The sequence below is a fragment of the Pseudomonas sp. LAMO17WK12:I1 genome (genome assembly GCF_900177315.1).
Taxonomy (GTDB): Bacteria; Pseudomonadota; Gammaproteobacteria; order Pseudomonadales; family Pseudomonadaceae; genus Aquipseudomonas; species Aquipseudomonas marginalis.
In genome coordinates this window covers 110215-202534 of sequence record NZ_FWZV01000014.1, presented here as the reverse complement: position 1 = coordinate 202534, position 92320 = coordinate 110215, and the positions used below count along the sequence as shown (strand labels likewise).

Here is a 92320-nt window from a genome sequence, read left to right as displayed (position 1 = left end):
AGAAGATCGAATCGTTAATAGCGCCAAACAACACGACTCTACCAACGCCTTCTGGGCTTCGATGAACTGAAGCAATCCGCTGTCTTATTCTGCATAACTCGTTGTTTACCAAGGAGTTTTACGTTTCGACTGCGCCGGAAGTGGGGCGAATTATAGACTTCCAGGATCTGCCGTCAACACTTAATTTGGTTTTTCTATCAAAGTGCCTGCCAACCTTCAAATCCCTCTATATAGAGAAGGTCTCGCTGTCGAATTGAGCAATATATTGCTCAAAGCCGAACGATTAAGCATCATAGCAGCCCCTGATTCTCGAATATGACCTCGGACGAACGCCCCAATGACCACCTCCCCCCGCAGCTTGGCCTCGGCATTGTTTCCTGTCGGCCTGCTGTTGATCGCCATGGCCTCCATCCAGTCCGGAGCCTCACTGGCCAAGAGCATGTTCCCGATTGTCGGCGCCCAGGGCACCACAACCCTGCGCCTGATCTTCGCCAGCGTAATCATGTTGCTCATCCTGCGACCATGGCGCGCCAGGCTGACCGCAAAATCCCTGCGTACAGTGGTTGTTTACGGCATGGCCTTGGGCGGCATGAATTTCCTCTTCTATATGTCCTTGCGCAGCGTTCCCTTGGGCATTGCCGTAGCCCTTGAATTCACCGGACCACTCGCCGTCGCGATCTACGCGTCGCGCCGAGCGGTAGACTTCCTGTGGATAGCACTCGCGATCATCGGCCTGCTCCTATTGATTCCCATGGGGGAAGCCAGCAGCGGAATCGACCTGGTCGGCGCGACCTATGCTTTGGGGGCGGGGGCTTGCTGGGCACTCTACATTCTGTTCGGACAGAAAGCAGGCAACGACAACGGCGTCCAGACCGCCGCCCTCGGCGTAATGATCGCAGCCCTTTTTGTGGCGCCCATCGGTATCGTCCATGCCGGCACCGCATTACTGACCCCGGCATTGATTCCGGTCGCCATCGGTGTCGCGATCCTGTCAACGGCACTTCCCTACACCCTGGAGATGGTAGCGCTGACACGCCTCCCCGCCCGCACCTTCGGAACACTGATGAGCATCGAGCCTGCTTTCGGTGCACTCTCAGGACTTTTCTTCCTGCAGGAGCACCTATCCCTACCGCAATGGCTGGCCATAAGTTGCATTATCATGGCCTCGGTAGGCGCGACACTGACGATGCGCAATGACTCCAAGCCGCTGGTTCCGGCGGATTGAATCATCAGTGAAAGTTGCTCTGGTATTTGCTGCGTATTTAGGCCATGTTTAAACTGCAAACGAATGTCATTCATGGAGTTTTTCGACAAGGACAGCACGAACGCTACACTCGAGAGCGAGTAGAGCCGACTTCGAGCATTGTGAAGTGGCTATATAAGGATGGGAATGAAGCGAATTTTGATACTGTTAATGGTCGTGGCTATTGCTGGCTGTGCCGCGACTACCAAGACAGAAGTAAAACGCGGCAAAAAAGGGCTGCATATCAACTGTTCCGGCCTGTCTTCTTCCTGGGACCAGTGCTACACCAGTGCAACCAACTCTTGTGGCGCCAAAGGCTACCGGGTTATCGCCAAGTCCGGTGACAATTCCGAGGAACCAGGGGACTATCCCTTCGGCCTAAACCCTGCCGGCTATACCAGCCGCAGCATGATCGTCATCTGCAAGTGATCTCCTCCGAGCAGTCACCAGCGACTGCTCATACACATGCCTGATATAACGCCGTCCCTTCGCGGCGCTGCAACTGAATTATTGCAGCTCCTGATTTTTGCACCCGGTCAAATAGCCGTCGTGCGCACCTGCAACCACTCCAACGCAGCACCGCTGAGCAGCGGGCTCAGGCGTTCACGCACCTCGGCATGGTACGCATTGAACCACTCGCGCTCATCCGCGGTGAGCAGCGACGGCTCCAGGCAACGGGTGTCGATCGGGCACAAGGTCAGGGTTTCAAACGAGAGGAACTCACCAAACTCGGTCTTGCCTGCCTCGCGGTTCAATACCAGGTTCTCGATACGCACACCCCAGCGGCCAGGGCGGTAGGTGCCCGGCTCGATGGAGGTGATCATCCCTGGCTGCATCGCGGTTTGCGGCGCAGTGGCGGCCTGGTAGGCGATCACTTGTGGGCCTTCATGCACATTGAGGAAATACCCTACGCCGTGCCCGGTACCGTGGCCGTAGTCCACGCCTTCGGCCCAGATCGGCGCACGGGCAATGGAATCCAGCAGCGGCGATAGAATGCCTTTGGGGAAATGCGCACGTGACAGTGCAATCACGCCCTTCAGCACACGGGTGCAGTCACGTTTCTGTTCGTCGCTCGGCGTACCGATAGGCACCATCCGCGTGATATCCGTAGTGCCGCCCAAATACTGGCCACCCGAGTCGATCAGCAGCAAGCCATCGCCTTCGATCACCGCATGCTCTTCTTCGGTGGCGTGGTAATGCGGCATGGCCCCATTGGCATTGAACGCTGCGATGGTATTGAAACTCAGCGACACATAATCGGGGCGACGGGTGCGCGCAGCCGTCAGGTGTTCATCGATGGTCAATTCAGTGATGCGTTCACGTCCGAGTGCACTGTCCAGCCAGGCGAAGAATTCGCACAGCGCCGCGCCGTCCTGTTCCATGGCGCGGCGGATGTGCTCCGCGTCCGCCAGGCTTTTGCGGGATTTGGCCAGCGTGGTCGGGTTCAGCCCTTCGATCAGCTTGACGCCGGCATTCAGGTTTTCCAGCAGACCGGCAGTAACGCGGGCCGGGTCAACCTGCATGCTGGCGCCCGATGGCACCGCATGCAGTGCATCCGCCACGTCGCTGTAGTCGCGCAACGTCACACCATCCTGCGCAAGCACCGCGCGCAGGTCCGCGTCGACTTTACTCAGCGCCACAAACAACGTGGCCTGTTGTTGATTGATCAACGCAAACGACACAAACACCGGATTAAACGAAACATCGCCGCCACGCAGGTTGAACAGCCAGGCGATGTCATCCAGGGTGGCGATGAAGTGCCAGTCGGCGCCCTTCTCCTTCAAACTGGCGCGCAGCGCAGCAAGTTTATCGCCACGGCTCACGGTCGCTTGCGGTGGCAGATGCTGATAGATCGGCTGGCTCGGCAGGCTCGGACGGTCTTTCCAAACCACATCGAGTACGTCGATATCAGTCCGCAGGCGCGCGCCGCGCTCTGCCAGCCTCGCGCCCAAGGTGCGCGACGACGCGACAGCCATCACCGCACCGTCCACCGCCACCACACCGCCTTCCGGCGTCTGCTCAGCCAGCCACTCCAGCGGCCCGGGTTGGCCCGGTTGCAGCTTGACCAATTCAATGCCACTGCCCTTGAGCTCCTTGGTCGCCTGTTCCCAGTAACGGCTGTCGGCCCAGACACCGGCGAAATCCGCAGTGACAATCAGCGTGCCTACCGAACCATGGAACCCCGACAACCATTGGCGCCCCTGCCAGTAACCCGGCAGGTATTCGGACAAATGCGGATCAGCCGACGGCACCAGCAGGGCGTGAATGCCCTCGCGGCGCATCAGTTCGCGGGTGTGCGCCAGGCGCTGGGGAACCGTTCCATGGGTCAAGGGCTGCGTACTCATTGTGTCTCCTGCTAACCACTAATAATTGTTATGTGAAAATCAGACGGCCCAGAACGCCGGTGCACTGGCCAGTGCGGCCTTGATCAATTGCACGGCCTGGTCGATGTCCTGCTCGGTGGTAAACCGGCCCAGGCTCAAACGTATGGTGCGGCCGGCAGAACGTGCGTCAAGGCCCAACGCAAGCAGCACGTGGGAAGGCGCGTTGCTGGCGGAGTTGCATGCCGAGGTCGCCGAAAAGGCGATGCCCGCGCTCAACGCAGCAGCGTCGAATTCACCTTCGCTGAACGTAAGGCTGAGGGTGTGAGGAATGCGCTGCGCAGGGCTGCCATTGAGGCGCACGCCACCGAGTGTATCCAACTGCTCCAGCAGGCGCTGACGCAAGGTCATAATGACAGCCTTCTCCTGCGCAAAAGACGCCGCCGCCAGAGCGAACGCCGCGCCCATGCCCGCAATCTGATGGGTAGCCAGGGTACCGGAGCGCAAGCCCCCCTCGTGGCCGCCACCATGAATCTGTGCCGACACTTTCTGTTGCGCCCGAGGGCCGACATACAGCGCGCCAATCCCCTTGGGGCCATACAGCTTGTGCGCGGAAAACGACATCAAATCCACCGGCCACTGCGCCAGGTCGATCGCCACCTTGCCCGCGCCCTGCGCCGCGTCGACATGCAACAACGCGCCATGCTCACGCACGCGCGCGCCGATGGCGGGGATGTCATTGAGGGTGCCCAGTTCGTTATTCACCAGCATCAGCGATACCAGAAAGGTATCTTCACGCAATGCTTCGCTGACGGCCTCGGCGCTGATCAATCCGTCGGCGTCCGGCACCAGGTAAGTCACGGCCACACCGGCTTCCTGAAGCTGTCGCGCGGTGTCCAGCGTGGCCTTGTGTTCAATCTGGCTGGTGATGATATGCCCGCCCGCCACGCCACGCGCCTGGGCAACGCCCTTGATCGCGAGGTTATTGGACTCAGTAGCGCCGGAGGTCCAGACGATCTGTTCAGGCTCTGCGCCGACCAGTTCGGCCACCTGGCGACGCGCCTGTTCAACCGTTTGCCGGGCCGCCTGGCCGAACGCATGGGAACTGGACGCGGGGTTACCGAAATTGGCATTGAAGCCCAGACACTCGACCATCACCTGGATGACGCGTTCGTCCACCGGGGTGGTAGCGGCGTAGTCGAAATACAGCGGACGTTTATTCATGACAGTCAAGACTCGCAGAGCAGGTTCCCGAGAGCAGCGTCTCAGGGGCATCGGCCGGAACAGAGGTCGTCAGGTTTACCGGATCGAATGCCATTAAAGAAGGACAACTTTAAGTAAATGTGCGTAGGAACGCTCCTGAAATTCAGCTTAACAGGCTGAAGTCGTGCCATGGCAAACAAAAAGCCCGAGGTTCCTTCAAGGGAAGCCTCGGGCTTTTTGCTGCGCAGTGCCAATTCAACTGGGACGACCATGCAAAACCACGTTGCGCTCGGCGTTCATTTCGCCCTGGCGATCAAATCCGAACGGCTTCTGTGGCTGGCCGGTCAGTGCGGCGCGCTGCTGTTGATATTCATCAAACGACAAGCCACGACGGCTCAGCGCTTCCAGGGCCAGTTGCTTGCTCTCTTCGGCCGTGTAGGGACGCAATTCCGGCGATGGATGGTTCGCACACCCGGCGAGTACGGCGCTGACAATCACTAAGCAAACAGCAAGAAATCGGTTCATGGAGGTAGCCCTGGAAAGAAGGTTTCGAGTCAATGAACACAGGCTACTCCCGACCTCACAGAGGGAAAAATCACCGTCCGTGATAGTCGCTATCAACCGCCAACGCCCCCTCGATAGCCACCCCCCCCTTATATTTCCTTATGATCTATAAATATGGAAATACGTTCATTTACGGAATAAATGCAACGTTCTATAAAGGACTTGCACCGCAACTGCACTGTTCGCCACGCAACTGTTTGCCAGGCAACAGCCATTCAACAAATCACCAGTCAGACAACAGCAGCATTTTTCAGCAGTGAACCTGCAACCCACGCCAATCAAGGCCTGCCCCCGTTGGTACAGCTCTTGCTCAACAGGTTGCACTCCACCTGCTATGAACCACTGTTGATAAAGGAACTGTTCATGACCCGTCCCCTGAATGTCGTTGCCCTCTCCGGCGGAACCTGGCGCCCGTCCCGGACCCTCGTGCTGACCCAAGCCGTACTGGCTGAATTGGCGACCTTGCTGCCGATCCAGACCACCCTGATCGAGCTGGGCGACATTGCCCGGCCACTCGGTGGTGCGCTGTCACGGGATGAGTTGCCCGCCGAGGTCGAAGCCCAACTGGTGGCCATCGAACAGGCCGACCTGCTGATCGTCGCCGCACCGGTCTATCGCGGTTCCTACCCTGGCCTGCTCAAGCATCTGTTTGACCTGGTTGGCCTCAACGCCCTGATCGACACACCGGTATTACTCGCAGCCACCGGCGGCAGCGAGCGCCACGCGCTGGTTCTCGATCACCAACTGCGGCCGCTGTTCAGCTTCTTCCAGGCCCTGACCCTGCCGATCGGGGTGTACGCCACCGAGGCCGACTTCACCGATTACCAAATAACCAGTGAGCCCTTGAAGGGCCGTATACGCCTTGCGGCAGAACGCGCAGCGCCGTTGTTTGCAGCGCACTCCCCCTCTCTGCTGAAAATCGCTTAAGGATTGGTCATGGATGTTTTCTGGTTTCTGCCAACACATGGCGACGGTCATTACCTGGGCACCACCCAAGGTGCACGGCCGGTCACCCTCAATTATCTGAAGCAAGTCGCGCAGGCGGCTGACAGCCTGGGTTACCACGGCGTGTTGATTCCTACCGGCCGCTCGTGCGAAGACTCCTGGGTCATCGCCTCGGCGTTGGTGCCGCTGACCGAGCGCCTGCGTTACCTGGTGGCGATTCGCCCGGGCATCATCTCGCCGACCGTTTCTGCGCGCATGGCGGCGACCCTGGATCGCCTGTCCAACGGTCGCTTGCTGATCAATGTGGTCACCGGCGGTGATCCCGACGAGAACCGCGGCGACGGCAGCTTCCTCGACCACAGCGAACGCTACGAAGTCTCCGACGAATTCCTGCAAATTTGGCGCCGCGTATTGCAGGGCGAATCAGTGGACTTCGAAGGCAAACACCTGCGCGTACAGAACGCCAAGGCGCTTTACCCACCGGTGCAAAAGCCTTATCCACCGTTGTATTTCGGCGGTTCCTCGGATGCCGCCCACGACCTCGCCGCCGAACAGGTGGATGTGTACCTGACCTGGGGCGAACCGCCCGCCGCCGTCGCCGAAAAACTCGCGGATGTGCGTGAACGCGCTGCCCGCCACGGGCGTACGGTGAAGTTCGGCATTCGTCTGCACGTGATCGTGCGCGAGACCGAAGAGGACGCGTGGAAAGCCGCCGACAAGCTGATCGAGCACATCAGCGACGAAACCATTGCCGCCGCACAAAAATCCTTCTCGCGCTTCGACTCCGAAGGCCAGCGCCGCATGGCCGCCCTGCATGACGGGCGCCGCGACAACCTGGAAATCGCCCCCAACCTATGGGCCGGTGTCGGCCTGGTACGCGGCGGTGCCGGTACCGCGCTGGTGGGCAACCCCCGGCAAGTGGCCGAACGCATCAAGGAATACGCCGACCTGGGCATCGAAAGCTTCATCTTCTCCGGCTACCCGCACCTGGAAGAAGCCTATCGCTTTGCCGAGCTGGTGTTCCCGCTGCTGCCGGAACCCTATGCCAGCCTGGCCGGACGCGGCATCACCAACCTCACTGGCCCGTTCGGCGAAATGATTGCCAACGATGTTCTGCCAGCCAAGGCCTGATCGGCGCAGCGGCGGGAGCGGCATTGGTCGTTCCCGCTTATAAAGAGGAAACCCCGTGACAGCCAAACCCCACAGCGTCCTGCCATCACCGTTGCAGACCGCCAGACTGCTGGCCGCCGAATTCGCCCTCACCGCCGTCGAACGCGACGAGCGCGGTGGCACCCCCAAGACCGAACGTGACGCCCTGCGCCAAAGCGGCCTGCTGGCCCTGAGCATTCCCACCCAATATGGCGGCCTCGGCGCCCGCTGGAGTGACACCCTGGCCATCGTGCGCGAGTTCGCCAAGGTCGACAGCTCCATTGCCCACGTCTTCGGCTTCCACCACCTGATGCTGGCCACCGTGCGCCTGTTCTCGCGGCCGGACCAATGGCAACCCTGGTTCGAACAGACCGCGCGCAAAAACTGGTTCTGGGGCAACGCCCTCAACCCATTGGACACACGCACCGTGGTCAAGGACTTCGGCGGCTGGCGCGAGTTCTCCGGCAAGAAGAGCTTCTGCTCCGGCGCCAGCGACTCGGAAATGCTGATTGCCTCGGCGGTGGATGAAAGCGCCGGCGGCAAGCTGCTGATCGCCGCCATCCCCAGCGGGCGCAGTGGCATCACTCTGCACAACGACTGGAACAATATCGGCCAGCGCCAGACCGACAGCGGCAGCGCCAGCTTCGAACGGGTGCGCGTCGAGGAGTCGGAATTGCTGCTCGACCCGGGCCCGCTGAGCACGCCTTTTGCCTGCCTGCGCCCGCTGATCGCCCAGTTGACCTTCACCCATATGTTCCTCGGCATCGCCGAAGGCGCCTTCGAAGAAGCGCGCAACTACACGCTCACCGAAACCCGTTCCTGGCACAAGTCCTCGGCCGAAGACGTGCGCCAGGACCCTTACGTGCTGCATCACTACGGCGAATTCTGGGTGGCCCTGGAGGGTGTGCGCCTGTTGGTGGAACGCGCTGCCGAGCTGCTCGACCAGGCGTGGGCAAAAGGCCCCAACCTCAGCGAAAACGAACGCGGTCAACTGGCGATTGCCATTGCGACCGCCAAGGTCGCCGCCACCCGCCAAGGCCTGGACCTGTGCAGCCGCCTGTTTGAAGTCACCGGTGCACGCTCCACCCACGCGTCACTGCGCCTGGACCGCCATTGGCGCAACCTGCGCACGCAAACCCTGCACGACCCGGTCGACTACAAACTCCACGAGCTGGGGGACTGGGCGTTGAACCAATCCCTGCCGATTCCGACGTTCTACTCATAAAAAGAGGTGCCCATGCAGCTTCTAACCTTACCGCCCTCGCCCGCCCTTGCGACGTCGATCCGCGCCACGGCCCAGGTCTTCGAAGACCCGAAATCCAAGGCGCTGCTCGACCATATCCAGCAAGTGGCGCCCAGCGAAGCCAGCGTGCTGATCATCGGCGAGACCGGTACCGGTAAAGAGCTGGTGGCGCGCCACATCCACAACCTCAGCGCGCGGCGCAACCGGCCGTTCGTGGCGGTGAACTGCGGGGCGTTCTCCGAATCCCTGGTGGAAGCCGAGTTGTTCGGCCATGAAAAAGGCGCGTTTACCGGCGCCCTCAGCGCCAAGGCCGGCTGGTTCGAAGAGGCCGATGGTGGCACCTTGTTCCTCGATGAAATCGGCGATTTGCCGATGCCCATCCAGGTCAAGCTGCTGCGCGTCCTACAGGAGCGCGAAGTGGTGCGCCTGGGCTCGCGTAAGAGCATTCCGATCGATGTGCGCGTACTGGCCGCCACCAACGTGCAACTGGAAAAGGCCATCAACGCCGGGCATTTCCGCGAAGACCTCTACTATCGCCTCGACGTCGTCAGCCTGGAACTCAGCCCGCTGCGCGAGCGCCCCGGCGATATCCTGCCGCTGACCCGGCATTTTATCGAAGCCTACAGCCAGCGCCTGGGCTACGGCCCGATCACCATCAGCCGCGAGGCCGAACACAAGCTAAAGAGCTACAGCTGGCCGGGCAATATCCGCGAATTGGAAAACGTGATTCACCACACCCTGCTGATCTGCCGTAACGGCGTGATCGAACGCGACGACCTGCGCCTGTCGAACATGCGCATCGAGCGCCAGGACGACAGCCAGCACGGCACCGACAACAGCGCCGAGGCCTTGCTGGAGCGCGCGTTTCAAAAGCTCTTCGAAGAACAGGCCGGCGCCCTGCACGAAAAGGTTGAAGACGCGCTATTGCGCGCCGCCTACCGCTTCAGCCATTACAACCAGGTGCACACCGCCAACTTGCTGGGCCTGAGCCGCAACGTCACGCGCACACGCCTGATCAAGATCGGCGAGTTGGCGGTGAACAAGCGTCGCCCTGGAGAAAACCTGCAGGGCGAGCGCATGCTGCACCTATCCATTTAGGCGGCAGTGCAACGCGTTGTCATGGCTGCGCTCGAAACTGCGCAGCACCTGGAACGAACCAAAGGTCACGGCCGTGGCCTGGTGGGCGCGAATCAGCGTCCAGAAATCTTCCTCGCCGTGCTCAAAGCATTGGAACGCCGCTTCGCCGTCCTCGCGGGAGCGCCATTGCAGGTAATTGAGCACCCGCCGCCCGTCTTCGCTGACCTGCACGCTCGCATTGATAAAGCCGCCATGGCCCTGTGCCAGGCGTTCACTTTGGGTGGACAAGGCCGCCACCAGCGCCACTTGTTGCTGGGGCTCGATGTGAAACTCGATCAGTTGAGTGAAACTGCGATTCTTCTCTGATACCGGCATGAACACTCTCCTTTCTCTGTAGGCAGAATCTTGTGATTCGATACCACGCAGGGTAAAACCTCTAGTTAAGTCAAGGTCAAGCGCTTAATTGGAGTATTCATGGTTACCAAAGAGCTCACCGTCGGCCAACTGGCAGCCCGTAGCGGTGTAGCTGTTACGGCCCTGCACTTCTACGAAACCAAGGGGCTGATCAAGAGTCATCGCAATGCCGGCAATCAACGACGCTATCCACGGGATGTACTGCGCCGGGTGGTGGTGATCAAGATCGCCCAACGCCTGGGAATTCCACTGGCAACGATTGGCGAGGCGTTGCAGACGTTGCCGGAAGGACGCACGCCCAACGCTCAGGATTGGGAGCGGTTGTCCGCGCTGTGGCGGGAAGACCTCGATGAGCGCATCCATAAGCTGATGCTGCTGCGGGACAAACTCACCGGCTGTATTGGGTGTGGATGCTTGTCGCTGGACGCGTGCCCGTTGCGCAACCCGGATGACCAGCTCGGTGGGCGCGGGCCGGGGGCGCAATTGCTGGAGCCCGGCTGAACGCCCCCTTGTCGGGGCCCTCGGAGCCCTTGATGGGCATGGCCTATAGTGAAGAGGCCGTGCCTCCACAACCACAATCAAGAAGAACGAAATGAGCGTTAAACCCATTCCCGAGGGTTATCACAGTGTCACGCCCTATATGGGCATCGACAAAGCCTCAGAGGCTATCGAGTTTTACAAAAAGGCCTTCGGCGCCACCCAAATCATGCGCCTGGACATGCCCAATGGCAGGGTCGGCCATGCCGAGCTGCGCATTGGTGACTCGGCGATCATGCTGGGCACGCCCTGCGATCAGATGTCCCTGAGCAATCCGGCTGAAAGCACCAGTGTCGCCTTGCATCTGTACGTGAACGACGTAGACGCACAGTTCAAACAAGCCGTCGCAGCGGGCGCCAGCGTGGTGTCCGAACCGGAGGACCGATTCTATGGCGACCGTTCGGGCAGCGTGAAGGATCCATACGGTCACCTTTGGTACCTCGCCACCCGCAAGGAAGACCTCAGCGAAGAACAGATCCGTCAGCGCGCCATGGAAATGTTCAAGCAAGGCTGAGCACCGGGGCCGGTTCGCCGGCTCCTACCCCACTTCATGAATACCCCCACGCCGTAAAAACCCGCTGGATATGAACCTGAAACATTTTCTTTCATATCCACCTTGGGGATTTCTCATTCTCATCCGTCTTAACTTAGATACAGCCTGTCGCGTCAGCAAAAGCTACGACTGGCCTTTTCCGGGCCTCCCTCGCCCTCTCCTGATCAAGACCCTCTTTCACATGTCGAAGAAGTCACGCTCAAAACTCTGGTTTCTCGTCCATAGCTGGCTGGCCTTGCCCATCTGGTTCTTTGTACTGATTGTCTGCGTCACCGGCACCCTGGCGGTGGTCAGCCAGGAAATCGTGTGGCTGGCCAATCCGGACATCCGTGCGAGCAAGCCGTCGGATGATGCCGAGCCGCTGAGCTACGACCAGGTGATCAGCGCCATCAAGCGGGCCGAACCCCAGGTCATCGTGCAGTCTCTCAGTCGTCCGGATGAATCGCACTTTGCCCTGAGTGTCGACCTCAGCTACCCGGACGGGCGCTCGGTAGAGGTCTACGTCAATCCGTACACCGGGGCGATCCAAGGCATCAGCCCGTCGTTCAACTTCCGTCAGTTCACCCGCGCCCTGCACGGCTGGTGGCTGGTGCCGTTTACCAATGGCTTCAGCTGGGGCTGGTACCTGGTGTCGCTGCTCGGCTTGCCGTTGCTGGCCTCACTGGTCACCGGCCTGGTGGTGTACAAGCGCTTCTGGAAAGGCTTTTTCAAGCCGACCCTGCGTATCCGCCACGGCGCGCGGATTTTCTGGGGCGACTTCCACCGCCTGAGCGGTATCTGGTCGATCTGGTTTATTGCGGTGATTTCCATCACTGGCACTTGGTTCCTGATCCAGGCAATCCTGGGTGACAACCAGATCTCCATCTCCAGCGAGCCCATCGTCCCGGTGATCGCCCGCGAAAAAGTCCCAACCTCAGCCCCCGGCGTGCCTGCGCCGATGATTCCGGTGGATGAGGCGATCGCGATCGCCACCCAACGTATCCCGGGGCTGGAGGCGAGTTTCGTGAGCCTGCCGCTCAATGCCTACAGCCACCTGCAAATCGGCGGGCGGGGCTGGTACCCGCTGATGTTCCAGACCGCTCAGATCAACCCGTATGACGGCGAAATCGCCTCGTCGCACCTGCTGTCCGACCGCACCAAGCTGGAGTTCGTCACCGAGTCCATGCGCCCCCTGCACACCGGCGACTTCGGTGGCCTCTGGATCAAGCTGATCTGGGCGTTCTTCGGCCTGGTGCTGAGCATGATGGTCTTGAGCGGCCTGTTGATCTGGACCAAGCGCACGGCCCTGGCCACCCTCAACGCTCTCAAGCGCGAAGCCAAGACACAACGTGCGCCGGCACCCACTCCGGCCATGCAGGCTGAAACCTCGGAGGCCAACCCATGAGCAAGTCCGCCAACGCTACCCCGCCTTCACCGTTGCGGGCCTTCTGGCTGAAATGGCGTTTTCACATCAATGTCCTGCTGTTGCTGGTACCGCTGGGTTTCATGCCCAAGTACTTCGCCGATGCCGCGCTGTTTCGCGGCGACACCGGCATCGGCGAGCGGGTGGCCGGCGACGTACAGGTCGGACCCTGGAGCCTCACGCTGGCCGAATTCCGCAACGAAGGCCCACGCCCCGACCCGGCCGGCCCGATGAAGTTCTTCAACGCCGCCCTCTGCGCCACCTGCGCCGACCAGGTCAAGGCCACCTACCTGCGCATCGGCAAGCCGCGCAGCCTGCGCGCCGCCGGGGTGATCTTCTTCGGCACCCCGTACCGCATGGGTGCCGGCCTGCCCGTGCCGGAACGTACCCCCGTCGATGCCGAACTGTGGGTCACCATGGAAGGCTGGGACGGCACCATGCACCAGGGTTCCATCCCGCTGAGCCAGGCCTCGCCTGCCACCATTGCCTGGCTGAACAAGCAAGGAGTCAAACCATGACGTTCAAGCGCCTGTCCCGCGCCGCGCTGTTGCTGTGCGCCGCTTTCAGTACCACCGTCCTTGCCCACAACCCGATGTGCGAATGCAAGGAAATCCCCGGCGAGCAGATCCAGTGCAAAGGCGGTTTCTCCGACGGCAGCGGTGCCCCCGGCGTGACACTGGATGTGATCGGCTATGACGAAACCATCCTGGTGCCCGGCAAGCTCGGCCAGGACTCCACCCTGACCTTCAAGAAGCCGTCCGCCGAGTTCTACGTGCTGTTTGATGCAGGCCCCGGTCACGTGGTGGAAATCGACCAAGCGGATATCCAGCCTCAATGAGTACGACACAGGTTGTTCGCCCCGCCGGTGCCGGCCACGAAACCCTCTACGTCCTGCTGCTGTGCCTGATCATCCTCGCGGTGGCGGGAACCGTGGTGGCGCTGCACGGTGAAACCCAAGCAGTCGCGGCGCTGCCCCGCCATCAACTGGATGCCCGTCGCGACCTGAGCGCCGCCGAACAAGGCATCTACGCCGACCTGCGGGTCACGCTGGATGAAATACACTTGCTGCAGCAGGAGCAAAGCGCCCTGCCCACCCCCGAGCAACTGGCCGAAGAAGGCTTCGCGCCGTTTGCCCAGGACGCCAGTTCGGTCAGCCGCGGCGACCATCGCTGGCAGTTGTTGGCGAATTCGGCCTACTTGGGGCTGAGCCAGACCCCGACCACCAGCGGTTCACTGCTGATGCGCGTGCAGGGCAGCGAGCCGGATATCTGGCTCAACCGCGGCACACACCTGGCCGCCCCCTCCGACCTCACTGACCAGGCGCTGATCGCAGCCGGCTGGCAGCAGGTGGTCGCGCAATTCGATGCCGGCGTCACCCGCCAGCACCGTCACTGAACGAGAAGACCGATTGCCCATGTCTATTTCATCGCCCTTGTTGCGCGTGTTTCTGGTTGGCCTGTTCAGCCTGATACTCGCTCCCCTCGCGAATGCCGAAGCGGCCAAGCGCCTGCGTATCGGCATCACCCTGCACCCTTATTACAGCTACGTGGCCAATATCGTCGGCGACAAGGCCGACGTCGTGCCGCTGATCCCGGCCGGCTTCAATCCCCACGCCTACGAGCCACGTGCCGAAGACATCAAGCGCATCGGCACCCTGGATGTGATCGTGCTCAACGGCGTCGGCCATGACGATTTCGCCGACCGCATGATCGCCACCAGCGAGCGCCCGGACATCCCGGTGATCGAAGCCAACGCCAACGTGCCGCTGCTGGCGGCCACCGGCAACGCCGCGCGCGGTGCCGGCAAGGTGGTCAACCCGCACACCTTCCTGTCGATCAGTGCGTCGATTGCCCAGGTCAACAACATCGCCCGCGAACTGGGCAAGCTCGACCCGGACAATGCCAAGACCTACACCCAGAACGCCCGCGCCTACGGCAAACGCCTGCGGCAGATGCGCGCCGATGCCCTGGCCAAGTTGACCGGCGCACCCAACCCGGACCTGCGCGTCGCCACCGTGCACGCGGCCTACGATTACCTGCTGCGCGAGTTCGGCCTGGAAGTCACGGCCGTGGTCGAGCCGGCCCACGGGATCGAGCCGAGCCCCAGCCAGTTGAAGAAGACCATCGACGAACTGCGCGCCCTGGACGTCAAGGTGATCTTCTCGGAGATGGATTTCCCGTCCACTTACGTCGACACCATCCAGCGCGAATCCGGGGTCAAGCTGTACCCGCTGTCGCATATTTCCTACGGCGAATACAGCGCTGAAAAATACGAAGTGGAAATGACCGGCAACCTTAACACCGTGGTACGGGCGATTCAGGAGTCCGGGGCATGACCGCAGCGCAGCAACTTAAGGTCGCGAGCGTCGGCCCGACCCTCGACTTCGACCAGGTGTCCCTCACCCTGGGCCGCACCGTGATCCTCGACGGCGTGAGCTTCCAGGTGCAGCCGGGCAGCATCCATGCGCTGGTGGGGCCGAATGGCGGCGGCAAAAGCTCGCTGATCAAGACCCTGCTGGGGCAAACACCGCACCAGGGGCAACTGAGCCTGCAGTGGCCGGGCACGCCCGGCACCATCGGTTATGTGCCCCAGGCGCTGGAGTTCGACCGGGGCCTGCCGATGACGGTCGACGATTTCATGGCCGCCATGTGCCAGCGGCGCCCGGCGTTCCTGGGGTTGTCCAAACATTACGCCGCCGCGATTGGCGAGGCGCTGGAACGGGTCGGCATGCAGGACAAGCGCAAGCGGCGAATGGGCGCGCTGTCCGGCGGTGAGCGCCAGCGGGTGTTGTTGGCCCAGGGACTGATCCCGGCGCCGCAGTTGCTGGTACTGGATGAACCGATGTCGGCCCTCGATGAAGCGGGTATCCAGGTGTTCGAACGCCTGCTCAATGACTGGCGCCTGGCCGGGATCACCGTGCTGTGGATCGAGCACGACCTGGAAGCCGTGGGCCGCCTGGCCGACCGCGTCACCGGCCTGAACCGCCGCCTGCTGTTCGACGCCACGCCGAAAGAGGCGCTGACCCCGGAGCGCCTGCTGACCCTGTTCTCTACCCACCCTCGGAGCCCGGCGCCATGAGTTATGAAGCGTTTCGCCTGATGGTCCAGGGCTGGGCCTCATCCGGTTACCTGCCGGAGGCACTGGCCTATGGTTTTGTGGTCAACGCCCTGCTCGCCGGTCTGCTGATCGGCCCGGTACTGGGCGGGCTGGGCACGCTGGTGGTGGTCAAGCGCTTTGCGTTTTTCTCCGAAGCGGTCGGCCATGCCGCACTGACCGGCGTGGCCGTGGGCATCCTGCTGGGTGAGCCCTACACCGGGCCCTATGGCAGCCTGTTCGGTTACTGCCTGTTGTTCGGCATCCTGCTCAACTACCTGCGCAACCGTACGGGCCTGGCGCCGGATACCTTGATCGGCGTGTTCCTGTCGGTGTCCCTGGCATTGGGCGCCAGCCTGCTGCTGATCCTGGCGGGCAAGATCAACGTGCACATCCTCGAAAACGTGCTGTTCGGTTCGGTGCTCACGGTCAACGGCAACGACCTGCTGGTACTGGCGATTGTCGGCGCCCTGGTGATGGCCCTGGCGCTGCCGCTGTACAACCGCATCATGCTCGCCAGCTTCAACCCGCAATTGGCAGCGGTGCGTGGTGTGGCGGTGAAGACCCTGGACTACCTGTTCGTGATCCTGGTGACGCTGATCACCGTGGCGGCAGTCAAGGTCATCGGCGCCATCCTGGTGGGCGCGCTGCTGGTGATTCCGGCGGCGGCGGCACGCTTGCTGAGCCAATCGCTCAAAGGCTTCTTCTGGATCTCGGTGGTGATCGCCACCGTCAGCACCCTGTGCGGGATCCTGTTGCCGATCATCTTCGACCTGCCCATCCCCTCCGGTGCCGCGATCATCCTGATGGCCGGTATCGCTTTCGCCCTTGCCGCCGTCGCGCGGGGCACCGTGCCCAGCCTTAAAGGGAACCTTGGATAATGCGCTCCGTTCTTCAACCTCTGGCCCTGGCCATCGCTTGCCTGATCACCACGCCGCTGATGGCGGCCGAAGTGGGCAAACCTGCTGCTCACGCGGCCAAACCGGTCAAAGTCCTGGCCTCGCTGCCGATCACCTATGGCCTGGCGCAGGTGCTGCTCAAGGGCACCGATGTGCAGCTCGAGCGCGCGGCGCCGGCCAACCTGCCGGGCTCGCGGCAGGTGTCGTACTTCACCGGCCGTGGCGCGCCGGCACTGAACACCCTGGCCCAGGACGCCGACGCCGCCATCGGCGTGCGCTCGCTGTGGGCCGATGACCCGCTCTACCCCGTGGCACGGCGCAGCAATATCCGCATCGTCGAAATCGATGCGGCACGCCCGGTGGATGGCGGCCTGCCGGGCATCGCCGTGCAACCTGGCGTCGCCGATGGCTTGAACAGCCAGCCGTGGCAATCGAGCAACAACCTGGGGCGCATGGCCGATGTCCTGGCCGCCGACCTGAGCCGCCTGGCACCGGGCGCCAAGGCGAAGATCGACGCCAACCTGGCCGCCCTCAAGCAACGCCTGCTCAAGCTCAGCGCCGACAGCGAGGCGCGACTGGCCAAGGCGGACAACCTGAGTGTGGTCAGTTTGAGCGATCACTTTGCCTATCTGATCAGCAGTTTGAATCTGGAACTGCTCAGCACCGATGCCCGGCCCGACGCCGATTGGACACCTGAGGCGTTACAGAAGCTCAGTGCCGAGCTGAAGGACAACGACGTGGCCGTGGTGCTGCATCATCGCCAGCCGAGTGATGCAGTGAAAGCCGCCATCACGGCAGGCGGTTCAACGCTGCTGGTATTGAACGTAGACGGCGCGGACCCGGTATCGGAGCTGGAGAGCAATGTGGACCAGGTGATCAAGGCACTCACGCCGGATAGCTGAGTGACAGAGCCTTGGTGGGTTAAACCACATCCACGCCGACATGAATCGCATCATGCCGCCAGAATTCCAGGTCGCAGTCGATCAAGCGCTGGTGCTGGTCATAATTGACCCGGGCGATCCGCAAGCCCGGGCTGCCCACCGACACGCGCAATGCCGCCGCCGCTTCCACCGGCAATGAGGTCGGCACGATCTCGAAGCGCACCCGCCCGTAGTGCAAGTCGTACTTGCGCGCATACAACTCGGTCATCGACTGATTCAGGTCGCACTCGAGAATCCCCGGGAAATACTGCGGGTTCAGGTAGTGCTCCACATACAACACCAGCCGCCCGTCAATCCGCCGTCCCCGGCAGATCTGGATCACGCTGGACAACGCCGGCAGCTGCAACCACGCACACACCGCGGCCGAGGCCGGCTGCAGCCGCGCACTGATCACTTCGGTGGATGCCACCCGCCCCTGGTCGTTGACCATCGCGTGAAAGTGGCTGCGCTGCATCAGGTTGTAGGCCAGCCGAGGCGGCGAGACAAACCAGCCACGACGCTCCTCGCGATAAATCTGCCCTTGGGCCTCCAGTTGTAACAAGGCTTCCCGCACCGTAATTCGAGTGGTACCAAACAACTCGCTGAGCTTGCGCTCGGCGGGCAGCTTGCTTGCAGGCGCCAACAGGCCGTGGTCGATCTGCTCTTGCAGCGCCAGGCCGATGGATGTCACCGCCTTGATTGCCTCATCACGCATCAACGTTACCTATCTGGACTAGACCAGCACTGTTCAGGTGCACAAACCGCTGCATAAATGGGCTTGCACGACTGCTTGCCAGCCTAGGCACTCCTGATGACCGACAGATGACAGTCCCTGCCGCGTCCCTGCACCACACCCTGCAATACATCGGCCAAGTCCAGTCTCTGCGGGCACTTGAGCATGGTCTACGCTAAGTCTGCGCCGAGCGACATCAAGGCTATGAAAACGACATCGACATGAAACTGTCATCCATCGCGTCTAGATTGGCTCAGGTATTGCTCTGACCTAGACCAACAACACCGTAGAAAACACCGCCGCGTTGAAAACGCCCAAAGGAGCTTCGGATGAAACAGCTTTTCCTGGCATCACTGTTAGGCTCGACCATTGCCATGTGCACCGCCGCCATGGCCGCTGATACCGATCTAAAAACCTTGGAGGCCGCCGCGAAGGCGGAAGGTGCCGTCAACAGCGTCGGCATGCCCGATGACTGGGCCAACTGGAAAGGCACCTGGGAAGACCTGGCCAAGACCTACGGCCTCAAGCACATCGACACCGACATGAGTTCGGCCCAGGAAATCGCCAAGTTCAAGGCCGAAAAAGACAACGCCAGCGCCGACATCGGCGACGTAGGCGCCGCCTTCGGCCCGATCGCGGTGAAGCAGGAAGTCACCCAGCCGTACAAGCCGTCCAACTGGGCTTCGGTGCCGGATTGGGCGAAAGACAAGGACGGTCACTGGGCCCTGGCCTACACCGGCACCATCGCGTTCATCGTCAACAAGAAGCTGCTGCACGGCTCCGAAGTCCCTACCAGTTGGGCTGACCTGCAAACCGGCAAATACAAAGTCTCGGTGGGTGACGTGAGCACTGCGGCCCAGGCCTCCAACGCCGTACTCGCCGCCGCCATCGCCAATAAAGGCGATGAAAAGAACATCGCCCCGGGCCTGCAATTCTTCACCAAGATCGCCCAGCAAGGTCGCCTCGGCCTGTCCAACCCGACCATCGCCACCATGGAAAAAGGCGAAGTCGAAGTGGGTATCGTCTGGGATTTCAACGGCCTGAGCTACAAAGCCAAGATGGCCAACCCGGATGACTACGTGGTGCTGATCCCATCGGACGGTTCGGTGAAATCCGGCTACACCACCATCATCAACAAATACGCCAAGCACCCGAACGCCGCCAAGCTGACCCGCGAATACATCTTCAGCGACGCCGGCCAACTCAACCTGGCGCGTGGCAACGCACGTCCGATCCGTGCCGAAACCGACCTGAAGCTGCCGGCCGACATCGCCAAGAACCTGATCCCGGGCGAGCAATACACCAAGGCCAACCCGCAGCCGATCAAGGATGCCGATGCCTGGGAAGCGACTTCCAAGAAGCTGCCGCAACTGTGGAACGAGCAGGTCATCGTAGAGATGAAGTAAGGGTTTATCCCACATTGGAGCTCCAGTGGAGATCCAATGTGGGAGGGGGCTTGCCCCCGATGACGGTGGATCAGCTAACAAATTCGTTGAATGACACACCGCTATCGGGGGCAAGCCCCTTCCCACATTTTTGACCCCGTTCCTCCAGAGGAATTGAGCCAAGTCAATCATTGCGGAGCGTCGCCCCCCATGAAGCACCCCGTCATCCTTGTCGTGCTCGACGGCCTTAACTTCGAGGTTGCCCGGCACGCCATGGGACACTTGCAGGCCTATGTCGGCGCAGGACGCGCAGCCCTCTACAAGCTGGAATGTGAACTGCCCGCCCTGTCCCGCCCGCTGTACGAATGCATCCTTACCGGTGTGCCACCGATCCACAGCGGCATTGTCCACAACAACGTCTCGCGCCTGTCCAACCAGCGCAGCATTTTCCATTACGCCACCGACGCCGGCCTTACCACCGCAGCGGCGGCTTACCATTGGGTCAGCGAGTTGTATAACCGCACGCCCTTTCTCGCCGCACGGGATCGTCATACCGACGACAAGACGCTGGCGATCCAGCACGGGCATTTCTACTGGAATGACCACTACCCCGATTCCCACCTGTTCGCCGACGCCGACAGCCTGCGGCTCAAGCACGCGCCGGACTTTATGGTGGTGCACCCGATGAACATCGACGACGCCGGCCACAAGCACGGCCTCGACACACCGCAGTACCGCAACAGTGCACGCTCGGCCGACATCATCCTGGCCGACTACCTGCAAGCCTGGCTGGATGCGGGTTACCAGGTGCTGGTGACCGCCGACCACGGCATGAACAACGACCGCTCCCATAACGGTCTGCTGCCGGAAGAACGGGAAGTGCCGCTGTTCGTCCTCGGCGATGCCTTCAGCCTGGACACCCACGCCGCACCGAAACAGACCGAGCTGTGCGGCACCGTCTGCGAACTGCTGGGCGTACCCCACGACAAACCTGTGTGCCGGGAGTTACTGAAGTGAGTTCAATATCCCGCGGAAAATGGCTGGCCCTCCTGTGCCTGGTGCCTTTCGCGCTGTTCTTTATCGTGTTCGAAATCGCCCCGCTGGTATGGGTGCTGATCAATAGCCTGCAGACCGAAGACACCGGCTGGGGGCTGGACAACTTCACGCGCATCTTCAGTTCGAAGTTCTACCTGCAGGCCATCCAGTTCAGCCTGGAGATCAGCTTCTACTCGAGCATCTTCGGCATCATTATCGCCACGCTGGGCAGTTACTCCCTGCGCCGGGTGGATTCGCCGCTGCGCAACTTCGTCACCGCCTTCGCCAACATGACCAGCAACTTTGCCGGCGTGCCCCTGGCCTTCGCGTTCATCATCCTGCTGGGGTTCAACGGCAGCATCACCATCATGCTCAAGCAAGCCGGGATCATTCAGGACTTCAACCTGTACTCCAAGACCGGCCTGATCATCCTCTATACCTACTTCCAGATCCCCCTCGGCGTGCTGCTGCTCTACCCAGCCTTCGACGCACTGCGTGAAGACTGGCGTGAGTCGGCGGCCCTGCTCGGCGCCAATGGCTGGCAGTTCTGGCGGCACATCGGCCTGCCGGTGCTCACGCCGGCGCTGCTGGGCACGTTCGTGATCCTGCTGGCCAATGCCCTGGGTGCCTACGCGACGGTCTACGCCCTGACCACCGGGAACTTCAACGTGCTGCCGATTCGTATCGCCGGCCTGGTGTCGGGGGATGTGTCCCTCGATCCAAACATGGCCAGCGCCCTGGCCGTGGTGCTGGTGGCGCTGATGACCGTGGTCACCGTGGTCCATCAACTGCTGCTCAAGAGGAGCTACCATGTCTCGCGCTGAAGCCGGCCCGGCCTCCCTCTACCACCGCGTGGTGGTGTACCTGTTGTTCGCGATCCTGGTGCTGCCGCTGATTGGCACCTTCGTATACTCCATTGCCAGCAGTTGGTCGGCAACCATTCTGCCGGCGGGCTTCACGGTGAAGTGGTATGTGCAGCTGTGGAGCGACCCACGCTTCCTGATGGCCTTCGGGCAATCCTTGCTGGTGTGCGTGGGTGCGTTGATCCTGTCGGTGGTGTTGATTCTGCCGCTGTTGTTCGTGGTGCATTACCACTTTCCCAGGCTCGACGCCTTGATGAACATCCTGATCCTGCTGCCCTTCGCGGTACCGCCGGTGGTGTCGTCGGTGGGCCTGCTGCAACTGTACGGCTCCGGGCCGTTGGCGATGGTGGGCACGCCGTGGATCCTGATCGGCTGCTATTTCACCGTGGCGCTGCCATTCATGTACCGGGCGATCACCAACAACCTGCAAGCCATCAACCTGCGCGACTTGATGGACGCCTCGCAACTGCTTGGCGCCAGCACCTGGCAGGCCGCGATCTTCGTGGTGCTGCCCAACCTGCGCAAAGGCCTGATGGTGGCGCTGCTGCTGTCGTTCTCGTTCCTGTTCGGTGAGTTCGTGTTCGCCAATATCCTCGTGGGCACCCGCTACGAAACCCTGCAGGTGTACCTGAACAACATGCGCAACAGCAGCGGCCACTTCACCAGCGCCGTCGTGATTTCCTATTTCTTCTTTGTGCTGGTGCTGACCTGGGCCGCCAATATCTTGAACAAGGACAAAAGCCAATGAGCTTCGTCAGCGTCCAACACCTGCAAAAAGGCTACGCCGGCACCCCGGTGTTCAGTGATATCAACTGCGAAATCGCCAAGGGTGAGTTCGTCACCCTGCTCGGCCCATCCGGTTGCGGCAAGTCCACCCTGCTGCGCTGCATCGCCGGCCTGACCGCGGTGGACAGTGGGAAAATCCTGCTGGACGGCCAGGACATCGTTCCGCTGAGCCCACAGAAACGCAACATCGGCATGGTGTTCCAGAGCTATGCGCTGTTCCCCAACATGACCGTGGAACAGAACGTCGCCTTCGGCCTGCGCATGCAAAAGGTCAACGCCGATGACAGCCACAAGCGCGTGCAGGAAGTGCTGCAACTGGTGGAACTCAAGGACCTGGCCGGCCGCTACCCGCACCAGATGTCCGGCGGCCAGTGCCAACGTGTAGCCCTGGCCCGCTCCCTGGTCACCCGCCCGCGCCTGTTGCTGCTGGATGAGCCGCTGTCGGCGCTGGATGCACGGATTCGCAAGCACCTGCGCGAACAGATTCGCCAGATCCAGCGCGAACTGGGGTTGACCACGATTTTCGTAACCCATGACCAGGAAGAAGCCCTGACCATGTCGGACCGGATCTTCCTGATGAACCAGGGCAAGATCGTGCAAAGCGGCGATGCCGAGACCCTCTACACCGCACCGGTGGATGTATTCGCTGCCGGTTTCATCGGCAACTACAACCTGCTGGACGCCGACAAGGCCAGCCAACTGCTGCAACGTCCGATCAGCGGGCGCATCGCGATTCGCCCGGAGGCCATCGAACTGAGCCGCAACGGCGAACTCGACGCGATGGTGCGCAGCCACAGCCTGCTGGGCAACGTGATCCGCTACCGTATCGAAGCCCGTGGCGTGGAATTGGTGGTGGACGTGCTCAACCGCTCGGCGGACGATCTGCACCCGGACGGCCAGCGCCTGGCACTTTCCATCGACCCCAGTGCGCTGTGTGAAGTAGCCTGAGCAGCAGTGAATCTTGAGAGAGCGTAACGGATGGCATTGGTAATTTTTGATTTGGACGACACCCTGATCCATGGCGACTGCGCCACCCTCTGGAGCGAACAGATGGGCCGCCTGGGCTGGGTCGACCCGGCGTCGTTCATGGGCAGGAACAACGAGCTGATGGACGCCTACAGCCGCGGCGAGCTGGCCATGGAAGACTTCATGGACTTCAGCCTGGAACCGATGATCGGCCGCACCCCGGAGGAAATCGAGCATTTGGTGGAGCCATGGGTCGAGGATGTGATTGAACCGCTGATCTACAGCGACGCCACCAGGACCATCGCCCGCCACCGCGCCAACGGCGACCGGATCCTGGTGATCTCCGCCTCGGGGACTCATCTGGTGAAACCGATCGCGGCGCGTATCGGCATTGATGAGGTGCTGGGGATTGAGCTGGAAGTGAGTCATGGCGTGTACAGCGGCCGTACCGTCGGTGTACTGACCTACCGCGAAGGCAAGATCACACGCTTGCTGGAATGGCTGGAACAGGAAGGTGAATCGCTGGACGGCGCGTATTTCTATTCGGATTCGCGCAATGACTTGCCGTTGTTGCTGAAGGTGGAGCACCCGCAGGTGGTGAACCCCGACCCGGTATTGCGCGCCCACGCCGAAAAATCCGGCTGGCCAATCCACCACTGGGTCTGACACCGCCTATCCCGACTTGAAATCCAATCAAAGGTGGGAGGGGTAAGTCGAAGCGTCGCACCGCCCCTCCCACATCGACCCTATTCCAATCCGGGATCAGGTCAGGCTTTCGTCAATCACCAACACCAGCTTCCCGGCAATCTGGTTAGTCGCCAACTCGGCAAACGCCGCCTCGGCATCCTTGATCGGGAACGTCCTGGCCAATTGCGGGCTCAGGCGACCTTCGGCAAACAACGGCCATACATGCTGGCTCAGCTCGCTGAACAGGTCGGCCTTGAACTGATCGTCACGGCTGCGCAGGGTCGAACCCAGCAGTTGCACACGCTTAGCCAGCACCTGGGCCAGGTCCAGTTGCGCCTCGCGGCCGCCCATCAAGCCGATCAACACCCAGCGACCGTCCAGCGCCAGCAGCTTGAGGTCCAGCGCGGCGTAGTTGCCGCCGACCGGATCGAGGATCACATCGAATGGCCCGAAATCCCGCAGCCCTTCGATACCGTCAGTGCGTACTACGCCGCCCTGGGCGCCCAGGTCTTCACAGTAGGCCAGGCGCTGCGCCGAGCCGACGCTGACCCAGCACGGGCTGCCAAATGCCTTGCACAGCTGGATGGCCGCCGAGCCCACGCCACTGGCGCCGGCGTGCAGCAACACTTTCTCACCGGGCTTGAGGCCCGCCAGTTGGAACAGATTGAGCCACGCGGTGCTGTACACCTCCGGCAGCGCCGCCGCTTCGACCAGCGACAGACCTTCCGGTACCGGCAGCACATGACGTGCATCCACCACCACTTCTTCGGCCATGCCGCCACCGGCCAGCAGTGCACAGACGCGATCGCCCACCTGCCAGGACGAACCCGGGCCCACTTCGCTGATCACCCCGGAACACTCCAGGCCCAGCACAGCACTGGCGCCAGGCGGTGGCGGATAGAGCCCTGCACGCTGCAATAAATCGGCGCGATTAAGGCCCGCAGCCGCCACGCGAATGCGAACTTGGCCTACATCACATGTAGGACTGGGTTCGTCCAACCACGCCACATGACCTTCAACGCCTTGCAATGCTTTCACAGTGCCTCCATAGTGAGTCTGGACTGAGCCCGTAGCAGTAGCGCCGGGCTTTTTGCATTATGCGACCGGCCCCTATGGAACCGGCAACTTCAAAGACGGCCTAATATGCGTTATCAATTGCCCCCGCGTCGAATCAGCATGAAGCATCTGTTCCCCAGCACCGCCCTCGCTCTTTTCATTGGTATCGGCTTCGCGTCGATGTCGACCAATACGTTCGCAGCCAACAGCTGGGACAACCTTCAGCCGGACCGCGATGAGGTGATTGCCAGCCTTAACGTCGTCGAGTTGCTCAAGCGTCATCACTACAGCAAGCCGCCGCTGGACGACGCGCGCTCGGTGATCATCTACGACAGCTACCTCAAGCTGCTGGATCCGTCGCGCAGCTACTTCCTGGCCAGCGATATCGCTGAGTTCGACAAGTGGAAGACGCAGTTCGACGACTTCCTCAAGAGCGGCGACCTGCAGCCCGGCTTCACCATCTACAAGCGCTATCTGGATCGCGTGAAAGCGCGTCTGGACTTCGCCTTGGGTGAGTTGGACAAGGGTGTCGACAAGCTCGACTTCACCCAGAAGGAAACCCTTCTGGTGGACCGCAAGGACGCGCCTTGGCTGACCAGCACCGCCGCCCTCGACGACCTCTGGCGCAAACGCGTCAAGGACGAAGTGCTGCGCCTGAAGATCGCCGGCAAAGAGCCCAAGGCCATCCAGGAGCTGTTGACCAAGCGCTACAAGAATCAACTGGCGCGCCTGGACCAGACCCGTGCCGAAGATATCTTCCAGGCCTACATCAACACCTTTGCGATGTCCTACGATCCGCACACCAATTATCTGTCTCCAGATAACGCGGAAAATTTCGATATCAACATGAGTCTGTCCCTGGAAGGCATCGGTGCCGTCCTGCAAAGCGACAATGACCAGGTGAAGATCGTGCGTCTGGTGCCGGCCGGTCCGGCAGACAAGACCAAGCAGGTGGCGCCTGCCGACAAGATCATCGGTGTGGCCCAGGCCGACAAAGAGATGGTCGATGTGGTCGGCTGGCGCCTGGACGAAGTGGTCAAGCTGATCCGCGGGCCGAAAGGCAGCGTGGTGCGCCTGGAAGTGATTCCGCACACCAATGCACCGAACGACCAGACCAGCAAGATCGTGTCCATCACCCGTGAAGCGGTGAAGCTCGAAGACCAGGCCGTGCAGAAGAAAGTCCTCAACCTCAAGCAGGATGGCAAGGACTACAAGCTGGGCGTGATTGAAATCCCGGCCTTCTACCTGGACTTCAAGGCCTTCCGTGCCGGTGACCCGGACTACAAGTCCACCACCCGCGACGTGAAGAAAATCCTTACCGAGCTGCAGAAGGAAAAAGTCGACGGCGTGGTCATCGACCTGCGCAACAACGGCGGCGGTTCCCTGCAGGAAGCCACCGAGCTGACCAGCCTGTTTATCGACAAGGGCCCGACCGTGTTGGTACGCAACGCTGACGGCCGTGTCGACGTGCTCGAAGACGAGAACCCGGGTGCCTTCTACAAAGGCCCGATGGCGTTGCTGGTCAACCGCCTGTCGGCTTCGGCTTCGGAGATTTTCGCCGGCGCCATGCAGGACTATCACCGTGCATTGATCATCGGCGGCCAGACCTTCGGCAAAGGCACCGTGCAGACCATCCAGCCGCTGAACCATGGCGAGCTCAAGCTGACGCTGGCCAAGTTCTACCGGGTGTCCGGGCAAAGCACCCAGCATCAGGGCGTACTGCCGGACATCGATTTCCCGTCGATCATCGACACCAAGGAAATCGGCGAAAGCGCCCTGCCGGAAGCCATGCCGTGGGACACCATCCGTCCTGCAATCAAGCCGGCCTCGGACCCGTTCAAGCCATTCCTCGCGCAGTTGAAGGCTGACCACGATACCCGCTCCGCCAAGGATGCCGAGTTTGTGTTCATCCGCGACAAGCTGGCCCTGGCCAAGAAGTTGATGGAAGAAAAAACCGTCAGCCTCAATGAAGTGGACCGTCGTGCACAGCACTCCGACATCGAAAACAAGCAACTCGCCTTGGAAAACATCCGCCGCAAGGCCAAGGGCGAAGAACCCCTCAAGGAGCTGAAGAAAGAAGACGAGGATGCGCTGCCGACCGAAGCGGATAAAACCAAGCCGGAAGACGACGCTTACCTGGCCGAGAGCGGCCGGATCCTGCTGGACTACCTGAAAATCACCAAACAGGTGGCCAAGCAGTAAATGATGGCGATTTAATGTGATCGCTCCCTGAAGTGTCATCATATAGACATCATTCTGTCGTGAAATGAAGGACCGTCGGCGTAACGCCCACGGTCCTTTTTTTTCGATCGAGATCGCCATGACCATGACCGAACAGCTGAGTGCATTGGGCTCTATCCTGGCTCAAGGCAGTTTGCACAGCCTGTTCCAACCGATCATCTGTCTGTCGGAACGGCGCATCCTCGGCTACGAGGCCCTCAGCCGCGGCCCGTCGAACAGCCCGCTGCACTCCCCCATCGCGCTGTTCTCGGTGGCGCGCCATGCCGGACGCCTCAGCGAACTGGAAATGGCCTGCCGCGAAAGCGCATGCCGCCGCTTCAGCGAGCAAAAGCTGCCGGGCAAGCTGTTCCTGAATGTCTCGCCCGAATCCTTGATGGAGACCGCTCATCAACCGGGCCGCACCCTGCAATTGCTGCGCGACTTCGGCATTCCGCCGAGCCAGGTGGTGATCGAACTCACCGAGCAGACCCCCACCGACGATTTCGACCTGCTGCAAACCGCCCTGCACCATTACCGCAACATGGGCTTTTCGATTGCCTTGGATGACTTGGGTGCCGGCTATTCCAGCCTGCGCTTGTGGTCGGAGCTGCGCCCGGATTACGTGAAGATCGACCGGCACTTTATCGACGGTATCCATCAGGATGCGCTCAAGCGTGAGTTTGTCGGCTCTATCCTGCAGATCGCCAGGGCCTCACGGGCCCAGGTGATCGCCGAGGGCATCGAATTGCCGGAAGAGCTGGCGGTATTGACCGAGATGGGCGTCGACCTGGTCCAGGGTTACCTGCTCTGCCGTCCACAGGAGCAGCCGCCACAGGAAGCGCGCCAGATGCTGCCCAAGCCCGACCAGGCCAATGTGGCCCTCAGCGAAGAAGCCGGCGACCTCAGCGCCCTGCTCAGCGAACAACCGGCGGTCGATCAGGACACCGCCACCGCCCAGGTGTTGGAGGCGTTCCGCCGCCAGGCTAACCTTAACTCCCTGGCGGTGCTGGATGGACGCGGCCACCCGGTAGGGATCGTGCACCGGCATTCACTCTCCGATGCGCTGCTCAAGCCGTTTGCCACCGACCTGTTTGCGCGCAAGCCCATCAGCCGGCTGATGAGTACGGATTTTCTGGCGGTGGAGTTGAGCCAGTCGCTGCAACAGGTCAGCCGCCTGCTGACCAGCCGCGCACGGCAACGTATCGAAGAAGATTTCATTATCACCCTCAATGGCGATTACCTCGGCCTGGGCCGGGTAATCGATGTACTCAAGCTGATCACCGAACTGAAAATCCAGCAGGCGCGCTATGCCAACCCGCTGACCCTGCTGCCCGGCAACGTGCCGATCCAGCAGTGCCTGACGCGACTGTTGCAGCAACAGCGGGAATCGGTGATCTGCTACGTGGATATCGACAGCTTCAAGCCGTTCAACGACATCTACGGCTACGGACGTGGGGATGAGGTGTTGCTGTGCCTGGCGCAGTGCCTGAACGACCGGGTCGACCCCAGCCGCGACTTTGTCGGGCACATCGGTGGCGATGACTTTCTGCTGGTATTGGGGCCACAGGATTGGCGCAAGCGGCTCAACCAGCTGCTGGACGATTTCCATACCCAGTGCCGGCGCTTCTACCGCGCCGAGCACCTCGACGCCGGCTGCTTCGTGGCGCTGAACCGCCAGGGCGTACGCCAGGAGTTTGCGTTGCTGTCATTGTCGATCGGGGTGGTGCATTTGTATCCACAGGCCTGTGGACAACTCGATGCCAGCCAGTTGGCGGAACTGGCCTCGCAGGCCAAGCACCATGCCAAGGATATGACCGGCTACAGTATTCACGTGATCGACAGCATGGACATGTTGCCCCAGGCACTTTAAGCCTCGGCAGACTCCGGATACTCGTATTCGAACACCCGCACCACTTCCGAGGCATGCCAGGAGGCGGCGGCCACACCATCGGACGGCCCGCTGAAACGCCCCAGGCGCTCCACACATTCAAAGAACCCGGTACGCGGCAGGCGACTGGCGCCCTGGCTGATCACCAGGGAGCTGCGCAACGGTTGCTCGGCCTTGGCGTCCAGCGCCGCCAGGTGCTCCAGGGCAGCGGCCAGGGTTTGCATCGCCGGCGTCGGAAACTGCAGGCGCTCCAACAGTGCCCGGTAGGTCAGCAGATGGCGCTGGCGGCGCGCCTGGTCCAGTTCGTTAAGTAACCCATCCCAATGTTGACGACTGATACGTAGGCTCAAGATTCATCCCTCCACCCTGTAACGCCCAATTCCCAGGCCAGGCTGCGGCGGATTGCGGCATCCGGCTGACGTTCACCACTTTCGATCAATCCGAGATACGAGGGGCTGATGCCCACGGTGCGGGCCAACGCTTCAATCGCCAGGCCCTTGGCTTCACGCAAGCCGCGCAGGTCTGCGAGCGGGCGCAAATCCTGGTCAGGTGCGGCGTGTGCAGTAGGAGAAGGCGTCGGTGAAGGCTGTTGCTGACCGGCGGCTTTTAGCAGCGCCTGGTACTGATCCCATGGCAACACCGCGTACTCGGGTTCGCCATTGCGTGAAATTATCTGAATATCCATGACCGCCCCGTAGGATAACTGCACTTACTGAGTAAGCTCTTTCCTTAGGAGTGTAATCCTAACAGCCACAAAGGTCGCAGGGGGATAGCCACGTCATCCGTTTTTTTGCGGGTTTTCCTTGGCCAGCAAGGCCGGGGTGGCAGGCAAACGCTCAACCACCGCGAGTTTTTCCGGGCGCTGTGCGTCACGCCAGGCGCGAAACGCGCTCAGTTCGCCTTCCAGGGTCTTCATGACCCACGCCAGTACCGCGATGTCGTCGAGCATGCCGAACATGGGGATAAAGTCCGGGATCGCATCAATCGGGCTGAGGAAATACATCAACCCCGCCACCACAGAGATCAGTGCCTTGGGGCTGATGGCCCGGTACTCGCCACGCCAGTAGGCCAGGCACAGGGATTGAAGCAACTTGAGATCATCCTTGAGCTTACCCAGGCGGTTGCCCTGGCTGGAGCCTTTGGCGGCGACAGCGAACAGCAGGGTCGGCAAACGTCCACGGCCCAGCAAGCGTGCAGCCATGGGCAGGAAACGGGTGAAATTGAAGGGTGGTTTCATCTGTCACTCCAGTTCCATCAAACAGAAAGGTTATCCACACAAATTGTGGATAACCTTGTGAACAGAGCCTGTTTTACCGGCTGAAAGCCACGGTCTACAAGGCTTCCAGTCAGATCGGGCGTTTTTTGCGCACATCAAAAAAACCCAAGAATTCATTGACTTGGCGCAGATGTGCCGATACCCGTACTCGAGCCTTACATCAGACTGTTACAGCGTACGGGCGTTCGATCGGATGTCTACAGGTACTGATTTGAAAACCCCGAAAACAACAACGCCCCGTCAAGACGGGGCGTTGTGTGTTCAAGCGCCGATTACTTCTTGGCGGCAGGTGCAGCAGGGGCTTCAGCCTTGGCTGGGTCCTTGATGGCCAGCAGTTCCAGGTCGAATACCAGCACCGAGTTGGCCGGGATTGCCGGGCTCGGGCTCTGGGCGCCGTAGGCCAGGTCGGACGGGATGTACAACTCGACCTTCTCGCCAACGTGCATCAGTTGCAGGCCTTCGACCCAACCAGGAATCACGCCGCTGACCGGCAGGTCAATCGGGCTGCCGCGATCCACGGAGCTGTCAAAGGTGGTGCCGTTGGTGAGCTTGCCGGTGTAGTGAACAGTCACCACGTCAGTCGGCTTAGGCTGTGGGCCGTCGGCTTTCTTGGTGATCTTGTACTGCAGGCCGGAAGCGGTGGTGACTACGCCGTCTTTCTTGGCGTTGTCTTCGAGGAATTTCTTGCCGGCGGCTGCCGACTCTTCGCTCATTTTGGTCATGCGTTCTTCAGCACGCTTCTGCAGTGCGGCAAACGCTTCAACCAGTTCGTCGTCTTTGAGCTTCTGCTCTTTCTTGCCGACGGCATCTTCGATGCCCTGGGCTACCGCTTTGGAATCCAGGTCATCCATGCCTTCCTGGGCAAGGCTTTTGCCCATGTTCAGGCCGATGCCGTAGGAAGCTTTCTGCGCCGGGGTTTTCAGCTCTACGCTGGTCTGCGAATCACAACCCGCAAGTACCAGGCTAACCAGGGCCACCGCCGCCGCCAACCGATGCTGTTTCATGCTATTTCCTTGTTCATGCGCCAAAAGGGCATTCGAATAAAGTCGCGAGCTTATCAGGCGGCCACGACCAATGGCTACCGGCATGTGAGCAGGAAACTTCCGATAAGTTCACGTGTTTAAAAGCATTTTCATTCATTATGGGAGCCCGCGACGGATCGCGGGACCGCCTCTCATCTGACTCATGGCCACTTGCCGCACCCGTGGCGTAGTGGCATAACAACGCGACCACTCGACAAGGCCGAGACAAGGATAGCCATCTTGCGCATTTTTTCCCGTGTTTTACTGCTGATACTCATCGCGCTGGGCCTGATCCTGGCCGTGGTGCTGTACTACACCGTCAACCCCAGGCTGCCCGACTACGTGCCGGTGGAACAGGTGCACTACCAGGACCAATGGAGCGCCGCCGACCGCCAGACCTATTACTTCACGCCCCAGGGCACCCAAGTAAAAGGCCTGCACTACAACTGGTTCACCGCCCTGGAACTGCCGTTCTCCGAGCGGCGTTTTGCCACGCCGGAGTACCTGGCGCGCTTCGGTTTCCTGGTGGACCCCAAGCAGGTACCCACCACGCAAAACCCCGGCAACCTGCCCGTGGGCTTCGCCCGGCACAAAAACGCCGACAGCAACGTCGAGTACCTGGATATTACCTGTGCCGCCTGCCATACCGGCGAATTGCACTTCAAGGGCCAGGCCCTGCGTATCGACGGCGGCTCGGCCCAACACGTACTGCCTTCCAGCGTACCCACCTTGCGCGGTGGCAGTTTCGGCCAGGCCCTGGTCGCCAGCCTCGCCGCCACCTACTACAACCCCTGGAAATTCGAGCGGTTTGCCCGCCAGGTGCTGGGGGATCGCTACGACGCCGAGCACAGCCAGTTGCGCGAGGACTTCAAACAGTCGCTGAACCAGTTCCTCAAGGTCGCCTGGAACGACACCCACCGCGGCCTCTACCCCACCGAAGAAGGCCCGGGCCGCACCGACGCCTTTGGCCGGATCGCCAATGCCAGCTTTGGCGATGCCATTTCGCCAGACAACTACCGCGTCGCCAATGCGCCGGTGGACTACCCGCAGCTGTGGGACATCTGGACCTTCGACTGGGTGCAATGGAACGGCTCGGCCCAGCAACCCATGGCGCGTAATATCGGTGAAGCCCTCGGTGTAGGCGCAACGTTGAGCTTTTTCGACGCCGCCGGCCAACCGCTTCAGGGCGATGCGCGCTACCCGTCGAGCGTCAGGGTGCGTGACCTCAACCGGATCGAAGAAACCCTGCAACGCCTCAAACCACCGACCTGGCCCGAGGACTTGTTCGGCCCCGTCGACAAGCCCCTCGCCGCCCAGGGCCGCGCGCTGTTCGCCGAGAACTGCGCCGGCTGCCATGTGCCGGCCGTCACCGAGGAACATGGCCGCCCGGTGCAGCAGCTGAAAATGCTGCCGGTGGCGTACATCGGCACCGACCCCGGTACCGCCAGCAACATTGCCGACCAGCGCTATGACCTCAGCGCCCTGCAGTGGGACCCGGCGGAACTGGCCAAGCTCAATGTCGAACTGCACCCCACCCCCACCGAGCCGCTGGACCTGAAGAAAATGTCCGTGGCCAAGGGCCTGGCCTACGTCACCGCCTTCGTCGAAGACCACGCCTACCGCGCCGCCGGCGTCACCCCGGCCGAGCGCCCGCGCCTGGATGGCTACGGCCTGCCCATTGGCGTGCGCGAGTTGCGTGCCTACAAGGCCCGCCCGCTGGCCGGTGTATGGGCGACCCCGCCGTTCCTGCACAACGGCTCGGTGCCGACGATCTACCAGTTGCTCTCGCCTCAGGATGAACGCAGCACCACCTTCTATAAAGGCACCTTCAACTACGACCCGCGTCACCTGGGCTTTGAGACCGCAGCGTTCAAGAATGCCTTCCTGTTCGATACCAAACTCACCGGCAACCACAACAGCGGCCACGAATTCCGTGCCGGCAAGCGTGGCAATGGCGTTATCGGCCGCAGCTTACTGCCGCAGGAACGCTGGGCACTGCTGGAATACCTCAAAGTGCTGGGCGGCCCGCTGGAGCAACAACTGCCATGATGATCCGATCTCGATACGACCAACCTTCCCTGCTCGCCCGCCTGTGGCTGCGCCTTGGCCGGTTTCTCGGCAAGACCCTGTTGTGGCTGGTGGGCCTGGGCCTGCTCGGCTGGCTGGCGAGCACGGCGTGGTTTGCCTGGCAGCACAGCGGACCGGTGTCGCCGGACGAGCAGATCCCTGCGGGTGAAGCGGCAATGACCCAGGGCATTATCCAGACCGCCGTGCGCATCGTTGACCAGCATCGCGAAGGCACGCGCTACCTGCGCGATGCCCACGCCAAGGCCCATGGTTGCGTGAAAGCCGAAGTCAGTGTGCTGGCCGATCTCGACCCGGCGTTGCGCCAGGGTGTATTTGCCGAACCAGGCAAGACCTGGCAGGCCATGATGCGCTTGTCCAACGGCAACGCCTACCCGCAGTTCGACAGCATCCGCGATGCCCGGGGCATGGCGCTCAAGTTGCTGGACGTGCCGGGCAAACAATTGCTCGCCGACCAGCAGGCCCGCACGGAACAGGACTTCGTGATGTTCAGCCACCCGAATTTCTTTGTCAGCGATGTGGCGGAGTACGCGCAGAACATCGGCGCCCAGGCGGATGGCAAGAAAGTCCTGGCGTTCTTCCCCAAGGCCGACCCGCGCAGCTGGCAGGTGCGTCACCTGTTTATCGCCCTGGCAACCCTGGCACCCGCACCGGCCAGCCCGACGCAGACCACCTATTTTTCGGTATCGCCCTACAAGTTCGGCGCGGCCAATGCCAAGTTCCGTGTGGCGCCCGACCCACAGAGCTGCCCGGAATACGCCCTGCCCAAGCAGAACCAGGACCTGCCGAACTTCCTGCGCAGCGCCTTGAGCCAGCAGCTGTCCACCGACCGCGTGCCGGCATGTTTCGTGTTGCAGATCCAGCGGCAGAACCCGCAGAAGTTCATGCCGATCGAAGACACCAGCATCGAGTGGAAGGAGAGCGATGCGCCCTACGAGAGCGTAGCCAAGGTGCGGATCCCGGCCCAGGACTTCGATACGCCCGAGCAGAACCTGGCGTGTGACAACCAGTCGTTCAACCCATGGTTTGGCGTGACCGAGCACCGCCCCATCGGCGGCATCAATCGCTTGCGCAAGGCGGTGTATGAAGCGGTCAGCGATTACCGCCACAGCCGCAACGCCCCGTAAAGACTGCGTAACAACGGGCCCGGCGTCGTAAGGATTGCGTCGGGTCTATTGAGGCGCTTTCGTCGTAACTCTACCGTGGACGCCTACTCCATCACGTAGGAAGCCCATCGTGGAAAGCTCAACCCTAGGCATGATCGTCCTGACCATAATCGCCGTGTTCGGCACTGCGTCTTTTTGCTTCGAGCACTTGGCCACGCGCCAGCCACGCAAGAAAAAGGTCAGGTAGCGTCAGGGCGACGGCAAGGCGCAGAAAGGTCAAATCGCAGGCAAAAAAAAGCCCGCTCATTGAGCGGGCTTTCTGTGGTGACCTGGCGTTCAGTGGGCCAGGTGACCGAATATGGCGCAGCGGACGGGACTCGAACCCGCGACCCCCGGCGTGACAGGCCGGTATTCTAACCGACTGAACTACCGCTGCGCGTAACACGTGAAGCGAATGGTGGGTGATGACGGGATCGAACCGCCGACCCTCTGCTTGTAAGGCAGATGCTCTCCCAGCTGAGCTAATCACCCTTCGTTTCGGTGTGGGCGCATCATACACCAAAAAATCGTAATGTCTTGATTTAAATGCAATTTATTCAAAAAAAGTTCAGCGCACGATTTTTTGCCATATTCCGGACAGCAAAAAGCCCGCGATCAGGCGGGCTTTCTGTGGTGACCTGGCGTTCAGCGTTCCAGGCTACCGAATATGGCGCAGCGGACGGGACTCGAACCCGCGACCCCCGGCGTGACAGGCCGGTATTCTAACCGACTGAACTACCGCTGCGCGTAACACATGAAGCGAATGGTGGGTGATGACGGGATCGAACCGCCGACCCTCTGCTTGTAAGGCAGATGCTCTCCCAGCTGAGCTAATCACCCTTCGTCTCGGTGTGGCGCGCATTCTACGGAGCGACCTTATGTCTGGCAAGCACTTTCTTAAATCTTTTTTTTGAGGCCTTCCAATGGCTTAGGCAGGGTTGGCCTGGGGCGCTATCAAGAGAATAATGCCCCCCTTTGTATAAAGGAGAGACTCACCCCATGTGGTTCAAGAACCTGCTTATCTATCGCCTGACCCAAGATCTGCCTGTTGATGCCGAGGCGTTGGAAGCGGCCATGGCCACCAAACTGGCGCGCCCTTGTGCCAGCCAGGAGTTGACCACCTACGGTTTCGTCGCACCGTTCGGTAAAGGTGAAGACGCTCCCCTGGTTCACGTCAGCGGTGACTTCCTGCTGATCGCCGCCCGCAAGGAAGAACGCATCCTGCCGGGTAGCGTGGTGCGTGACGCACTGAAAGAGAAAGTCGAAGAGATCGAGGCCGAGCAAATGCGCAAGGTCTATAAAAAGGAACGCGACCAGATCAAGGATGAAATCATCCAGGCCTTCCTGCCCCGCGCTTTTATTCGCCGCTCGTCGACCTTTGCCGCCATCGCGCCGAAGCAAGGCCTGATCCTGGTGAACTCGGCCAGCCCGAAACGCGCCGAAGACCTGCTCTCCACCCTGCGTGAAGTGATCGGCACCCTGCCGGTGCGCCCACTCACCGTGAAAACCGCGCCCACCGCCATCATGACCGACTGGGTCACCACCCAGAAACCGGCCGATGACTTCTTCGTCCTCGACGAATGCGAACTGCGCGACACCCACGAAGACGGCGGCATCGTACGTTGCAAGCGTCAGGACCTGACCGGCGAAGAAATCCAGCTGCACCTGACCACCGGCAAAGTCGTGACCCAACTGTCCCTGGCCTGGCAGGACAAGCTGTCCTTCATGCTTGACGACAAGATGACCGTCAAGCGCCTGAAGTTCGAAGACCTGCTGCAAGACCAGGCGGAACAGGACGGTGGCGAAGAGGCCCTGGGTCAGCTGGACGCCAGCTTCACGCTGATGATGCTGACCTTCGGCGACTTCCTGCCGGCGTTGATCGAAGCCCTCGGCGGCGAAGAAACCCCGCAAGGTATCTAAGCCGTTTGAAGATCAAATTGTGGGAGGGGCCCCTCCCACAGTTGATCGCAGTTGCACTTCAAGCATCTAACAACAAGGACACCCCCATGCGCGCACTCGCCGCCTTGAGCCGCTTCGTCGGCAATACCTTCGCCTACTGGGTGCTGATCTTCGCCGTTGTCGCGTTCCTCGAGCCCAGCTGGTTCATCGGCCTGAAAAGCGCCATCGTCCCGCTGCTGGGCCTGGTGATGTTCGGCATGGGGCTGACCCTCAAACTTGAAGACTTCGCCGAAGTCGCTCGCCACCCGTGGCGCGTGGCCCTGGGCGTGGTCGCGCATTTCGTGATCATGCCGGGGGTGGCGTGGCTGCTGTGCCAGGCCTTTCACCTGCCGCCGGAAATTGCCGTCGGCGTGATCCTGGTCGGTTGCTGCCCAAGCGGCACCTCGTCCAACGTGATGACCTGGCTGGCCCGTGGCGACCTGGCGCTGTCGGTGGCCATCGCTGCCGTCACCACCCTCCTCGCCCCGCTGCTCACCCCGGCGCTGATCTGGCTGTTGGCCTCGGCCTGGTTGCCGGTGTCGTTCATGGAGTTGTTCTGGTCGATCCTGCAAGTGGTGCTGCTGCCGATCGTGCTCGGCGTGGTCGCGCAACGCGTGCTCGGCGAGCGGGTCCGCCATGCAGTGGACGTGCTGCCCCTGGTGTCGGTGGTCAGCATTGTGATCATCGTCGCCGCGGTAGTGGCTGCCAGCCAGGCGAAAATTGCCGAATCGGGCCTGCTGATCATGGCTGTGGTGATGCTGCACAACAGCTTCGGCTACCTGCTGGGCTACTTCACCGGCCGTGTGTTCAAACTACCATTGGCCCAACGCAAGTCGTTGGCACTGGAAGTGGGCATGCAGAACTCAGGGCTGGGCGCCGCCTTGGCCAGCGCGCACTTTTCGCCGTTGGCGGCAGTGCCCAGTGCGTTGTTCAGTGTCTGGCACAATATTTCCGGGGCATTGCTGTCGACGTATTTCCGCCGCATGAGCGAGAAGGAAGACCGCCGCGTACTGGAGAACACGCCGCAAACTTGATCGCATGATCAATTTTCGGCACTCTACCGGGCTTCGCGGGGACGACCTCGCGACGCTGTCGAGGCGCACAATCCGGGGACGACCCCGCCTATGGAAGCGAGGTCATCATGTCCTGGATCATTCTGTTTTTTGCCGGTCTGTTCGAAGTCGGCTGGGCCGTCGGCCTGAAGTACACCGACGGTTTCAGCAAGCCACTGCCCACCGCCCTGACGATTGCCGCCATGGCCATCAGCCTCGGCCTGCTGGGGCTGGCCATGAAGGAACTGCCCCTGGGCACCGCCTATGCCATCTGGACCGGTGTGGGCGCGGTGGGCACCGTGATTGCCGGGATTGTCCTGTTCGGGGAGTCCATGGCGTTGTTTCGATTGGCCAGTGTGGCGTTGATCATTTGCGGGCTTGTTGGGCTTAAGATCAGCGCTTAGGCCGCTACCGCCATCGGGGGCAAGCCCCCGATGAGTCCGGTACATCCAGCACAGAACTACCTGACACTCCCCCGCAAAACACCCACCACCGCCTGCAACTGCGCAGGCGTAGCCGCCTCCACGGCAACAGGCTCACCCGCCACCAATACCACCCGCGACCAGATCCGATGAAAGAAGCCCTTGTGCGGATCGCGGCTGAAGAAACTCCCCCACAGCCCCTGCAACGCCATCGGAATCACTGGCACCGGTGTCTCTTCCAGGATGCGCGTCACCCCACCACGGAACTCATTCATCTCGCCATCCGCCGTCAATTTGCCTTCCGGGAAGATACACACCAACTCCCCGTCCTTCAGGTACTGGGCAATGCGCGTGAAGGCCTTTTCGTAGATCTGGATGTCTTCATTGCGCCCGGCAATCGGAATCGCCCCGGCGGTGCGGAAGATAAAGTTCAGCACCGGCAAACGGTAGATCTTGTAGTACATGACAAAGCGAATCGGCCGACGCACCGCGCCACCGATCAACAACGCATCGACAAACGACACGTGATTGCACACCAGCAACGCCGCGCCTTCATCAGGGATAGCGTCAAGGTTGCGATGCTCCACGCGGTACATGGAGTGGCTGAGCAGCCAGATCATGAAGCGCATGGTGAACTCGGGGACGATCCTGAAGATGTAGGCGTTGACCGCGATGTTGAGCAGCGACACCACCAGGAACAACTCCGGGATCGACAGCTTGGCCACGCTCAGCAGCAGGATCGACACGATCGCCGAGACCACCATGAACAGCGCATTGAGAATGTTGTTGGCGGCGATCACCCGCGCCCGCTCGTTCTCGGCGGTACGCGACTGGATCAGCGCGTACAGCGGCACGATATAGAAGCCGCCGAACACACCCAGGCCAAGGATATCGAACAACACCCACCAGGCCTGGCCGTAGCTGAGCACCGTGAGCCAGTCGTTGGCCTGGACGTTCTGCGGGAAACCGCCGGAATGCCACCAGAGCAGCAGGCCGAACACCGTCAGGCCGAACGAGCCAAACGGCACCAGGCCGATTTCCACCTTACGCCCGGAGAGTTTTTCGCAGAGCATCGAGCCCAGGGCGATGCCCACCGAGAACACCGTGAGGATCAGGGTGACCACGGTTTCATCGCCGTACAACCATTCCTTGGCGTAGGCCGGGATCTGCGTCAGGTAGATCGCGCCGACAAACCAGAACCACGAGTTACCGACAATCGAGCGCGACACCGCGGGCGTCTGCCCCAGGCCCATGCGCAGCGTGGCCCAGGACTGGGTGAAGATATTCCAGTCCAGGCGCAGTTGCGGCGTGGATGCGGCCGCCCGTGGAATGCTGCGGCTGGCCAGGTAACCCAGCACCGCCACGCCGACAATCGCCACCGCCACGATCGGCGCGTAATGGGTGGACGACATCATGATCCCGGCGCCAATGGTGCCGGCCAGGATGGCCAGGAACGTGCCCATCTCCACCAGGCCGTTGCCACCTACCAGCTCATCTTCGTGCAGGGCCTGGGGCATGATCGAGTACTTCACCGGACCGAACAGCGCCGAGTGGGTACCCATGGCAAACAACGCCAGCAGCATCAATTCCAAATGGTTGAACAGGAAGCCTGTGGCACCGACGGCCATGATCACGATCTCGCCGATCTTGATCGCACGGATCAACGCATCCTTGTTGAATTTCTCGCCAAACTGCCCGGCCAGCGCCGAAAACAGGAAGAACGGCAGGATAAACAGCAAGGCGCACAGGTTGACCCAAATGCTGCGGTCACCGTCGATGGTGAGCTTGTAGAGAATCGCCAGGATCAGCGATTGCTTGAAGATGTTGTCGTTGAAAGCGCCCAGCAACTGGGTGATGAAAAACGGCAGGAAGCGCCGTGTGCGCAGCAAGGTGAATTGTGAGGGGTGGCTCATCGTCCGTGTTCCTGCGTGGCCTAATAGTTATCAGGCCACGACTTTACCTAACTCCGCTTACTTATTCCCTAGTCCTGCAATGCACGGCGAAACAAAAAGCTCGCCTTTGTAGGCGCCCTGCACAGTGCGCTTGGCCACGATCAGCCACATCAGCGCCAACGCCGCCACCAGCAGGCTACCGAAGGCGCTGAAGAAGCCCAGGTGCAGCAGGTTCGCCAGCTTCAGCGTGGCCAGGGCGTACACCCCCAACGGGAAGGTGAAGCCCCACCAACCGAGGTTGAATGGGATACCGCCGCGCAGGTAACGCAGGGTGATCAATACTGCGATCAGCATCCACCACAAGCCGAAGCCCCACAGGGTGATGCCTGCGACCAGGCCGAGCCCATTGGCTATTTCACCCACGCCGGGCAAGCCATTGGCGGCAAAGATCGCCGGAGCATCGCCGCCCAGCAACAACATGCCCAGGGCACCGGTACCGATCGGGCCCAACGCCAGCCAGCTCGACGCCGCCATGTTGGCGTGGGGCAGTTTGTGCAGGGCCATGCGCAACATCAGGATGGTCAGGATGCTGAACGCCACCGGCAGGGAAAACGCCCACAACACGTAGCTGGTCACCAGCATCACCAGTTGCGAATGAGCGTCCGCCAGGTGCGGCGCGAGCAAGCCGCCGCTGGCTGCGGCGACTTCGGCCGCCACCACCGGCAGCAGCCAGACCGCAGTCATCTGGTCGATGCTGTGTTCCTGGCGGGTGAACATCATGAAGGGAATCAGCACACCGCAGGCCAGGGCCATCGCCACATCCAGCCACCACAGGGCTTCGGCCAGCGGGATCACATCGGCGCCCCAACGCGGCAGGCCAAACAGCAGCAAGCCATTGAGAATGGTCGCCAGGCCCATGGGGATGGTGCCGAAGAACATCGAGACCGTGGAGTGCCCGAAAATCCGCCGCGCCTCGTGGAAAAACATCACCCAGCGCGCGGTATACAAGGCACTGAACAGAATGAACAGGCCAATGGTGAACCACCACAGTGCTTCGGCAATGGCCTGCACACCTGGCAGGTTGACCGGCCATTGCGCCAGGGCCAGCGCCAGCACCCCGGTGCCCATGGTCGCGGCGAACCAGTTGGGGGTGAATTGGCGAATCACTTCCCGAGGCCGGGTCAGGTGACTGAAGGGTTTGTAGCTGATGGTCGTCGAGCAGTTCATGATGGCAATCCTCTTCCTCGCATGAGGTTGAGGCCATGGTAGAACCTGATCGAATATCTATATAACGGGTAATATCTCTAACTGTTATCTACTTTACAGATATGCAGGCCGCCTTGGATTTTGCCGAATCCTGCAGCAGCAAGGCGACCAACGCCCCGAGGGCCAGCAGGATCAGTACGGCGCCGTAACCGTCGGTGGTGACGATCAGGCCAAAGCGGCGAATCAGGTTGCCCGCCAGCAGCGAAGGCAAGCAAAACGCCAAATAACTCAGCACATAGAATGCCGACATCAAGCCTGCCCGTTCATGGGGCAAAGCCAGCGGCACCACACTGCGCAATGCGCCGAGAAAGCCGGCGCCAAAGCCGCTGCCGGCGATCAATGTGGCGATAAAAAACAGCAGCAGGCTGGCGCTGTGCACCGCCGTAAGGATCAGCGCCACCCCCACCGCCAGCAGCGTCGCGCCCAGGCGCAGCACCTTGCTGGCCGGGCGATTGCGCAGGGTGAAGATCATCAGCGCCCCGCTCAACGTCAGCACCGCCACCAGGCCGCCACCGATAAGGTTCGATGTAGAGCCTGTCGCCGCCCGTACCAGCGACGGCGCCAGGGACAAGTAAAAGCCCCCCATCGCCCACACCGCCACGTCCACCGGCAAAGACAGCCACAACGCGCGACGCGCCTGGGGCGGCACATGCAGCGTGGGGCGCAGCGAGGCCAGTGCACCGGGAATACGATCAACGGTTTCCGGCAGGCGCCACACATACAGCGCCTGCATCAGCATCAGCGCCAGCAGCGTCCAGTAGATCAACTGCGTCGGCAGTGGCGCGAACTCCGCCAGCACACTGCTGCCCATCGCACCGCACGCCATGCCCAGCAGAGGTGCCACGCTGTTGACCAGCGGGCCCTGCTGGCGGTCGGTGTCGAGCAAGGCCGCGCCCAGCACCGCCGTGGCCATGCCGGTGGCAAACCCCTGTACGGTACGCGCTGCGATCAGCCAGGCCACACTGTCTTCATTGATAAACAGCAGCATCGCCAACATATTCAGGACCAATGCCGTAAAAATCACGGGCCTGCGTCCCAGGTGGTCCGACAGCGAGCCCACGGTCAACAGCGCCGCCAACAGGCTCAAGGCGTACACGCCAAAGATCAGCGTGAGCGTGCCCGCCGAAAAATGCAGGCCCTCCTGATACAGGTGGTACAACGGTGTCGGCGCACTGGAAGCGGCGAGAAACGTCAGCAACGTGACCGCGAGGAACACCAGGCTGGAACGATGAGAAGTGAGGCTGGACATGGGCACGCTCCGCTAAAGCTAATACTTTGCTTTTGCGGAGTGTGCTACCCGCCGGCGCTTAAAGCAAATTCTTTGTGTTAAGGTCGCAACATGGCGATAAAAGAAGGCCTCCGCCCGGGGGGCCGCAGTGCCCGGGTACAGGAATCGGTCCACTCGGCCGTGCGTGAATTGCTCGAAACCCATGAGCGCTCCAGTGTCACGGTGCCGATGATTGCCGCGCGCGCAGGCGTAACGCCCTCGACTATCTACCGGCGCTGGGGCGACCTCTCGGTGCTGCTCGCGGATGTGGCCCTGGCGCGTATGCGCCCCGACAGCGAGCCCGCCAACACCGGCAGCCTGCGTGGCGACTTGCGGGCATGGGCCGAGCAATACCTGGATGAGATGAGTTCGGAGCCGGGCCGCAACATGATGCGCGACCTGCAATGCAGGGGGACGCCGGGCTACTGCGTGAGCATCTTGAGTGGGCAGCTTCAGGCGATTGTCGACCGTTATCCGCACCAGTCGCCACCAAGCGTGGACCACTTGATCAATCTGCTGGCAGCACCGACGGTGTTTCGTATTCTGTTCTCAAGCGCGCCGCTGACGGTTGAAGAACTGCACGCGCTGATCGAGCTGGCTCTGCAGGCCTGAAGACCTGAAACAAAACCAAATGTGGGAGGGGGCAAGCCCCCTCCCACATTTTTTGACCGCGCTTTATCAGGTACGCATCCCGCGCCCGCTCACCAGCAGCTTCGCGCAACCGATATACAACACCACCGTCGCCACCAGCATGAAGGTGATCGCCACGCTGATCTTGATATCCGACACGCCCAGGATGCCGTAGCGGAAGGCGTTGACCATGTGCAGCACCGGGTTGGCCAGCGACACGGTCTGCCAGAACGGCGGTAGCAAGGTGATGGAGTAGAACACCCCGCCCAGGTAGGTCAGCGGCGTCAGCACGAAGGTCGGGATGATCGAGATGTCATCGAAATTGCGTGCAAATACGGCGTTGATAAACCCCAGCAGCGAGAAGATCGTCGCCGTCAGCACCACCACCAGAATGGTGACGCCGAGGTGATGCACCTGCAGGTGGGTGAAGAACAGCGACAGCAGCGTCACGATCACGCCCACCATCAAGCCGCGCAGTACGCCACCCAAGGTGTAGCCGATCAAAATGGTATGCGGCGACACCGGCGAGACCATCAGCTCTTCGATGGAGCGCTGGAACTTGCTGCCGAAGAAACTGGAGACCACGTTGCCATAGGAGTTGGTGATCACCGACATCATGATCAGGCCCGGCACGATGTACTCCATATAGGTGAAACCACCCATGTCGCCGATCTGCCGACCGATCAGGTTACCGAAGATCACAAAGTACAACACCATGGTGATCGCCGGCGGCAGCAGGGTCTGCGGCCAGATCCGGGTAAAGCGCTTCACTTCGCGGTAGACGATGGTCTGCAGTGCGACAAGGTTGGGCTGCAGCTCAGAACTCATACCGCCACCTTCGTCAGATTTTTCTCCACCAAGGACACGAACAACTCCTCAAGGCGATTGGTTTTATTACGCAGGCTCAGCACGTCGATGTTCTGCGCCGCCAACTGGGTGAACAACGCGGTGATGCCCATGGCTTTATCCACCTGGACTTCCAGGGTATGGCTGTCCACCAGGCGGCTGGGGTAACCGAGCAATTGCGGCGGTGCCGACAGGTTGTTCTTCAGGTCGAGCAGGAAGGTTTCCACATGCAGTTGGCCCAGCAGGTTACGCATGCTGGTGTTCTCGACTATGGTGCCGTGGTCGATGATGCCGATGTTGCGGCACAGCTGCTCAGCCTCTTCCAGGTAATGGGTGGTGAGGATGATGGTGATGCCCTTCTCGTTCAGCTCGGTGAGGAAGGTCCACATCGAGCGACGCAGTTCGATATCCACGCCGGCGGTGGGCTCATCGAGGATCAACAGGCGCGGTTCATGCACCAGCGCACGGGCAATCATCAGGCGACGCTTCATGCCGCCGGACAGCGACCGGGACGGCACGTCGCGCTTGTCCCACAGGCCCAACTGGGTCAGGTATTGCTCGGCGCGCTCCTTGGCAACTTTCGCCGGGATGCCGTAGTAACCAGCCTGGGTCACGACAATGTCGAAAGTCTTTTCAAACTGGTTGAAGTTGAATTCCTGGGGCACCACGCCGATGGAACGCTTGAGCGCCGCCGGGGATTTGTCCAGGTCGTGGCCGAAGATATTCACCGTGCCGCTGGTCTTGTTGACCAGAGTGGAGAGGATACCGATGGTGGTGGATTTGCCGGCGCCGTTGGGGCCGAGCAAGGCGAAGAAGTCACCTTCGGCAACGTCCAGATCGATACCACTCAGGGCCTGGAAACCGTTGCCGTAGGTTTTGGTTAGCTGCCGGATGGACAGAGCGGAACTCATATCGGAATACGCACCAAAGAAGGGAATAGAAAGAGTAGATGAGGGCGCAGCGCACGTAGTTCAACGGCGGCGCATGACAGGCATGGTGCTTGCCCGAGCCGCACAAGTACAGTCACCTGTATTAATAGTCAGTATTAAGTCAACGCGGTCATGACCGCCTTGCGGTAGGCCGGGCGCTGTTGCAGGCGCTGGTACCAGGCCTCCAGATGGGGCATCGCAGGGCGCTCGATGGGCATCTCGAACCAGGCGTAGATAAAGCAGCCGAGGGGAATATCACCCATGCCGAAGGTCTCGCCCGACAGGTAAGGCTGCTCGGCCAATGCATCGTCAACGGTACTCAGTGCATCGATACAGGCCTGACGCCCGGCGTTGATGCTGCCCCAGTCCTGCTTCTCCGCCGGGGTGCGCACAACGCCCCAGAACACGGCCTTGAACGGCTCGGCGAGGGTCGAGGTGGTCCAGTCCATCCATTTCTCGGCGCTGGCACGCGCCTGCAGGTCGCTCGGGTATAACCCCGACGCGTGTTTGGCGCAGAGGTAGCGCACGATGGTGTTGGACTCCCACAGCACAAAGTCGCCATCCTCGATCATCGGCACCCGGCCATTCGGGTTCAATGCCCGGTATTGCGGCGTGTCCACCACGCCAAAAGCCCCGCCCGCATCAATTGCCTCATAGTCCAGGCCGAGTTCCTCGGCGCACCACAGTGCTTTCCTGACGTTTGATGAATTTTTACGACCCCAGATTTTCAGCATGACCGCGCCTTTTTGTTGATGAACATGGCTGGATGAACGCAGCAGCATACGCCGGTTCACCCGCGGCTCAAATCGCTCTGCATGTCGCCCAACAAGGCCGGCATCTGTTCGGCAAACAGGTGCGGGTAACATTTCTCCAGATGGGCGAAGAAGAAATCCTCGGGCACATCGGGAAACTGCCCATGGTCCACCACGTACTCCATCGAGCGCTGCCCCTGGCGGTTGAATGCATGGAACACGCTGTCGTTGATCCCGTCGAAGTCCAGTGGTGGCACGTCGAACACCTCACAGAGTTGGCGGTTGAACGCCGGCGTCGCCTTAACCCAGCGGCCATCCAGGTAAAGCTCGGTGTAGCCGTGCATCGCGAACACATCGCTTTTGAGCAACGCGATCAGGCGCGGTGTCGACAGATGATTGCGCACATCCGCAAGACCGATGCGCGCCGGGATGCCGCAGTGGCGAGCGCAGGCGGCGAGCAAGGTGGCCTTGGGCACGCAATAGCTTTCGCCGGCGGCCAGGGCAAAGCTGGCGCTGAGGCTGCCGGGGTCGCGGCTGAAGGTGTAGGGGTTGTAGCGAATCGCCTCACGCACGGCGTAATAGAGACTGACCGCCTGGTCACGTAAATTCGCGCTGGAGCCGCGGTGTTTTTCGGCGAACTCCACCACCGCAGGGTGGTCACTATCGATGAAGCGGCTGGGGCTCAGGTACGTATCCATGAGTTTGATCTCCGAAGGAAGCCTGGAGTTTAACGACAGGTCCGCCACGGAGATAACGACGATTCGGCCAAATGTCGGCGCCTGATGCCAGGTGTTCCCAGTACAACTTGTAACACCCTGATCACCCCGCTTGTTCGGATGCCGACTAAGCTCCCTGGTGGTTTCGCCCCTGGTTTCACGGAGGATTGAATATGCTGTTGTTGTGGATACTGGTTCTGGTGGTCGGCATTGCCTACCTGGCACATCGCCGCGTCGCCCCCCTGCCCGCCCTGGGCGTGGTCGCCGTTTACCTGCTGGCGATGGGCGCCTGGAGCCATGCACCGGGTTGGCTGCTGCTGATTTTCTGGGTATTGATCGCTGTGGTGGCCGCGCCCTTGCTGCTGCCGGACCTGCGCCGCCAATACTTCACCAAGCCGCTGTTCAGCTGGTTCCAGAAAGTCCTGCCGCCGATGTCCGAGACCGAGCGCGACGCCATCGACGCCGGCACCGTGTGGTGGGACGGCGAACTGTTCAGCGGTCGTCCCGACTGGGACAAATTGCTGGCCTACCCCAAGGTCCAACTGACCGAGGAAGAACAGGCCTTTATCGACGGCCCCACCGAAGAACTCTGCGCCATGGTCAGCGACTGGGAAATCGGCCAGGCCATGGACCTGCCGCCGGCCGCGTGGGAGCACATCAAGACCCACGGTTTCTTCGCCCTGATCATTCCCAAGGAATATGGCGGCAAGGGCTTCTCCGCTTATGCACACTCCCAGGTCGCGATGAAACTCGCCACCCGCAGCGGCGACCTGGCCTCCACCGTGATGGTGCCCAACTCCCTCGGCCCGGCCGAATTGCTGTTGCATTACGGCACCGACGAACAACGCAACCACTACCTGCCGCGCCTGGCGCGTGGCGATGACATCCCCTGCTTCGCCCTCACCGGCCCGCTGGCCGGTTCCGATGCCGGCGCCATGCCTGACACGGGGGTGATCTGCAAAGGCGAATGGGAAGGCAAGGAAACCCTCGGCCTGCGCCTGAACTGGGAAAAACGCTACATCACCCTTGGCCCGGTCGCGACCCTGCTGGGCCTGGCCTTCAAGGCCCATGACCCCGACCACCTGCTGGGTGAAGAAGAAGACCTGGGTATCAGCCTCGCACTGATCCCTACCGACACCGCCGGTGTGGAAATCGGCCGTCGCCACCTGCCCCTCGGCGCCGCGTTCATGAACGGTCCGAACTCCGGCAAGGACGTGTTCATCCCCTTGGAATACCTCATCGGCGGCCAGGAAATGCTCGGCAAAGGCTGGATGATGCTGATGAACTGCCTGTCGGTCGGCCGTTCGATCTCCCTGCCCGCCGTGGGCACCGGCGCTGCCAAGTTCACCAGCCTGGTCACCGGCCAGTACGCCCAGGTGCGCGAGCAGTTCAACGTACCGCTGTCAGCCTTCGAAGGTATCCAGGAAGCCCTGGCGCGCATCGGCGGCAACGCCTGGCTGATGGACAGCGCACGCATGCTCACCGCCAATGCCGTGGACCTTGGGGAAAAACCCTCGGTGCTGTCGGCGATCCTCAAGTACCACCTGACCGAACGCGGCCGCGAGTGCATCAGCCACGCCATGGACGTACACGGCGGCAAGGGCATCATCATGGGCCCGAACAACTACCTGGGCCGCAGCTGGCAGGGCGCGCCGATCTTCATCACCGTGGAAGGCGCGAACATCCTCTCGCGCAACCTGATGATCTTCGGCCAGGGTGCCATCCGCTGCCATCCGTTCGTGCTCAAGGAAATGGCGCTGGCCGGTCGTGAGGACCACGATCAGGCGCTGAAGGAGTTCGACGGGCTGCTGATGCAACACATTGGCTTTGCCGTGAGCAATGCCGCCAGCACCCTGGTGCTGAACCTCGGCGTGGGGCACTTCGAGAAAGCCCCGGGCAACCGTTTGAGCCAGGGTTATTTCCGCGCATTGAACCGCCAGGCTGCCGCGTTCGCGCTGCTGGCAGACCTGAGCATGATGCTGCTGGGTGGCGAGTTGAAACGCCGCGAACGCCTGTCGGCACGCCTCGGTGACGTACTGAGCCACATGTACCTGGCATCGGCGGCACTCAAGCGTTACCACGACCTGGATTCGCCGGATCACCTGGAACCGCTGTTCGCCTGGGCCATGGAAGAAAGCCTCGGCGAGTCCGAGCGTGCGCTGGATGAACTGTTGACCAACTTCCCGAATAAAGTGCTGGGCTGCCTGCTGCGGGTGATTGTGTTCCCGTTCGGGCGTCGCCATACCGGTCCGTCCGATGCGCTGGATGCGGAAGTGGCCGCGGTGATTGGGCGCGCCAAAGGCGATCCGACCCTGGAAGAATTGCTGGCTGGTTGCTACCGCCCACAATCGGCAGACGATCCGGTGGGCGCGCTGCAACACGCCTACGACCTGCTGGGTGCCAGCCACCCGCTGCAGAAAAAACTGCATGCCGCGCTCAAAAGCGGCCAGGTCAAACCGACTGCCGGCGAGCATGCCATCGACGCCGCGCTGCATGCCGGTGTGCTGCAACCGGCGGAAGCGCAAACCTTGCGTGACGCCGAAGCGGCACGGCGCAAGGTGATCGACGTGGATGATTTCAGCAAGGAAGAGCTGGTACACGCTGAAGGTAAAGTCCGCTGAGTCCGGCGGTCATATAAAAACGGGCGCGAGAGGCATATACTCTCGCGCCCGTTTTTGCTTTAGAGGACTTATCTCGTGTCCAACGTCGTTGCCGATCATCTCGTCTTGCTCGACCACCTGCGCAGCATCCTGGTTGCCGTCGGCGAAGCCGAACAGGTGCCCGAGGAAAGCCACACCCTGTTCCTGGAGCGCTTCGACGAACTGCGCGCCCTGCTGCCGATCGACCCGATCGAAAGCCAGTACCTGGGCCAGGACCTGATGAGCCAGGTCATCCTGCGCTACCCGCAGATCGCCCACCTGGTCCCGCGCGACCTGCTGTGGTTCTTCGGCGGCGATTGCCTGCACTTCATGCCCGACGAAGAACTGGACCTGTACCAGGCCCTGGAAGAGCGTCGCTTTGAAGCCGAACAAAACGACGAACCCTTCGACTGGAACCAGGAAAAGCAACTGCTGGCCATGCCGCAGGACCAAAGCAAACACTGATTGTTCAAGACACTGCACAACTGAATGCGGGAGGGAGCAAGCCCTCCTCCCACATTTTCGACCGCGCCTATCGCCGGCGCAATGTCGGCTCCCTCGCCATGCACTCCACCAGATAGTCGATAAACACCCGCAATTTCGGCGGCAGGTAGCGCGTAGGCGAATGCAACAACCACGCCTCGCCATGGTAGGACGCAATAAAGTCCCACCCGGGCAACACCTGTACCAAGCGCCCCTCCTCCAACGCATGACGCGCGGTGAAATACGGCAAGCTGCCAATTCCCACGTGCTGCAACACCGCATCCAGCCGAACGCCGGTGTGGTTCGCCGCATAACGCCCACGCACGCCGACCGTCACCGCCTTGCCGCCCTGGCGGAATTTCCAGCGCGAGTCACCCGGTGTTTCCCCCAGGTAGATACAACTGTGCTCCAGCAAATCCTGGGGATGACTCGGCGTGCCATGCTCGTCCAGGTACTGCGGTGTCGCGCAGAGCAAGTGCTCGATGGGCAATAGCTGTCGCCCGACCAGCCCCGGTGGCGGACTGTCGGTGATGCGAATGCTCAGGTCGACATTGTCGTCGATCAGGTCCACATGCCGGTCTTCAAGGATCAGTTGCACATCCACCTTGGGATAGCGCCGCAGAAACTCCGGCATATGCGGGTGCACCACAAACCGCCCGACCGCCTTCGGCACACTGACCCGCACCAGGCCCTCGGCCTCGTGGGTGAACTGGCCGCTGATTTCCATCACTGAGCGCGCCGCGCTGACCATTTCCCGGCAGCGCTTGAAGACCTCCTCACCGGCTTCACTCAGGCGCAATTTGCGTGTGGTGCGTTGCAACAAGCGGGTAGCCAGGGCCTTTTCCAGGCGCGAGATGCTACGGCTCACCGCCGACGGCGAAACGCTCAATTGTCGCGCCGCTTCGGAGAAGCTGCCGGTCTCCACTACCTTGACGAAAATCGCCATTTCGCCCAGCAGCGGCAAAGGAAGATTGATGCTCATGACGCACAGGTCCATTGATAATTGAGTGGATTATCACCTATCCACGCACTATTTATACTCCCCGCAGAACCCTGATGCGGATGTAGAAAATGACCGAGCGCCTGTTTTTCACCCATGACCACCTGACCGCCGAGCTTGAAGTACTCAGTTGCACCCCCTGCGAGGGCCAGTTTGCGGTCGTTTTGCAATCGACGATTTTTCATCCCCAAGGCGGTGGCCAGCCGTTCGATACCGGCTGGCTGGGCGACAGCCAGGTGCTGCGAGTCACCCAGGAAACCGATCGCGTGGTGCACTATGTCAACCAACCGGTGGAACCGGGCCCCATCACCGCGCGAGTCGACGAACCGCGCCGAACCCTGCACACCCGCCTGCACTCCGCCGGGCATTTGATCGGCAACGCCGGCGAAACCCTGGGTTGGATGCCGATCAAGGCGCACCACTGGCCAGGTGAAGGCAAGATCACTTTTATCCGTGGCGAAACCGCGCAAGCCATGGACGCCGAGATCATTCAACAGCAGATCAACCAATGGATCGCCGCCGACTATCCGCGCCATATGGCCCTGGACGACGGCACCCGCGAAGTGGGCTTCGGTGATCTGCCCACCTACGCTTGCGGCGGTACCCATGTGCAAACGCTGGGCGAGTTGGGTCAGGTAACGATCCTGGCGCTTTCGGAGAAAAAGGGCGCGTTGTCGGTGCGTTACAGCCTGGACTAAAGCACGGAGTCGAGGGTGATATCGAGTTTTTAGATAAGCCTCCCAGTGGCCTCCCGGGCACACCTTGGCAGTGGTAGTGTGTCGAAATATTTCTGACACGTTGATCAGGAATCCCCTATTTCCCTTTGCAAAGGAATGCCCCTGACCATGCACTTTCGACTCAAGCAATTGGCGGCTGCCACCCTGTTCGCGACCGGCCTTTCGGTGATGACCACGCCTGCCTTTGCCAACATCACCCCAGAGCAAAGCACGGCGATCCTGAAGAGCTTCAGCGAAACGTCGGTCACGGATTTCCGTGGTTTCCTCGGCACCCTGGCCAAAGGCGACCTGGGCAAGGCCGACGACGTAGGCCCGGCGATCGGTGCCTTCCTCGATAACAAAACCCTGAGTGCCGACCAGCAGAACGAGATCCACCGCCTGCTGGGTATTTACACCCGAGTGAAATACGGCAAGGCCGCCTTAGATACCCTGCGCGAACTGGTAGAAATCCCGACCTTCAACGTGGACGGCGTGCCGCAGTACAAAAATCCGGAATTCATCCGGATTGCCGACAAGATCCAGGCCCTGGCCAAGACCTTCAACCTGAACTTCCGTAACATCGACAACCGCGTGTACGAGATTTCCCTGGCAGGCAGCGGCGACGAAGTGGTGGGTATCCACGCCCACGCCGACGTGGTGCCGGTGACGCCGGAGAACTGGGTCTTGAAAGACGGCACCAGGCTCGACCCGTTCAAGGTCACGCTGATCGGCGACCGCATGTATGGGCGTGGCACCGAGGATGACAAAAACGGCATCGTGGTGGCGATGTACGCCATGAAGGTGATCAAGGAAGAAAAGTTGCCGCTGGCACGAAACTTCAAGCTGCTGGTGGACACCACCGAAGAAACTTCCGGCGACGCGATCCCCTATTACTTCGAACGCAACCCGACGCCACAGTACAACCTGGCGCTGGATGGCGGCTACCCGGTGGTGATTGCCGAAAAAGGTTATGGCACTGTCATGGCCACCTTCCCGCGCCGCAAAGGGGAAGGCAAAGGCGCGGAAATCATTGCGATGACCGGCGGCATGGCCACCAACCAGATTCCCTCGGCCTCGGTTGCCACGTTGATCAGCGACACGCCGGCCGAACTGGCCGCCAGCCTGCAAAAAGCCGGTACGGAGTATGCCAAACGCAACGGCGGTGATTTCGAAGTGACAGCCAAGGTGGTTGGCAAAGAGGTCAAGCTGACAGTGACCGGGGTTTCCGCGCACTCCTCCGAGCCCGAATCCGGCATCAACCCGGTGTCGCGCATGCTGGAGCTGATCCACAGCATCGACGGCAAGATCGCCCTCAAGCACAACCACATCACCGACGCGGCCCGTTATGCCTCGGACAACTGGGGCCTGGATTATCTGGGCGGCAAATTGGGCGTGGGTTTCTCCGATGATTTCATGGGGCCGCTGACCACCTCGCTGACCTTTGTCGGCCTGGATGACAAAGCCTTCAAGCTGGCGGTGAACCTGCGTGTACCAAAGGGCAAATCGCCGGATAAACTGAAAGCCGAGATTTCGGACAAGTTGAGCGCCTGGGACAAGCAAACCAAAGTCAATGTGGACTTCACTTACTCGGTCGCCGAACCGATGTACCGCAACCCGGAAGGTGAGTGGGTGAAGGCCTTGTTGGCCGTGGCCAGCGAAAACCTGGGCATGGAGCACAAATTCGGCACCTCAGCCGGCGCGACGTCCGTGCATGAACTGCCCAATGGCGTGCAATTCGGCCTGGCGCGGCCGGAAGTGAAGTACACCGGGCACACCGACAATGAGTTCAAGACGGTCGACCAGTTCTTGCTGGATCTGCAGATCGTCACCGAAATGATGGGGCGTATCGGACAGTTGCCGAAGCTCTGACAGCGATTGAAGTGTGCGCAAAAAAACGCCGGTCAGTGATGATCGGCATTTTTATTCAGGTTCTTCATGCGCCCAGGTATCGCTTGCGCTCCTGCTCCCGCTGCAACATGTCCAGGGGTGGGTAGTAGATATACAGGGAAGACTCGATGGCAAACCATGCCGACGCCAACATTACCCCGCCCGCTACCACGACCATGCTGGCCAGAAACAGCCCCGTATCACCCAGTACATGCATGGCCGAGAAAATCAGCGAACCAGTGCCGAATCCAAAATATGGCACCGCCCAATCCACGACGGACAGCACCAAACAACCAAACACCAAGTGCGCTACTTTGTTCATCATCAACCGGTGCTGTTCTCGCAACTGCACATGCCGCTGATACCAGCTAAGCAGGAAATCACTGTTTTCCTTCAGTGCCAGGTCCAGAAGGTCGTTGGCCCACACATAACCGCTCCCCCTTGAAGGAGGTGTATAGGCATCACCCAAGAGCTTTGGAAAGGCCATTCGCAACCTTGTGCCGATCCCACGAACGATTTCCGTCAACAGCGGCAGAACGAAAGACACCACCAGCGCAAAAGAGGCAGCGGTGACCGCCAGGAATCCCAAGTCAGCAAGCAATGCGTCGCTGCTGGTCGTCCATTCCACCAAGGGCGTCCGGGTATGGATTAGCAAAGCGATATCAAGAAACAGCACAACGCTGACAAAGCGCATTGCCCAATGGAAATCCCATGCTTTTTCCAAGGCGCTGATACCCAATGGGGCGACCTTGGTTTCACCGGACGATTGAGAAGTTTCTGCCATCACGCGTGCTCCTTGAACTCAAACGCCAGACTATATCTCGAACACGCCAGGATCTGAGCCAGGAAGATGACAGGTTCAGGCAGATGAACAAATAACGCACAAACAAAAACGCCGATCATCACTGATCGGCGTTTTTGTTGAATATGGAGCGGGAAACGAGACTCGAACTCGCGACCCCGACCTTGGCAAGGTCGTGCTCTACCAACTGAGCTATTCCCGCAAATGGCGTCCCCTAGGGGACTCGAACCCCTGTTACCGCCGTGAAAGGGCGGTGTCCTAGGCCACTAGACGAAGGGGACACGCTACTGAAACACATGGTGTGTATTTCAGTGCCCAGAGGCCTCGTCCGAAGACTTGGTCCTGGTTTCACTCAGTGCCGCCCGAAAGCCACACTGCTTGTAAATTGGAGCGGGAAACGAGACTCGAACTCGCGACCCCGACCTTGGCAAGGTCGTGCTCTACCAACTGAGCTATTCCCGCATATGGCGTCCCCTAGGGGACTCGAACCCCTGTTACCGCCGTGAAAGGGCGGTGTCCTAGGCCACTAGACGAAGGGGACACACGTACAACATTCACTCCCTACCGCGTTTCGCTGTGTGCTTTACGCTGTAAGTGGCGCGCATTCTATGGATGGATTGAAAGGTCGTCAACCCCCAAGGATAAATTTATTTAAATCAATGACTTCGCCCGTGTTTACCGACCCGCGCAGGGCATTCTGCCCGTCCAGGCCTTGACGCCTATATTCTGGCGTCCGACAAGGCGCTATAGTTCGTTCCAGCAAGTGATGGCAATGTGCATCTACGCAGGGAGCGGCTACTTATATAGAAGAACTACCTGGGTAACTGGTCGATCAGTCCTATCCGTCGACAAGCCCAGTCACTACACTCCACTGTAAACCCTATCAAAGAGGTCACACCGGTGACACCACTCATGATCACCCTGCTGGTAATAGCCGGGATCGTAATACTGATCGCCATTGGCTACATGAACCACGTGGTGGAAAACAACAAGCTGGAAAAGAAGCGCACCGAGATCGAGCTTAATGATCGCCTGCGCCGTTGCGGTGAGATCACCGAGACCTTCCCTGGCCAACTGATGACCCCGGCGCTCAAGCTCTTACTGGCCCGCCTGGAGCTCAACGTCAATCAACGCCTGTTGAACCTCAACAAGACCAGTGCACCGCTCAAGGCCCGTATCACCGAGCTGAACACGCTGGTGGCCCAGGGCGAGTCCATCCCGGTGAACAACCCGCCGGCGCCGATCCAGACCGAAGCCAAGGCCAAGGACGTGCGCTTCCTGCTGGAAGCCCTGCATGGCCAGGTCACCCGCGCCGCCCAGGACGGGTTCCTGCCGACCAACGAAGCCAAGCACTGGATCAAGGAAATCCGCCATATCCTGGTGCTGTTGCACATCGAGTTCTTCAACAACCTCGGCCAGCACGCCTTGCAGCAGGGCCAGCCTGGCCAGGCGCGCCTGGCCTTCGAACGTGGCGTGCAGTACCTGCGCAAGCAGCCTGAACCGGTGCTCTACAGTGCACAGCTGCAATTGCTGGAAGGTCAACTGGCCCGCGCCAACTCGACCGTCCTGGCTAACAGCAAACAGGCGGCGGAGGAAGTCAACGAATTGACCGAAGGCATGAAAGAAGTCGACGCCGATGCCGAGTGGAAAAAGAAAGTCATCTACGACTGATCTGCCCACTCCCCTGGGGTGAGCGGGCTGCCCGCTCGCCCCAACATGCCATCAATTTGCATCTATCGCCCCGCCCCCGACTAGCGTAAAAAAGTGCCCCTCACTCCGTGAAGTCAGAGGCCCGCTATGCCTATCGCCGTCATTGATGGACAACCGCTGCATTACGTCGACCAGGGCACCGGCCCTGTCGTCCTGCTCGGTTCAAGCTACCTGTGGGACCGCGACATGTGGGCCCCGCAGATCGAAGCCCTGTCGCAACAGTACCGGGTCATCGTGCCCGAACTGTGGGGCCACGGCGAATCGGGCCAACTCCCCACCCCCACCCACACCCTCGACGACCTTGCGCGCCAGGCCCTGGCCCTGCTTGACCATTTGGAGATCGCACAGATCAACCTGGCAGGCCTGTCGGTGGGCGGCATGTGGGGCGCACGCCTGGCGTTGCAGGCCCCCGAGCGGATCAACAGCCTGGTGCTGATGGACACCTACCTCGGTGCCGAGCCAGAGGCCACGCGCCAGTATTACTTCTCGTTGTTCAAGATGATTGAAGACGCCGGCGCCATTCCTGAGCCGTTGCTGGATGTGATCGCGCCGATCTTCTTTCGCCCCGACATCGACCGCGAATCGGCGCTCTACCAGGATTTTCGCAAGTCACTGCAGGACTTTCCCCGGGAACGCCTGCTGCACAGCATCGTCCCCCTGGGTCGATTGATCTTCAGCCGCGAAGATGTGTTGGAACAACTACCGCAGTTGGACGCCGATACCACCTTGGTGATGTGTGGCGAACAGGACAAGCCTCGGCCACCCGCCGAATCCGAGGAAATGGCCGAGCTGATTGGCTGTGCCCTGATCCTGATTCCAGACGCCGGGCATATCTCCAGCCGGGAGAACCCGGATTTCGTCAACGAAGCGCTGCTGACCTTCCTCGCCAACCACGCCTGATCGCCCCCCTTCGATCGCCGCCTCGGGGCGGCGATCAAAGGCGGAAGTGCCCCACCATCCCCTTGAGCTCCGCCCCCAACTGCGCCAGTTGGATGCTCGACGCCGCATTGCCCTGCATGCTCAACGCCGATTGATCGGCACTCGCACGAATACTGGTGACACTGCGGTTGATCTCTTCGGCCACCGAGCTCTGCTCCTCAGCCGCAGCGGCAATCTGCTGATTCATCTGCTGGATCAACGACACCGCTACCGCAATGCTGCCCAGGGCACTTTCGGTTTCCAGCGCATCGCTGACCGCCAGCTTGACCAGTTCGCCACTTTGCTGGATCTGCTGCACCGATGATTGCGCCGCGCTGCGCAAGGTACTGACGAGCCGCTCGATTTCTTCGGTCGATTGCTGGGTGCGCTTGGCCAGTGCCCGGACTTCATCGGCCACGACCGCAAAACCTCGGCCCTGTTCACCGGCGCGGGCAGCTTCGATGGCGGCGTTCAAGGCCAGCAGGTTGGTCTGTTCGGCAACGCTTTTGATCACGCCCAGCACGGTGCCGATATGCTGGATTTCGGCACTGAGGCTCTCGATGCTGGTGCTTGCGCGGGTACTGGAAGTGGCCAGCAGCTCGATGCGCTGCAAACTCTGGCGCACCACCTGTTGGCCACTGTCGACCTTCTCGTCCGCCGTCTGCGCGGCTTGCGCGGCCTCTTCGGCGTTGCGCGCCACATCGTGCACAGTGGCGGTCATCTGGTTCATCGCAGTGGCAACCTGCTCGGTTTCCTCCTTTTGGCTGCTCACCTCGACGTTGGTCTGCTCGGTCACGCTGGACAGCGACTGCGCCGAGCTGGCCAATTGTTCGATACCGGCCTGCAGGCCGCTGACCATCTGGCTTAGGCCGCTGCTCATCTGCTGCATCGCCTGCATCAACTGGCCGATTTCATCACGACGACTGACCTCCATGCGCCCGCTCAGATCCCCGGCGGCAATCTGTCGGGCTACCGCGATCACACTGCGCAGCGGCGCGACGATCAAGCGGGTAATCACCCAGGCCGCAATCAACCCCACCAGCAAGGCCAGGGCCGACGAGCCAATGATCAACATCGCGCTTTTCTTCAGTTGCGCCTGCATCGACAGGTCTTCAGCGTCATAGGCCTGGTTGACCCGGCTGACGACCTGGTCAGCTCGATCATGCAGTTGTTTGTAGACGACTTTTTCCTGAGCCAGCAGGCCGGTGTATTCCCCCAGCTTTTCGCTGAAGGCGGCGATATGCCCGGAAACTTCGTTGAGCACCGTCTGATAACCAGGGTCCTTGACCGACGTTTTCAGTTGCTCGACCTGGGCCAGGGCCTGGTCGGCCTGCTCGATCTTGCCTTGCTCGGCGTCGTCTGCATCCGCCTTGCGGCTCTGGTCCAGGCGCACATGGGCTTCGTTCATGGCCTGCAACATCAAGCGGGAAACCTGACTGATCTGGCCTGCCTGCTCGATAAACTCGGCGCCCTCCTTACCTTGGCTTTCCTTGAGGCCATAGGCGCCGTCGTCCGCCAGCCCGGCCTGCAATACATCCAGGTTATTCGCCACGCTGGACACCGACCAACTGGCCATTTCCAGCGCCAGGTCCTTGGTCTGCGTCAGCTCGACAAACTCATCGAACGCCTTACGGTAGGCTGCGAGGGCCTGCTCGACCTCGGTCATCACCGGCACATTCGCCGCAGACTGGGCCTTGAGGCCGGCCGCCTGGGCCGCCAGGGCATCAAGACTTTCATGCAAGGCGTCGACGGCCTTGGGGTCGGCGTGCAGCGCGTAGTCCTGCTCGATCAGGCGCACCTTGAGCAAGCCGCTGTTAAGCGACGACATGGCCTTGAGGCCTTCAAAACGCTGGCCAACGGTTTGCAGGGACCACACGCCGATAGCCGCGACCAACGCCGTCAGCAGCAGCACCAGGGTGAAGCCCAAGCCCAGTTTTTTCGCCATACCCAGGTTGGCGAAACGTCGTTGCACGCCTGAAATCATTGCACTTGAATCCTCTTGCAATGGCGGACGCCATCAAGTCCGATGGACAAGCAACGAGATTCGCAACCAAAAGGCACTGAGCACAAGGCACTGGCGCCACAATAATGGCAAAAAGCTACACGCTCGTCGTTTTCAGAATGGTCGAGGTCGATCTGGCGGGCCCCATCGCACGGAACAACGCCAAGGCACGTTGATCAGTAGCATAGGCGACATTAAGGCGTAGCCACTCACTGTGCCCGCCGGTGGGACTGAACAACGCCCCAGGCGACAACAACACCCCCAACTGCCGGGCGCACGCCTGCAACCGCGAAGGCTGCGCCGTCCCCGGGCGTGCCCACAGGAACATACCGCCGGTGGGTACGGCGAACACCTCCCACTCTTCGTCCTCCAGCACTTGCAGGGTCACGGCCATTTCACTGCTCAACCGCTTGCGCAGGCGCTGCACCCACTTGCGATACGTGCCATTGGCCAGCAACGTCGCGACCACCGCTTCAGCAAACCGGGAGGTGCCGAAACCGGTCAAAGTCTTAAGGCTGGCCAGTTGCGCGATGATTGCACTGCTGGCGCAGAGGTAGCCCACACGCAAGGCGCTGCTCAGGGTCTTGGAAAAACTCGCGACGTAGATCACCCGATCATCATGGGGCAATGCCGAAAGCCGCGTGCAACTGGCCTGTTGCAGGTCGCCGTAGACATCTTCCTCGATGATCAGGAAGTTCTTGCGGTGTGCCAGTTCCAGCAAGCGCTCGGCCACCAGCCGGCACAGGCTGGTGCCCGTGGGGTTGTGATAAAGGCTGTGGATGAACAGGCACTTGGGATGATGGTGCTGCAGCAGCGCTTCAAGTGCCGGGAGGTCGGGGCCGCCTCGGGTACGCGGTACTTCCAGCAGTTTCACGCCCTGGAACGCCAGCTGCCGGTAGAGATTGGCATACCCGGGGGTTTCGACCACCACGCTGTCGCCGGCCTTGAGCAGCGTACGTATCAGCAGGTCCTGGGCATGGCTGGCACCTGCGGTGGTCAGGATGCGCTCCAGGCTGGTGGCGATGTGAATCTGGGTCAGGCGCTTGAGCAGTTGCTCGCGCAGCGCAGGCAGACCCAGAGGGGTGCTGTAGTTGAACAGGCCGGCCGTGTCGGTGCGGGTGACTTCGCGAATCGCGTAACTGATGTCATCGCTTTCGCGCCAGGCATCGGGCAACCAGCCGCAGCCCAGTTTCAACTCGCCCAACGGATTGTCGGCAAAGGCGCCCCACTCGCGCTCCGCCCCCTCATACCAGTTGCCTTCGTGGCAGGCAGCCGGCTGGGCCACCACAAATCCCGAGCCCTGCCGGGGCGCCAGCACCCCTTGGGCGACCATCCGTTCGAATGCTTCGATCACACTGGATTGGCTGAGCAGGTTGTCCAGGGCCAACTGGCGGACGGATGGCAAGCGTGTTCCGGGACTCACGCCGTCCTTGCGAATCCATTGCACCACGGCACTGACGATTTGCTGCACTACCGGTACAAGGGCCTGTCGATCGATCCCTAAATCCATGAGCCACTCACTTCAACTGTCTGTTATCAACCCGGAGAGTTAAGCACAGAAGCAGCAGGTTGCCGGCCGCATAAATTTATTAAATTATTGATTTTATTGACTTATTTACCTACTGACACATATTCGGTCACAGCGTTTTGCCAGCTTTGGAAAAGCCCCACGCGCCCCCAGACGTTTTCGAACAAGGGGCCGGCGCCAGGTCCTAGATAGCCGTCGCGCCACCGTCCACGGCCAAGGCGTGGCCGGTGGTGAACGCCGCTCCGTCGCTGCACAGGTACAGCACTGCGCTGGCAATTTCCTCCACCTTGCCGATACGCCCGACCGGGTGCATGGCGGCGGCGAATTCGGCCTTGCGCGGGTCGGCTTCATAGGCGCGCCGGAACATATCGGTATCGATCACCGCCGGGCAGACGGCATTGACGCGGATTTTCTTCTTCGCGTACTCGATCGCCGCCGATTTGGTCAGGCCGATCACCGCATGTTTGGAGGCTGCATAGATACTCATCTTCGGCGCCGCGCCCAACCCCGCCACCGACGCGGTGTTGACGATCGCCCCGCCGCCCTGGGCCAGCAGCAGCGGCAACTGGTACTTCATGCACAACCACACACCCTTGACGTTGACGCCCATGATCGCGTCGAACTCATCCAGGCTGCCGTCCGCCAGCTTGCCCTTCTCGATCTCGATGCCGGCGTTATTGAACGCATAGTCCAGGCGACCATAGGCGCCGATGGTCTGTGCCATCAACTGCTGCACATCCGCCTCCTGGGTGACGTTGCAGCGCACGAACAGCGCCTCGCCCCCGGCCTGGTGGATCAGCGCGACCGTACCCTCGCCGCCCGCTACGTCCAGGTCGGCGACCACGACCTTCAAGCCTTCGGCGGCGAACGCCAGCGCAGTGGCGCGACCAATACCGGCGGCGGCGCCAGTCACCAGGGCGACCTGGCCGGAAAACGTCATGCTCATGGAGGATGTCCTATTGGGATTAATGGCAGTGGCACGAGTCTAGCCAACGCCGAGACGCACACGTCAGCACTATCAGAAGGCCGGTTAGCGCCGTATGAGTCATGGTGATAAGGCAACCGGGCTCACTATCAATGGCACCTATCAATGAGCATTCGCACCCTCGGCTGACCTTGCCCCCAGGCCGTCCAAGGTCTATCAATCATGCTTCACTTCTAAAGAGTCCTTGCCATGACCGCCCAGACCAACCGCCAATTCCTGCTCGCCAAACGCCCGGTCGGCGCGGCCACGCGGGAAACCTTCACTTACCAGGTCGTGCCGGTGGGCACCCCCGGGGACGGGCAGGTGCTGGTGCGCAACGAATACCTGTCCCTCGACCCGGCCATGCGTGGCTGGATGAATGAAGGCAAGTCCTACATTCCGCCCGTAGGCCTCGGCGAGGTCATGCGCGCGCTGGGTGTGGGCAAGGTGATTGCCTCGAATAACCCGAAATTCGCCGTCGGCGACTACGTGAATGGCGCCCTGGGCGTGCAGGATTACTTCCTGGGCGAGCCGCGCGGCTTCTACAAGGTCGACCCCAAGCTGGCGCCCCTGCCCCGTTACCTGTCTGCGCTGGGCATGACCGGCATGACCGCCTACTTCGCGCTGTTGGACACCGGCGCGCCCAAGGCCGGTGAAACCGTGGTGATCTCCGGCGCGGCCGGTGCCGTGGGCAGCATTGCCGGGCAGATCGCCAAGCTCAAAGGCTGCCGCGTGGTCGGCATTGCCGGCGGTGCCGACAAGTGCAAGTTCCTGGTGGATGAACTGGGCTTCGACGCCGCCATCGACTACAAGAACGAAGACGTGCCCGCCGCCCTCAAGCGCGAGTGCCCTAAAGGTGTGGATGTGTATTTCGATAACGTCGGCGGCGACATTCTTGACGCGGTGCTCAGCCGGCTGGCGTTGAAAGCCCGCGTGGTGATTTGCGGGGCCATCAGCCAGTACAACAACAAGGAAGCGGTGAAAGGCCCGGCCAACTACCTCTCACTGCTGGTCAACCGCGCACGGATGGAAGGCTTTGTGGTGATGGATCACGCGGCGAACTTTGCCGCCGCCGGGCAGGAAATGGCCGGCTGGATGGCCCAGGGCAAGCTCAAGAGCAAGGAGGATATCGTCGAGGGGTTGGAGACGTTCCCGGAGACGCTGATGAAGCTGTTCAACGGCGAAAACTTTGGCAAATTGGTGCTCAAGGTCAGCTGATACACGGCAGATCCGCGCGTCCCCACGCGAACGTGGGAACGCGCATCGATCAGGCGATCTCGGCGACTACCGCCGCCAACGCCTTGGCCGGATCCGCCGCCTGGCTGATCGGACGGCCGATCACCAGGTAGTCGGAACCCGCGTCCAGTGCCTGGCGCGGGGTCAGGATGCGGCGCTGGTCGTCCTGGGCACTGCCCGCCGGACGAATCCCCGGGGTCACCAGTTGCAACGACGGATGGGCAGTCTTCAAGGCCTGGGCTTCCAGCGCCGAGCACACCAGGCCATCAAGGCCGGCTTTCTGCGCCAGGGCGGCCAGGCGCAGTACCTGCTCCTGAGGCTCGATGTCCAGGCCGATGCCAGCCAGGTCCTCGCGCTCCATGCTGGTCAGCACGGTCACGCCGATCAGCAACGGCTTGGGGCCGTTGCGCTGTTCCAGCACTTCGCGGCAGGCGGTCATCATGCGCAGGCCGCCGGAGCAGTGTACGTTGACCATCCACACGCCCATCTCGGCCGCAGCCTTGACCGCCATGGCGGTGGTGTTGGGGATGTCGTGGAATTTCAGGTCGAGGAACACCTCGAAGCCTTTGTCACGCAGGGTGCCGACGATTTCCGCGGCGCAGCTGGTGAACAGTTCCTTGCCGACCTTGACCCGGCAAAGCCTGGGGTCCAACTGGTCAGCCAGCTTCAGTGCGGCGTCACGGGTGGGGTAATCCAGGGCGACGATGATAGGAGTCTGGCAGACGGACATTGGAATGGGCTCTCAGGCAAGTCGAAATCGGCGCGGATTGTAGCGCAAGCAGCGCCGTTGCGGGATCCGATGATCGGTAAATACTGACCAACCGCCATCAGCCGGGCATTCCAGATGATTATTTCAAAGCTGATACATTCATGACATGCCCACAACACGCCCTGCCGCTAGCCTCGCCCGCACGACCCACCGACCAGCACTACCAGCCATGGGGCTGGGCGCCTATGCTGAGCGCAACAACCAGGCAGATGATCGCACTATGCATACCCCTTCCGTCCCCTTGAACGACGAGCCCAAAGGCGCGGTGGTCGCCGATGACAAGCGCTGGAACACCCGTGCGCTGATCGTCGACGACGATGTGCCGATCCGCGAATTGCTGATCGACTACCTGGCACGCTTCAATATCCTCGCCACCGGCGTGACCGACGGCGCCGCGATGCGCCTGGCCATGCAAGCCGAAACCTATGATGTGGTGGTACTCGACCTGATGCTGCCGGGGGAAGACGGCCTGACCCTGTGCCGCTGGCTGCGCGCCGAGTCGGATATCCCGATCCTGATGCTCACGGCCCGCTGCGAGCCCACCGACCGCATCATCGGCCTGGAACTGGGGGCCGATGACTATATGTCCAAGCCCTTCGAACCCCGTGAACTGGTAGCGCGGATCCAGACCATCCTGCGCCGCGTGCGCGATGACCGCACCGAACAGCGCGCGAATATCCGCTTCGACAACTGGCGCCTCAACAGCGTGTTACGTCAATTGGTGGCCGACGATGGCCTGGTGGTGCCGCTGTCCAACGCGGAATTCCGTCTGTTATGGGTGTTTATCGAACGCCCGCGCCGGGTGCTGAGCCGTGAGCAGTTGCTTGATGCCGCCCGTGGCCGCTCGATAGAGGCCTTTGATCGCAGTATCGACTTGCTGGTGTCACGCCTGCGGCAAAAACTCGGGGATGACCCCAAGGCACCGCAGTTGATCAAGACCGTGCGCGGCGAAGGCTACCTGTTCGACGCCCGGGATATTGGCTGATGCGCGCGCCCTTCAACACGCTGTTCGGTCGGCTGTTCGGCGTGTTGCTGGTGGCGATTGTGCTGGCCCATGGGCTGGCGTTCTTCTGGTTTCACCACTACGGCCAACCGCCGCCGCCCCCTCCTGAGCGTTTTATCGAGCAGCCGGACGGGACCCTGGCGCCGATGCGCGACAAGCACCCACGCCCCTGGTTTGGCGGCCCGGTGGTGCCCCTGACCTTTCAATTCGTCTCGTTGATTATCGCGGCCTGGTACGGTGCCAAACTGCTGAGCCGGCCGATACAGCGCCTGAGTGAAGCGGCGGAACGCTTGAGCCTGGACCTCGACAGCCCACCCCTCGATGAATCCGGCCCGAGGGAAGCACGGCAGGCCGCCTCGACCTTCAACCTGATGCAAAGGCGCATTCGCGAGCAGGTCAGCCAACGCGCGCGCATGCTCGGCGCCGTCTCCCATGACCTGCGCACCCCGCTGTCACGCCTCAAGCTGCGCCTGGAGCAGATCGAGGACACCCGGCTGCAGGGCCAGATGCGCCAGGACCTGAACGACATGATCGGCATGCTCGACGCCACCCTGAGCTACCTGCACGAACAGCGCACCAGTGAAACCCGGCATTGGCTGGATGTGCAGGCGCTGGTGGAGTCCATGAGTGAAAACGCCCAGGACCAGGGCTCCGATGTGCAATGTGCGGGCAGCTGCCTGCCCTTGCAGGTGCAACCGATGGCCCTGCGCTCATGCCTCAACAACCTGATCGACAACGCCTTGCGTTATGCCGGCACAGCCCGCGTGGAGCTGGAGGACAGCCGCGAAGCGCTGGTCATCCGTGTGATCGACCACGGGCCGGGGATCGCGGTCGATAAGCGTGAGGCGGTGTTCGAACCGTTCTACCGGCTGGAAGGCTCGCGTAACCGCAATTCCGGCGGCGTCGGCCTGGGCATGACCATCTCTAAGGAAGCGGCAGAACGCCTGGGCGGCCGCCTGAGCCTGGAAGAGACCCCAGGCGGCGGCTTGACCGCCGTGATGTGGTTGCCCAGGGCTTAAAGGGGCTTGTCTTCACGTCGAACCTGGGCCTGGGTTGCGCTCCAATCCATCAACAGGCTGTAGGCCACGGCCAGCAGGGTCGGGCCGATAAACAGGCCGATAAAGCCAAAGGCAATCAAGCCGCCGAAGACCCCGAGCAACACGATCACCAGCGGCAGGTTGCCGCCACGGCTGATCAGGTACGGCTTGAGCACGTTGTCCACGCCGCTGATGATGAACGTCCCCCACACGCCAAGGAACACCGCATAGGTGTAGTCGCCTTTCCACGCCAGCCAGGCCGTGGCCGGGATCCATACCAGCGGCGGGCCCATCGGGATCAGGCTGAGCAGGAACGTCACGATCCCCAGCACCAACGCACCCGGCACGCCGGCGATCAGGAAGCCGATCAGTGCCAGCAGGGCCTGGGCGGCGGCAGTGCCGATCACACCGTTGACCACACGCTGCACCGTACCGGCCACCAGTTCGATGTAGTAACCGGCACGGTCACCGATCAGGCGTTCCAGCAAACGATGCACGAACATCGCCAGACGCGGCCCGTCACGATAAAAAAAGAACACGAACACCAGGCTCAGGGTCAGCTCAAGGATGCCCCCGCCGATCTGCGCACTGCGCGCCAATAGCCAGTTACCCACCTGCCCCAGGTACGGCTTGAGGCTGACCATCAGCGCCGCGCCCTGCTCGTCGATGCTGTTCCACATGCCGACCAGGCGTTCCCCCACAAAGGGAATCGCGGCCAACCAGGTTGGCGCCTCGGGCAGCCCATCGACCTGAATATCCTTGATCAACGCCACGGCATCGCGCACATGGTCCGCGAGATTGAACCCCAGCCATACCAGCGGCACCGCCACCAGCAACATCCAGCCCAAGGTCAGGATGCCGGCGGCCAGGGATTCACGGCCACCCAGCCAACGGGTCAGCAGCACCATCAACGGCCAACTGGCAAACGCCAGCACCGCGCCCCAGAACAGCGCCGACCAGAACGGCGCCATCACCCAGAAGCTGGCACCAAACAGCACCAGCAGCAGGATTTGCACCAGCAGGCGATCGTTATTGAGCATGGGGTATCTCTAGAAAAGGCTGTAGGAAGAGAGCTTAGGCGAACGGCACGGGTCCGTTCGCCCTGTTGCGGTCAGCGTATCAGATGCAGGTGCAGGCCTTGGGTTTCAGTGCTGCCGGTTTCCAGGCGCGCGGCGCGCACGCCTTTATCGACCAAAGCCTGGCGCCAGGCTTCGGCTTTCGGGCCGGTCAGGCTGACGCGCAAGGTCGTATCGAGGTTCAAGCCCCGGGAAATCAGGGTCAGCCAGGTGTCGTCGGGGTCGCCGCCAAGCGCGGGGAAATCCAGCTCACCGGTGCTTTTGAGCTCGCGCAACAAGGTGGCCGAGGTCGGCAGCAGGTCGCCCAGCGGTGCGCCGGCATCCAACTGCTCCACATGCAGGTAGGCACGGCGGTTGCCTCGGGTGATGCCGTACATGGCCACCAGGGAGTTTTCCTGCGGGGCAGCCAGACGCAGCAGCAGGTATTCCTGCTGGCCGTCGGCCCCTACCAGCTTGGCATTACCGAACACTTCGTTGGCCCACAGGCTGCTTTCACCGCAATCGCGGGCCTGGCACCAGAACAACAACTGCGCGCCGTTGGCCTGCAACGCTTCGCGCGTCGACGTGAATGCAGCACTGGAGGTGTGTTCGGCAGGCAGTTCGTAGGTAATCGCTGTGGCTCGCCCACGGGCGGTGGCCTGGCCCTCGTAACGCAACTGGCCACTGATCTTGCGGATCGCCCCCATGGGGTAGATGCGTTCCTTTTCTTCAGCGGGACGGTAATCGACGATCTGTGCGTCGACCTGACGGGCCACGGCAGGCAGGTCCTGGCTTCCCGGCACATCGGCGGCGAACACCAAGGGGCTGAAACAGCACAGTCCGAGGGCACGTATACATCCTTTACGCAGGCTCATCGGATCGGTGAGCCCTGGCCATCGGAGGTCGCAGCAGTGTTGAGTTGGTTCATGGTTGACTCCCTTTCAATCCGCCCAGCCTCGGCAGTTGACCGCCCCAAGTCAAGGCGCGGAGAAGAACCGATTGAAACAGTCTGCAACAAGGACCGCACCGGGCTCATCATTCAGGTGTAAATGATGGCCACCCGGCAACGTGGTTACCGTAAAGGGTAGCTGGGAAAGCAATTCGGGATGTTTCGCCAACATGCCATCGGCGGCGACCACCAACTGCGCAGGGCAACCCACGCGGCGCACGAAAGCCATCGCCTGCTCATCGGTCAGGCGCATCGGCGAAGCCAGGGTCAGGCGACTGTCCGAGCGCCAGGTATAACCGCCCGGCACCGGCATCAAACCGCGCTGGGCCAGCAGCTCTGCGGCTTCACGGCTCACGGCGACCAGACCTTTCATGCGCGCCTCAACCGCCCGATCCAGGGTGGTGTAGACCGGCTTGCGCTTATCCTGCAGGTTCAATTGCGCCTGCAAGGCCATGCCCAGGCGCTCGGCCGCGTTCTCACCGCTGGCCGTGGGCGGGATCACGCCGTCAATCAAACCCAGGTGCGTCACCCGTTCCGGCAAGGCACCGGCCAGCACCAGGGACACGATGGCGCCGAGGGAGTGGCCGAGTAATGCAAAACGTTTCCAGCCCAGTTGCTCGGCAACGTGCAGCACGTCGTGGACGTAATCCCACAAGGCATAACCGGCACCTGTAGGACGATGCGCCGAATGCCCATGGCCGGCCATGTCCAGCGCCACGATACGCAAACCCGCAAGCTTCGGCGCCAGGCGTGCAAAGCTGTTGGCATTGTCCAGCCAGCCATGCAGGGCGATCACCGGCAAACCGTCCTCGGGGCCAAACAGATGGGCCGCCAACTCAATGTGCGGCAGGCTCAGGCGAACCTCTTCGACGGGTGTGCTCATGCGCAGCTGCGCTCCCGGGCTTCCCAGCGCGCGAACAGGGTCTTGATCAAGGTCGCGGTGTCCTGGGGGCGTTCGAGGGGAAACATATGGCCGCCGGGCATGGTGAGCATTTCGCCCATGGGCAGACGGTCGACACCGCTGGCGTGGTGACGCATCACCACGCGGCTCTGGCGACCGCGCACCACCGCCAGCGGCACTTTCAATTGGCGCACCTGGCCAGGGCTGGTGTGGGGCACGCCCCGGTAGATGCTGATTTCGGTGGCTGGGTCGAAACGCAGGCGCAGGCGATCACCCGCCTGGTACAGGCCGTGTTGCAAGTAGGCGTCGAAGCATTCCGGGTCGAAGCCTCGGAACAGGGTCTTGCCGGCGAAGTAGCTGCGCGCGGCGTCCAGGTCGCTGAATTCTTCACGACGGCCCAAGGTACGGCCGGCCGGCGTGAGTCGATCGATAAAACCGAAACGCTTGGCGGCGCGGATCACCCAGCGGTCGGCGCGGGTCAATACCGGCGAATCGAGCATCACCACCCCGCGATACAGCTGCGGGCAGCGCAGGGCCGCGTGCAAATGCAGCACGCCACCCAGGGAATGGCCCACGCCCCAGACGGGCTGCGGTTGCTGCTCCAGATGATGGATCAACTCGTCCACCAGGTTCTGCCAGTTATCGTCCACTGGGAACCTGGGGTCGTGACCGTGCTGCGGCAAGTGAGCCACCGCATATTCCGGGGCCAGGGCGGCAAACAGCTTGCCGTAGGTGGCCGAGGGGAAGCCATTGGCGTGGGCAAAAAACACGTGCTGCGACATAGCGGACCCATCTGCAAAAACCGAGATTGATTGTCACCAGCCCCAAGCCCCACAGCAATGACTGTAACTGCCAGGAATGATGACACTCACGCCACACCTATCGCGCCGGAGGGGTTTCGCCCAAAGGCACCACGGCCATGGTCAGCCGTGAGACACAGTTGCACTTGCCGTCATCGGTGGTCAGGCGGATGTCCCAGACCTGGGTGGTGCGGCCGATATGGATCGCCTTGGCCACCGCCGTCACCCGCCCGCTGCGCACACCGCGCAGGTGATTGGCGTTGACCTCCAGGCCCACGCAATAGAACTTGCTCGGGTCGATGCACAAATAAGCCGCCACGGAGCCGACACTCTCGGCCAGTACCACCGACGCACCGCCATGCAGCAGGCCGTAGGGCTGGTGAGTGCGGTGGTCGACCACCATGCTGGCGGTGAGGGATTCGTCGTCGAAGCTTTCAAAACGGATGTCCAGCAGCTCACCGATGGTGTTTTTCTGGCCGGCATTGAGTTGTTCGATATTCGGTTGGGTGCGCCACAAGCTCATGGAATTGTCCTTATTGGTTTTATTACGGACCTAATCCTGCCACACAACTGCCTCGCTGCGCTCGGGCCAACGAAAAGCGACGGACATGGGACCCGCGCCTTTGTGGCCCGACGATAGCCTACGGATTCTTCACGCTGACCAGGCTCATCAACCCCGCCAGCGGGAAGTCGCCCTCAAGCTCCGCCAGGCTGGCGGTGGACATCGGCTGCGGCTGGCGCTGATGGCCATGCTGCAGAAAACTGATCAAGCTGCCGACCAGGGGCTGATGACTGACCAGCAGCACGTTGTCATCACTGTCGAGCTTGCTCAGGACCTCCAGCGGATTGCCCTCCGGCGTGAGCCAAGGCACCGTGCGGATATCCGGTTCAAAACCCAACGCGTCCCGCACCAGCTGTGCAGTCTGCTGCGCCCGCACGTACGGGCTGGTAATGATCGCGCTGAGCGGCTGGCCGATCAGGTGCGCCGCACTACGCAACACCTCGGCGCGGCCATGTTCGGTGAGGTTGCGCTCGGCATCCGTGCGGGCATGCGCCTCGGCCTCACCGTGACGCAAGACCCACACCTTCATAGCTTCGGCTCCTCATCCCGCACCGGGTGCGGCGCCGGCGGCACGCTGTGGGCGGCTTCGCCCTCGGGAGCGCGAGGGGTTGGCCAGTCGGCGAACGGCCAGGGCTTCTGTTCGGTGTGGAAGCTGCCAAAGCGGCCGATCTGGGCAAGAAACTGGCTGAGGCTGTCGCCGAAGTTCATCAGGCCCAGGTTCGGCGCGCTGTAGACCAGGCGGTAGATCAACTGCACCACCACCAATGCGCCGAGCAGGAACTGCGCCACCTGCCACACCAGGGCAAACACCAGCATCCACAGGATGCGCAGGATAATGGACTCGTACTTGGGGGCTGCTTTCGGATCGTTCATGGCGCGTTCCTCAGTTGAAACCACTGGTGGAAATAAAGTCGACGTCGGTTTTGGGCTCGGCCCGCATCAGCAACTCGATGACCTGGTTCAAGGTGCGCCCTTCAAACAGGATCGCGTGCAGCCCGGCGACCAGCGGCATGTACACGCCGACTTCCTGGGCCTTGGCCTTGAGCACCTTGAGGGTGTTGACCCCTTCGGCCACTTCGCCCAGGCGCGTCACCGCGTCTTCCAGGCTCAGGCCCTGGCCCAGGGCGAAACCCACCTGGTAGTTGCGGCTTTTCGGCGACGAGCAGGTGACGATCAAGTCGCCCACGCCGGCCAGGCCCAGGAAGGTCATGGGGTTGGCGCCCTGGTTCACCGCGAAGCGGGTCATTTCCGCCAGGGCACGGGTAATCAGCATGCTCTTGGTGTTTTCGCCCATGCCCAGCGCCACCGCCATGCCGGCGATGATCGCGTAGACGTTTTTCAGCGCCCCGCCCAGTTCCACGCCAAAGCGGTCGCCACTGGCGTATACGCGGAAGGTCCGGCCATGCAGCACCGCCTGGACGCGCTCGCACAACGCCTCATCCTCGCTGGCGATCACCGTGGCGGTCAGCGCGTGCTCGGCGACTTCCCGCGCCAGGTTCGGCCCGGACAGCACGCCAATGCGCGCCCGGGGGGCGATCTCGGCGAGGATTTCGCTCATCAGCTTGAAGGTCTGCGCCTCGATGCCCTTGGTCAGGCTGACCAGCAGCTTGCCCGCCAGGCGCTCGGCATGGGGCGCCAGCACCGCGCGCAAGGCGCTGGAAGGCAGCGCGACAAAGCACAGGTCGCAGTCCGCCAGGGTGGCCAACAGGTCGGTGACCGGCTCGACCGCCGGATGAATCTTGATGCCTTTAAGGTAACGAGGATTTTCGCGGTGTACGCGAATGGCCTCGGCCTGCTCGGGATCGCGCATCCACTGGCGCACCGCATGGCCGTTCTCGGCCAGCAGGTTAGCCACGGCGGTACCAAAACTTCCGCCTCCCAGGACCGCAATAGGGCGCTGTTCAGTCATATGCAATCCGTTAATCCATACCAGTGGCGATGGCGGCATTATACGGGGCGACCCGCTTGCGGCCAGCCCCCGTATCAAATCGTGGGCCTGTCGGGAAATGCCATGTCCGTGTAACGGAATTGCAAGGGCGACGACTGGCAAATAGCCTCGCCTCGGTTAACATGGGCGGCTATCCGTCATTATCAAGGCCATGTCGTGTATTTGGGCCCTCCTTCCCGTTCATCTCTACTGCTTATGCTGTTGTGCAGTGCACCTGCGCTGGCTGACGACCTGTTCCTCGACAGCCAGCCGCTGCCGCAGGTATTGACCGCCACGCGTCTCAAGCAATCGGCGGCCGCCGTGCCGGGCAGCATGACCGTGATCGACAGCGAGTTGATCAAGGCCAGCGGCGCAAGGGACATCAGCGAGCTGCTGCGCCTGGTGCCGGGGATGATGGTCGGCTACACCACCGGCAACCAGGCGGCGGTGAACTACCACGGCACCAGCGCCAGCGATGCGCGCCGCATGCAGGTATTGATCGACGGGCGTTCGGTGTACCGCGCCGGCCTGGCCACGGTGGACTGGAGCGACATTCCGGTAGCAATGGAAGACATCGAGCGCATCGAGGTCTTCCGCGGCCCCAACACCGTCAGCTACGGGGCGAATGCCTTGATGGCGGTGGTCAATATCCTCACGCGCTCACCGGCCAACAGCCATGGCTCACGGGTGAAGGTGATTCGCGGTGAGCGCGGTATCAATGACTTTTATGCCAGCCAGGGCGTGGGCTGGGAAACCGGCGATCTGCGCCTGTCGCTGTCCGGGCAACAGGACGATGGCTTTGACAGCGATGCCGCTGGCGCCGACCGCCGCGACGGCCGTCGCCTCAACCGCTTCAGCCTGGCAGTGAGCCAGACCTTGAACGCGCAACAGAGTATCGACTGGCAACTGAATGCCAAGGAAGGCACCAACCAGCGCCCTTATACCTACACCCCGGTATTCGCCGGGATTACCGAGGGCGGCGACAATTCCGACGTCACGGCCAAGGACTACGCCGGTTCCCTGCGCTGGAACTTTGATTTCAACCCCGAGCACAGCCTGTATATCCAAGGCTCGGCCCAGCAGTGGGACCGCCGGCAAATCTGGAAGGCCTGTGACGCCAAGGTCTCGTTCAGCCCCGAGCTGACCCAGTTGTGGCAGCTCAACCCCAACTATGCCGAACGGCTGGCCCGGCATATGGACACCTACAGCCAGGGCACCGCGCCACCGGGCAGCGCCGCCGAACAAGCCTTGGCCAACCAGGTACTGGACCAGTGGCGCAACGGCGCCAACCAGAGCGTCTGCGGCGACATCGACCAGAGCACCCGCGAAAGCCGCTACGATGTGGAAATCCAGGACACCCTCAGCCTGTCCGACAGCCTGCGCCTGGTCAGCGGCATGAATTACCGCTACGACCGCGCCGACTCCGATACCTACTTCAACGGCACCCTGGACGACACCACCTGGCGCCTGTTCGGCCAGTTGGAATGGCGCGCCAGTGAACATTGGCTGCTGCAAGGCGGCGCCATGTTCGAAGACACGCACCTGAGCGGCCATTCGCTGACGCCCAGGGTGGCGGTCAACTATTTGATCAACCCGCGCCACGGCTTGCGCGCGGTGTACTCGGAAGCCATCCGTTCGCCGGACATGTTCGAGAACAATGTCAACTGGAGCTACCGCGTCACCAACCTCAGCTCACCGACCTATGGGCAGAGTTCCGGACAGTACTTCGTGAAGACGCGAGGCCCGGGCAACCTCGACAAAGAACTGATGCGCTCGCGGGAACTGGGCTACAACGGCTTCTTTGCCGACATCGGGCTGAACATGGACGTGAAGGTGTTCTACGACGAAATCACCGACATGATCAGCTCGCCGCTGCGCAATAACCAGTACATTGCCAGCAACGCCAACAGCTCACGCTTCACCGGCGCCGAGTCCCAGTTCGACTGGCGCGTGAGCAACGCCGACCGCCTGCGGCTGACTTACGCGTATGTCGACGCCACCACCAGCAACCCACTGGACAAAGCGCAGACCGCGCGTAACAGTGGCTCGGCCGGCTGGTTGCGCGAATGGGGCCAAGGTTGGTCCAGCGCGCTGTTCTACTATGGCGACGACGCACTCAACCAATATCGTTTCGAACGGGTCGACCTGCGGGTGGCCAAGCGCATTGCCCTGGGCAAAGCCAACGTGGAGCTGGCCGGCATGTTGCAACAACGCCTCGATAACCAGCCCACCACCTGGGCCGACAACACTTACGACCATCGTCACGTACTCTACTTCAGCGCGGAGTTAGAGTTCTGACATGGGCGACTCGTCACGGATGACCTTCTTCTTTATCTATAGGCTGCGGCAACTTGCCGGGCTGCTGGCCGGCCTGTTGCTGTGCGCACCGGCGTGGAGCGCCGAGATCCTGCTGACTGCCGCCGAAGACGGCGCCGGGGTGCAGGCCTTTACCCAGGCGCTGGCCCGGCAACGCCCCGAAGACCGCGTCACCTTCACGTCCCTCGGCGACTTGCCAGCACCCAGCCACCTGCCCGCCGGCACGCGCCTGATCCTGCTCGACCTGCCCGGCCTCGACTGGCGCCTGCGGGATACTCAAGGGCCGCCGACGCTGGTACTGCGCATCAGTCGGCTCCAAGCCCATCAGCGCCCGGACGCCTCACGGCACGCGCGGGTCAGCCTGTTGTGGAGCGACCCGCCGCTGGAGCGGCAGCTGCGCCTGATCAGCAGCGTCCTGCCCCAGGCACGGCGCATCGGCGTGCTCTACGGCACCGACAGCGAATTCCTGCTGCCCGAATTGCGCCAGCATGCGGCGGCCCTGGAGCTGGAGATCGTGCCGCAGCGCTGGGACAACACTAACGACAGTCGTCCGCTGCAAACCCTGTTCAGGAACAGCGACGTGCTGCTCGGCCTCGATGACCCGCAGCTGTACAACCCGAAGACCGCTAAAAACCTGCTGCTGAGCAGCTACGCCCAGCAATTGCCGCTGTTCGGGCCCAATGCAGGGTTTGTGCGCGCCGGCAGCCTCGCCAGCACCTACAGCGACCAGGACGATTGGCTGGCGGTACTCGATCGTTTGCTCGACCAGCCGCCGGCCGCTTGGCCACGCGCGCTGTACCCCGAACGCTTCAAAGTCGTGGGCAACGCGCAGGTCGCACGCTCACTGGGCATCGAACAGGTGGACGAAGCCAGCGTCGCCGCCCGAATGGCCGAAGGAGAAAAACGCCCATGACCTTGCGTCGTCGTTGGGACATCAATACCCGCACCCAGCTCATCACCCTGGGCCCGGCGCTGTTGCTGACGTTGCTGTTGATCAGCTTCTTCACCTTCGTGCGTATCCAGGACCTGCGCCAGGAACTGGACCACACCGGCCAATTGATCGCCAACCAACTGGCACCGGCCACCGAATATGGGGTGATCTCGGGCAACAACGATGTGCTCGACAGCCTGCTTCGCGCCACGCTGGCGACGCCCCATGTGCGTTTCCTGGAGATTCAGGACAGCAGCGAAAATATCCTGGTGTACGTCGAGCAACCCGCGGAGAAACACGACCGCGCGCTGTCGGTCAAAGTGTTCCAGGCACCGATCCGCCTGCAGCATATCCAGTTGGGCAATGACTTTTTCCAGGACAACCTCAACGAACCCAAGGCCCCCCGCGCGGACTACCTGGGCCGGGTGATCGTCGGCATGTCCAATGACGCCTTCAGCCAGCGCCAGCAGGAGATCCTGTTCAAGGCCGGTATCCTCGCGCTGTTCGCCCTGCTGTTTACGTTCCTGCTCGCCCGGCGCCTGGCGGCGAGCCTGTCGCAACCGATCAGCGCCATGGGCAATGCGGTCAAGGCCATCCAGCAGGGCGACTACAAGACGCCGCTGCCGATTGTGGATGACTCGGAGCTGGGCGACCTGTCGCGGCATATCAACAACCTCGCCGAAGGCCTCAACCAGGCCAGCCGCGAACAACAGCAGGCCATGGCCCAGTTGATCCAGACCCGCGAAGAGGCCGAACGGGCCAACAACGCCAAGTCAGACTTCCTGGCCATGATGAGCCACGAACTGCGCACGCCGATGAACGGCGTACTGGGCATGCTGCAACTGCTGGAAACCACCGAAATGACCGAGGAACAGACCGAATACGCGGCGCTGGCCTCCGAATCCACCGAGCATTTGCTCAAGGTGATCAACGACATTCTCGACTTCTCGCGCATCGAACGCGCGGCCCTGGAGCTGGAACATATCCCCTTCAACCTGGCCGACCTGATCAACAGTTGCGCCCAGGCCTTCCAGCACAGCGCCCAGCAGCGCGGGCTGGCGCTCAAGCTGCCGATCCCGCCCGGCATGGACGCACTGCGGGTACAGGGCGATCCGACGCGGATCCGCCAGATCCTGGTGAACCTGATCGGCAATGCCTTGAAGTTCACCGAACACGGCACCGTCAGCGTCGAGCCCCACTGGCAGGTGCTCGACCATGAGTTGGTGTGGTTCACCTGCACCGTGCGTGACAGCGGCATCGGGATTTCCGCCGAGCGCCTGGAATTGATGTTCGATGCGTTCCAGCAGGCCGACAGTTCCATTTCAAGACGTTACGGCGGTACCGGTCTCGGGCTGCCCATCGCCCGTACCCTGGCCGAACGCATGGGAGGCACGCTGCGCGCGCAGAGCGAAGAAGGCCGTGGCTCGGTGTTTACCCTGGAGATCCCGCTGGCCATCGACCCCCACAGCCAGCCGTCGATCGCCCTGGATGCCGAGGGCAAGCACAGCGCCGGCGAGGGTCGCCATGTGTTGCTGGTGGAGGACAATCCGGTCAACCGCACCGTGGTCGAAGCCATGCTGCGCAGCCTGGGCTTTGAAGTCAGCCTGGCCACCGATGGCGCCGAGGCGATCCGCAGTGCCGAGAGCCTGATCTTCACCGCGATCCTGATGGATTGTCGCCTGCCCCTGATCGACGGTTATGAAGCCACCCGGCAGATTCGCCAACTGCCCGGCTGCGCCGACCTGCCGATCATCGCCCTGACGGCCAACGCCTTGCAGGGCGACCGGGAAGCCTGCCTTGCGGCCGGAATGAACGATTACCTGGCCAAGCCGTTCAAACGCACGGATCTGCAGCAAATCCTGCAGCGCTGGGTGCAATAGCGGCGCGCCATCAGCCAACTCCGACTGGCGTGAAAGACGAAAGTGCGGCAGTCTTAGGCACCCGAACGGGCCCATAAACAGGCTCGGTTTAAAATTTCAGTGAACAAGTGTACATTCAGTACCTTGCCGCTGTGACTTTCACTACAACGCAATAGTCTATGTGTAGGCTGCCGACATGAGGCATGAACGCTTCATTCGGTTCGGGAAGATTTGCCCTACCCTGCCGCATGGGATTATTGAGGAGCTCGCATGACCAAACAAAACGCCTTTACTCGGGAAGACCTGCTGCGCTGCAGTCGCGGTGAGCTGTTCGGCCCAGGTAACGCGCAACTGCCCGCCCCGAACATGCTGATGGTGGATCGCATCACCCATATCAGCGAAGAGGGTGGCAAGTACGGCAAAGGTGAATTGGTCGCCGAGCTGGATATCACCCCGGACCTGTGGTTCTTCGCCTGTCACTTCGAAGGTGACCCTGTCATGCCGGGCTGCCTGGGCCTCGACGCCATGTGGCAACTGGTCGGCTTCTACCTGGGCTGGCAAGGCCTGCCAGGCCGTGGCCGCGCCCTGGGTTCGGGCGAAGTGAAGTTCTTTGGCCAGGTCCTGCCGACCGCCAAGAAAGTCACCTACAACATTCAAATCAAGCGCGTCCTCAAGGGCAAGCTGAACCTGGCCATCGCCGACGGTTCGGTGACTGTCGACGGTCGCGAGATCTATACTGCCGAAGGCCTTCGGGTCGGCGTATTTACTTCCACTGACAACTTTTAAGGGTTATCCGCATGCGCCGCGTCGTTATCACTGGTCTGGGCATTGTTTCTTGCCTGGGCAATGACAAAGAGACCGTCACCGCTAACCTGCGTGCAAGTCGCCCTGGCATCCGCTTCAACCCGGAATATGCCGAAATGGGTCTGCGTAGCCAGGTTTCCGGCTCCATCGACCTGCCCCTCGAAGAACTGATCGATCGCAAGATCTATCGCTTCGTGGGCCACGCTGCCGCCTACGCCTACCTGGCCATGAAAGACGCAATCGCCGACTCCGGCCTGAGCGAAGACCAAGTATCGAACGTACGCACCGGCCTGATCGCCGGCTCCGGCGGCGCATCGACCCTCAACCAGATGGAAGCGCTGGACATCCTGCGCGAAAAAGGCGTGAAGCGAGTTGGCCCGTACCGTGTCACACGGACCATGGGCAGCACCGTTTCGGCCTGCCTGGCCACGCCATTCCAGATCAAGGGCGTGAACTACTCGATCTCCTCCGCATGCGCCACCAGTGCACACTGCATCGGCACCGCCGTCGAGCAGATCCAACTGGGCAAGCAGGACATCGTGTTCGCCGGCGGCGGCGAAGAAGAACATTGGAGCCAGTCGTTCCTGTTCGACGCCATGGGTGCCCTGTCCACCCAGTACAACGAAACCCCGGAAAAAGCCTCCCGCGCCTACGATGCCAAGCGTGACGGTTTCGTCATCGCCGGCGGTGGCGGCATGGTGGTGGTCGAGGAGCTGGAGCACGCCCTGGCCCGTGGCGCCAAGATCTACGCGGAAATCGTTGGCTACGGCGCTACTTCCGATGGCTACGACATGGTTGCGCCAAGCGGTGAAGGCGCCATCCGTTGCATGCAGATGGCCATGTCCACCGTGGACACCCCGATCGACTACCTGAACACCCACGGCACCTCGACTCCGGTCGGCGACGCCAAGGAAATGGAAGGTGTACGCGCGGTGTTCGGCGACAAGGCACCGGCCATCAGCTCCACCAAGAGCCTGTCGGGTCACTCCCTGGGCGCCGCCGGCGTTCACGAAGCGATCTACTGCCTGCTGATGATGGAAGGCAACTTCATGGCCGGCTCGGCCAACATCGACGAGATCGACCCGGTCGTCGCCGATATGCCGATCCTGACCAAGACGGTTGAAAACGTCAAAGTCGACACCGTGATGAGCAACAGCTTCGGCTTCGGTGGCACTAACGCCACCCTGGTGCTGAAACGCTGGCAGGGTAAGTAAGCCCCGCAGGTTGATCACCTGAAAAAGCCCCGACTGGTTCGGGGCTTTTTTATGGGCGACTGGATTTGAGACCGCAACCGCATTTGCGTGAGACGAAAACGCAATATCAACGCGCCCCCTCATCGCCGCGAGGTTTAGGCAGGATGGCCAGGAAGTTGTCCCTCGCCACTTTGTGGGCAACGTCTTCAGGCAATGCATCAAGGAAGACATCAAAGCGGTGCATTTCCTCACCCAGCTTGCTGAAACGCCCGACGACATCCGAACCCAGCATAAAGCGCTCCGGGAAGCGTTCCACCAGCGTTACCCACTCCGGCCGAGGCTTGCCCCCATCATCCAGCAAGTACGGCGTGAGCATGCTCCAGGACAGGTCGATATACAGGTTGGGGTAAGCCTCGAGCATACGGCTCAAGGTGGGCAGCAAAAAGTCCATTTGCACCTGGTGGCGGTGAATTTCCTTGCTGGTGCCGGCGTGAGCCCAGATAAAGCGAGTGTGCGGGTGGTTGCGCAGCGGCTCTTCGATTTCGGCCAAATACAGCGGGTTACGCTCGCGCTTGGAGGTGATGTTGGAGTGCAGCATCACCGGCAAGTCGTTTTCCGCCGCCAGGTGATAGATGCGCGTCATGGCCTCGTTGTTGGCGCGCGGGGTATCCCCCGATGTGAGGGCGGTAAGGTCGTCGTGGCGGGTAAACACTTCACCGATGCCTTGCCACAGCCCCGGGTTGAGGTCGAGCATGCGCTGGATATGGGCATCCGAGTTCTTGTCATTGGGGTTGAAGCCGGACAGAAACGGATGAAAGTGCTGGCGCTGTTCAGGCGTCAGTTTATTTACCGCTGCGGCGACAATCACGTCGGTGGCGCTGTACCAATAGGCATCTGCGTCATCACCGGCGTAGTAGCGCGGGCGCTTGGGTTCGTCTTCGTGCCATTTCTTTGCGACGGGAATGCCGGAAATCATGACATGCTCGATGCGATTATCTGCCATCGCCTTGAGCAATGTGTCCATCCCCGCCGTTTCCTGGAAGAAATCCACGTAATGCAGGTGGGCATCGCTGTAGGCATAGTCGCGAGCCTGTGTCGCAAGGCTGTTGGCGGCGAGCAACAGGGCGAGACTCAAGCGGGTCCAGGGCACGGTATAACCTCGATAAGGGCGAATACCGGTAGACCTTGCGTGCCATACCGGGGTTCAGCCGGCAAAAAATGTGGAACACCCCCGTGCCAGCATGCTCTATAACTGCATGACCTTCCTTCTGCCACCCCGTGAGGTTTGCCATGCCTGTTACCGTCAATACGCTGAACGCCGACAACTTCCGCCACAGCGTCAATATCAATAACCACGAGCTGTTTACCGACCTGCCCAAGAGCCTGGGTGGTGACGACTCGGCGCCCTCCCCCCACGATTACTTCGACGCCGCGCTGGCATCGTGCAAGGCGCTGACCGTCAAGCTCTACGCCCAGAAAAAAGACATCCCCCTGACCGGCGTGACCGTGGAAGTCACCCACGACGCCACCGAAGAACAAAAGGGCAAATACAGGCTCAACGTCAAGCTGACGCTCAAGGGCGTACTCACCGACGAACAGCGCGACGAGCTGCACCGCGTGGCCGATCGCTGCCCGGTACACAAGCTGATGACCACCGCCGAGGTCACCATCGAAACCCGCCTCTCTGAAGGCGCGTTCAGCCAATAGCGGCAACCTCCCGTCGAGCGGGTTATGCTCATTACCCTACAACCCGCTCAGACTGGGACGCACCATGACCACCCTCACCGTGATCCGCCCACGCCCCGAAGATGTCGAAGGCCAGCCGATCCTGCGCCCGCTGCCCTCGCGGGAATGTCGCAGCGTCGGGCCCTTTGTGTTTTTCGACCATATGCTGCCGACCCGCTATGCACCGGGCAGCGGGATGAACATCCGCCAGCACCCCCATATCGGCCTGTCCACCCTCACCTATCTGTTCGAAGGCGCACTGCAGCACAAGGACAGCCTGGGGTCGGATCAGGTGGTAGAGGCCGGCGATGTCAGCTGGATGACCGCAGGCAGTGCAATCGCCCATGTCGAGCGCACACCCGAGGCACTCAAGGCCCGTGGTTTCAGCATGCATGGCCTGCAAGTATGGCTGGCATCGCCCAAGGACCACGAAGAGGGGCCTGGACACTACAGCCATCACCCTGCGGCGAGCCTGCCGGTGAGTGACAACCTGGGCGTGCGGATTCGCCTGATCGCCGGCAGTGGCTTCTGCCTCAAGTCACCGGTGCCGGTGCTGTCGCCTACGTTGTATGCAGATGTACACATGCAAACGGCCACGACCCTGCTGATTCCTGACGAGCACGAGGAACGCGCGGTGTATGTGCTGGAGGGTGAAGCCCAGTTGGAGGGTGAGCAGCTTGAGGTGCACAGCCTGGTGGTATTGCCGGCCGGGCAGGTAATGACCCTGTTCGCCGAAAGCGATTGCCAGTTGGTGGTGTTGGGCGGAGCACCGCTGGATGGGCCACGGCGGATCAATTGGAATTTTGTCGCGAGCGATCCGCTGAAGATCGAGCAGGCCAGGCAGCGCTGGGCCGCTGGGGATTGGCCGACGGTGCCGGGTGAAACCGAAAGAATTGAGTTGCCGGTGAGATAGCTATCGGGGGCAAGCCCCCGATGACGCTGGAACAGGCGCTGAAGATTCAGCCCTTGAACACTTCATCCAGCAAGTTATGCATCGACCGGAACGCCCGTGCAGCGGTCTTGGCGTCATACATCATCTTGCCCGGCACATTGGCGTGCGGGTCGGTGAAGGAATGCACCGCACCGCCGTAGCTCAGCAATTGCCAGTCCACGCCGGCCGCGTTCATTTCATCTTCGAACGCCGGCAGTTGCTCTTTCGGCACCAACGGGTCGGAAGCACCGTGCAGCACCAGCACTGAACCCTTGATGTTTTTCGCATCTGCCGGGTTCGGCGTGTCGAGGGTGCCGTGGAACGATACGGCAGCCTTCAATGGCGCACCGGTCCGTGCCAGCTCCAGGGAGCAGCAACCGCCGAAGCAGAAACCAAAGGTGGCCAGCTTAGAGGTGTCCACTGCCGCTTCGGTCTGGCCCTGCAGCTGCTCAAGGGCAGCCTGCATGCGTTTGTTCAGCAACGGGCGATCATTCTTCAACGGCATCATTGCGGCACCGGCTTCATCGCCATTCGACGGGCGCACGGTTTGCCCGTAGAGGTCGGCGATCAGCACCACGTAGCCCTTGGCGGCAACGCTCTTGGCGATCTCCTCGGCACCCGCACTAACCCCCATCCAGTTCGGCGCCATCAGCAGGCCGGGCAGCGGGTTCTTTTGGCTGGCATCGAACGCCAGGCGGCTTTCATAAGACTGGCCATCAATCTGATAGACCACGGAACGCACGGTGACTTGGCTCATCATTTTCTCCAGTTAGGGTGCACTAGAACGAAAAAACCCGCCGAAGCGGGTTTTTCTACAACGGTATCAAACCGACAGTTCAACCAACAGCTTGTTCAGTCGGCGCACGTAGGCGGCCGGGTCCTTGAGGCTGTCGCCAGCGGCCAGGGCCGCCTGGTCGAAGAGGATGTGGGACAGGTCGCCAAAGCGCTCTTCGCTCTGCTCGCCGTCGAGTTTCTCGATCAACGGGTGAGCCGGGTTGAATTCGAAGATCGGCTTGGAGTCCGGGACCTTCTGGCCGCTGGCTTCGAGAATCTGGCGCATCTGCATGCCCAGGTCCTGCTCGCCGATGGCCAGGATCGCCGGGGAATCAGTCAGACGATGGGAAACCCGCACTTCGCTGACGGCATCGCCCAGGGACGCCTTGATCCGCTCAACCAGGCCTTCTTTGGCCTTGGCGACTTCCTCGGCTTCTTTCTTCTCTTCCTCGGAGTCCAGGTTACCCAGGTCCAGGTCGCCACGGGCCACGTCGACAAAGGATTTGCCGTCGAACTCGTTGAGGTAGCTCATCAGCCACTCATCGATACGGTCGGTCAGCAGCAGCACTTCGATGCCTTTCTTGCGGAAGACTTCCAGGTGCGGGCTGTTCTTGACCTGTGCGTAGGTTTCGCCGGTCAGGTAGTAAATCTTGTCCTGGCCTTCCTTGGCACGTGCCAGGTACTCGGCCAGGGACACCACCTGCTCGCCCTCTTCACCCTGGGTGGAAGCAAAGCGCAACAGACCGGCGATTTTTTCCTTGTTGGCAAAATCTTCCGCCGGGCCTTCTTTCATGACCTGGCCGAAGTTTTTCCAGAAGCCCTTGTATTGCTCTGGCTCGTTCTTCGCCAGTTTTTCCAGCATGTCGAGCACGCGCTTGGTCAGCGCCGACTTCATGGAATCGATGATCGGGTCTTTTTGCAGGATTTCCCGCGACACGTTCAGCGACAGGTCATTGGAGTCGACCACGCCCTTGATAAAGCGCAGGTACAGCGGCAGGAACGACTCCGCCTGGTCCATCACGAACACGCGCTGCACGTACAGCTTCAGGCCCTTCGGCGCTTCACGCTGGTACAGGTCGAACGGCGCACGGGCCGGCACGTAGAGCAGCGAGCTGTATTCCAGCTTGCCTTCGACCTTGTTATGGCTCCAGCTCAGCGGGTTTTCGTAGTCGTGACCGATGTGCTTGTAGAACTCCTGGTATTCCTCGTCCTTGATCTCGGTACGCGGACGGGTCCACAGGGCACTGGCGCGATTGACGGTTTCCCATTCCTGGGCAGGCTTCTCTTCACCTTCGGCAGCCGTTTGTTCTTTCGGCAGCTCGATCGGCAAGGCGATATGGTCGGAGTACTTCTTGATGATATTGCGCAGGCGCCAGCCATCGGCAAATTCGTCTTCACCGGATTTGAGGTGCAGGACGATGCGGGTACCACGGTCAGCCTTGTCGACGGTGGCGATTTCAAATTCGCCCTCGCCCTTGGAAGCCCAGTGCACGCCTTCGCTGGCGTCAAGGCCGGCACGACGGCTGAACACTTCAACCTTGTCGGCCACGATGAAGGCCGAGTAGAAGCCCACACCGAACTGGCCGATCAGGTGCGAATCTTTCTTCTGGTCGCCGGACAGGTTTTTCATGAAGTCGGCGGTACCGGATTTGGCGATGGTCCCCAGGTGGGTAATCGCATCTTCACGGCTCATGCCGATACCGTTGTCTTCGAGGGTGACGGTATTGGCGTCTTTGTCGAAGCTCACACGGATTTTCAGTTCCGCGCCGCCTTCCAGCAGTTCAGGCTTGGACAGGGCTTCGAAACGTAATTTGTCGACAGCGTCAGAGGCGTTCGAGATCAATTCGCGAAGGAAGATTTCCTTGTTGGAATACAGCGAATGGATCATGAGGTGCAGCAGTTGCTTCACCTCGGTCTGGAAGCCCAGGGTTTCCTTTTGAGTTTCCACACTCATGGTCATCAAACTCCAATTGGATGGCAGTGGCCGCGCCCTGAAGGGTTGGCGGCGGGTTGTCATCAAAGTTGGGGGCTAAGAGCAGGATTTCAAGGGCGGACCACGTCCTCGATCTTGAAATGCGCACGGGCGGTGGCGATGGGCTCGGCGGCGGTGGTTTGCCAGGCGGTGATCGCCACATTCGCCACACGTCGGCCCTGGCGCCACACCTGGCATTTGGCGTAAGTGTCGCGAAACTGGCCGGCGCGCAGGTAATCGAGGGAGAAATCGATGATTTTCGGGAGGCCCGGCGCTCCGGTAAACACCAGCAGGTGCAACGCCGCTGCCAGCTCCATGAAGCCGGCAATCACCCCGCCGTGAAGCGCCGGCAATATGGGGTTACCAATATTGTCCTCGTGGGCCGGCAGGCGAAACAGCAATTCATCCCCCAGCCGGGTGCATTCGATACCGATCAGTTTGGCGTAGGGGATCAGGTCCAGCAGCGCCTCGTAGCTGCCGCGCTGATGGGCCTGTTCCAGGCGGGTCTTGAATCGATGGGTCATGCCTGCTCTCCCTTGATGGCGCGCCCCAACCCTTGGGTGCCCTTGAGACGCTTGCCCATGCGCATGAAGGTGCCCACCACATGGGCGATGGGTTGTTGCGGGTCGTCCTGATAGGCAAAACCACGGGTGAAGATCACGTCGGTGGTCACCCGGTAGCACTGGGCGAAACCATATACCGGCTTATGCGGCTCGGCGGGATGCATATAGTCGACACGCAGGTCCAGGGTCGGGCACACCTCGAACTCCGGCAGGACACACAGGGTGGCCATGCCGCAGGCGGTATCCATCAAGGATGTCAACGCGCCACCGTGGATCACGCCGGTCTGGGGATCACCCACCAACTGCGGCGCGTAAGGCATGACCAACGTGATGCCCTCCTCGCTGGCATGATGAACGCTGATACCCAGCACCTGACAATGGCGCAAGGCCGAGACAAAGCGCGTCGCGCGCTCTAACAAGGGATTTTCGGTCATTCGTTGCAGACTCTTATTAGTGTTGATGGGCGAAATAGACGGTGCGGGCGAAAGTTCCTTTGAGGTCGTTGTTTATATATCTGTGGAATAAAAGGAACTAATGCTGAACGGCCATGCTCGAAAGGCCAGTAGATATCTTCACTAAGGAGAAACACCCCATGCGTAAGACTTTAGCTATTTCCATGATGTTGGCCGCTGCCCTCGGTCTCGCTGCTTGCGACAAGAAATCCGAAGACAAAGCCCAAGATGCAGCAGCGCATTCTGAGCAAGCTCAAAAAGACATGGCGAAAGCTCAGGATAAAGTGAACGACGCTGCGAAAGAAAACGCCGATGCTGCCAAAGCTCAGGCTGAATCGAACGAAGCCGCCGCAAAAGAAGCAGCACCAGCTACTCCTGCCACCGGTTCCTGATACCGCGGCATGAAATAGCTTCGCTGCAAAAAGAAAGCCCGCTTATATAGCGGGCTTTACTTTGCCTGTTGTTTTTAACTCAGCGCGTCACGCATTAAATCTCCTCTTTGGCGGGCTCAGGCATCGGTGTATCCGTCTGCGTATACACCATCACTTGCAGTACGTCGGAATGAAACTCCCGGCGATACAACACGAACACCACCCCGGCACTCATCAACATGAACAACCAGGGGCTGACGAACCACGCCAGCATGGTCATGCCGAAGTAATAAGAACGCAGGCCAAAGTTGAACTGGTTGGCGGCCATGGAAATCACTCGCGCCGCACGCAGGGCAAACGCCTTGCGCTCCTGCTCCGACACATGCCGCTCACCGATCATCGGTGCCGACCCGACCAGCACCGCGGCAAAGTTGTACTGGCGCATGCACCAACTGAAGGTGAAGAAGGCATAGACAAAGACCAGCGCCAGGCAGAGCAGCTTGATCTCCGACATGCCCTGGGAGGCCTGCTGCACCATGGGTATGTCCGCCAGCAATGACACCGCCCGCTCGGAGGCCCCCAGCACCGTGAGAATGCCGGCGAGGATGATCAAGGTGCTGGAGGCGAAGAATGAGGCATTACGCTCCAGGTTGCCGATCACACTGGCGTCGGCGATGCGGTTGTCACGCAGCAGCATACGACGCATCCAGTCTTCGCGATACAAATGCAGCACGCTGGCCAGGCACGCGGTGTCTCGGGCTTTCCAGGTGGCATAACGGGTGTAGCCGCCCCAGCACAGGATGAACCAGAGGGCAGCAAGCAGGTGGATCTGATTGGCTTCGACGAACGACATGCGGGTCCTTGCAGAAAGAAGATTGAGAAACTTTTTGCGTCTGTTCGACGTTAGCGCAGAGAAAAAGACACTGCCTTGCGCTCAAAAAAAATGCCCCGTATCAATCGATACGGGGCATTTCAGTGCAAGCCGAAGCCCGCGAGTTAAGCGATAGCTTCACTACGCTTGCCGAGCACTCGGTCGACCACCACAGCCACGACCAGCGTCATCACCGAGGGCACCAGCCACGCCAGGCCTTGCTCACTCAGCGGCAGGTTCGCCAACTGCGAAGGCATCCAACCCGCCAGACCCGCGCCCTTGAGCGCGTCGATGCAGCCAAAGATGAACGACACCAGCATCACCGGACCGACGATACGGCCCTGCTCCTGCCAGAAGTCTTTGCAGAAACTCAACGCCACCAGCACGATGCACGGCGGGTAGATCGCAGTGAGTACCGGGATCGAGAACGCAATCAGCTTGGTCAGGCCCAGGTTCGACACGAACAGCGAGAACAGCGCCAGAATGACGACCAGCGCCTTGTAGGATAGCGGCAGGATTTTGCTGAAGTACTCGGCACACGCGCAGGTCAGGCCGACGGCTGTGACCAGGCATGCCAGGGAGATCAATACAGCCAGGAACCCACTGCCCAGGGAACCGAAGGTGTGCTGAACATAAGCGTGCAGCACTGCGGCGCCATTGGCCGCGCCGGCAGCGACTTCATGGCTGCCCGACCCGAGGCGGAACAGGCTGACATACACCAGCGCCAAACCGACGCCGGCAATCAACCCGGCAATGATCGCGTAGCGGGTGATCAGCTTGGGCGATTCGACACCACGGGAACGGATCGCATTGACGATCACAATGCCAAACACCAGCGCACCCAGGGTATCCATGGTCAAGTAGCCATTGATAAAGCCCTGGGAAAACGGTGCGGCGACGTATTCCGGGGTGGCGACACCCACCTCACCAGCCGGCAGGGCAAACGCGGCAATGCCGAGGATGGCCAGGGCGATGATCTTCAGCGGCGCCAGGAAGCGACCCACGGTGTCCAGCAGTCGGCCTGGGTACAGGGAGACAAAGAACACCACCAGGAAATACACCGAGCTGTAGAGGAACAACGCCAGCGGGCTTTCGCCGGTCAGCGGCGCCAGGCCCACTTCAAACGACACGGTCGCGGTACGCGGGGTGGCGAACAGCGGCCCTACCGCCAGATACGCCGCCGCCGCGAGCAGGCCACCGGCGATCTTGCCGATCGGGCTGCTCAGCGCGTCCATGCCGCCTCCGACCTTGGCCAGGGCGATCACAGTGACCACCGGCAGGCCAACGGCGGTGATCAGGAAGCCCAGCGCCGCCATCCAGACATGAGGCCCGGACTGCAAACCAACGATAGGCGGGAAGATGATGTTGCCGGCGCCCACGAACAGGGCGAAGGTCATGAAGCCCAACGCCAGGATGTCCTGGCTTTTCAACACTTTCATTTGAGGAAATACCACACTACTGAATCGGAATTTAGAGAGGGATTCCCTATGGATGAGGGAAATGCTGCCGGCCCTTATGGGCACCGGCCGGTCTAGCGCGCAGCTTCCTTTTGGGAGGCGGACGCATAAAGAGGCGGCTAGGGTACAGAATTAGCCTGACAAACGCACTGTTGCGGGGCGGACTGTCCGATAAGCGACATCTCGATGTCGCGTTTTCATACTTAATTTGGCAATACAAACAAAATTGTGGGAGGGGGCTTGCCCCCGATAGCGGTGCGTCAGTCCCACATTAGCTGGCTGATGCACTGCAATCGGGGAAAGCCTCCTCCCACATTTGAATCGTCAACAATCTGCAGAATGCACAAAGGCCACCCGAAGGTGGCCTTTGCTGGTAAAGCGTCAGCTAAGCGCGAGGCTTACTTGACAGCCCAACCGGTCAGCTCGGCCAAAGCCTTGCCGATGTCTGCCAGCGAACGCACGGTTTTAACGCCTGCGTCTTGCAGTGCAGCGAATTTCTCGTCTGCAGTGCCTTTGCCGCCAGAGATGATTGCGCCCGCATGGCCCATGCGCTTGCCCGCAGGGGCAGTCACACCAGCGATGTAGGAAACAACCGGCTTGGTCACGTGTGCCTTGATGTAGGCAGCCGCTTCTTCTTCAGCCGAACCGCCGATCTCACCGATCATCACGATCGCTTCGGTCTTCGGGTCTTCCTGGAACAGCTTCAGGATATCGATGAAGTTGGAGCCCGGGATCGGGTCACCGCCGATGCCGACGCAAGTCGACTGACCGAAACCGGCGTCAGTGGTCTGCTTCACAGCTTCGTAGGTCAGGGTGCCGGAACGGGAAACGATACCGACTTTACCTGGCAAGTGAATGTGACCTGGCATGATGCCGATCTTGCATTCGCCTGGAGTGATCACGCCTGGGCAGTTAGGGCCGATCAGGACTACGCCCAGCTCGTCGCACTTAACTTTAGCGTCCAGCATGTCCAGGGTAGGAATGCCTTCGGTGATGCACACGATCAGCTTGATGCCGCCGAATGCCGCTTCCAGGATCGAGTCCTTGCAGAAAGGAGCTGGAACGTAGATCACGCTGGCGGTGGCGCCAGTGGCAGCTACAGCGTCTTTCACGGTGTTGAACACTGGCAGGCCCAGGTGCTCGGTGCCGCCTTTGCCCGGGGTTACGCCGCCAACCATCTTGGTGCCGTATTCGATGGCTTGCTGGGTGTGGAAACTACCTTGCGAACCGGTAATACCCTGGCAGATAACTTTGGTGTCTTTATTGATCAGGACGCTCATTATTTGCCCTCCGCAGCTTTGACAACTTGTTGAGCAGCGTCGGTCAGGCTGGTAGCCGCGATGATGTTCAAACCGCTTTCTGCCAGTACTTTAGCGCCCAGTTCAGCATTGTTGCCTTCAAGGCGAACAACAACCGGGATTTTAACGCCGACTTCTTTCACTGCACCGATGATGCCTTCGGCAATCATGTCGCAACGAACGATGCCGCCGAAGATGTTGACCAGTACTGCAGCGACGTTGGAGTCGGACAGGATGATCTTGAAGGCTTCGGTTACGCGTTCTTTGGTAGCACCACCGCCCACGTCGAGGAAGTTGGCTGGTTTGCCGCCATGCAGGTTGACGATGTCCATGGTACCCATGGCCAGGCCGGCACCGTTGACCATGCAACCGATGTTACCTTCCAGGGCTACGTAGTTCAGTTCGAACTTGGCAGCGTGCGCTTCGCGCGGATCGTCCTGGGACGGATCGTGGAAAGTCTTCAGCTTAGGCTGACGGTACATGGCGTTGGCGTCGATGTTGATCTTGGCGTCGAGGCAGTGCAGATCGCCATCAGCCTTGATCACCAGCGGGTTCACTTCCAGCAGGGCCAGATCGTGATCCTGGAACAGCTTGGCCAGACCTACGAAGATCTTGGCGAACTGGGCAACTTGCTTGCCTTCCAGGCCCAGCTGGAAAGCCAGCTCGCGACCCTGGAATGGCTGGGCGCCAACCAGTGGATCGATAGTGGCTTTCAGGATTTTTTCTGGGGTTTCGTGAGCGATCTTCTCGATGTCCACGCCACCTTCGGTGGAAGCCATGAACACGATGCGACGGCTCGAACGGTCAACGACAGCGCCCAGGTACAGCTCTTTAGCGATATCAGTGCACGATTCAACCAGGATCTTGGTGACTGGCTGGCCATTGGCATCAGTCTGGTAAGTCACCAGACGCTTGCCCAGCCACTGCTGTGCGAAGGCCTTGGCGTCTTCTTTGCTGCGAACCAGCTTAACGCCGCCCGCTTTACCGCGACCACCAGCGTGGACCTGGGCTTTGACAACCCACTCGGTGCCGCCGATTTTGTCGCAAGCTTCTGCTGCTGCTTCCGGGGTGTCTACTGCGTAGCCCTTGGAAACTGGCAGGCCGTATTCAGCGAACAGCTGCTTACCCTGATACTCGTGAAGATTCATGCTTTTTACCGTCTTCGTTAGGTACTGCGCATTCGGCGCTGCGCTCATTATGAGTGCCGCGCCACCTGTGACTGCTGCTTGCGCAACTTGCGGGGCTCAAGGCCCGTAAAGCTGCGCAAGACTGCGTCCAGCGGATATTCCGCGGTGAGTCTTGCGCGCAAGGCTCACGACGGGCAACTCCGCCGTGGTTTCTTATTATCTCGCTTAGCGCTTCTTCTTGTTGGCGATGTGGATGGCATGGCCATTCACTGCCAACGCGGCTTCGTGCAGCGCTTCGGACAGGGTCGGATGGGAGAAGACCATCATGCCGATGTCCTCGGCACTGGTGCCGAATTCCATACCGATCGCGCCCTGCTGAACCAGTTCTGCTGCGCCTGGGCCAATCACGTGGACGCCCAATACGCGGTCAGTCTTGGCATCAGCGATGACTTTGACAAAACCACCGGTGTCGTTGGCTGCCATGGCACGGCCAGAAGCGGCGAACGGGAAGGTGCCGACGTTAACTTCAACGCCTTCAGCTTTCAACTGCTGTTCGTTCTTGCCGACCCATGCAATTTCCGGGTGGGTGTAGATAACCGATGGGATCAGGTCGTAGTTCATCTGGGTCTTGTGGCCCTTGATGCGCTCGACCACCATGATGCCTTCTTCGGAAGCCTTGTGCGCGAGCATCATGCCGCGAACCACGTCGCCAATGGCGTAGACGCCCGGAACGGTGGTAGCGCAGTGATCGTCAACGTGGATGAAGCCACGCTCGTCGATGTTCACGCCGCTGTCGGAAGCCAGCAGGTCGGTGGTCACTGGACGGCGACCAACGGCCACGATCAGCTTGTCGAACGTGATGGTCTGTTCGCCATCCTTGTCGGTGTAGGTCACGACGACTTCTTCGCCGTTGACCTTAGAGCCGGTCACGCGAGCGCCCAGCTTGATGTCCAGACCTTGTTTGGTCAGGGTTTTCAGCGCTTCCTTCGACACTGCGGTGTCAGCAGCCAGCAGGAACGTGTCCAGGGCTTCCAGCACGGTCACTTCGGAACCGAGGCGGGACCAGACCGAACCCAGTTCCAGGCCGATGACGCCGGCGCCGATCACGCCCAGGCGCTTAGGCACGGCCTGGAATTCCAGGGCGCCGGTCGAATCAACGATCACGTTCTGGTCAACCGGAGCTGGTGGAATATCGATTGGACGCGAACCTGGGGCCAGGATCACGTTCTCGGCTTCGATGACTTCTACCGAGCCGTCCGGCTTGGTGATTTCAACTTTCTTGCCGGCCAGCAGCTTGCCGTGGCCTTGCAGGGAAGTCACGCCGTTGGCCTTGAACAAGGTGGCAACGCCGGAAGTCAGGCCTTTGACGATGTTGGCTTTACGGCCGACCATTGCTGGCACGTCCATGGTCACGCCGGCATGGTTGATGCCGTGGATCGCGAAACCGTCCTGGGCTTCGTGGAATTTCCAGGAGCTGTCCAGCAGCGCCTTGGACGGAATGCAACCGACGTTCAGGCAAGTACCGCCCAATGCCAGTTTGCCTTCCTTGTCGGTGTATTTTTCGATGCAAGCAGTCGAGAGGCCCAGTTGTGCGGCCTTGATGGCGGCAACGTAGCCGCCAGGACCCGCACCAATCACTACAACGTCAAATTTCTGCGACATGAAAATAGTTCCTCTATTTAGCAGCAAGCTTTCAAGCCGCAAGCCCCAAGCCCAACTGCCTTATCCGGCAATCTGTCACTTGAGACCTGCAGCTGCTTCTATCAGATATCCAGCAGCAGACGAGCCGGGTCTTCCAGCAGGTTCTTGATGGTCACCAGGAAAGTCACGGCTTCTTTACCATCGATCAGGCGGTGATCGTAAGACAGCGCCAGGTACATCATTGGGCGGATCACGACTTGGCCGTTGATGGCCATCGGACGCTGGATGATGTTGTGCATGCCCAGGATCGCGGCTTGTGGCGGGTTAACGATCGGCGTCGACATCATCGAACCGAAGGTACCACCGTTGGTGATGGTGAAGGTACCACCGGTCATCTCGTCGATGGTCAGCTTGCCGTCACGGGCTTTCTTGCCGAAGCCGGCGATGCCGCCTTCGATTTCAGCCAGGCTCATCAGTTCGGCGTTACGCAGGACCGGGACCACCAGGCCACGGTCGCTGGACACGGCAACGCCGACGTCTGCATAACCGTGGTAAACGATGTCGCCGCCGTCGATGGAAGCGTTGACTGCCGGGAAGCGTTTCAGCGCTTCGGTGGCCGCTTTCACGAAGAACGACATGAAGCCCAGGCGCACGCCGTTGTGGGACTTCTCGAACAGATCCTTGTACTTCGAACGCAGAGCCATGACTTCGGTCATGTCGACTTCGT

General features: G+C 61.1%; 90 protein-coding genes, 8 tRNA genes and 1 pseudogene (1 of these 99 cut by a window edge). 47 read left to right on the top strand and 52 right to left on the bottom strand.

Features of this window, described 5'->3' with window-relative positions:
* Positions 1–337: 337 nt before the first annotated feature.
* Together rhtA and B9N88_RS25465 are read left to right on the top strand one after the other, a co-directional pair.
* The gene (gene rhtA, locus B9N88_RS25470) at positions 338–1225 is read left to right on the top strand and encodes a threonine/homoserine exporter RhtA (RefSeq protein ID WP_027607139.1); all 888 of its coding nucleotides are present in this window, start codon (positions 338–340) and stop codon (positions 1223–1225) included.
* Between the two features lie 165 nt (positions 1226–1390).
* Positions 1391–1672: a hypothetical protein gene (locus tag B9N88_RS25465; protein ID WP_027607138.1), complete on the top strand. Its 282-nt coding sequence runs from the start codon at positions 1391–1393 to the stop codon at positions 1670–1672.
* Between the two features lie 107 nt (positions 1673–1779).
* Here B9N88_RS25465 and B9N88_RS25460 read toward each other — a convergent pair whose 3' ends face one another.
* The 3 genes from B9N88_RS25460 to B9N88_RS25450 form a co-directional block, all read right to left on the bottom strand.
* A complete protein-coding gene (locus B9N88_RS25460) occupies positions 1780–3588 on the bottom strand; it encodes an aminopeptidase P family protein (protein WP_027607137.1) in 1809 nt (602 codons plus the stop codon).
* Positions 3589–3627: 39 nt separating this feature from the next.
* Positions 3628–4788, bottom strand: coding sequence for a cysteine desulfurase family protein (locus B9N88_RS25455; protein ID WP_027607136.1), 1161 nt, complete (start codon positions 4786–4788; stop codon positions 3628–3630).
* A gap of 234 nt (positions 4789–5022) precedes the next feature.
* The gene (locus B9N88_RS25450; protein ID WP_027607135.1) at positions 5023–5292 is read right to left on the bottom strand and encodes a hypothetical protein; all 270 of its coding nucleotides are present in this window, start codon (positions 5290–5292) and stop codon (positions 5023–5025) included.
* A 402-nt stretch (positions 5293–5694) separates the two neighbouring features.
* Between B9N88_RS25450 and msuE the strand changes: the two genes are divergently transcribed.
* From msuE to B9N88_RS25430, 4 genes are read left to right on the top strand one after another with little or no spacing between them, the layout of a single operon-like run.
* The gene (msuE, locus tag B9N88_RS25445) at positions 5695–6258 is read left to right on the top strand and encodes an FMN reductase (protein WP_027607134.1); all 564 of its coding nucleotides are present in this window, start codon (positions 5695–5697) and stop codon (positions 6256–6258) included.
* A 9-nt stretch (positions 6259–6267) separates the two neighbouring features.
* Positions 6268–7407 (top strand): FMNH2-dependent alkanesulfonate monooxygenase, encoded by a 1140-nt coding sequence (gene ssuD, locus B9N88_RS25440; RefSeq protein WP_027607133.1) that lies wholly within the window; start codon positions 6268–6270, stop codon positions 7405–7407.
* A 55-nt stretch (positions 7408–7462) separates the two neighbouring features.
* Positions 7463–8650: an acyl-CoA dehydrogenase family protein gene (locus tag B9N88_RS25435; RefSeq protein WP_027607132.1), complete on the top strand. Its 1188-nt coding sequence runs from the start codon at positions 7463–7465 to the stop codon at positions 8648–8650.
* 12 nt (positions 8651–8662) lie between these two features.
* Entirely contained in the window at positions 8663–9766 is a 1104-nt protein-coding gene (locus B9N88_RS25430) for a sigma-54 interaction domain-containing protein (protein ID WP_027607131.1), read from the top strand.
* On the opposite strand, the gene B9N88_RS25425 is transcribed toward B9N88_RS25430, so the two are convergent.
* On the bottom strand, positions 9755–10120 hold the full coding sequence (locus B9N88_RS25425) for an antibiotic biosynthesis monooxygenase (RefSeq protein WP_027607130.1): 366 nt from the start codon (positions 10118–10120) through the stop codon (positions 9755–9757). The genes B9N88_RS25430 and B9N88_RS25425 overlap by 12 nt on opposite strands.
* Positions 10121–10219: 99 nt before the next feature.
* Here B9N88_RS25425 and soxR point away from each other — a divergent pair, with 99 nt between their 5' ends.
* The 10 genes from soxR to B9N88_RS25375 all read left to right on the top strand — a co-directional run bounded on the left by soxR (position 10220) and on the right by B9N88_RS25375 (position 17545).
* Complete coding sequence (gene soxR / locus B9N88_RS25420) at positions 10220–10660, top strand: redox-sensitive transcriptional activator SoxR (protein WP_027607129.1); 441 nt, start codon at positions 10220–10222, stop codon at positions 10658–10660.
* 91 nt (positions 10661–10751) lie between these two features.
* Complete coding sequence (locus B9N88_RS25415) at positions 10752–11210, top strand: VOC family protein (RefSeq protein WP_027607128.1); 459 nt, start codon at positions 10752–10754, stop codon at positions 11208–11210.
* A 220-nt stretch (positions 11211–11430) separates the two neighbouring features.
* Positions 11431–12633: a PepSY-associated TM helix domain-containing protein gene (locus B9N88_RS25410; protein WP_027607127.1), complete on the top strand. Its 1203-nt coding sequence runs from the start codon at positions 11431–11433 to the stop codon at positions 12631–12633.
* Complete coding sequence (locus B9N88_RS25405; protein ID WP_027607126.1) at positions 12630–13169, top strand: hypothetical protein; 540 nt, start codon at positions 12630–12632, stop codon at positions 13167–13169. Before B9N88_RS25410 ends, B9N88_RS25405 begins: the two co-directional genes overlap by 4 nt.
* Positions 13166–13489, top strand: coding sequence for a hypothetical protein (locus B9N88_RS25400; RefSeq protein WP_027607125.1), 324 nt, complete (start codon positions 13166–13168; stop codon positions 13487–13489). Before B9N88_RS25405 ends, B9N88_RS25400 begins: the two co-directional genes overlap by 4 nt.
* On the top strand, positions 13486–14046 hold the full coding sequence (locus B9N88_RS25395) for a DUF6162 family protein (RefSeq protein WP_027607124.1): 561 nt from the start codon (positions 13486–13488) through the stop codon (positions 14044–14046). The genes B9N88_RS25400 and B9N88_RS25395 overlap by 4 nt, the downstream gene beginning before the upstream one ends.
* A 19-nt stretch (positions 14047–14065) precedes the next feature.
* Positions 14066–14986: a metal ABC transporter substrate-binding protein gene (locus tag B9N88_RS25390; RefSeq protein ID WP_027607123.1), complete on the top strand. Its 921-nt coding sequence runs from the start codon at positions 14066–14068 to the stop codon at positions 14984–14986.
* Positions 14983–15729 carry a metal ABC transporter ATP-binding protein gene (locus tag B9N88_RS25385; RefSeq protein WP_027607122.1) on the top strand — a complete coding sequence of 249 codons (747 nt, stop codon included), beginning with the start codon at positions 14983–14985 and terminating at the stop codon, positions 15727–15729. The genes B9N88_RS25390 and B9N88_RS25385 overlap by 4 nt, the downstream gene beginning before the upstream one ends.
* The gene (locus B9N88_RS25380; protein WP_027607121.1) at positions 15726–16625 is read left to right on the top strand and encodes a metal ABC transporter permease; all 900 of its coding nucleotides are present in this window, start codon (positions 15726–15728) and stop codon (positions 16623–16625) included. The genes B9N88_RS25385 and B9N88_RS25380 overlap by 4 nt, the downstream gene beginning before the upstream one ends.
* A complete protein-coding gene (locus tag B9N88_RS25375) occupies positions 16625–17545 on the top strand; it encodes a metal ABC transporter solute-binding protein, Zn/Mn family (protein ID WP_027607120.1) in 921 nt (306 codons plus the stop codon). The genes B9N88_RS25380 and B9N88_RS25375 overlap by 1 nt, the downstream gene beginning before the upstream one ends.
* A gap of 19 nt (positions 17546–17564) precedes the next feature.
* Here B9N88_RS25375 and B9N88_RS25370 read toward each other — a convergent pair whose 3' ends face one another.
* Positions 17565–18278: a UTRA domain-containing protein gene (locus tag B9N88_RS25370; RefSeq protein WP_027607119.1), complete on the bottom strand. Its 714-nt coding sequence runs from the start codon at positions 18276–18278 to the stop codon at positions 17565–17567.
* A gap of 347 nt (positions 18279–18625) precedes the next feature.
* Here B9N88_RS25370 and B9N88_RS25365 point away from each other — a divergent pair, with 347 nt between their 5' ends.
* From B9N88_RS25365 to B9N88_RS25340, 6 genes are all read left to right on the top strand, one after another.
* Entirely contained in the window at positions 18626–19702 is a 1077-nt protein-coding gene (locus B9N88_RS25365) for an ABC transporter substrate-binding protein (protein WP_027607118.1), read from the top strand.
* Positions 19703–19891: 189 nt separating this feature from the next.
* Positions 19892–20698 carry an alkaline phosphatase family protein gene (locus B9N88_RS25360; RefSeq protein WP_027607117.1) on the top strand — a complete coding sequence of 269 codons (807 nt, stop codon included), beginning with the start codon at positions 19892–19894 and terminating at the stop codon, positions 20696–20698.
* Complete coding sequence (locus B9N88_RS25355; protein ID WP_027607116.1) at positions 20695–21540, top strand: ABC transporter permease; 846 nt, start codon at positions 20695–20697, stop codon at positions 21538–21540. The genes B9N88_RS25360 and B9N88_RS25355 overlap by 4 nt, the downstream gene beginning before the upstream one ends.
* Positions 21527–22327, top strand: coding sequence for an ABC transporter permease (locus tag B9N88_RS25350; RefSeq protein WP_027607115.1), 801 nt, complete (start codon positions 21527–21529; stop codon positions 22325–22327). Before B9N88_RS25355 ends, B9N88_RS25350 begins: the two co-directional genes overlap by 14 nt.
* Entirely contained in the window at positions 22324–23313 is a 990-nt protein-coding gene (locus B9N88_RS25345) for an ABC transporter ATP-binding protein (RefSeq protein WP_027607114.1), read from the top strand. Before B9N88_RS25350 ends, B9N88_RS25345 begins: the two co-directional genes overlap by 4 nt.
* Positions 23314–23343: 30 nt before the next feature.
* Entirely contained in the window at positions 23344–23997 is a 654-nt protein-coding gene (locus B9N88_RS25340; RefSeq protein ID WP_027607113.1) for an HAD family hydrolase, read from the top strand.
* A 96-nt stretch (positions 23998–24093) separates the two neighbouring features.
* On the opposite strand, the gene B9N88_RS25335 is transcribed toward B9N88_RS25340, so the two are convergent.
* Positions 24094–25056, bottom strand: coding sequence for a zinc-binding dehydrogenase (locus B9N88_RS25335; protein ID WP_027607112.1), 963 nt, complete (start codon positions 25054–25056; stop codon positions 24094–24096).
* A gap of 138 nt (positions 25057–25194) precedes the next feature.
* Here B9N88_RS25335 and B9N88_RS25330 point away from each other — a divergent pair, with 138 nt between their 5' ends.
* Complete coding sequence (locus B9N88_RS25330) at positions 25195–27276, top strand: carboxy terminal-processing peptidase (RefSeq protein WP_174562728.1); 2082 nt, start codon at positions 25195–25197, stop codon at positions 27274–27276.
* Positions 27277–27394: 118 nt separating this feature from the next.
* The gene (locus tag B9N88_RS25325; RefSeq protein ID WP_043293707.1) at positions 27395–29164 is read left to right on the top strand and encodes a bifunctional diguanylate cyclase/phosphodiesterase; all 1770 of its coding nucleotides are present in this window, start codon (positions 27395–27397) and stop codon (positions 29162–29164) included.
* On the opposite strand, the gene B9N88_RS25320 is transcribed toward B9N88_RS25325, so the two are convergent.
* The 4 genes from B9N88_RS25320 to B9N88_RS25305 form a co-directional block, all read right to left on the bottom strand.
* Positions 29161–29532, bottom strand: coding sequence for a hypothetical protein (locus tag B9N88_RS25320; protein WP_005786715.1), 372 nt, complete (start codon positions 29530–29532; stop codon positions 29161–29163). The two genes, B9N88_RS25325 and B9N88_RS25320, sit on opposite strands and share 4 nt — an antisense overlap.
* Positions 29529–29867 (bottom strand): helix-turn-helix domain-containing protein, encoded by a 339-nt coding sequence (locus B9N88_RS25315; protein ID WP_027607109.1) that lies wholly within the window; start codon positions 29865–29867, stop codon positions 29529–29531. Before B9N88_RS25315 ends, B9N88_RS25320 begins: the two co-directional genes overlap by 4 nt.
* A 93-nt stretch (positions 29868–29960) precedes the next feature.
* Positions 29961–30419, bottom strand: a complete 459-nt coding sequence (locus B9N88_RS25310; RefSeq protein ID WP_027607108.1) for a YkvA family protein — start codon at positions 30417–30419, stop codon at positions 29961–29963.
* A 311-nt stretch (positions 30420–30730) separates the two neighbouring features.
* Positions 30731–31462: an FKBP-type peptidyl-prolyl cis-trans isomerase gene (locus B9N88_RS25305; protein WP_012723274.1), complete on the bottom strand. Its 732-nt coding sequence runs from the start codon at positions 31460–31462 to the stop codon at positions 30731–30733.
* Positions 31463–31720: 258 nt separating this feature from the next.
* On the opposite strand from B9N88_RS25305, the gene B9N88_RS25300 reads away from it, so the two are divergent.
* Together B9N88_RS25300 and B9N88_RS25295 are read left to right on the top strand one after the other, a co-directional pair.
* A complete protein-coding gene (locus tag B9N88_RS25300) occupies positions 31721–33529 on the top strand; it encodes a di-heme-cytochrome C peroxidase (RefSeq protein WP_027607107.1) in 1809 nt (602 codons plus the stop codon).
* Complete coding sequence (locus tag B9N88_RS25295; RefSeq protein ID WP_043293703.1) at positions 33526–34692, top strand: catalase family protein; 1167 nt, start codon at positions 33526–33528, stop codon at positions 34690–34692. The genes B9N88_RS25300 and B9N88_RS25295 overlap by 4 nt, the downstream gene beginning before the upstream one ends.
* A gap of 124 nt (positions 34693–34816) precedes the next feature.
* On the opposite strand, the gene B9N88_RS32600 is transcribed toward B9N88_RS25295, so the two are convergent.
* From B9N88_RS32600 to B9N88_RS25275, 5 genes are all read right to left on the bottom strand, one after another.
* On the bottom strand, positions 34817–34978 hold the full coding sequence (locus tag B9N88_RS32600) for a hypothetical protein (RefSeq protein ID WP_155954383.1): 162 nt from the start codon (positions 34976–34978) through the stop codon (positions 34817–34819).
* Positions 34979–35030: 52 nt separating this feature from the next.
* Positions 35031–35107, bottom strand: a tRNA-Asp gene (locus B9N88_RS25290).
* Positions 35108–35126: 19 nt separating this feature from the next.
* Positions 35127–35202, bottom strand: a tRNA-Val gene (locus B9N88_RS25285).
* Positions 35203–35378: 176 nt separating this feature from the next.
* Positions 35379–35455, bottom strand: a tRNA-Asp gene (locus B9N88_RS25280).
* 19 nt (positions 35456–35474) lie between these two features.
* Positions 35475–35550, bottom strand: a tRNA-Val gene (locus tag B9N88_RS25275).
* Between the two features lie 159 nt (positions 35551–35709).
* Between B9N88_RS25275 and rdgC the strand changes: the two genes are divergently transcribed.
* From rdgC to sugE, 3 genes are all read left to right on the top strand, one after another.
* Complete coding sequence (gene rdgC, locus B9N88_RS25270; RefSeq protein WP_027607105.1) at positions 35710–36630, top strand: recombination-associated protein RdgC; 921 nt, start codon at positions 35710–35712, stop codon at positions 36628–36630.
* An 86-nt stretch (positions 36631–36716) separates the two neighbouring features.
* Positions 36717–37682, top strand: a complete 966-nt coding sequence (locus tag B9N88_RS25265; protein ID WP_027607104.1) for a bile acid:sodium symporter family protein — start codon at positions 36717–36719, stop codon at positions 37680–37682.
* 107 nt (positions 37683–37789) lie between these two features.
* Positions 37790–38104 (top strand): quaternary ammonium compound efflux SMR transporter SugE, encoded by a 315-nt coding sequence (sugE, locus tag B9N88_RS25260; protein WP_027607103.1) that lies wholly within the window; start codon positions 37790–37792, stop codon positions 38102–38104.
* Positions 38105–38160: 56 nt separating this feature from the next.
* On the opposite strand, the gene B9N88_RS25255 is transcribed toward sugE, so the two are convergent.
* The 3 genes from B9N88_RS25255 to B9N88_RS25245 all read right to left on the bottom strand — a co-directional run bounded on the left by B9N88_RS25255 (position 38161) and on the right by B9N88_RS25245 (position 42529).
* A complete protein-coding gene (locus B9N88_RS25255) occupies positions 38161–40035 on the bottom strand; it encodes an MFS transporter (RefSeq protein WP_027607102.1) in 1875 nt (624 codons plus the stop codon).
* Between the two features lie 57 nt (positions 40036–40092).
* Positions 40093–41241, bottom strand: a complete 1149-nt coding sequence (locus B9N88_RS25250) for a TDT family transporter (protein WP_027607101.1) — start codon at positions 41239–41241, stop codon at positions 40093–40095.
* Positions 41242–41329: 88 nt separating this feature from the next.
* Complete coding sequence (locus B9N88_RS25245) at positions 41330–42529, bottom strand: MFS transporter (protein WP_027607100.1); 1200 nt, start codon at positions 42527–42529, stop codon at positions 41330–41332.
* A gap of 90 nt (positions 42530–42619) precedes the next feature.
* Between B9N88_RS25245 and B9N88_RS25240 the strand changes: the two genes are divergently transcribed.
* The gene (locus tag B9N88_RS25240; protein ID WP_027607099.1) at positions 42620–43159 is read left to right on the top strand and encodes a TetR/AcrR family transcriptional regulator; all 540 of its coding nucleotides are present in this window, start codon (positions 42620–42622) and stop codon (positions 43157–43159) included.
* Positions 43160–43225: 66 nt separating this feature from the next.
* Here B9N88_RS25240 and B9N88_RS25235 read toward each other — a convergent pair whose 3' ends face one another.
* The 4 genes from B9N88_RS25235 to B9N88_RS25220 form a co-directional block, all read right to left on the bottom strand.
* On the bottom strand, positions 43226–44005 hold the full coding sequence (locus B9N88_RS25235; protein ID WP_012723134.1) for an ABC transporter permease: 780 nt from the start codon (positions 44003–44005) through the stop codon (positions 43226–43228).
* Complete coding sequence (locus B9N88_RS25230; RefSeq protein ID WP_027607098.1) at positions 44002–44934, bottom strand: ABC transporter ATP-binding protein; 933 nt, start codon at positions 44932–44934, stop codon at positions 44002–44004. The genes B9N88_RS25235 and B9N88_RS25230 overlap by 4 nt, the downstream gene beginning before the upstream one ends.
* 134 nt (positions 44935–45068) lie before the next feature.
* Complete coding sequence (locus B9N88_RS25225; protein ID WP_027607097.1) at positions 45069–45686, bottom strand: glutathione S-transferase family protein; 618 nt, start codon at positions 45684–45686, stop codon at positions 45069–45071.
* Between the two features lie 56 nt (positions 45687–45742).
* The gene (locus B9N88_RS25220) at positions 45743–46402 is read right to left on the bottom strand and encodes a transglutaminase-like domain-containing protein (RefSeq protein WP_027607096.1); all 660 of its coding nucleotides are present in this window, start codon (positions 46400–46402) and stop codon (positions 45743–45745) included.
* 191 nt (positions 46403–46593) lie between these two features.
* Here B9N88_RS25220 and B9N88_RS25215 point away from each other — a divergent pair, with 191 nt between their 5' ends.
* Together B9N88_RS25215 and B9N88_RS25210 are read left to right on the top strand one after the other, a co-directional pair.
* Complete coding sequence (locus B9N88_RS25215) at positions 46594–49041, top strand: acyl-CoA dehydrogenase (RefSeq protein ID WP_027607095.1); 2448 nt, start codon at positions 46594–46596, stop codon at positions 49039–49041.
* Between the two features lie 75 nt (positions 49042–49116).
* A complete protein-coding gene (locus tag B9N88_RS25210) occupies positions 49117–49524 on the top strand; it encodes a PA2817 family protein (protein WP_010567536.1) in 408 nt (135 codons plus the stop codon).
* A 67-nt stretch (positions 49525–49591) separates the two neighbouring features.
* On the opposite strand, the gene B9N88_RS25205 is transcribed toward B9N88_RS25210, so the two are convergent.
* Positions 49592–50524 (bottom strand): LysR family transcriptional regulator, encoded by a 933-nt coding sequence (locus tag B9N88_RS25205; RefSeq protein ID WP_027607094.1) that lies wholly within the window; start codon positions 50522–50524, stop codon positions 49592–49594.
* An 89-nt stretch (positions 50525–50613) separates the two neighbouring features.
* On the opposite strand from B9N88_RS25205, the gene B9N88_RS25200 reads away from it, so the two are divergent.
* Together B9N88_RS25200 and B9N88_RS25195 are read left to right on the top strand one after the other, a co-directional pair.
* Complete coding sequence (locus B9N88_RS25200; RefSeq protein ID WP_027607093.1) at positions 50614–51240, top strand: serine-tRNA(Ala) deacylase AlaX; 627 nt, start codon at positions 50614–50616, stop codon at positions 51238–51240.
* 147 nt (positions 51241–51387) lie between these two features.
* Positions 51388–53127 (top strand): dipeptidase, encoded by a 1740-nt coding sequence (locus B9N88_RS25195; RefSeq protein ID WP_027607092.1) that lies wholly within the window; start codon positions 51388–51390, stop codon positions 53125–53127.
* A gap of 64 nt (positions 53128–53191) precedes the next feature.
* On the opposite strand, the gene B9N88_RS25190 is transcribed toward B9N88_RS25195, so the two are convergent.
* The 5 genes from B9N88_RS25190 to B9N88_RS25170 form a co-directional block, all read right to left on the bottom strand.
* Positions 53192–53929: a hypothetical protein gene (locus B9N88_RS25190; protein ID WP_027607091.1), complete on the bottom strand. Its 738-nt coding sequence runs from the start codon at positions 53927–53929 to the stop codon at positions 53192–53194.
* A gap of 144 nt (positions 53930–54073) precedes the next feature.
* Positions 54074–54149 (bottom strand) — tRNA-Gly (locus B9N88_RS25185).
* A 3-nt stretch (positions 54150–54152) separates the two neighbouring features.
* Positions 54153–54228, bottom strand: a tRNA-Glu gene (locus B9N88_RS25180).
* Positions 54229–54333: 105 nt separating this feature from the next.
* Positions 54334–54409 (bottom strand) — tRNA-Gly (locus B9N88_RS25175).
* 3 nt (positions 54410–54412) lie between these two features.
* Positions 54413–54488 (bottom strand) — tRNA-Glu (locus tag B9N88_RS25170).
* Between the two features lie 359 nt (positions 54489–54847).
* On the opposite strand from B9N88_RS25170, the gene B9N88_RS25165 reads away from it, so the two are divergent.
* Positions 54848–55618, top strand: a complete 771-nt coding sequence (locus tag B9N88_RS25165) for a hypothetical protein (protein ID WP_027607090.1) — start codon at positions 54848–54850, stop codon at positions 55616–55618.
* Between the two features lie 126 nt (positions 55619–55744).
* Positions 55745–56557, top strand: a complete 813-nt coding sequence (locus tag B9N88_RS25160; RefSeq protein ID WP_027607089.1) for an alpha/beta fold hydrolase — start codon at positions 55745–55747, stop codon at positions 56555–56557.
* Positions 56558–56591: 34 nt separating this feature from the next.
* Here B9N88_RS25160 and B9N88_RS33385 read toward each other — a convergent pair whose 3' ends face one another.
* The 4 genes and pseudogenes from B9N88_RS33385 to B9N88_RS25145 form a co-directional block, all read right to left on the bottom strand.
* The gene (locus B9N88_RS33385; protein ID WP_371263386.1) at positions 56592–57296 is read right to left on the bottom strand and encodes a methyl-accepting chemotaxis protein; all 705 of its coding nucleotides are present in this window, start codon (positions 57294–57296) and stop codon (positions 56592–56594) included.
* Between the two features lie 201 nt (positions 57297–57497).
* Positions 57498–57650: pseudogene (locus B9N88_RS33380) on the bottom strand (HAMP domain-containing protein); the annotation flags it as partial.
* A 1024-nt stretch (positions 57651–58674) separates the two neighbouring features.
* The gene (locus tag B9N88_RS25150; protein WP_027607087.1) at positions 58675–60087 is read right to left on the bottom strand and encodes an aminotransferase-like domain-containing protein; all 1413 of its coding nucleotides are present in this window, start codon (positions 60085–60087) and stop codon (positions 58675–58677) included.
* Positions 60088–60289: 202 nt separating this feature from the next.
* Positions 60290–61051: an SDR family oxidoreductase gene (locus B9N88_RS25145; RefSeq protein ID WP_027607086.1), complete on the bottom strand. Its 762-nt coding sequence runs from the start codon at positions 61049–61051 to the stop codon at positions 60290–60292.
* A 228-nt stretch (positions 61052–61279) separates the two neighbouring features.
* Between B9N88_RS25145 and B9N88_RS25140 the strand changes: the two genes are divergently transcribed.
* The gene (locus B9N88_RS25140) at positions 61280–62287 is read left to right on the top strand and encodes an NADP-dependent oxidoreductase (protein ID WP_027607085.1); all 1008 of its coding nucleotides are present in this window, start codon (positions 61280–61282) and stop codon (positions 62285–62287) included.
* Between the two features lie 49 nt (positions 62288–62336).
* On the opposite strand, the gene pyrF is transcribed toward B9N88_RS25140, so the two are convergent.
* Positions 62337–63035: an orotidine-5'-phosphate decarboxylase gene (gene pyrF / locus B9N88_RS25135; RefSeq protein WP_027607084.1), complete on the bottom strand. Its 699-nt coding sequence runs from the start codon at positions 63033–63035 to the stop codon at positions 62337–62339.
* Positions 63036–63294: 259 nt separating this feature from the next.
* Here pyrF and B9N88_RS25130 point away from each other — a divergent pair, with 259 nt between their 5' ends.
* Positions 63295–64059 carry a response regulator gene (locus tag B9N88_RS25130; protein ID WP_027607083.1) on the top strand — a complete coding sequence of 255 codons (765 nt, stop codon included), beginning with the start codon at positions 63295–63297 and terminating at the stop codon, positions 64057–64059.
* Complete coding sequence (locus tag B9N88_RS25125) at positions 64059–65096, top strand: sensor histidine kinase (RefSeq protein WP_027607082.1); 1038 nt, start codon at positions 64059–64061, stop codon at positions 65094–65096. The genes B9N88_RS25130 and B9N88_RS25125 overlap by 1 nt, the downstream gene beginning before the upstream one ends.
* Here B9N88_RS25125 and B9N88_RS25120 read toward each other — a convergent pair.
* The 8 genes from B9N88_RS25120 to B9N88_RS25085 form a co-directional block, all read right to left on the bottom strand.
* On the bottom strand, positions 65093–66154 hold the full coding sequence (locus B9N88_RS25120; protein WP_027607081.1) for an AI-2E family transporter: 1062 nt from the start codon (positions 66152–66154) through the stop codon (positions 65093–65095). The two genes, B9N88_RS25125 and B9N88_RS25120, sit on opposite strands and share 4 nt — an antisense overlap.
* A gap of 71 nt (positions 66155–66225) precedes the next feature.
* Positions 66226–67044, bottom strand: a complete 819-nt coding sequence (locus B9N88_RS25115) for a DUF4892 domain-containing protein (protein WP_027607080.1) — start codon at positions 67042–67044, stop codon at positions 66226–66228.
* 102 nt (positions 67045–67146) lie between these two features.
* The gene (locus B9N88_RS25110) at positions 67147–68001 is read right to left on the bottom strand and encodes an alpha/beta hydrolase (RefSeq protein ID WP_027607079.1); all 855 of its coding nucleotides are present in this window, start codon (positions 67999–68001) and stop codon (positions 67147–67149) included.
* Positions 67998–68801, bottom strand: coding sequence for an alpha/beta fold hydrolase (locus B9N88_RS25105; protein WP_027607078.1), 804 nt, complete (start codon positions 68799–68801; stop codon positions 67998–68000). The genes B9N88_RS25110 and B9N88_RS25105 overlap by 4 nt, the downstream gene beginning before the upstream one ends.
* 97 nt (positions 68802–68898) lie before the next feature.
* Positions 68899–69342, bottom strand: a complete 444-nt coding sequence (locus tag B9N88_RS25100) for a hotdog fold thioesterase (RefSeq protein ID WP_027607077.1) — start codon at positions 69340–69342, stop codon at positions 68899–68901.
* Between the two features lie 118 nt (positions 69343–69460).
* A complete protein-coding gene (gene sixA, locus B9N88_RS25095; protein WP_027607076.1) occupies positions 69461–69910 on the bottom strand; it encodes a phosphohistidine phosphatase SixA in 450 nt (149 codons plus the stop codon).
* Positions 69907–70254, bottom strand: a complete 348-nt coding sequence (locus B9N88_RS25090) for a DUF4389 domain-containing protein (protein ID WP_027607075.1) — start codon at positions 70252–70254, stop codon at positions 69907–69909. The genes sixA and B9N88_RS25090 overlap by 4 nt, the downstream gene beginning before the upstream one ends.
* Positions 70255–70264: 10 nt before the next feature.
* Positions 70265–71290, bottom strand: a complete 1026-nt coding sequence (locus tag B9N88_RS25085; protein WP_027607074.1) for an NAD(P)H-dependent glycerol-3-phosphate dehydrogenase — start codon at positions 71288–71290, stop codon at positions 70265–70267.
* A 195-nt stretch (positions 71291–71485) separates the two neighbouring features.
* Between B9N88_RS25085 and B9N88_RS25080 the strand changes: the two genes are divergently transcribed.
* The 5 genes from B9N88_RS25080 (at position 71486) to fabB (ending at position 78432) form a co-directional block, all read left to right on the top strand.
* The gene (locus B9N88_RS25080) at positions 71486–73606 is read left to right on the top strand and encodes a TonB-dependent receptor plug domain-containing protein (RefSeq protein WP_319805411.1); all 2121 of its coding nucleotides are present in this window, start codon (positions 71486–71488) and stop codon (positions 73604–73606) included.
* A 1-nt stretch (position 73607) separates the two neighbouring features.
* Positions 73608–74537 (top strand): ABC transporter substrate-binding protein, encoded by a 930-nt coding sequence (locus tag B9N88_RS25075; RefSeq protein ID WP_027607072.1) that lies wholly within the window; start codon positions 73608–73610, stop codon positions 74535–74537.
* Positions 74534–76435: an ATP-binding protein gene (locus B9N88_RS25070; protein ID WP_027607071.1), complete on the top strand. Its 1902-nt coding sequence runs from the start codon at positions 74534–74536 to the stop codon at positions 76433–76435. Before B9N88_RS25075 ends, B9N88_RS25070 begins: the two co-directional genes overlap by 4 nt.
* 249 nt (positions 76436–76684) lie before the next feature.
* A complete protein-coding gene (gene fabA, locus B9N88_RS25065; protein WP_003210552.1) occupies positions 76685–77200 on the top strand; it encodes a 3-hydroxyacyl-[acyl-carrier-protein] dehydratase FabA in 516 nt (171 codons plus the stop codon).
* A gap of 11 nt (positions 77201–77211) precedes the next feature.
* On the top strand, positions 77212–78432 hold the full coding sequence (gene fabB, locus B9N88_RS25060; protein WP_027607070.1) for a beta-ketoacyl-ACP synthase I: 1221 nt from the start codon (positions 77212–77214) through the stop codon (positions 78430–78432).
* 106 nt (positions 78433–78538) lie between these two features.
* On the opposite strand, the gene B9N88_RS25055 is transcribed toward fabB, so the two are convergent.
* A complete protein-coding gene (locus B9N88_RS25055) occupies positions 78539–79561 on the bottom strand; it encodes an amidohydrolase family protein (RefSeq protein ID WP_027607069.1) in 1023 nt (340 codons plus the stop codon).
* Positions 79562–79701: 140 nt separating this feature from the next.
* Between B9N88_RS25055 and B9N88_RS25050 the strand changes: the two genes are divergently transcribed.
* A complete protein-coding gene (locus B9N88_RS25050; protein WP_027607068.1) occupies positions 79702–80118 on the top strand; it encodes an OsmC family protein in 417 nt (138 codons plus the stop codon).
* Positions 80119–80182: 64 nt separating this feature from the next.
* Entirely contained in the window at positions 80183–81049 is an 867-nt protein-coding gene (locus B9N88_RS25045) for a pirin family protein (RefSeq protein WP_027607067.1), read from the top strand.
* Between the two features lie 46 nt (positions 81050–81095).
* Here the strand turns inward: B9N88_RS25045 and B9N88_RS25040 are convergent, their stop codons facing one another.
* The 4 genes from B9N88_RS25040 to B9N88_RS25025 all read right to left on the bottom strand — a co-directional run bounded on the left by B9N88_RS25040 (position 81096) and on the right by B9N88_RS25025 (position 84810).
* Positions 81096–81824, bottom strand: coding sequence for a dienelactone hydrolase family protein (locus tag B9N88_RS25040; RefSeq protein ID WP_027607066.1), 729 nt, complete (start codon positions 81822–81824; stop codon positions 81096–81098).
* A 66-nt stretch (positions 81825–81890) separates the two neighbouring features.
* Entirely contained in the window at positions 81891–83795 is a 1905-nt protein-coding gene (gene htpG, locus B9N88_RS25035) for a molecular chaperone HtpG (RefSeq protein ID WP_027607065.1), read from the bottom strand.
* Positions 83796–83884: 89 nt separating this feature from the next.
* Positions 83885–84337, bottom strand: coding sequence for a PaaI family thioesterase (locus B9N88_RS25030; RefSeq protein WP_027607064.1), 453 nt, complete (start codon positions 84335–84337; stop codon positions 83885–83887).
* Positions 84334–84810, bottom strand: coding sequence for a PaaI family thioesterase (locus tag B9N88_RS25025; protein ID WP_027607063.1), 477 nt, complete (start codon positions 84808–84810; stop codon positions 84334–84336). The genes B9N88_RS25030 and B9N88_RS25025 overlap by 4 nt, the downstream gene beginning before the upstream one ends.
* Before the next feature lie 158 nt (positions 84811–84968).
* On the opposite strand from B9N88_RS25025, the gene B9N88_RS25020 reads away from it, so the two are divergent.
* Complete coding sequence (locus B9N88_RS25020; protein WP_010211724.1) at positions 84969–85220, top strand: hypothetical protein; 252 nt, start codon at positions 84969–84971, stop codon at positions 85218–85220.
* A 94-nt stretch (positions 85221–85314) separates the two neighbouring features.
* Here B9N88_RS25020 and B9N88_RS25015 read toward each other — a convergent pair whose 3' ends face one another.
* From B9N88_RS25015 to odhB, 6 genes are all read right to left on the bottom strand, one after another.
* Positions 85315–86052: a DUF599 domain-containing protein gene (locus B9N88_RS25015; RefSeq protein WP_027607062.1), complete on the bottom strand. Its 738-nt coding sequence runs from the start codon at positions 86050–86052 to the stop codon at positions 85315–85317.
* Between the two features lie 143 nt (positions 86053–86195).
* Positions 86196–87509 carry a branched-chain amino acid transport system II carrier protein gene (gene brnQ, locus B9N88_RS25010; RefSeq protein WP_027607061.1) on the bottom strand — a complete coding sequence of 438 codons (1314 nt, stop codon included), beginning with the start codon at positions 87507–87509 and terminating at the stop codon, positions 86196–86198.
* A gap of 416 nt (positions 87510–87925) precedes the next feature.
* On the bottom strand, positions 87926–88807 hold the full coding sequence (gene sucD, locus B9N88_RS25005; RefSeq protein ID WP_003172813.1) for a succinate--CoA ligase subunit alpha: 882 nt from the start codon (positions 88805–88807) through the stop codon (positions 87926–87928).
* Complete coding sequence (sucC, locus tag B9N88_RS25000) at positions 88807–89973, bottom strand: ADP-forming succinate--CoA ligase subunit beta (RefSeq protein WP_003233235.1); 1167 nt, start codon at positions 89971–89973, stop codon at positions 88807–88809. Before sucC ends, sucD begins: the two co-directional genes overlap by 1 nt.
* A 204-nt stretch (positions 89974–90177) precedes the next feature.
* Positions 90178–91614, bottom strand: coding sequence for a dihydrolipoyl dehydrogenase (lpdA, locus tag B9N88_RS24995; protein WP_027607060.1), 1437 nt, complete (start codon positions 91612–91614; stop codon positions 90178–90180).
* Between the two features lie 101 nt (positions 91615–91715).
* On the bottom strand, positions 91716–92320 hold the end of the coding sequence (gene odhB, locus B9N88_RS24990) for a 2-oxoglutarate dehydrogenase complex dihydrolipoyllysine-residue succinyltransferase (RefSeq protein WP_027607059.1). 619 nt of this gene lie beyond the right edge of the window; only the last 605 of its 1224 coding nucleotides appear in the window; its start codon lies off the right edge, out of view — the gene reads right to left on this strand; the stop codon is at positions 91716–91718.

Bases quoted from the DNA above. Each gene is read 5' to 3' on its own strand.
- B9N88_RS25410 (WP_027607127.1), top strand. From the start codon at position 11,431: ATGTCGAAGAAGTCACGCTCAAAACTCTGGTTTCTCGTCCATAGCTGG.
- B9N88_RS25225 (WP_027607097.1), bottom strand. From the start codon at position 45,686: ATGCTGAAAATCTGGGGTCGTAAAAATTCATCAAACGTCAGGAAAGCA.
- B9N88_RS25365 (WP_027607118.1), top strand. From the start codon at position 18,626: ATGAAACAGCTTTTCCTGGCATCACTGTTAGGCTCGACCATTGCCATG.
- B9N88_RS25105 (WP_027607078.1), bottom strand. From the start codon at position 68,801: ATGTCGCAGCACGTGTTTTTTGCCCACGCCAATGGCTTCCCCTCGGCC.
- B9N88_RS25315 (WP_027607109.1), bottom strand. From the start codon at position 29,867: ATGGATATTCAGATAATTTCACGCAATGGCGAACCCGAGTACGCGGTG.
- rhtA (WP_027607139.1), top strand. From the start codon at position 338: ATGACCACCTCCCCCCGCAGCTTGGCCTCGGCATTGTTTCCTGTCGGC.
- B9N88_RS25430 (WP_027607131.1), top strand. From the start codon at position 8,663: ATGCAGCTTCTAACCTTACCGCCCTCGCCCGCCCTTGCGACGTCGATC.
- B9N88_RS25340 (WP_027607113.1), top strand. From the start codon at position 23,344: ATGGCATTGGTAATTTTTGATTTGGACGACACCCTGATCCATGGCGAC.
- B9N88_RS25425 (WP_027607130.1), bottom strand. From the start codon at position 10,120: ATGCCGGTATCAGAGAAGAATCGCAGTTTCACTCAACTGATCGAGTTT.
- B9N88_RS25245 (WP_027607100.1), bottom strand. From the start codon at position 42,529: ATGTCCAGCCTCACTTCTCATCGTTCCAGCCTGGTGTTCCTCGCGGTC.
- B9N88_RS25265 (WP_027607104.1), top strand. From the start codon at position 36,717: ATGCGCGCACTCGCCGCCTTGAGCCGCTTCGTCGGCAATACCTTCGCC.
- B9N88_RS32600 (WP_155954383.1), bottom strand. From the start codon at position 34,978: ATGAGCGGGCTTTTTTTTGCCTGCGATTTGACCTTTCTGCGCCTTGCC.
- B9N88_RS25235 (WP_012723134.1), bottom strand. From the start codon at position 44,005: ATGAGTTCTGAGCTGCAGCCCAACCTTGTCGCACTGCAGACCATCGTC.
- brnQ (WP_027607061.1), bottom strand. From the start codon at position 87,509: ATGAAAGTGTTGAAAAGCCAGGACATCCTGGCGTTGGGCTTCATGACC.
- B9N88_RS25350 (WP_027607115.1), top strand. From the start codon at position 21,527: ATGTCTCGCGCTGAAGCCGGCCCGGCCTCCCTCTACCACCGCGTGGTG.
- B9N88_RS25390 (WP_027607123.1), top strand. From the start codon at position 14,066: ATGTCTATTTCATCGCCCTTGTTGCGCGTGTTTCTGGTTGGCCTGTTC.
- B9N88_RS25130 (WP_027607083.1), top strand. From the start codon at position 63,295: ATGCATACCCCTTCCGTCCCCTTGAACGACGAGCCCAAAGGCGCGGTG.
- B9N88_RS25455 (WP_027607136.1), bottom strand. From the start codon at position 4,788: ATGAATAAACGTCCGCTGTATTTCGACTACGCCGCTACCACCCCGGTG.
- B9N88_RS25200 (WP_027607093.1), top strand. From the start codon at position 50,614: ATGACCGAGCGCCTGTTTTTCACCCATGACCACCTGACCGCCGAGCTT.
- B9N88_RS25415 (WP_027607128.1), top strand. From the start codon at position 10,752: ATGAGCGTTAAACCCATTCCCGAGGGTTATCACAGTGTCACGCCCTAT.
- B9N88_RS25100 (WP_027607077.1), bottom strand. From the start codon at position 69,342: ATGAGCTTGTGGCGCACCCAACCGAATATCGAACAACTCAATGCCGGC.
- B9N88_RS25380 (WP_027607121.1), top strand. From the start codon at position 15,726: ATGAGTTATGAAGCGTTTCGCCTGATGGTCCAGGGCTGGGCCTCATCC.
- B9N88_RS25370 (WP_027607119.1), bottom strand. From the start codon at position 18,278: ATGCGTGATGAGGCAATCAAGGCGGTGACATCCATCGGCCTGGCGCTG.
- B9N88_RS25145 (WP_027607086.1), bottom strand. From the start codon at position 61,051: ATGAGCATGACGTTTTCCGGCCAGGTCGCCCTGGTGACTGGCGCCGCC.
- fabB (WP_027607070.1), top strand. From the start codon at position 77,212: ATGCGCCGCGTCGTTATCACTGGTCTGGGCATTGTTTCTTGCCTGGGC.
- B9N88_RS25385 (WP_027607122.1), top strand. From the start codon at position 14,983: ATGACCGCAGCGCAGCAACTTAAGGTCGCGAGCGTCGGCCCGACCCTC.
- B9N88_RS25040 (WP_027607066.1), bottom strand. From the start codon at position 81,824: ATGAGCCAAGTCACCGTGCGTTCCGTGGTCTATCAGATTGATGGCCAG.
- B9N88_RS25255 (WP_027607102.1), bottom strand. From the start codon at position 40,035: ATGAGCCACCCCTCACAATTCACCTTGCTGCGCACACGGCGCTTCCTG.
- rdgC (WP_027607105.1), top strand. From the start codon at position 35,710: ATGTGGTTCAAGAACCTGCTTATCTATCGCCTGACCCAAGATCTGCCT.
- B9N88_RS25400 (WP_027607125.1), top strand. From the start codon at position 13,166: ATGACGTTCAAGCGCCTGTCCCGCGCCGCGCTGTTGCTGTGCGCCGCT.
- B9N88_RS25375 (WP_027607120.1), top strand. From the start codon at position 16,625: ATGCGCTCCGTTCTTCAACCTCTGGCCCTGGCCATCGCTTGCCTGATC.
- B9N88_RS25325 (WP_043293707.1), top strand. From the start codon at position 27,395: ATGACCATGACCGAACAGCTGAGTGCATTGGGCTCTATCCTGGCTCAA.
- B9N88_RS25305 (WP_012723274.1), bottom strand. From the start codon at position 31,462: ATGAAACAGCATCGGTTGGCGGCGGCGGTGGCCCTGGTTAGCCTGGTA.
- B9N88_RS25310 (WP_027607108.1), bottom strand. From the start codon at position 30,419: ATGAAACCACCCTTCAATTTCACCCGTTTCCTGCCCATGGCTGCACGC.
- soxR (WP_027607129.1), top strand. From the start codon at position 10,220: ATGGTTACCAAAGAGCTCACCGTCGGCCAACTGGCAGCCCGTAGCGGT.
- B9N88_RS25120 (WP_027607081.1), bottom strand. From the start codon at position 66,154: ATGCTCAATAACGATCGCCTGCTGGTGCAAATCCTGCTGCTGGTGCTG.
- B9N88_RS25115 (WP_027607080.1), bottom strand. From the start codon at position 67,044: ATGAGCCTGCGTAAAGGATGTATACGTGCCCTCGGACTGTGCTGTTTC.
- pyrF (WP_027607084.1), bottom strand. From the start codon at position 63,035: ATGTCCGTCTGCCAGACTCCTATCATCGTCGCCCTGGATTACCCCACC.
- B9N88_RS25150 (WP_027607087.1), bottom strand. From the start codon at position 60,087: ATGGATTTAGGGATCGATCGACAGGCCCTTGTACCGGTAGTGCAGCAA.
- B9N88_RS25240 (WP_027607099.1), top strand. From the start codon at position 42,620: ATGGCGATAAAAGAAGGCCTCCGCCCGGGGGGCCGCAGTGCCCGGGTA.
- B9N88_RS25190 (WP_027607091.1), bottom strand. From the start codon at position 53,929: ATGGCAGAAACTTCTCAATCGTCCGGTGAAACCAAGGTCGCCCCATTG.
- B9N88_RS25090 (WP_027607075.1), bottom strand. From the start codon at position 70,254: ATGAACGATCCGAAAGCAGCCCCCAAGTACGAGTCCATTATCCTGCGC.
- B9N88_RS25405 (WP_027607126.1), top strand. From the start codon at position 12,630: ATGAGCAAGTCCGCCAACGCTACCCCGCCTTCACCGTTGCGGGCCTTC.
- B9N88_RS25220 (WP_027607096.1), bottom strand. From the start codon at position 46,402: ATGGATACGTACCTGAGCCCCAGCCGCTTCATCGATAGTGACCACCCT.
- B9N88_RS25140 (WP_027607085.1), top strand. From the start codon at position 61,280: ATGACCGCCCAGACCAACCGCCAATTCCTGCTCGCCAAACGCCCGGTC.
- ssuD (WP_027607133.1), top strand. From the start codon at position 6,268: ATGGATGTTTTCTGGTTTCTGCCAACACATGGCGACGGTCATTACCTG.
- B9N88_RS25160 (WP_027607089.1), top strand. From the start codon at position 55,745: ATGCCTATCGCCGTCATTGATGGACAACCGCTGCATTACGTCGACCAG.
- lpdA (WP_027607060.1), bottom strand. From the start codon at position 91,614: ATGTCGCAGAAATTTGACGTTGTAGTGATTGGTGCGGGTCCTGGCGGC.
- B9N88_RS25345 (WP_027607114.1), top strand. From the start codon at position 22,324: ATGAGCTTCGTCAGCGTCCAACACCTGCAAAAAGGCTACGCCGGCACC.
- B9N88_RS33385 (WP_371263386.1), bottom strand. From the start codon at position 57,296: ATGACCGCCACTGTGCACGATGTGGCGCGCAACGCCGAAGAGGCCGCG.
- B9N88_RS25395 (WP_027607124.1), top strand. From the start codon at position 13,486: ATGAGTACGACACAGGTTGTTCGCCCCGCCGGTGCCGGCCACGAAACC.
- sucD (WP_003172813.1), bottom strand. From the start codon at position 88,807: ATGAGCGTCCTGATCAATAAAGACACCAAAGTTATCTGCCAGGGTATT.
- msuE (WP_027607134.1), top strand. From the start codon at position 5,695: ATGACCCGTCCCCTGAATGTCGTTGCCCTCTCCGGCGGAACCTGGCGC.
- B9N88_RS25450 (WP_027607135.1), bottom strand. From the start codon at position 5,292: ATGAACCGATTTCTTGCTGTTTGCTTAGTGATTGTCAGCGCCGTACTC.
- B9N88_RS25230 (WP_027607098.1), bottom strand. From the start codon at position 44,934: ATGAGTTCCGCTCTGTCCATCCGGCAGCTAACCAAAACCTACGGCAAC.
- B9N88_RS25085 (WP_027607074.1), bottom strand. From the start codon at position 71,290: ATGACTGAACAGCGCCCTATTGCGGTCCTGGGAGGCGGAAGTTTTGGT.
- B9N88_RS25070 (WP_027607071.1), top strand. From the start codon at position 74,534: ATGACCTTGCGTCGTCGTTGGGACATCAATACCCGCACCCAGCTCATC.
- B9N88_RS25075 (WP_027607072.1), top strand. From the start codon at position 73,608: ATGGGCGACTCGTCACGGATGACCTTCTTCTTTATCTATAGGCTGCGG.
- B9N88_RS25195 (WP_027607092.1), top strand. From the start codon at position 51,388: ATGCACTTTCGACTCAAGCAATTGGCGGCTGCCACCCTGTTCGCGACC.
- B9N88_RS25215 (WP_027607095.1), top strand. From the start codon at position 46,594: ATGCTGTTGTTGTGGATACTGGTTCTGGTGGTCGGCATTGCCTACCTG.
- B9N88_RS25460 (WP_027607137.1), bottom strand. From the start codon at position 3,588: ATGAGTACGCAGCCCTTGACCCATGGAACGGTTCCCCAGCGCCTGGCG.
- B9N88_RS25125 (WP_027607082.1), top strand. From the start codon at position 64,059: ATGCGCGCGCCCTTCAACACGCTGTTCGGTCGGCTGTTCGGCGTGTTG.
- B9N88_RS25360 (WP_027607117.1), top strand. From the start codon at position 19,892: ATGAAGCACCCCGTCATCCTTGTCGTGCTCGACGGCCTTAACTTCGAG.
- B9N88_RS25330 (WP_174562728.1), top strand. From the start codon at position 25,195: ATGAAGCATCTGTTCCCCAGCACCGCCCTCGCTCTTTTCATTGGTATC.
- B9N88_RS25295 (WP_043293703.1), top strand. From the start codon at position 33,526: ATGATGATCCGATCTCGATACGACCAACCTTCCCTGCTCGCCCGCCTG.
- B9N88_RS25020 (WP_010211724.1), top strand. From the start codon at position 84,969: ATGCGTAAGACTTTAGCTATTTCCATGATGTTGGCCGCTGCCCTCGGT.
- B9N88_RS25250 (WP_027607101.1), bottom strand. From the start codon at position 41,241: ATGAACTGCTCGACGACCATCAGCTACAAACCCTTCAGTCACCTGACC.
- B9N88_RS25465 (WP_027607138.1), top strand. From the start codon at position 1,391: ATGAAGCGAATTTTGATACTGTTAATGGTCGTGGCTATTGCTGGCTGT.
- B9N88_RS25050 (WP_027607068.1), top strand. From the start codon at position 79,702: ATGCCTGTTACCGTCAATACGCTGAACGCCGACAACTTCCGCCACAGC.
- B9N88_RS25205 (WP_027607094.1), bottom strand. From the start codon at position 50,524: ATGAGCATCAATCTTCCTTTGCCGCTGCTGGGCGAAATGGCGATTTTC.
- B9N88_RS25015 (WP_027607062.1), bottom strand. From the start codon at position 86,052: ATGTCGTTCGTCGAAGCCAATCAGATCCACCTGCTTGCTGCCCTCTGG.
- B9N88_RS25110 (WP_027607079.1), bottom strand. From the start codon at position 68,001: ATGAGCACACCCGTCGAAGAGGTTCGCCTGAGCCTGCCGCACATTGAG.
- sucC (WP_003233235.1), bottom strand. From the start codon at position 89,973: ATGAATCTTCACGAGTATCAGGGTAAGCAGCTGTTCGCTGAATACGGC.
- sixA (WP_027607076.1), bottom strand. From the start codon at position 69,910: ATGAAGGTGTGGGTCTTGCGTCACGGTGAGGCCGAGGCGCATGCCCGC.
- B9N88_RS25030 (WP_027607064.1), bottom strand. From the start codon at position 84,337: ATGACCCATCGATTCAAGACCCGCCTGGAACAGGCCCATCAGCGCGGC.
- B9N88_RS25045 (WP_027607067.1), top strand. From the start codon at position 80,183: ATGACCACCCTCACCGTGATCCGCCCACGCCCCGAAGATGTCGAAGGC.
- B9N88_RS25025 (WP_027607063.1), bottom strand. From the start codon at position 84,810: ATGACCGAAAATCCCTTGTTAGAGCGCGCGACGCGCTTTGTCTCGGCC.
- fabA (WP_003210552.1), top strand. From the start codon at position 76,685: ATGACCAAACAAAACGCCTTTACTCGGGAAGACCTGCTGCGCTGCAGT.
- htpG (WP_027607065.1), bottom strand. From the start codon at position 83,795: ATGAGTGTGGAAACTCAAAAGGAAACCCTGGGCTTCCAGACCGAGGTG.
- sugE (WP_027607103.1), top strand. From the start codon at position 37,790: ATGTCCTGGATCATTCTGTTTTTTGCCGGTCTGTTCGAAGTCGGCTGG.